Genomic DNA, 115,343 nt, shown 5'->3' on the forward strand with positions numbered 1-115,343 from the left:
CGATCGCCGCGTAACTATGGGTTTTTAGGCAGTCTACTTGACAGGGTTATGACCAGCCCTCGGGGGATTTCCATTTAATATCTCACTCAAGCTACCGGGGTTAATGCCCGTTAATTCACCCAGTTTGCTTAATGTATAACCGTGCTTTCTCCGACATTGTTCAATTTCTGACCGCAGTGACTGATACAATGTCCCTTGCAGCCCTACCATAAAGGTTCATCCCTTCGTTTTTACTTTATTTTACATTTTTTCGAAATACACTACTTTACCTTCCTAGCATTTCGTCATCTAGTTCATAACATTTTGACCTAGGAGTCAGCAGATACCCGGACAATGGGGTAACGGAAGGGTTTTTGGGGCCTTGAGGTGTGAGAAGAAGTAACCTTATCCTTACTTTTCCGTTTTCAATCTGTTTTGTGCAATGACAATATATTTATCCAATTGTTGGCTTACAGCCAAAACTTTATCATGTGAAAGACCATACCTTCCTGCCAATTCCATCATTTCCTGTCGTAGCTGTTCAATTCTATTATCCAACTCTAAGTGGCAACCGATTTCCTTTACCATGCCCCGGATCGTACACTTACTTTTAGGGGCTGATGCTGCTCCTCTTTTGGGGGAGTTTCCACTGTGAAAAGAAACATCCCTATCTAAAATATTTGCGATAGCAGTAATGTCCAACGCCCCCTCTCTTTTACATTTTATTACATATATTTACTATACAGGGATGTGCAGAAATTCACCGATTAAGAAAAATTGAATAGAAAAAACATCCCATCGGAGGGATGTTTTGGGGGGAGAACACTCTATTTAACAACCAGAATCCCAGTAAAATTCCTAAGCATCAGTTCCATGCTGATTTGCCTTGGCTGTATACATGTTGGAATGGCTTGAATCAAAATCAATCGGGATACCTGCGAGAAGTCCAAACGTAATAAAAAATGCGAGAATAAGTCCCTTCATCTTTTTAATCCCCCTCTTTCTACTTTATAACATTTTACATGCAACAATCTGGGTAATGCTAAATCCTAAGCATCAGCGCTATTCTCTAACATAACTATAACTGTTGCAGTGCATCTTTGAGAATGTAATACTAGGTACCCCTATGTAGCTTTGGATAATCAGATCGCTCTTTTACCCGTTACAATTGTTCGATACTGTTCCACTTGTGTTGTGGATGCATACTGCCGATATTCTTCAAATAATGCTACGCATTTAAGAGTATCGTCATATCGATTCATCAAATCTGCTAGGGAAAGGCAACGTAAAGTTTCTTCGATTCCTCTTTCTATCCGTCCTTTATCAAACTCATAAATGGATGTCTGATATCGAAACTGGAGATGTCTGTCCAATCCAATAGCCTCTTTAAATTGACCGAAACTAGCAATATGCGAAGAAAAACGTTCTAATATCTCATCCACACAAAATTGGTACGTATTAGCTGATTTCATAATAGAAATTAAACCAGCAAGTATTTCATTCGTAGGAAGACTTTCAAGATAGTCTGCATACTCCTCAATAATGCTTGTATTGCCAGCTAGTACCTCTAATGTGTATAAGTTTGCCTTTGCCCAAACACGGAACTTTTCTACCTCTTGGTGCCCGACTTCATCCAGTAATTCAAACCATCCCAAATCAGCGTAACCTTGTACATATGTTTTTGCCTGTGCATACAGGCCTTGCATTTCCAATGCCGCGCCCTTGAATAGGTGTCCTATTGCATAATAAAAGACCAAGTGCCTGTCTGTCTCAGGTAACTCACTCTTTTTGTTTCTTTTCAACCTATCCAACTCATGTATGTAAATCGTTTCTGCAAGAAACCGCAACTCATCTGCATACTGCTCTGATTTCTTCCATTTCTGTAAAGCGAAACAAACCCGCGCTAATTGAAATAAAGCATCCAACTGATAGTTCTCAGGAAGCCTATTCCGATAGGGAGCAAACCGAATAACTGCCTCCCCATTTTCTTCAGAATTGGTCCCGAGTGCAGCCCGAAACAATCGATATTGACTCATTACGAATTGGTCAGAATGTCCATCCTTCTCGCTATCAACGACAGCCTGATAAAAAGGTACGGACTCTTTTTGTTTCCCACTTTCATATAGCTGTTCCGCCACTAAAAAGAGAGTCGAAATATTTTTAGGGTTGTCCAACAATTTAGGAACAACCTCTTCGATGCAATCTTTCCGCCCAACCTCCGCGCATCGAACTAAATAAGGTATCAACCGAGGGCGCGATATTCGCCCCTCTGTTATGCATTCTTCCGTATACAATTCGTACAACCAACCTGGCTCGCGACCAAACACCGCCGCTAGCGCATCCAATTGACCAATGGTCATAGCCCGCGGTGGATTTCCGTTCAAGATTTCGCTTAAACTCCCATGGTTGATTCCCGTTAATTCACCTAATTTACTCAAGGTATAGCCGCACTCTCTACGGTGTCTTTCAATTTCTGACCGCAGCGACCAGTGCATCGTCCCTTGCAGCCCCCCCATAAAGAATCAACCCCTACTTTTTTCCTTAATTTTACAACAAAATATATTTTTTTGATAGATTTTTCTTTACAATCCTTAACATTTCTGTAATCTAGTTCGTCACTCTTCGCACAATTCCTCCAATGTCTTACAGGTGTTTGCACTTCGTGACAATTACACTCAGTTGAATCAGCTTTCATGCGAATACAGCCTCGAAACTCTACTTTTGAAGCGCTCCCGCTATTTATTTCGGAGCGAACAGTACACGCCCTCAGCAGGGCGTAGGCCGAAGCGTAGACTGGAAATCCGCTTCTTCCCCACCACTACAGTTACTTATAGCCACATTGTAAAAAAAGCTCCGCCAAGATATCTGGCGAAGCTTTCATTTTCATACTGTACTTATGGCATAGCTACTTTCATAACCGCACGAACGGAATCTGCGGATTTATCCAATGCTGCCTTCTCAGCAGCAGTCAGATCCAGCTCGATGACTTGCTCGATACCGTTTCCACCCAAGAGGGTTGGTACGCCCAGATAGATATCATTGTAACCATACTCGCCTTGGAGTAAAGCGATGGATGGCAGGATGCGCTTCTGGTCTTTCAAGATCGCTTCTGCCATTTCTACCAGAGCTGCCGCAGGTGCATAGTAAGCGGAACCGTTGCCCAAGAGAGCTACGATTTCGCCGCCGCCTTTGCGTGTACGCTCTACGATGGCGTCCAGACGATCTTGTGGGATCAATTTTTCCAGTGGGATGCCGCCAGCGTAGGAATAACGCAAGAGTGGCACCATGTCGTCCCCGTGACCGCCCAATACGAAGCCTGTTACGTCATTTACGGATACATTCAGTTCCATCGCTACGAACGTACGGAAGCGAGCTGTATCCAGTACGCCGGATTGACCGATTACGCGGTGTTTCGGGAAGCCGGACGTTTTGTAGAATGTATAGGTCATCGCATCTACCGGGTTAGACAAGATGAGTACGATGGAGTTTGGTGCATATGTTTTCACTTGCTCAGCAACCGAGCGCATGATGGCCGCATTCGTTGCTACCAAGTCGTCGCGGGACATGCCTGGCTTGCGGGCAATCCCTGCTGTGATGATTACGATATCGGAGCCTTCGATGTCTTTGTAGTCGGAAGTACCTGTGATGCTAGCATCGAAGCCGAGAACGGGAGAAGCTTCCATCATGTCGAGTGCTTTCCCCTTCGTTGGGTTTTCCAATTGAGGGATATCGACCAAAACGATGTCAGCCAGCTCTTTTTGCGCCATGATGAACGCAGTTGTCGCTCCAGTAAAACCACTACCGATTACGGCTACTTTTTTTCTGCGAAATGTCATGCTGAATCCTCCTCGTCATGTTACAAGACTAGTTTTACACCACTTGCTTTTTGCTCCAGCATTTTGGAGAGAATAGTCCCGATGTGGGCACCCGCCTCAACCGGAGATGTACCTTGACGATGAATATTCGAGATCACTGTACGCTCTGATTCTACCATACCTTTGCGTGGACGGTAGCACATGTACGCACTCATGGAATGTGCCGTAACCAATCCTGGACGTTCTCCGATCAAGAGCACCAATACTTCTGGCTCCAAAATCTCGCCGACGTGATCCATACTGGCTACGCGTCCGCCCTTGATAAAAAACGGAGTGCCGCAGGTCAGTCCGTAGCTTTTCATAGAGTCCATCAGGGATGGAAGCACGTCTTTCAGGTTCGCATCCACCGCAGCAGCACTCAAGCCGTCCGAAACCACGATTTGTACCTGCGGTTTCTTTTGGCAGCGCTCTTGGAGCATGCGTACGCCTTCCTCAGTGAGGATACGTCCCATGTCTGGGCGCTTCAAATAGTTTTCCGTGTTGTCATACTGTGTTTCCACTGTGAACAAAGAGAACTGGTCGAGCACCGCTTGACTGACTTCGCCATATACAGCATCTACAGCCGCAGCATGGTCACGACGCAATTCGAGCATAGTTTTGGTCAGAGGTCTCACACCTGTACGCCAAACCCCGATGCGCGCTGGCGTGCTGGACAGCAATTCATCCAAGCCTTCCTTGTACTTCGGATTCGGTACATGTGTGGTTCTCTCTGGTTCTGTCGATGGAGCAGGCTGCTCATTCACTACAGAAGCCGGTGTCGGTGCGGCTGTCGCATTTGCTACTGGCTCTGCCTTTGGCTCCGATCTCAGTTGGATCAAGCCTGTCTCTGCTTTTGGTGACGGAGCTTGTTCTGTTGCCTCACCCAGCTTCTTTTGCAGCTCAGCTACTACTTTATCTACCAAGAAATCTAATTGTTGTTCCATCCGTCTTTCACCTCCTGATCTTACATGAAGATTGTCGGATCGCCTGCTTTTGCAGTCAGCCTACCGTTTTCCATGATGCCCATTTTCTCCAGCCATTTTTCAAAATCAGGAGCAGGTCGCAGTCCCATCACTTCACGGAATGCCGCAATATCATGGAAGCTCGTCGATTGATAGTTGAGCATGACATCGTCTGCCATCGCTACGCCGATTACGAAGTTAACCCCTGCCGACGAGAGCAAAATGCCGAGATTGTCCATGTCGTTTTGATCGACCTTCATGTGGTTCGTGTAGCATACGTCACAGCCCATCGGCAAACCGTGCATTTTGCCCATATAGTGGTCTTCCAGTCCAGCACGGATCACTTGACGGCTGTCGTACAAATACTCAGGTCCAATGAAGCCAACTACTGTGTTCACGATAAACGGATTGTACTTGCGAGCAAGTCCGTAGCAACGCGCTTCCATTGTTACCTGGTCCATGCCGTGATGCGCCTCGGCAGACAGCTCAGAACCTTGGCCTGTCTCGAAGTACCAGAAGTTCGGCCCGTAGGAGGTGCCTTCTTTGCGCATCAGCTCATCTGCTTCATCCAACAGTGCTACATCAATACCAAATGCCTTGTTTCCTTTTTCACTGCCCGCCAAACTTTGGAAGATCAAGTCTGCTGGTGCCCCATTACGGATGGCACGCATTTGTGTGGATACGTGAGCCAATACGCAGTTTTGCGTCGGGATATCAAACTTGGCCATCACGTCTTTGGTCATGTTTAAAATATCCTTGACGCTGTCCGCTGTATCGATAACCGGGTTGATCCCGATAACCGCATCGCCGATTCCGTAGCTCAGTCCTTCGTACAGAGACGCTTTGATGCCTTGTACGTTATCAGATGGATGGTTCGGCTGTACACGAGAAGCCAGTACGCCCTTCTGACCGATTGCTGTGTTGGCATGCGTCACAACTTTGATCTTGGACGCAGCCGTAATCAAGTCGAGATTGCTCATGAGCTTGGCAGTCGCTGCGATCATCTCACTGGACAAGCCGCGGCTGATTCGCTTGAGTTCATTGTCGCCTGCTTGATGGCTCAAAATGTACTCGCGCAGCTCAGCTACACTCCAGTTTTTGATTTCATTGTAAATCTTTTCGTTGATGCCTTCTTCGATCACACGTGATACTTCGTCTTCTTCTGCCGGCACCATCGGATTGTTGCGGATATCCGCCAATGTCAGATCAGCCAAAACTTGCTTGGCAGCTACACGTTCCCGGGAATCAGCAGCGGCGATACCAGCCAGCTGGTCGCCTGATTTATCTTCATTAGCTTTCGCGAAAACTTCTTTCAAATCGCGAAATTGATAGGTCTGTCCAAGCACAGTCGTTTTCGTGTTCATCACGTCCACCCCTTCTTACGTTACGGCCTCTCATCAAATGCAAGTGTCTTGACAACGACAGGAATGATCGTTCCCGAGATCGGCTCACCGAGATCGATGTAATCGCCGTATTCCACACGCACTTGATCGATGCAAATGATTTCCGGTGCCCCTTTGCAACGCAGCGCCAAGGCCTGCCCGAGCGCTTTCGCCATATCTGTTTCACAGATCACAACCATGGTTTGACTCTCGGGGAAAGTCGCCCGGTATTGCTCCGACAGCTCCTGGGACAGCGTCTGCAGCAGAGCGTACGAGCAGTACCCGATGCCGGAGATCGCAAGTGCGAAAGGAATCCCTGTCGTTTTTTCAAACAGGCGCTCACCCAGTTGGTAGATCGAAGCCACTTCTTGTCGCAGCCTTGTGGCATCTGCCAATTGTTCCTCGGTAAGCTCTAGCTTGAGAATCGGAATATTTTTGATTGGCAACAGCTCCGGCTTGATATGCACGGTTGAACCACTAATCTCCGTACTCTGCATCCCCGCGCCAATTACCGTTGCCCGTACCGTTTGATCCGGGTCTAGCCACTGTACCGGATACGTTCCTTTTTCGCGCTCCTGCTGGAGGACATAACCGAGCAGTGGGCCGAAATCGCCGTATCGGCTCGCATCCGAAATATTTTGGACGGGAGGTCCGCTCATGAGTAGACCCACACCGCCTGAGACAGTCAGTTCGTTAACAGGGATGGTATCGCGCAAATGCGGTCCCACTACGAGCAAGCCTGACACTTGGCGCTCTTTCCCCGTCAAATAATCGAGCATACTGCGTCCCAGCTGTTCGGCAACCTCTGTGAGCTGCGCGAATCCGATTTCCTGTCCGACTTGAATACGCAGTCCTTTTGCCGTCAGCCATTGTTGAATGTTCGGCGACACGTATTGAACGACACCTTGCGGACTGAGACGAATCAGTCTTCCTCCGACGTGGAACGTTACCGTCGCAATCGCCCGGCCACGTTGGAAGTAGGCTGCATTCGCTGTTCCTCCGCCAATATCGACATTGACGATCACACCTTGCATGGCTTGCGAGCGTTTTTCTGCGCCAGCGCCCTTGCCCGCCAGCACGCCTTCGAGGTCAGCACCTGCTGTCGCTACCACGAAATCCCCGGAGCGTTCTGCCAGCAGATGAACGATATGCTGTGCGTTCTTTTTGCTGGCTGTTTCTCCGGTAATGATGACCGCCCCGGACTTGATTTGAGACAAGCTGATTTGTGCCTTGTCGTACTCGGCTGCAAGAATCGCTCCGATTCCGTCAGCATCGATTTCATCAAATCCGATGAGCGGTGTGGAATGCACTTCACTCGCATACAGCAATTGTCGCTCCACGATCTGATAACGCGGCAGCGAAAACGTGCTGGACATGCGACCCAATCGCAATCGGCTTACGATCATTTTGGTCGTGCTTGTTCCCACATCGATCCCGACGCTTTGGATCCATTGTTCGTCCATATGAACCTCCTTGAACCATTGGCGTGTCAGACGGGCCCTACGAAAAAACGCTTGAACAGCCGGTTCCTTGCTCCCGGTCTGATTCAAGCGCCTTTGCTCTCTTCGTATCTACTTGTCACTGCTTTTTATGATAACGTCAGTTCTAGCTTTGCGAAAAAATGGCCTGCTCGCCCGACAAGATTTCCTCTGCCAGCTTCACAAGCGGCATGCGCCGTTGCATGCTTACTTGCTGCATCCATTTGTAAGCCGCATCCTCTTCCAAGGATAGGGCACTCATCAGCTTTCCTTTTGCCTTTTCCACTGCCTTGCGATCCTCGATCTTTTGCTTCAGATCATTGATATCCTTCTTCAGGGAAACGACTTTTTCCTTTTGACTGAGCGCGATTTCTACTGCGGGAATCAAATCATCCTCCGACACCGGCTTCACCAAGTAAGCCGTCACACCCGCTTTTCTGGCATCCTGGACGAGTTCCTTTTGGCTATAAGCCGTCAAAAGGAGAATGGAACTGTCTGAAAAGGAACGAATGATACTGCTTGCCTTGATACCATTCAAGACAGGCATTTTCACATCCATGATGATCAGATCGGGCTTGTGACGATGGGCCTGTTCGACTGCCTCTTCTCCGTTTTTCGCTTCGGCAACCACTAAATACCCTTCATTTTCGAGCATCTCGCGCAAATCCATGCGAATAATCGGCTCGTCATCAACCACCATAATCTTCGGCTGTGTCATCTTCATCCTCCTTTTGGATCGGATAGAGTATGGTAACCTCTGTTCCGTTCCCAGTGTTGCGGAAATGCATCGTGCCTTCGAGGTCTTCCCTGACCAGTGTATCGACAATTTTCAGGCCGAGATGGCCCTTTTTGTGGATTTGCTCCATGTCCTCGATGCCCACCCCGTCATCTGTCACAGACAAACTAACGAAGTCTTCCTTGGCAACCAGTGCAATAGAGATTTTCCCTTCTTGCTGCTCGTGAAAACCATGAATCATGCAATTTTGAATCAGCTCGGTGACGATCAAGGCAAACGATGTTGCTTTGTTGGACGGCAGATACACCGATTCGCCCGTCACCACAACGTGTATAGCTTGCTCAGAACGTCTCATCGAAGAGACGATTATTTTCGATATTTTGGTTAAAATCTCTTTGAAGTCAATCTGCTCCAGACCATCCTGTGCCAAGTATTCGTGAATAATGGCGATGCTGTTGATGCGATTGATGCTTTCCCGGTATACTTTTTCAATCTCGTTGGACTGTGAACGCCGCATTTGCAGGCGCAACAGGCTAGAGATGGTTTGCAAATTGTTTTTGACCCGATGGTGAATCTCTTTGATCACCGCGGATTTGATCATTAATTGCTTTTCTTTTTCCCGAATGTCCGATATGTCTCGCAGGAGAATGAATCCCCCGATGATGTCTTGCTTGCGGACGGACGAAACCGCTTTCATCATGATAAAATGTTTGCCTTTTGACAGCTCCTCCTGAATATAACCCCCGTTGCGTACAAAATTCTCCGGGGTAACTCTCCAGGAAAAAATACGTTCGATGCTCTCTCCCTTTTCCGGCCTCTCAAAGCCAATCAAGGAGAGCAGCTTGTGGGCACGACCATTGGCATACGTGATAATCCCACTCTGATCAAACAAAATCATGCCCTCGTGCAACAGCGACGAAATGGGCAGATCAGGCACAGCGAACTGGATGAGCGTCTCACTTAACTGCTCCGTTGTTTCCTTGAGCATTTCGACGTTCTTTTCCTGTTCTACCTGTTTGGATATATCTTGTTCAGTTATCAAGGTCCCGATTGTTTTTCCAGCCGCATTCGTAATGGGTACGACACTTTGTCGCATCACGACCTGCTCCTGTGAAACCCCACGTGAACCGATGACGGGCTTGCCTGTAGTCAGGCAATACATAACGGCCGGCTCATTAATCGCCGTCGCCAAATGCCCTACGACCGATCCACTGTACATGGAGCGTGCCGTACTCGGTGCAGCTTGTGCGACTACCATCGCCGCGCTCCGATCTACCGTCGGACAATCGATAAACATGTCCGCTTGAGACAGATCAGCAAAAATCTGAAGCTTGGAAGCCAGATCCTCCACAATCCGAATGTCGTCATCACTCAACGTCGTGGACGCTTTGCACACTTCTCGTATTGATTGCATGTGAACCTCTTTTCACCTGCTAGGAGTTGATATGACCTCATTTTCTCACAGACACGCTACGGCGGAAAGGGGTGTAATACTGGTTAATCACGCTACTCGTTTACAATTTCTTGCAAATACGCTCGCAATTCTGGCACTCCCTCACTCGTGAGCGAGGAGGTCCGGAAAATTTTCGCATTGCCGAGCGATTGACGCAGGAATTGTTCTGCCCTCTCCACATTGGCATCAGGATGATCCATTTTGGTAATGACCCCGATGCACGATTGCGGAAACCCTTGCGAAAAGCCAGGAGGGAAATAATTGCGCTCCCGCGTAGCATCCTGCACCATCACAATGACCTTCGCCTCAAGAGAGGTAGCCATAAGCGTGCGGTAAAACATCGGGTTTTCGCTGTACTCACCCGGAGTGTCAATTGCCCAGTCCCGATATTCGAGCGCTTGGGTCTTCCTGGCAGGCTGTTCGTCATTGAACAGCGCCCGCACCAGAGAAGACTTTCCTGCTTCAATTGCACCGATAATCATTACACGGCCGGTCATGATTTCGTCACCAACGCCGGTGTAAACCGCAGTTTTTCGCTCAGCACCTGATTGACCGCTTCGACTGCCATCTCAACAGCGGATACATCTCCTACGACAATCAGTGAACCTGTAAAACGATCGAGAAACCCAAGCTCGACGCCAGCAGCCTTTGTCGCAATATCCGCGGCAATAATGGCTGTTTCGGTAGGCGTCAAAGTCAAGATGCCGATCGCACCGGCCTCATTGATACCTAGCTTGGTATAGAGCATTGGGTCAGGGTTTGCGATTACATGAGCCAACGTGACCTGTTTCCCTGGTACGAATTCCTGGATGACTCGTGAACGTTCCTGTTCCATTCCTATTCCTCTCTTCCTGCGGCACCCGGCACCTCAAACGAATCCACGATGCCTACGATGATCGCATCGATCGGCACACTGGTGCCAGAGAAAAGGATTCGGGCAGGCGTCCCACGAGAGACGATAACCTGCTCCCCGATTCCCGCACCGATCCTGTCCGCTGCGATTACGGTTTGTCCGCCTTCTTCGCCACGCCAATCAATCGGCTGAACGACCATGAGCTTGAGATTTTCCATACCTGCTTCTTTTTGCGTGGCCCAGACGCTGCCGATCACTTTTCCCAAAAACATGCGATCACCCTTTTCCTAAATAGCTGACCGTAATGCCGCGTTCTCTCATGCTGTCATAAGCAAGCGGAGAAACAATTGCACCTTTTTTCACGATCAAAGTCGTATCGCGAAGCTCAGGCTGAGATCTGATCCAATCCGCTGTCAACAGCTTCCCGGAAAAGACAGCTTCTTGCTCATCCAAAGGAGTCAATGTCGGTTGCTCTGTCTTGCTAGTAGTCTCCACTTTTTGCAGTTGAGACTTCAGCTTGGAAACCACGCGATCAGCCAGACGGCGTTGCTCTGCAAACTCTACACCCAGCTCTTTCATGCTCTCAACGTGACGGTTGAACAGCTTTTCATAAGCAGGTGTCAGTGTCAATGTTTGCAGGGTACGACGGTCTGCGCGCTTGATCCCTGGTACATCGGAACCAGCGATGACGAATTTGCCCGTCACCAACGCGGAAAAGACGATTTCCGCTTTAATTGTTCCTTTTAGACCGGAAGCAATTCTCGCTGCATTATCCAAATCGATTTCTGGAATCACGATACCGACATAATCTTTCGGCACTTCCAACGGGGCAGGAGCGTACTCATCTGCTGTAAGAATTTTGCCTGCTCCCCCACATTCAATCTTATGCATTCCCAACCAGGAAGAGGTTTCTCCGTCCAGGAAGAGAATGTCATGGCAGATCCCGTGGTTTTTCAGTTGGATAAAATGATCTTGAAACGCCTCATGAGCCTGGCTGTCGCAAAAAACGTACAGGACACGAGGCGCTGTGCTGCTTTGTTTTTCTGTATTCATCGATTGCAAAATTTCTTTCGTAATCGACGCCACCATTTCTCTGATGTCCATCAAGCTCAACCTCCGTTAGCCGGAGTAAAATTGCCCGTTCTTGCCGATCACTTTTACCCGGTCGCCCGTTTTCAAATTAGCGGCATTTCCTTCATCCGTATCAACGTGGAAATCAAGTGCAAACTGCGGATGTACACGAACGACTACATCTGGATAGATAATAGGACGATCGCTTTGCGTCGCCAGAATCAGCCTATCGCCATCCTTCACTTGATATTGCTCGGCATCTGCTGGAGACATATGAACATGGCTCTTCGCTACGATTACGCCTTTGTCCATCACAACAGTCCCTTTTGCCGTTACAAGCACCATACCTGGTGTACCTTCAATATCTCCAGACATACGCACAGGGGCATGAACACCCACTGCGAAGCCGTCTGTTCTGGAAATTTCCACTTGTGTCGCCCCACGAGCTGGTCCCAAGATGCGAACCCCGTGAATGCTGCCTTTTGGTCCTACGATGGTGACTGTTTCCTGGCAAGCAAACTGGCCTGGCTGCGACAAATCACGCATTGGCGTCAATTGATGGCCTGCTCCGAAAAGCTTTTCCACATCTTCTTGCGACAAGTGAACGTGACGATTCGATACGCCCAAAGGAATTTCACGCACTGCCTCGGCAGCTTGATTGGTGGAAGGCTGCTGGTTCTGATCAACTTGTTTCACTTGAATCCCTCTTCCTTTCAAGAAATCTGCCGCTGCTGGTGTTATTTTATCCCCTTTCTCAACGAGAAAGGGGTTTGGGATACCTGACTTATGCATTGCTCTCAAGGATGCTTCTGTAATGACTGCCATAGGGATTTATTACCCTTCGAGTTTAGGCAGGATCAGTTCAATGTCTCCATGAGGGCGTGGGATTACGTGTACAGATACGAGCTCTCCTACTTTTTCAGCAGCAGCGGCACCTGCGTCTGTGGAAGCTTTTACTGCACCTACGTCACCACGTACCATAACAGTTACGAGACCGCCACCTACGTGTACTTTACCAATCAGTTTTACGTTTGCTGCTTTTACCATTGCGTCAGCAGCTTCAACTGCTCCGATCAAACCTTTTGTTTCTACCATTCCCAATGCGGACATTTCTCCAGCCATTTTTGTATCCTCCTTAATTATATCTCCAAGATTTTAGTGTTTTACGACATTAAGACGTCATTTCTGTTAACACGGATTTGATGATGTTCTTGATCTCATCACGGCTCAAGCCAACGTTCATGGAAGAGACAGCCTGTAGAACAGCTTCTTCCGCTTGTGTTGCAGGAGCTTGTGGTGCTGGCGTTGATTGTGGCATTTCTTTGATACCAAATGCAACACGCTTGATGTTGAACATATGCTTCGCACCGATGTTATCGGAAGTGATGTTGCCCCCTAAAGAGCCGCATCCAAGTGTGAACGCTGGTTGTACGCCAGTCGTTGCACCAATTCCCCCGAAAGTCGTACCGGTATTTACCGGAATTCTGGATGCTGGCATTGCTTGACCATACGCTGCGATGACATTGTCATCCTGGGCGTGAATACCCGCTGTATGTCCAAGACCACCATGCTCCAGCAATTCGCGGCAACGGGCAAACGCTTCGCTGTCGCCTTGAACAGTGTAGAGGGCAAGGACCGGAGCCAGCTTTTCAACGGACATCGGATATGCTTTACCTACATTGTTCTCCTCCGCAACCAGGACACGCGTATCAGCAGGGATGGTAATACCCGCCATTTGAGCGATCACATGCGGAGAGCGGCCAACGATCTTCGCGTTCAGCGAGCCGTTAATCGTAACGATGGCAGCTACTTTTTCCTTTTCTTGCTCGTTCAGGAAGTAGGCGCCTTCACGCTTCAGGGCAGCAATCAATTGGTGTTTGGTGGATTCCTCCACTACCAATGCTTGCTCAGAAGCGCAGATTGTACCATAGTCAAACGTTTTGCTCTGCACGATGCGCTTGGCAGCAGCAGCAAAGTCAGCACTGTGGTGGATGTAGACCGGAACGTTACCAGGTCCCACACCGTAAGCAGGCTTGCCGGAGCTGTATGCCGCGCGTACCATCGGCGTTCCGCCAGTCGCGAGAATCAAATTGGTCAGCTTGTGCTTCATCAATTCGTTTGTCGCTGGAAGCGTAGGCTTGGTAACGCAATGGATCAAGCCTTCTGGTGCTCCAGCCGCTACTGCCGCCTGTGCCATCAGTCGCGCTGCTTCCAGCGTGCACTTGGCTGCAGACGGATGCGGGCTGAAGACAATCGCATTTCTCGCCTTGAGGGAGACCATCGATTTATAGATAACCGTGGATGTCGGATTGGTGGAAGGCACGATACCAGCTACGATACCGAATGGCTGCGCCACTTCCCATACCTTGTTCTCTTCGTCCTTACGGATGATGCCAACCGTTTTTACATCTTTCACAGATGCGTACACATCTTGAGCAGCAAACAGGTTTTTCATCCGTTTGTCCGGGATGTTACCAAAGCCTGTTTCTTCTACAGCCATAGCTGCGAGTCGATCAGCATGCTCCACGCCCGCTTTGGACATGGCTTCGATGATTCTGTCGACTTGTTCTTGGCTGTAAGTAGCGAACTTGGCCTGTGCTTCCTTCGCTTGTGCGAGGTAGGTACGCACTTCCTGTATGGAATACAGATCAGCGTCGAGTGTCATTAGGCTTTGTCACCTCCGCCTTGTTTCTCTTCCAACAGACGAATGAGATCTTCTTTTTTCGCCATGTTGATTTCGTTCGTTGTCAGCGGGAAATCCGCATACGAACGCGCCATTTTGCGCAGATCATTGATAGACTGATCTTGCAATTTGGTCGCTGGCACTTGGGCCGGCTCTGCCTTAACCTCTTCTTTTGCTTCCGGTTTCAGCAGGTTTTTAAGCATTTTGGGTACATTTTCGTCAGGACGTGGAATAACGTGTGAGTGCAGCAATGTTCCGACACGTCTCGCAGCTTCAGCACCAGCATCTACTGCTGACTGTACGGAGGAGACATCTCCGATTACATACACGGTAACGATCCCTGCGTCCGCGCCCTCATAAGAGACGACTTTGACGTCAGCCGCTTTGGCAGCAGCGTCTGCGGCAGCGATGAGAGCAGGCAAGCCCAATGTCTCGATCATGCCGAGTGAATATGTCGTAGCGCGCATTTACATTACCTCCCCTTCAAGAGGGAAAATCCCTATTATCGTTTGACAGGCTGTTGGGCGACACTTCTTACGGCATCGGCAAAAGCATCGGCGGCTGCCGTGCATGCCGACTGGCTGCCAGTGAGTAGCGCTCCCCCAAAGTTCGTTTCTGTTGGTGGACCAAAAAATTGAACCATTTCGACATCTGCAGCCTTGAGGGCGGCATCAATACCATACATGGCCTCCAGCGGTGGTGCGATCAAGTAGGCAAGCGGTTCACCTTCTCTGATTCCCGCCAGTTGGGACAAATAGCTGCCCGTCCGCGACACAACATGGGCGTAATACGCATGCGTCCCTTCAGCATTCAAAGAGTAAAAGCATGCTCCGCTTTCCATAAATGCAACGGCTGCATCCAGTCCGCTCTGCACCTCCGATGGCGTCGCGCCTCCGATCATCCCGATGAACTCGCCGGACAACGGTCCAGACGCATGGCCTGAGCCTGCATAAAACGACTTGGCATACACAACTTCTACCGCTGCCTTTTTGGTCGCTTCATCAATGGCCGTATACCCCACATCGTCAATCGTGGAGGTCAAAAGCCCCAGACTTCGGATATGAGAAGGCAGGTTCAGCTTCTCCGCAAATTGAGGATCGACATTGGGAATCAGTCGGATCGCAAGCGGCGTCGCTCGAATTGGTTTTTCCATGCGTGTCACTCCTTTCAAGACAACATCCCTGATCAAAAGCAAAAAAAGGTGCCTAAACACGAAAAAATAAGATCCGTGTTCAAGGGCACCTTTGCCTTTTGATTATTCACTTGTGGGTAGAAGATAACACGCGATTTACGTGCTCTTTTACCTGTCTCTAATGTAGAACAAGGCAGGGAAAAATGCAAGCGTTTTCGGCATTCCGTCACTTTTCCATATTCCGGTCATATTACGGACACACGCCCCCGTTAAATTTGTGTTGTAGCCGAGACGGGCAAGCCCGCAAACAAGGCTCACTACAGTCTAAAGACCCCCCAAGGAGGAATTTCACAATGAAAAAGAAAATGGCAATGACAGTTATGGCTTTGGCAGTATCCGCAATGGCAGGTTCCGCGTTTGCGGCAAGTGAACCCGCGAAAACGTCTGGTTCTTCTGCTCCACTGAAAATGGTGACCACAGATGGTACAAATGCTCTTTTCAAACCGATTATTAGCCTGGAGGAAATGGCGAAAGAAAAAGGGATCACTGTGGAAGAGTTGATCAAGCAGCTTGAAAAAGAAGGAAAACTGACGAAAGGAGTAGCTATTAACACGAAAGACGGCGATCTGACAACTAGCTTCTCCTTCATGAAATTCGATGCCATCAGCGATAACAGTAAGACAATCGACCTGGTTGAAATGGCGAAAGAAAAAGGCATCTCCGTAGAAGAGTTGATCGAGCAGCTTAAAGAAGAAGGCACGCTGGCAATAATTTCTTCCACGACAACTATCAATCTGGAAGAAGTAGCAAAAGAAAAAGGCATCTCTGTGGAAGAGTTGATCAAACAGCTCGAAAAAGAAGGCAAGATCACAAAAAGTACAACAGTCTCAGTACCTGCCATCAAAAAATAAGCGTTGCCTTTCAAGCACACAAAAAAACCTCTAGCAGGAAACTGCCAGAGGTTTAGTCATGCCGTTCGCCATTCAACGGACACATGATGTCAGTCAAAATGATTTCTATCATTGCTATGATAAGTACAAATTGACTTGAGATAGATAGGAGGTGTTTCTTCGTGAAACGAATTCTACTCATCGAGGATGAAATGCCGATTGCCCGACTTGTCCAGGTCTACCTGGAACGGGCGGGCTATGAGGTAAAATGGAATGTGGGTGATCACGAGGCAATTCCGACTTTTCTCTCCTGGAAACCAGATCTTGTCCTGCTTGACCTGATGCTGCCCGATCATGACGGCTTGAATATACTCGATCAGATTCGCCAATACGGCAGCTGCCCTGTCATTATCATCACGGCGCGCGGTACCGTGCCAGACAAGCTCAAAGGTCTGGCACAAGGGGCAGATGATTACATCGCCAAGCCATTTGATCCAGAAGAAGTGCTCGCCCGTGTACAAGCTGTGCTCCGCCGTTCCTCTTATATCGCCGAAGCAGATACGATCAGACTCGGGACACTTTCCATAGATGTTACGGCCCAAAATGCCTTAATCGGGAAAGCACCCCTTTCCTTAATGCCAAGGGATTGGCAACTACTTGTTTTCCTGGCGCGACATCCGAACCAATGCTTCAGCCGAGATCAGTTGCTGGATCAGGTGTGGGGAATGGATTTTGAAGGGGGCGATCGCTCTGTGGATACCGCAGTGAAGCGCTTGCGCAAAAGCTTACTGCCGTGGCCGACTTCTGAAGGGGAAATCAGCACAATCAGAGGAATGGGGTATAGCCTGCGTGTTTACTAATCGATCTACTTCTACCCGAACTGCTGTACCGCTCTTGCGTTACTGGACGTGGCGCTATGCCCTGATTTTATCGGTCATTCTTTTTGGCATTGGGTTTTTTGGCATCTATTGGATTAACAAAGCAACTACAGAACAACAGTTTCAAGTATTGGAAGCAAGAACAGAGTTGCTCGCTGATTCGTATACCAAGGTGTTGCTTGCCAAGGACACCTCGACTTCTTCTGTAAAGATAGAGGATTTGGCACAAACAACCGTTGGTATCTCCAATCAGGCTGTCACTGCTGTGACTGGCCCTGGGTCTCCGGCTATTCCTGGCACCGCAACACCTGCAGCCAATACTGCCACGATCGCATTTCGAGTCATGCCGACTGTCCCAATCGATCACGTGGTACAGATTTACGATGATGCGGGCAAGACGTTCAAGAAGGATATGCTGAATCAGACGACGACCGCTACCATTGCGCAGTTGCCGACTCCTGCCCAGCCTGTGGACAAAACAAAGGAAATACGGGAGGTCGTTGCCACAAAGGGTGCTACCTGGCTGCGTGTAGGTGTCCCTTACTATGAACACAATGCAGTCGCAGGCACTTATTACGTCAGTACCCCGCTTAACAATGATTTGGTCCACACCTATATCACGATCATGGTTTCCATCGGGATCATCACCTTGTGCGGTTGGGCCATCGTCTATGTGCTGTCTCGCTCGTTAACACAACCCCTGCGGCAGTTGGCAATAGCGGCAGAGCAAATATCCAGCGGGAATTATACGCCTCCCTTGCCCAATTCTTCCAAAATCAAAGAAGCGGAAATCAGTCAGCTGGTTCATTCTTTTGACGAAATGGCGAAACGGCTTGGACAACTGGAGCGGATGCGCACCGACCTTTTGGCTGGTGTCTCCCATGAACTGCGTACCCCTGTCACCTCGATCCGCGGGATGATTCAAGCGGTCAAAGACGGCGTTGTAAAAGGTACAGATGCCGATGAATTCATGCAAATCAGCATGGACGAAGCCAAGCGACTCCAGACAATGGTCAATGACCTGCTCGATTTTTCGTCGATGGAAGCAGGCGAAGTATTCGTCGAGAAGCAATCCATTCAGATCAACAGCACATTGGATCAGATAGTCGCACAGGTGCAAGCCTTACCGTCATTTGCAGACGTAACTGTGACAGTAAACCCGACTGGATCAGAAATCGTTTGGGTCGGCGATGAATCACATGTTAAACAAATTTTGCTCAATTTATTGGGAAACAGCGCAGCCGCAAATGCAACGCAAATCGAGATCAGCGTCCATAATCAAAGGGATTTTCTCTCCATCGACGTGACTGACAATGGAAAAGGGATTTCTGAGTCAGAGGTTCCATTCATTTTCGAACGGTACTATCGCGGCGACAGCAAACGTAAAAAGAAACATGGATTGGGACTGGGCCTGACGATTTCGCGACTATTGGCAAAAGCACACGGGGGAAATGTCGAATTGATTCGGACTTCTCCAGAAGGAACAACCTTTCGTCTGACACTGGCCCATCCAGATACATCCGCATGAAAATGAACAGAGGAAGCAGCACCGATGAATCGTGCCGCTTCCTCTTTTACGTATGGGCCCCCTCCGGCACATGCGTGCGGATAAGATCCATGAAGATGTCCAATGCTTTGGTATGAAACTCGTCGGATTTCGTGACAAGCGAAAAATCACGGGTAACAGGTGTCCCCGTCACCTTCAATGTACAGAGCGTGCCGAGCTTGCGTTCTTTACGGATGGCCCAATAAGACAGCAGGCTGATTCCCAAGCCAGCCTCCACTGACTCCTTGATCACCTGCGTACTGCCGAACTCCATTCGCTTGTGCGGTGTGAATTGCAGTTGGCGAAACATTTTTTCAGCCGCTTCCCTCGTGCCCGACCCTTCTTCCCGTACTATCCACGTCTCCTTCATCAGTTCGTCAATGCTGACCTCAGACTGCCCCGCCAATCGATGCTCCGGAGAAGCAATCAAATACATACGATCATCAGCAAACGGCTCCACGCACATTTTTTCGTCCACATACTCCCCCTCCACAATCCCGACATCGAGTTGTCGCTTCGCTACCAGCTCAGCAATGACTGTGGAATTGTGGATCGTAATCGTAGGGGTAATCATTGGGTAATACTGACGAAGACGCGCAATGACGTGAGGCAGTACATACTCTCCATATGTGTAGCTGGCGCCAATCGTCAAATGCCCGCTCGGTGTGTTCATCAAATCATCCACGAGACTCTGCATCCGCGTGTACAAGCCCAGGATCTCCCGAGCGTGATGATAGACAATCTCCCCCGCTTTATTTAAGCGAACATATTTGTTGCTTCGCTCCAGGAGCTTTGTCCCTATCGTGCGCTCGAGCGCATGAATATACTGACTAACGGCAGGCTGCGTCATGTGGAGCTCTTCTGCAGCTCGGGAAAAGTTCTGTCTGTCTGCAACGGTCACGAACACTAGCAAATGCTGATCCAACTGCCTTCACTCTCCTTTCCACCACTAACCATTCATTTCACTTATGATCACTATCGCAATGATTTATTTTTCTTATTATAACAGTTGCCGTATGCTGAGTTTGTAAAACTTTTCGAGGAGTGATGGCAATGGCAACTCCCATCAAAAGCAGCGTGCCATTGAATGAAAGCAATGCCAGCGTACAGCCCGCAAAAAACAACGAAAGCAAACCTGCATCCTTCTCGCTGTGGATAGCTGGAATCGCTTTTACTTTTTTTATCGCCCTGACAGGCTACGTCTTAGCAAAAATACCTGGGTTTCAACAGGTTGGCCCCCTCGCCTGTTCGATCCTGATCGCGGTCGCTTACCGGCATTTTCGTGGATATCCGGAAGCATTGCGATCAGGGATTCAATTTTCCGCCAAGCGTTTACTGCGTCTGGCTATTATTTTGTACGGGCTCAAGCTCAATATCGATATCGTCTTGAATCAAGGCCTCGGGCTTCTCGTCTATGACGCTGGTGTCATTATTTTTGCTATCGCGGTTACGATGCTGATAGCCAAGTGGTTGAAAGCAGACTCTTCCCTCTCCCTCATGCTCGGAGTCGGTACAGGCGTCTGTGGAGCAGCGGCTATTGCAGCCGTCTCCCCTATCGTTGCTGCCAAGGATGAAGATACCGCCATTGGGGTAGGAATGATTGCCCTCGTCGGAACCTTATTTGCTATTGCCTACACGATCCTGCGTCCATTCCTCCCCCTGTCCGCGGTCGAATACGGCATGTGGTCTGGAATTAGTCTGCACGAGATTGCTCATGTCGCATTGGCTGCTGCACCAGCGGGTCAAGATGGGCTAGCGATTGCCCTGCTGGCAAAATTGGGGCGTGTGCTCCTGTTGGTTCCGCTCTGTTTTATCCTGATGATTTGGATGAAACGCTCCGGGAAATTACAAAGTGGCACCAAGATTGAATTCCCATGGTTCCTGATCGGCTTCCTCGCTATGAGTGTTTTTGGAAGCTACGTTCTCGGCACATCCATTCCTGTCACAGAAGCATTCCATAACGGAGTCGCCAATGTTACAACCTTCGTTCTCACCATGGCGATGGTCGGGCTTGGCCTCAATGTCAATCTGCGTGCACTGCGGACAAAAGCGGCCCGTCCACTGATTGCCATGAGTATTACCTCGATTCTTTTGTCGGTGCTCTCCTTTGCATTGGTATAAAAAACTGTGGATAACCAAACACCCGAATTCGAATTCGCCGATTTCTTGATGATCGGCGAGTTTTTTTGTGGATAAGGACAAAGTTTATCCCCATATGTTGATAAAGATGTGTACATCTTTGCCGAGGGGGATCTATATGTCGAGAAAATGGTTGAGGAGACGACCGAATATCTTATTCATCATTGTGGATCAGGAACGATTTCCCCCTGTTTATGAAGAGCCTGCAATACGTGAATGGAAGGAGGATACACTCCACGCTCATACTTTTTTGCGAGAGCATGGGTTGGAATTCAAGCGTCATTACGTTGGCTCCACTGCCTGTTGCCCTAGCAGAGCTACCTTGTTCACCGGTCAGTACCCCTCTTTGCACGGCGTCAGCCAGACCAGCGGCGCAGCTAAACGATCTGCTGACAGCGACATGTTCTGGCTGGATCGCAACACTGTTCCGACGATGGGAAATTATTTTCGTCAAGCGGGCTATCGGTGTTTCTATAAAGGCAAGTGGCATATTTCCGATGCCGACATCTGGGTACCGGGTACCCATTTTCCTATCCCCAGCTATACCCTTGGAACAGGGGTCCCCGATCCCGATAAGGAAAGCTTATACTTGCTTGCTGATCGGCTGGACGGCTACGGCTTCTCCAGTTGGATAGGGCCTGAACCGCATGGAATAGCGCCGCATAACTCCGGTTCGTCCGCAGCCATCGGAGTAAATGGTCGTGATGTGGTGTACAGCAGCGAAGTCATCGAGCTGCTCCATGCCCTGGATCAGGAGAAAAGCTCCGTTGAAAGCTACCATCCTTGGCTGATCGTGGCGTCTTTCGTCAATCCACATGATATCGCCATCTATGGGGATATCTCAGCGAGCTCACCGTTTTTTCGCTTCCATGTGGATAAGTCAGTTCCCACAGTTGCCCCGCCCCCTACTCAGTATGAATCACTTGCGACAAAACCGCGCTGCCAAGCGAGTTATCGGGAGGTATATCCACAGGCGTTCCAGCCCATTTCGGACCAAGCCCATTATCGAAGACTGTACTATCAGCTCCAAAAAAACGCCGATCGGGAAGTGATGCGTGTTCTTGAAGCACTCGTCGCCAGCTCGTTTTATCCCGAGACACTGGTCGTGTTCACATCCGACCACGGCGAATTATTGGGGGCTCACGGCAAACTGTATCAAAAATGGTACTGTGCCTACGAAGAAGCGATTCATGTTCCCCTCATTATCCACAACCCGCTTCTTTTTCCATGCGCGACCTCCACAGAGCTGTTAACCAGTCATGTGGATATTCTTCCGACTCTACTCGGGATGGCCGGAGCAGACACAGACAGACTTGGTGAGGAGCTGACCTATACACATAGCGAGGTGCGCCCTCTTGTCGGTCGTGATCTTACTCCCATCATCTTGTCCCACGATATGGACTCTATCTCCAGCGAGCCGATCTACTTCATGACGGACGATGATGTGACAAAAGGACAGCATCAAGTAAACGTGCAACACCAACCCTATGACTCTGTCATTCCTCCAAATCAGATAGAAACGGTCATCACCTGCATGAATTCTGCCGGGCACAGCGCTTTATGGAAATACTCCCGCTACTTTACCGGGGATGTATTCAACCCCACGATGACTGAATACGAATTGTATAATCTCACGGCCGACCCTTTGGAAACACGGAATTTGGTAATCCCCCTCTACAAAACCACACACTCAGAGCGCGTCCGCCTGAAAATGGAGCTGCTTTTAGAAGAACAACGAGCCCAAAAGCGACTGACACCCTTCTCGCCCCCTTTCGCACAACTACTGTCTACGTGAACTTTCCCGGAACACAGAAAAAACCCCTCAAATCGAGGGGCTTTTCGTCTTTCCTTTTCTCATCCCTATTCCTGTTCGGTCAATGCTTTTTCCAATGCTGCCATCGCTTCTTGTTCATCGACACCATCGGTGATCAGGGTAATTTCTTCCCCTTTTCCAATCGCTGCTGCCATAATGCCCATGATGCTCTTGCCATTTACATTTTTCTCATTTTTGATGATTTTAATTTCGCTGGAAAAAGACGTGGCTACCTTCACAAAGTTCGCCGCAGGACGTGCATGCAGGCCGTGCGCCAATTGAACCACTATTTTTTTCTCTACCATTCTGATCTGCCTCCTTCCTTATACTCTCTCAAGCCATTCCTTCACGAACGCCTCTACTTGCGCAGAAGTGCTCATCTGTAAAATCGTATCCATCTGTTTCGCTGCGTCCTCTACGCTCAAACGACTCAGCTGTTGGCGCGCAGGCAAAATGCTCCCTGCACTCATACTAAATTCATCCAGACCCATTCCCAACAGAATCGGGATCGCGATTGGATCGCCCGCCATCTCCCCGCACATACCGACCCATTTGTTCTGCGCATGCCCTGCTTTAATGACATTGTGCAGCAAGCGCAAAACAGCAGGGTGATATGGCTGGTAGAGATAAGCGACCTTCTCGTTCATACGGTCGGCTGCCATTGTGTATTGAATTAAATCATTGGTTCCAATGCTGAAAAAGTCAACCTCACGTGCAAATTGATCGGCCATCAGTGCCGCAGCAGGGATCTCAATCATGATACCCACTTCGTACTGATCGGATACTACAATTCCGCGATCGACCAAGGATTTTTTCTCTTCCTCCAAAATCGCTTTCGCCTGGCGAAACTCCTCCAGTGTCGCAATCATCGGAAACATGATTTTCAGATTGCCGTGTACACTTGCGCGCAAAAGAGCACGCAGTTGCGTACGAAACAGTTCTTGGTTGTCGAGACACAGCCGGATGGCGCGATGCCCAAGAAACGGGTTCATTTCTTCCGGTAAAGCCAAGTAAGAGAGATGCTTGTCCCCGCCAATGTCCAATGTGCGAATAACTACCGGGCGGTCGCCCATATGCTCCAGCACATGCTTGTACGCGAGGTATTGCTCCTCTTCCGTCGGGAAATCATTGCGTCCCATGTACAGAAACTCCGTGCGGAACAGCCCGACACCTTCCGCTCCATTGGCGATCGCCCCAACGACATCTTCGGGGCTTCCGATATTGGCGGCAAGCTCGACATGATGATTGTCCACCGTGACCGTTTTATTGTTCACAAGCTTCGCCAGTTCGGCTTTTTGCGCTTCGTAATCAGCCTGCTTGCGTTTGTAGACAGCGATCTCTTCTTCACTCGGGTCGATAATCGCGATTCCTTCATGCCCGTCGAGAATGATGAGCGTCGCGGGCTGAACCGCACGAGTAATCCCTTGTGTTCCGACAACAGCAGGGATCTCCAGAGAACGTGCCATAATCGCAGAATGCGAGGTTCGTCCACCAATGTCCGTAACAAAGCCTTTGACATAGCGACGGTCTAATTGGGCTGTATCGGAAGGCGTCAAATCATCTGCTACAATAATCACTTCTTCTGTCAGCTCACCAAGTCCTGCAAACGGTACCCCCAGCAAGTAAGAAAGGACACGTTTGGTCACGTCTCGAATATCTGCCGCTCTCTCCCGCATATATTCGTTGTCCATTTGCTCGAAAAGTCCAATGAATGCTTGTGCGACATCATTCAAGGCGCTTTCGGCGTTTGTCTTTTCGTTTGAGATTTTATCTTTGACGGTATCGACCAGTTCCGGGTCTTCCAAGACGAACAGGTGAGCTTTGAAAATATCTGCATGATCCGTCCCCATCTCCTGCTCCACGCGCAGAACGATGCCCTCCAAATCATTTTTCGCTCGAGCCAACGCCTCTTGAAAGCGGTGGATTTCACTCGCCGGATCTTCAATCGCTACGGTATTGATCTGTAAATCGGGCGTTGTCAGTAAAAACGCCTTGCCAAAGGCTATACCTGCTGAAGCTTTTACACCTGTGATCTTTTGGGACATCGTAACATCAGCCTTTCTCAATGGCTACCTGACCATTCCTTCAATCTGCGTGCCTGTTCGCGCACGATCTCCTCAAGCGGATGACCTGCCGGAATGCCGGTACAATTGTGTAATGTATTTTCCCATCCAAACTCTTTCAGGCTTACTTGTATCCGTGCGGACTCTGCGTCCTCGGGATAGTCGAATGCCAGTGCCGCTGCAATTGCCAGACTCAAATACTCTGGATTCATTCCTTTTTCCATGCATTGCAGCGCCGGGCCGACCAAACGATCATGCTGCGACAGCTTGCGGATCGGCGAACGCGCCACCCTGACAATATCGTCAGACAGCAGTGGATTGGTGTATCTACCGAGGATTTTTTCCACGTACTGCCCATGAACCTGCGGGTCAAATCCGTACTTGGCAGCAAGCAGTGCACCTGTCTCCTGAAGAGCCCCGCGTGTCGCCTGAACAATCCGGTCGTCTCGCATCGCTTCATCAATCGTTTTCATCCCCAACTGATACCCCAGGTATGCAATGACCGCATGACCTGTGTTGACGGTAAACAGCTTTCTTTCGATGTATGGCGCCAGATCCTCCACATAGGTAACGCCCTCAATGGACGGGACTTCTCCAACCATCTGGGACGAATCTACCACCCATTCGAAAAACGGTTCAACCATAACCAGGAGCTTGTCATCATGCTGCTGCAAAGGAACAATCCGATCTACGGCTGCATTGGGGAATCCGATCCATTGTGCTGCCCCGGCTTGAACCGATTCCGTCAGATGCTCATACACATGCTCCTTCAGCTTCTCGCTGCCACCAATCATGTTTTCACATGCAATCACATTGAGTGGCTTGGCATGAACAGAAAGTCTCCGGGTAATGCCGGCTGCGATGGCCCCTGCAATGTGCGGAAGAATGTTCGGACCAACTGCCGTCGTAACCAAATCGGCAGTGGCGATCGCTTCAGCTACCGCCGCTACATCCTGACCATTTATCGCTCGAACTCCTTCCACGACCGACTCTGGTTTTCCTGTTGTTGCTAGTTGCACACGATACATTTTTCGCTCATTCAGCTCATCGACCAAAGCCGCATTGACATCCACAAACACAATTTCATAGCCAGCCTTTTGCAACAGTTGTCCGATAAAGCCTCGCCCAATATTTCCCGCTCCAAAATGTACAGCTAGCATAGCGGATTACACCTCCTCGGAGAACATCGTGATAATCTCTTCCGCCGAAGCCGCGTTTACAATCCGCTTGACGTTTTCCTCCTCGGAGCAAAGAATGGCGATGTTCGAGAGCACCTCCAGATGCTCATCTCCAACAGCAGCAATGCCCACCAGCAAATAAGCTGTATTGCCTTCTCCAAAATCGACGCCCTCGGGAACCTGAATGATGGAGATCCCGGTGGATTGAATCTCTGCCTTGGATTCGTTCGTTCCATGCGGGATGGCTACGCCGCTTCCGATGTATGTTGTCGCCAACCGCTCGCGCTCTTGCATTTTCTCTACATACGCCTCCGTTACGTGGCCTGCACGCACAAGCAATTGTCCTGCCAGTCTGATCGCTTCTTCTTTATTGGCTACCTTTGCATTCAACATGATTTTTTCTGCTGTCAGTATGTTTTTCATTTCGTTCTCTCCAATCCTATCTTTTTGAGGCAAAACGCATACATTTTGCCCGCTATATAATCAGCAATTTGCTGTGTTTCTCCTGTTTTCAAAACCGCTTGCATTTCTTCTTCAATCAAAAGGGAGCTGATCTCGCTGAGTACTTCCAGCCCTTCCTTCGGTACTTCTTTCGGCCCCAAAAGTAGCAGAAGCATGTCAATGGAGATGACTTCTTCATCCATCGAACGAAGAAGCAGAGGCTCTTGTAATTGGTGAAACGTAAAAGACGCCTTGTTCACCGCTTCATTTCTTCCGTGAAAAAGGGCCAGGGAGGTTCCCGGAATCCCCAAACCGCCGAGCTTTTCCCGCTCGATCAACTGCTTGATGACCGGTTCGACCTCTTCAATCGTTCCACGCTCTTTCAGCCCCTTGCTGATTTGGCTCAAGAGCTGGGAGATGTCCTGATCACGGTTATCCCATCTCATTCCCCATAGCCCATCGTATAGCTCATTGGCATACGCTGCGTAGTATTGCATGGCCCTTAGTTGTTCGATGGATTGCTGTCCTGCGGGAACCAGCTGACTTTTCTCCTGATGGGATTGTTTCTGACTCGTCGTATGCAATTGATATTTAATTTTTTGGATGTCGTCTGGCGGAAGCAACGGGCTGACCACGACATATTCCGCTGGATCGAGCGGCAATGGAAGGGTGGAAATAATCAAGTCATAATCCGTTGCCGGAACCTCTTCCAGATCAAACATGGACAGATTTTTCAAGCTGACGATCTCCGGTATTTCTTTTTTGATGCGCGTAGCCAAAATCTTGGAGGAGCCGATCCCGCTGGAGCATACTACCAATGCCCGGTACCACTGCTGCTCCTGGCGCGTTCTCTCCAATGCCGCACCAAGATGCATCACCAGGTACCCGATCTCTTCATCTGGAACCTGCAGCTCTGGTAAAACTGTATGAACCGCTTCACTTGTTACGGTAAACAGCTCTGGATAGTTTTGCTTGATCTGCTCGAGAATCGGATTGCGAATCTCCATCTTCCGCTGCAATCGGTATAAGGCTGGCTCCAAATGCGTCAACAGACCATGGAACAGCGAGGCGTCATTGCCAAGCGGAATGTTCAGGCGTTCTTCGCAGGCTTGAATGAAGCGTTTCGTAATGACCATGAGCTCCGTATTTTCCGTCCATACCTGGTCATCCGGAGAATGCCGCAGCTTGGCACCCCGCAAGTGCATCGTAATATAGCCGATCTCATCCGCTGGGATTTCCATTTGGAAGATTTGCTTCAGGCGCTCCATGATGTTGCTGGCTATTTCGTACTCGGGTGTTCCAAGCAATTCACTGAGGGTTTTCTCGTCAAAATGAATGCCTTCCCCTTTTTCAATCCGTTCCATGGCCAATGCCAGATGTGTGACTAATCCGAGATAAGCGCTGTCTGCCAAAGGATAGGGAAGCTCCTCGTCCAGATGGCTCAGTGCATTCTCGACCTTGATCAGCTTTTCCCGGTCAATCAAACCAAGCAGCCTTTCCGATATCGAGTCGATGTCTCGGAGTGCCTTGTTTTGAATATTTTCTTTGATAATCCCAATTAGCTCGTGATCGTCCAGATGCTCGGCAATCAGTCTGCTTATAGCCCGCCGCTTGGAAGACTCTGTACCTTGCAGCTCTACGCCGTACCCTCTTTTTCGCAAGAGTGACAGATCGTAACGAGCAAGCACGGTCTCTAAATCATCCAAATCATGACTGATGGTCGCTGTCGTCACTTTCAAATCGATCGCTAGCGAAATCAGCTTGACTGGCTCCGATGCCTCCAGGAGCGCGCACAGGATGATGGCCTTACGTTCCTGCGCGGTGTATTCCTTCGTCATGTGATGCAGGACAGACATTCTGAGTGCAAGCTTTTGGTCGTCGGTCCCCACCACTTCAAGCCCTGATCCAGTTTTTCTGACTAACTCCAATTCAAATTCATCGAACAAGGAATCCAGCGCATCCAATTCCCTGTGAACGGTACGTCCGCTTACACCGATCTGTTCGGCAATCGAACCAACGGTAACTCCTTTTTGTTCCTTCAATAAAATCTCGATAATGGATCGCTGTCGAGAGGATACAAGCATGTCTTCGTTCCCTCCTTAACGCCAAAGAGGGAAGACGCTAGCTCTCACTAGCGTTGATTCCCTTTACCCCAGGCGTTTGACCAACTTGTCATACTCGGGACTATTCAAGAAATTGTCAATGGAGATATGCTCCGCAGAAGGCGCTTTGACTTGCGCTCTCTCTGTTAAAGACTTGTGTGTAATGACGATATCAGCGTCACTTGGAATGTCGTTGATCGCTGTATTGATGACCGTAATCTCGGTCAGGCCCGCATCCTTGAACTTTTTGCGCAAGGACGCCGCGCCCATCGCACTGGAGCCCATACCCGCATCGCAAGAGAAGACAACTTTTTTCACGTCAGCAGCAGCTACCTCATGCTTCACTGGAGCTTCAACCGCTTCTTGTTCCTGTGCTTTTTTGCCTTTCATCTCTTGCATTTTTTCTGTCGCTTTTTCCAGTTCATCTTCGTCTGTCTTCGCGCTCATTTTCAAGAGAGCAGACGCGATGAGGAAGGACACGACAGTCGCAGCCAACACACCAGCCAGTACCGGTAGCAGCCCACCACGCGGTGCCATTGCAATCAAGGAGAAAATACTACCCGGAGATGGTGGCGCCACCAGTCCTGCGCCAAGCAGCGTGAAGGTAAACACACCAGCCATCCCGCCGCCAATGGCCGCCAGAATCAAACGCGGATTCATCAGCACATACGGGAAGTAAATTTCGTGGATACCCCCAAAGAAGTGAATGATGACAGCACCCGGAGCCGATTGCTTTGCACTGCCTCTGCCAGCAAGCCAGTATGCCAACAAAATTCCCAAACCTGGCCCCGGATTGGATTCAAGCAGGAAGAAAACCGATTGACCCAGCTTCGCGGCTTCATCCAAACCGATCGGGCTCAAAATACCGTGGTTAATCGCATTATTCAGGAACAGGATCTTCGCTGGCTCGATGAAAATGCTGGCAAGCGGCAGCAATCCTGCGCCTACAATGACTTCCACACCCGCTGCAAGCGCCTTGCTCAAGCCCACAACGACAGGCCCAATTGCCTGGAATGCCAAAAGTGTCAGTAACCCGCCAACAATACCAGCGGAAAAGTTGTTTACTAGCATTTCAAAGCCGGAACGAATTTTTCCTTCGAACAACTGGTCCACTTTTTTCATGACCCAGCCGCCCAAAGGACCCATGATCATAGCTCCCAGGAACATCGGGATGTCTGCACCTACGACAACCCCCATCGTAGCGACGGCACCTACGACCCCGCCTCGAACATCATGAACCATTTTCCCGCCGGTATAACCGATCAGCAGTGGCAGTAAATACGTAATCATCGGTCCAACCAGTTTGGCCAAATTTTCGTTAGGCAACCAACCTGTCGGGATAAATAAAGCGGTAATCAATCCCCAAGCGATGAAAGCACCGATATTTGGCATAACCATCGCACTCAAAAATCGTCCAAACTTTTGTACCGAGACTCGGATTCCACCCGAAGAGTTTTTGGTTTCCACGCTCTCCATACTGCACCCTCCTTTACCCCTATTTATGAGATGTTGACATGATTAAAAAGGTAATGTGTACACCTCAAATATAAAGCGTTTTCATAAGGGCTAACAACAAAATCAAAGCGCGAATTTGTCTGACTCATTGTTGCCAAAACTTAATTGCCCACAGGAAAAAGACCTCTGCCCTGCTGCAGAAGCCTTTTCCTTACACCTGCATGTACCCATATCCGCCTCCCAATCCCTGCGCGAAAATTCGTGCCAAAACACCCCTAGTTTGTCACGGATTCTCCTAACTATTCGCGGGCAGTCAACACGAAAAAAGACCGATGCGCACATGTATGTGCACACCAGTCTTTGCTTGCAATACCGTTCGATTCCTAGCTGCGTGGTGGACGAGATTCGCCACGTGGACGGGAGTCACCGCTGCGTGGACGGGAGTCGCCACTGCGTGGACGAGATTCGCCGCCGCGAGGACGATATTCGCCGTTGCGTGGGCGAGATGGACGCTTTCCACCAAAACCGGAACCCGAACCGAAGCCACCTTTTCCTTTTGGAGGCAGCTTTTTCTTCCCTACGCGAAGAGGAGCTTCTTCTGTCAGGCGAACAGGTGTTGTATCCGGCTCTTTGGTCAACAGCTTGAGTGCTGCAGATACCAGCGTTACAGAATCAACATCCTCCAGCAATTGTTCTGCCAATGTTTTGTAAGCAGACAGATCATCTCTTCCAGACGCTTCCAAGATTTTGTCTACTGTCATTTTTTGTTGACCTTCCAGAGCTTCTGCCATCGAAGGAACAGCACGACGCTCCATGCGACGCTTGGTTGTACGCTCAATCAGACGCAAATGGTCGATTTCACGGGAAGTAACAAATGTGATCGCGAGACCCGTTTTACCAGCACGTCCCGTTCTACCGATACGGTGAACGTAGCTTTCGGAGTCTTGTGGAATGTCAAAGTTGAAGACGTGTGTAACACCGCTGATATCCAGACCGCGGGCTGCTACGTCGGTCGCCACCAATACCTCGATTGTACCTTCCTTGAACTTGCGCAGTACGCTGTCGCGTTTTGCTTGGTTCAGGTCTCCGTGGATACCTTCTGCTCCATAACCGCGCTTGGTCAGAGCTTCGGACAGCTCATCTACTCTGCGCTTGGTTCTACCGAATACGATAGCCAGCTCAGGCGAATGAATATCCAGCAAACGGCACAGAACATCGAACTTTTGTCTTTCTGCCATTTCCATATATTGCTGTTCGATGTTTGGTACGGTTACTTCTTTTGCTTTCACTTGAATGATGGTTGGTTCGTTCATGAACTGCTGGGCGATTTCCTGAATCGCTCTCGGCATCGTTGCGGAGAACAGCAGGGTTTGTCGACTTTCTGGAACCTCTTTCAAGATTTCCTTAATGTCGTCGATGAAACCCATGTTCAGCATTTCATCCGCTTCGTCCAAAACAACTACCTCGATGGCATCCAGACGAATCGTTCTTCTTCTCATGTGGTCCATGAAACGACCAGGTGTTGCTACGATGATTTGCGGGCGTTTTTTCAACGCCTTGATTTGACGCGTGATGTCTTGACCACCGTAGATTGGCAGGGCAGAGATGTTTTTAAATTGGGCAATTTTATTAATCTCTTCTGCAACCTGAACAGCCAGCTCACGAGTTGGGGTCAATACAACCCCTTGAATATTTCCGCTTGTTTCATCCATGCGTTCAATCAGCGGAATACCAAATGCAGCCGTTTTACCTGTACCAGTTTGTGCTTGACCAATCAGGTCACGACCTTGCAGTGCTACAGGAACCGTTTGATCCTGAATAGCTGTAGCCTCTTCGAAGCCCATGTTGCTCAACGCTCTAACAATGGAGTGGTGTAAGCCAAAATCATTAAAAGTCGCCAATGAATGTCAGTCTCCTTTATCAATACCTTCATCTATAAAATTCTCAAAAAAAAGGGCACTATTCCTTACGATCCGGAACATGCCCTTTTATCCCGATTGTACGTAGCGCCCTAAAGAACATAGCTGTAATCGTACCATGCAATGACTGAAAAAGCAAACAGCTTATAGACCCAAATTGTTTGATTTTTTGGTAATGAATCTTGTAAAAATAACAAAGCAGCCCAGAATCAGGCTGCTCGTCTGTTATCGAATTATTTTACCCATTTGTTGTAAAGCTCATCAAACTTCCCTTGCAGTTTCATTTCGTCCATCCAAAGATCCAAGTAGTTAGCGAAGATTGTGTCTCCGCGGTGAATCATGTACGCTTTTTCACTCTTGGTGAATGGGTTGTCAGTCAGAGCGGCATACAGGCGGGAGTCTGCTTTGGAATATACAAGCGCTTCCAGCGTATCTGTGATCATCACATCGTACTTACCGCTTGCTACCAGACCAGGAATGTCGAGGTTGTTTTGTTCAACAGTCACAGTTGCTTTTGTCAGGTGCTCACGAACGAATTTTTCGTTGGTGCCTCCTGGATTCACACCAATGCGCACCTCTGGTTTATTGATGTCTGCTACACTCTTGTACTTGTCCTTGTCTTCTGCACGGATGAGCGGAGCTTTACCGAACATAATATAAGGATCGCTCATGTGTGCTTTTTTCTGGCGGTCTGTGTTGCGGGTAACGCCTCCGACAGCAATATCGAATTTATTTGCCAACAGATCGTCCATCAGTGTCGGCCAGGATGTTTGAACAAAACGCGCCTCTACTCCCAGGCTTTTTGCGAATTCTTTCATCGCATCGATATCGTAACCTTCGAATTGGTTTGTTTTCGGATTCAAATATGTAAACGGTTTGTAGTCACCTGGAGTACCTACGAGGATATAGCCTCTCGCAATGATTTCGTCCAAACGAGACTCAAACTTTTTCGCTTGCGGTTTTTTAGCAGCTTCAGCAGCTACGGTTTGGACAGGCTTAACCGCTGTTGCGGCAAAAGCACCTGTTCCTGATGTCATGAGCATAGTTGCAGCGAGTGTGCTCGCCAAGATTGTTTTTGTGAATTTTTTCATCTGGGTTCTCCTCCTGTTAAACGGTAATGAATTTAGTTAGTAGAAACAAACTCCATCATCCCCTAATGGCATCCCCCCTTTCAAAGAAGAGGACTTACAACCTGTAGAGCTGCTTCTTATACAGTAAACCTGCCGATTCCTTGTTGTAATTCTTCTGCCACTGCATTCAAATGCTCGACAGACTGGCCAATTTCCTGGATGGCTTGAAGCTGCTCTTCGGTTGCCTTTGCCACTGTTTGCGCGTCGAGTGAAGCATGTTTTGCAATGTTATGCATTTCATCTACAGAAGCACTCACCTGTTGGGAGCCTGCTGACATTTGTTCAGATGCGGCGGATACTTCCAAAATGTGCGCAGCAACGTTCCGGGAAGATTCCAAAATATGCCCAAAGATTTCGCGAACCTCTTCGACCAATTGGATACCTTGCTGTGCGTTTTGGTTGCCCGCTGTCATGACCTCTACTGCGTGACGAGTATCCTGTTGGATTTCCCCGATCAGCATCGCGATTTTGGATGCGGATTCCTCGGATTGGTTCGCCAGTTTTTTTACTTCACCGGCAACTACAGCAAATCCACGTCCATGCTCGCCTGCACGTGCCGCCTCAATCGAAGCGTTCAAGGCAAGCAAATTAATTTGTGAGGTCAATTGACTGATCGTATCAAGAATGCCTTCGATTTCTTTGGAGCGATTGTTGAGCTGTTCAATGGCTACTGTCGCCTTCGATGTTCCCTCGCCAATGCTTCCCATCTGGAGAACTGCCTGCTCTACCACAGCAGTTCCTTGTTCTGCCTGCTCTGTTGCTATCTGGGCAGCCTCAGAAACATGTGCAGACGTCTCCGCGATTTTCACTATGCCTGCTGCCATGTCAGTCATCGACAATGCGACTTCCTGCGAGCTGGCTGCCTGCGCCTCTGCTCCCTCAGAAATCTGTGCGATAGACAAGCCGATTTGGTTGATGTTTTCTGTCGCCTGCTTAATACCTTCAGATACTTCCTGACTAAAACGCTGTACTTGATCAGACGACAGTGATACGTCTTCAATCAAATTTTTCAAGTGCGATACCGTCTGGTTAAAGTCACGGGACAGAACCGCAATCTCGTCTTTTCCGTCAACCGTTACGGTCTCTTTCAAGTTGCCCTGCGCCACTACATTTACGGCGTGATTCAGACGCTCAATTGGTTTCACCATGCGTACAGCCAAGAAATAAACGAGGACAACCCCAATTGCCAATACGATGAGGGAAATAACCATCAATCGAACTGACAGTTGATCGACAGGGGCATGCAGCTCTGCTACAGGTGCAGTGATGTATATACCCCAGTTCAAATTGGTAGGAGCATACGAAGCAAATCGCTCTGTATTCTCGTAATTATATTGGGCAATTCCATGCTTCCCTTGCTTGATGTCTTCAAAGCCAGTCTGAAGTTCAAGAATACCCATATTGAGAATCGATTCCTTCAGAATGAACTCGCTGTTCGGATGATAAATAAATGTTCCTGTTTTGCTTACTAAAAAGGCGTAGCCTGATTGACCAAATTTCTCTTCGGACACCTTTTTTTGGATCTCATTGATAGGAATCGTAGAACCGATATAACCGTATTGACGATTGTCCTTCATCAATGGAACGACAAGGGTCACGATGTTATTCCCTGTGCGCTTCGAAACAACTGGCTCTGAGACAACAACCTTTCCTTCCCCTTTGCTGGCTTCCTTAATGTGCGGACGATCCGAGATATCAGTCACTTCACCCTTGAAATTGATCACATTCTTTCCGCTTAAATCATGCGAAAAGAAGAACGTCTCAAACTCGGGGTTTTTCTTTTGGGCCTCTTGAATGAGTTTCAGGTCATACTCGGCATTTTGATCAGCCGACATCAACCCTCCCACTGCTCTTACAATTTCAATTTTTTCTTTAAAGAAACCATCGATACGAATCGAGAGATTGTTAGCTGACAACTCAGCTTCTTTGTCCAGACTGTCTGCCAAAAGATTGGAAGCACTCCAATAGCTTGCACCGCAAACCGTACCCAAACTTATCAACAACAGCAGGCACAAAACGATAATTAGCTTATTCTTCAAACTATTTTTCATACCGAATCCCTTCTCCCTTCTCTTTTTTCAACAAAAAAAAGACTGCCCACCGACAGCCCATCATGACTACGGTATGGCAACCCGGCTGTCCTAGCTGCGAAAGTCACTTGACTCTCGACCTTAGACCCGTGGCTTTGCGTCCCTGCCTTTCAGCAAGTTTGCCTTTGTCATTCCTTGTTGTTTTTCAATTAAGTTCACATTTTTCAATCTCACCTTTCTTTTCCCATAACTTTCCGATAATAAACCTCAAAAATACAAAAAAAGCTGACAACCTTTTACAGTTGTCAGCTTTTTGTCAAACTTTTTGACTAGCTTAATCCGATCACTTGGCCATCCTCGTCTACATATAACGATTCAGCAGCCGGCTTTTTCGGGAGGCCTGGCATGGTAACCAAGCTACCGGTCAGTGCCACAATAAAACCAGCTCCTGCTGATATGCGCACTTCACTCACTTGGATCGTGAAGTCAACAGGTGCTCCCAACAGATCAGCGCGGTCCGTAAAGGAGTAAGGTGTTTTCGCCATGCACACAGGCAGATGGGACATGCCCATTTCTTCTACCTTTTGGATCGTTTTTAATGCCAGCGGCGAAAAGACAACCCCTGATCCACCGTATACTTCTTTTACGACTGTCTCAATCTTGTCTTTTATGCTGAGGTTATCTTCATACAAGAATCGGAAGGATGAAGGCCGCTCTGCTGCACGAGTCACTTTTTCAGCAAGCTCGACACCACCTGCTCCGCCTTCTGCCCATACTTTGGACAGCGCCGCTTCGGCTCCGGCCGCTTGGCACAGCGCAATGACTGCATCCACCTCTGCCTGGGTATCTGTCGCAAAATGATTGATCGCCACCACTGCTGGCACACCGAACTTTTGCAGGTTTTCCAGATGGCGCTTGACGTTTTCGAAGCCTTTCTCCAGAGCAGACAAGTTCTCCTCTGCCAGATCAGGTACTTTTACCCCGCCGTTGTATTTCAACGAGCGAACTGTAATGACCACGACAGCAGCCGATGGAGTCAGACCTGCTTTTCTGCACTTGATGTCAAAAAACTTTTCGGCCCCCAGGTCGGCACCAAAGCCAGCCTCTGTTACGACGTAATCTGCCAGCTTCAAAGCCATCTTGGTTCCGATCACGCTGCTGCACCCATGCGCGATATTGGCAAAAGGTCCTCCGTGAATGATGACCGGAGTTCCTTCGATTGTCTGTACGAGATTGGGCTTGATGGCTTCCTTCAAGAGAACACACATCGCATCGACCGCGTTGATTTCCTCTGCCCGTACAGGCTGATCATCGAAATCGTAGCCAATAATGATCTGGTTCAATCGCTCGCGCAAGTCCGCCAGATTCTCACTCAGGCATAAGATCGCCATGATTTCCGAAGCGGTTGTAATCATGAAGCCATCTTCACGCGTCATCCCGTTGCCGTCACCCAGACCAACCACGATGTTACGCAGTGCACGGTCGTTCATGTCCATGGCTCGTTTCCAGACGATTTTCTTTGGATTGAGCCCACGCGGATTGCCGTGGAAAATATGATTGTCGATCATCGCTGCCAACAAGTTATGTGCAGCTGTAATCGCATGAATGTCCCCTGTAAAATGCAGGTTAATTTCGTCAGCCGGGAGAATTTGTGCTTGGCCGCTTCCGGTTGCGCCTCCTTTGATCCCCATGCAAGGACCCAAGGACGGCTCGCGAAGCGCTGCCATTGTTTTCTTCCCGAGATAATTTAATGCTTGTGACAAACCAATCGTCGTGAGTGTCTTACCTGCTCCCGCCGGGTTAGGGTTCATCGCTGTAACAAGAATCAGTTTGCCATCAGGGCGATCCTTCACTTGCTCCCATAGCTCATCTGATAATTTGGCTTTATATTTTCCGTATAGCTCCAAATACTGTTCTTCGATACCTGCAATCTTGGCAATTTCAACAATAGACTTCATTTTTGCCTCCCTGCCACACCAGAATGTAATGCACCAGTTACCAATCTTCTACATTCTGCATAATCATCCTTTCTCCTCTCCTCTTCGACACATTACGCAAAAGAAAAAGCCCACATTCCGACAAACGTTCAGAATGCAGGCCCTCTGTTATTTCCCGAAAATTTTCCCCGGATTCAAAATACCGTTTGGGTCCAGCACTTGCTTCATGGCTTGCATGACGTCGAGTGCTTCTCCGTGTTCCTTGCGCTGGTATTTGATTTTCCCCACACCCACACCATGTTCGCCTGTGCAGGTTCCTCCCCGACTCAATGCGTACTCCACCAGATGGGCATTTACTTCCTCGGCACGCGCCACTTCTTCGGGGTCATTCAGGTCGATCATCAGGATAGCGTGATAGTTCCCATCCCCGACATGCCCTGCAATCGCTCCATCCAGCCCAGCGCGATCAATGGCTTGCCGGGCGTCCACAACAGCTCCTGCCAGCTCGGAAATCGGCAAGCAAACATCTGTTACCATCAGCTTTTTCCCGGGGGATTTGTGCAGGAAGGCATACGCCAGGTTATGACGAGCGTCCCAGAGCTGCGTCCGCGCCTTCGAATCTGTTTCAAAAAGAAACTGCGTGCAGCCATGTCCATCGGCGATGCTCTTCGCAAAGTCGATATCATACGCGAGCCCTTGTTCACTGCCATGGAACTCGATAAACAGCGTCGGTGCTTCCGGGTAGCTCGTTTCCTTGTACAGATTCACTTGTTGGATGGAACGTTCATCAACCAACTCGATTCGCGCCACTTGAATACCCGCACCGAGAATATCTACGACGGTATCGACAGCATCCTGAACAGAAGGGAAGCTGGCACGCGCTGCCGTTGTCGCCTCAGGGATGCCGTAAACACGCAAGGTCAGCTCTGTGAATACACCAAGCGTTCCCTCCGACCCGACAAACAGCCCCGTAAGATGGTAGCCTGAGGAGGATTTGGCTGTCATGCTCCCTGTACGGATGATACGTCCGTCCGCCGTCACCACTTCCAGATCGCGCACCTGATCACGCATCACACCATAGCGAACAGAGGTTGTTCCACTGGCGTTTGTGGCAGCCATCCCACCCAAAGTCGCGTCTGCGCCAGGATCGACGGAGAAAAACAATCCGTGCTTTTTCAATTCTTTATTGAGCTGAGTGCGCGTGACACCGGGCTGGACTCTCACGAGAAAATCCTTCGGTCGCACCTCCCGCACTTGGTTCATCAAGGAAAAATCCATGCTGATTCCGCCCGCATATGGAATCGCGTGGCCTTCCAGACTGCTCCCCATGCCAAACGGCGTTACCGCAATGCGCTTTTCATTGGCCAGCTTCATGATTTGACTGACTTCCTCGGCCGTCTGCGGAAACACGACTACATCCGGAAGATGCGGGGTATGATACGATTCATCATGGCTGTGGTGCTCCAGTACAGTGGGGTTGGTCGATACTCGTTCTTCCCCCAGTAATCCCACTAACGCTTGCTTGTAATCCACGTTGGTTCCCCCTCCGTTACTTGCTCAAGTTAACAAGGAATAAGCTAATTTCAGGAATATAGGTGATGAGCATCAAATCGACGATCATGATGACCAAAAACGGGATCACCGCTCGCTCAATCTCCGTATTCTGGAGTTTCGCAATATTTCCTGCTACCAACAAATTGATCCCAACCGGCGGCGTCAGCATACCGATGGCGGAGTTGACGACCATGATCACCCCAAATAGCACCGGATCAATGCCCAAAGAATTCGTGATCGGCAAAAGGATCGGGGTCAGGAGAATGATCGTAACCGCCGTTTCCATAAACGTCCCCAAAATGAGCAGCAAGATGTTAATTATGAGCAACGTAATGATCGTGCTGTCGGTAATCCCCAGCATGAATTGCGCAATTTCCTGCGGGATGTTTTCCCTCGTCATCAGATAGCCAAACGCATTGGCGGTCGCGATAATAAGCATGATGACCGCTGTCATGCTGGCAGAGCCCGCGAATATTTCCCCCAAGTCCCTCCACTTGATCTCCCGGTAGACGAAAAGCCCGACAACCAGACCGTATATCACGGCTACCACTGCCGCTTCTGTCGGAGTAAAAATGGCTCCGTATATACCACCAAGAATAATAATCGGCATGAGAATCGCCAAAATGGCGTCCTTGAATGCCTCCCATATCTCTTTGGGTGTATGCTTCTCTCCGCCACCCCAGCCATTTTTCTTACTGATCCAATACGAGTACAGAATTAGTGAGATCGCTACGAGAATACCTGGCCCGATCCCTGCAATAAATAAGTCGCTAATCGAGGCACTCGCTGCTACCCCGTATAAAACCATCGGCACGCTCGGAGGAATCATGACACCGATTGTTCCCCCTGTTGCATGCAAGGCCGCAGAAAACCGGATATTATACCCTTTTTTGACCATGTGCGGGATCAAAATTCCCCCTACGGCTGCCGTTGTTGCGGCAGAAGAACCCGATATCGCTGCAAAAAAAGTACACCCCATCACCGCCACGATTGCCAATCCTCCAGGCAGGTTCCCGACAATCGTATTCGCAAAACGGATCAGCCTTGCCGAGATTCCGCCTGTTTCCATCAGCTTTCCTGCCAAGAGAAAGAACGGAATCGCCATCAATGGGAAGGAATCTGTCCCGTTGAACATTTTTTGAATGACAACCAGAAGAGGAATGTTCCCCTCCAGCATAAACACCACAACGACAGATAACCCCAGTGCCACCCCAATTGGTACATTCAGGATCAGGAGCACCAACAGTGTTACAAACAAAATCGTACCCACAATCTGGTCACTCCTTCCCGGTAATGTCTTTCCATGTCACATGGATCACGTTCATGATGAGTAAGGCACCGCTGATCGGAATCACCATGTATACATAGCCCATGGGAACGAGCAGAGTGGGTGAGGTTTGTGTCATGCTTCTCGCAGATAACAAGTAGCCTTGCTGAACCGTGACAAGAAAGAAGACCAGACTACACAAAGCGGCAATAACCAGCACCACCTTGTTCATCCGAGGCGACAAGTACTTTTGAATGTATTCCGTACCGATGTGTGCTTTGATCGACATCGCGTACGCTGATCCCAGAAACGTGATCCAAATCAGCAAATACCGAGCCAATTCCTCCGTCCAGGCCAAGGGCTGGTCGAGCAAAAAACGGAAAAGCACCTGCAGAAAGACAGCGATCACCATAATAGCCAGCAGGGCAATAATGAAAAAACGAAGGATGCTGTTTATTTTGAAAACAAGGTTGCCCACACACAATCTCCTTTCGCAGGAAAAAGGGGAGAAAAGCCAGAGTGGCTCGTCTCCCTTCTGCCGTTTATTTTGTATTTACAATTTGATCCACCAGCTCTTTGCCGAACTGCCCGGAAAACTTGTCATAGACAGGCTTCATTGCATCGCGGAAAGCTTGCTTATCCACATCCTCGGTAATGACTACACCTTTTCCTTTAATAGTGGAAATGGCCTCTTCTTCCATCTTGATCATCAACTCACGCTCGTACTGTCCCGCTTTTTTGGCTTCCTCGGCAAGAAGTTGCTGGACATCTGCCGGGAGCTTATCCCATACAGGCTTGCTGAACAAGATCATTGCCGCTGAGTAAACATGCCCGGTCAAGGCCATTTGCGTTTGCTTGGATTCATACAACTTGTAGGTCTGCGCGACAATCGCCGGATTTTCCTGGGCATCGACGACTCCTTGTTGCAGCGCTGTCAGCGCCTCTGTCCAAGCCATCGGAGTCGGCTTCGCTCCCAATGCTTCGAATGCAGCCAGATGAATCGGGTTTTCCTGCGTGCGTATCTTCAACCCTGCCACGTCCTCCGGCTTCTTGATCACCTTCGAGCCGTTAGTAATATGGCGGAAGCCGTTTTCAGCCCATGCCAGCCCGACCAGATTGGCGTTTTCCAAATCCTTGAGCAGGTCTTGTCCGACTTGTCCGTCGAGTACCTTGTAAGCCTGCTCACGGCTCTCAAACAAGAACGGAAGATCCAGTACGCCCAGCTTTGGATGGAAGTTCATCACAGGCGCAGTCGAGGTAATCGACATATCCGCCGTTCCAAAGGTCAGCGCCTCTGTCAATTCACGCTCCGCTCCTAGCTGGCTCAGCGGATACACCTCGATTTTCACTTTTCCGTTCGAGCGCTTGTCGACATCCTCGGCCATTTTTTTCAATGCCAAATGGTATGGATGATCCTCCGTAAGTGAATGCCCTGCTTTGAATACATAGCTTTGGCCGTCACTTTTCGGTGCTTCTGTCCCCCCGGCTTGTCCCGCAGGTGGAGCAGTCTGTTGACCGCCGCCTCCTCCACACGCCGCCAGAAATAAAGACACAGACATGATGCTCGCTAGCACGAAGCTCCCCTTCTTCCGAAACATGCGATAGTACCCCCTGTTAATTCTTTTGTTTAGATCCCTCTTCCACCGTCTACATTCATGACCTCGCCCGTGACAATTTTGGATAGATCAGAAGCCAAATAGAGAGCCGCCTGCGCGATATCCTCCGGCTGAATCAACATGCCTAACGGAACACTGCTGATGAAAATATCTTTTTTCCCGGCTTCTACTTCCGCTTCATCTCCATTGATAAACTTACCCAGCATTGGCGTCTCTGCCGGCCCTGGATTGATGACATTGACCCGGATTTGAAAAGGAGCAAGCTCAATCGCCAGTGCCTTGCTCAACATGATAGCGGCCCCCTTGGACGCGCAGTACGCATTCAGTCCCGGACGGGCGCGAATTCCGGCAATCGAAGCGATGTTGATGATGCTGCCTTTCCCCTTCTCCTTCATGTGAGGAACTGCATGTCTTGTCGTCAAAAAGATCGACTTGGTGTTCACAGACATGATGCGATCCCACTGTTCCAAGGTCAGCTCCTCAATGGGGGTAAACGCTTGGGGGACACCCGCGCAGTTGACCAGGACATCAATCGAGCCGTACACTTCGAGCGTTTCCTTCACGAGAGCAACGACACTCGTATCGTCTGCCACATCCGTTTGCACCGCATAACCTTTCCCTTGTGGCAGCTCTTGAGCGACTGCTACTGCCGCCTCTTTGTTCAAATCAGCCAGGATGACGTTGGCTCCCTCGGCCGCAAAAAGCATCGCAATGGCCTTGCCCATTCCTGACGCGGCCCCTGTTACAATCGCCGTTTTTCCCCGCAAAAGGTGCCCGCTCATAGGTTGATCACCACCATCCGCTCTTCCGTCATCTCTTCGACTGCGTAACGCGGACCTTCTTTGCCCAGTCCGCTGTTTTTGACTCCGCCGTACGGCATGACGTCATTGCGGTAGGTCGATACGTCGTTGATCACCACGCCACCGTACTCCAGCACGCGTGCCGCTTTCATCGCGACGTTCAAATCACGGGTAAAAATCCCCGCCTGCAAGCCGTACTCCGAATCGTTGGCTTGTGTAAAAGCATCTTCAAGATCACTGTACGGAATGATCGTGACGACGGGCGCGAACACTTCCCGGCAAACCACCTTCATCTCTGGCCTTGTATCCACCAACACAGCCGGATAGAAGAGAGCTCCCTCCCGTTTGACAGGCAAGAGCGATCTGGCCCCTTGGCTAATCGCTTCCTGTACCCATTCCTCTGTACGGCTCGCCTCTTTTTCACTGATCATCGGTCCGACATCCGTCTCCGGGTCTTCCGGGTTCCCTACCTTCAACTGATGAACATGCGAGATATACAAGTCGCTGAACGCCTGCATAACCGATTCATGCACGTATATGCGTTGGACAGCAATGCACGCCTGGCCAGCATTGTGAAAGCTGCGGGCGGCTGTTTGACGGGCTGCCAGCTCCAAATCTGCATCGAGGTGCACGATATTGGGAGAGTTGTTGCCGAGCTCCAGCGCAACGGGACGCATGCCACTTCGCTCCTTGATGCGGCGACCGACTTCTCCTGACCCGGTAAAGGTGTACATGGCGATGCGCTCTTCATCCAGCAGCCATTCTCCTACCTGACTGCCTGCCCCTGTCACGATATTTACATAGCCTTTTGGCAGGCCCGCTTCCTCCAGGATCTCCACCAACAAAAAGGTTGCGATAGGCGTAACTGTAGCTGGCTTAACGACCAGCGTATTTCCTGCGGCTAGCGCTGGCGCGATCTTGTGCGTACTGAGCAGCAAGGGATAGTTAAACGGCGTAATAGCACCGATTACTCCCTTTGGCACCCGAATGGTAAAGCCCAGCCGGTTTTCCGAGCCTTCCGTTGCTTGCAGCGGAATCATTTCCCCGTGAATCTTCTTGGCTTCCTCTGCTGACAAGCGCAGTGTATTGATCGTCCGATCCAGCTCATTCATCGCGTCCTTGCGTGTTTTGCCCACTTCACGAATCAAGGATCGCTCCATCTCGTCCCGGCGTTCCTCCATGAGCTCAGAGGCTTTCAGCAAGATTTTGTATCGTTGAAAAGGAGTCAATTTGTCCGTCTTAAACGTCTCCCACGCCGCTTCCACCGCTTCTGTTACATGCTGCTGACAAGCCTTGGCAATACGCGCGATGCACTCGCCCGTGTATTTGTGAAGGACGGGAATGTAGCTCTCGGTTTTCACCCATTCTCCACCGATGTACAAATCATACGATCTCGCTTCCATGTCCTCTTCCTCCCTTTTATTTATCTCGTTGTTTGATAGATGTGGCGAACGATTTCGTCTCCCAATTCTTTTGTGGTCGCCGTCCCCCCAAGATCAGGAGTGAGCACCTTGCCATCTTGCAACACGTTTTCGATAGCGTTCATGATGACAGCACTGAGCTCTGGCAGATCGAGATGATCCATCATCATGGCGAGGCTCCATACTTGTGCGATCGGATTGGCGATTCCTTTACCCGCGATATCTGGCGCAGAGCCGTGAATGGGCTCAAACATGGATGGGTACTTGCGCTCCGGATTGATGTTCGCAGAAGGAGCCAAGCCCAAACCTCCAACGATTGCCGCCCCGAGATCAGTCAAAATGTCACCAAACAAGTTGCTCGCGACTACGACGTCAAACGTTTCTGGTCGCGTGATGAAATAGGCAGCGAGTGCGTCGATATGATACAGATTGGTTTGGATGTCTGGGTATTCCTGACTGACTTCCTTGACGATCTCATCCCAAAACGGCATGGAATGGTTGATCCCATTGGACTTCGTAGCCGCGGTTACGCTCTTTTTCGAACGTTTCTCCGCCAGTGCGTAAGCGTACTTGAGGATGCGCTCTGTGCCATACCGGGTAAATACGTTGTTTTGCACCGCCATTTCGTACGGTGTACCCTGATGCATCCGCCCGCCCATATTGGAGTACTCACCCTCTGTGTTCTCCCGCACCACGACGAAATCGAGATCGGCATGCCCCTTATAGCGAAGGGGGCTTTCCAGACCTTTGAGCAGCTTGACCGGGCGAAGGTTCACATACTGCTGGAATGCCCGGCGAATCGGCAAGATCAGCTCCCACACAGAGACGTGATCAGGAACCTCGGGGGCACCTATTGCACCAAGCAGAATCAAATCATAGTCTTTTAAAAGATGGAGTCCATTCTCCGGCATCATTTTGCCGTGTTGGAGATAGTAGCTACAGTTCCAATCCATGACATCACGAGCAAACCGAATGCCACCGTGACTTTCTTCTATAGCTCCCAACACCTTCAGGCCTTCTTCCATGACTTCGGGACCGATTCCGTCTCCTGGAATTACTGCAATGGAATAGTGTAGCAACGGTCTCCCTCCTAAAAATCTAAATTTTTCGACTTTATACAACGCTATCTCCTTGCATGATTAATGCCAAGCTCCGTATCATACCCCTGAGCGGATAAAAGTCTATCATCCGTTCCTCTCCCGCATCACTCGTCCGGTGACATTGCAAGGCAACGCAACAAAATGTTGCAACACGTATTGCAACATTTGTTCACGCCAAGTTATATAGTCTTACTTTTATTTCCAAATGATGATTTTATCGAATTCTCCTGCCATGCCACAAACTGCATTCGAAAAATGACAATTGCTGTAAGCTTGCGACCCAAAATTACTCGTATCTCGGCTGTACCCCTAGATGTGCTACGGCTTTCCTTTGATGGAAAAGAAACAGCGACCATTCATAAATTGGGTTGCTGTTGTATCTCTCATTTTGGTTACTCCACATAACTATGTACAACATTGTGCTACTTTCAATTCATCACTTCTTCTTATCCATAAAGATCCGTCTTCTTTGATCATATAATCTATTTTATTACTCTTTAAAGCTTCTATCTGTTCTGAAGATGCTCCATCAGAAAGTCTATAGTAATCATTTCCAGTCCCCACATATAAAAATCCAAATACTAGCACCACAACTATTGCTGTTGCAGCCAAAGACACGATTAATTTATTCTTCATAAATATCACCTTCTTTCAAAAAGGAGAATCAGGAATGACTATTCCTGATTAATCGGTGCCCCAATCTGGTATTCTTCTATTTTGCGATACAAGGTATTGCGTCCGATTTGCAGCATTTTGGCCGCTTTGCTTACATTACCGCCACTTTTCTCGAGCGCCTTTTTGATCGCTTTTCTCTCTGTTTCTCGCAACGAAGGAATGTCATGATCCGCAGACTCAGACGTATCGGCTTCCATCAATCCCTCCAACTGGATGTGATCGCAATCAATGGTGTTCCCCTCTGCCAAAAACACCGCTTGAATCAGCACGCCTTGCAGTTCCCGGATATTGCCCGGCCACGAATAAGCACACAGCTTGTCCTTTGCCTCCGTGGTCAGTATGTACGCTTGTTCTGTGTCGATCTGCTGCAATAGATGCTCCGCCACCTGGATGATATCACTGCGCTTTTTCAGTGACGGCAAATGAATGGTGACCCCTTTGAGCCGGTAGTACAGATCCGCCCGAAAACGTCCCGCCTTGATCTCCTCTGACAGGTTTCGATGCGTAGCGGCAATGATCCGCGCATAAATCGGGCGGGATTGATTGCTCCCCACCGGGGTGACGACCTTTTCCTGCAAAACGCGCAAAAGTGCCGCTTGCGCACGCAAAGACATATCCCCGATCTCATCCAAAAAGATCGTGCCTTTTTTCGCCGCTTCAAACTTTCCGATTCTTCCTTCTCGATGTGCCCCTGTGAATGACCCGCTTTCATATCCAAACAATTCACTCTCAACCAAATTTTCTGGAATTGAACTGCAGTTCACTGCGATAAAAGGCTCAAGCGCACGCGGCCCTGTCTCATGGACCATTTTAGCGAACAGCTCTTTTCCCGTACCGCTTTCCCCTAAAATGATTACAGGAAAATCTACCTGAGCCGCCTTTTGTCCGAGCATCTTTGCCTGCAAGAAGAGCGGGCATGAACCAGCTAGACGCGGAAACGGCTTTAGCTGGACTTTGGGTGCCGCAGACCAAAAACGCGGGCGATGATCTTTTACATGACGGCCAGCACGCTCTTGCTCGGCACTTACCCTAGTTCCCAAGGCTTCCTTTCCGAGCTGCTGCTGCGCGGCCCCATTTAAGCCCACGATACGCTCGTCCCGATCCAAGCCGACGAGTGCCAGCTTCCCTCGACCATCTCCTGAGCTTGATGACGTTGGTAAGGCAATCACGCGCTCCGCATCTGCTAACAAAAAGCGGTTTTGCAGAGCCTCTGCGATCATGCAAGCAATAGTTAGGGCAAACGGGTGGGAATATTCTTTACGCGTACTAATGTCAATGATGCCCAATAGCTCACCCGCTGGTGAAAAAATAGGCGCCGCCGAGCAAGCAAGAAAGCGATTTTCCAAAAAGTAATGCTGCTCTCCCTGTATCTGAATCGGTTGTTGTGCGATCAGTGCTGTCCCAATCGCATTGGTTCCTTTGTAGTCTTCTGTCCAGTTCGCTCCGATTTGCAGCTGTACTTTTTGTGCCTGATTGGCGAAGACCGGGTCCCCGATCGTTTGAATAATATTTCCTTCCCGGTCAGACAGGAGTGCGATGTGCTCTGTCGATAACAAAAAGGGAGCAAGCTTGTTAAACAGCGGGAGACTTTCACGAATCAGAGGGTGATTATCTTGAATGATTTCTTTGATTCGTCGGGCAGAAATGATTTGATCATTGACCTTCTCCGTAGCCTTGAGGTTCGATTCCTGACAGCGCTTCCAAGATTGCTGAACAATCGTCGACAACACGATTCCCTCCCCCAAAAATCATTCCCCCTCAGTATAACATGAGAGTCTTTGCTATAGAAAAAACCAGTCGAACCACGAGCACATTTGTCCGACTGGCTGCTATTTATCTGAACTTCCGCGAATAGAAAAATTCCGTAATTGGCGCCACAATGAACGTCAAACCGACGACGACTGCCAAAGGAATATTTTGAATGTCATTAAGTGCAGTAACCCCTTCCGACAGGAACAGGACCGCAGCAGACAGCACCATAAGCGCATAGTATCCGATTCTCGCACTTTGCGTCTTGATATGCTTGTCCAATTCGTCACTTTCACTGTATTTCCCGCCCTCGTAGTCTCCCCAGGTGATCGAGTTCAACAAGTACGACAGTGCAATGCAACCGAAAATGATTGTGCTTACATCCAGCATCTCATAACGAACCCACCGATAGCCTCCGTGCCCTGCAATCGCCAACAATAGGATGGATGAAACAATCACGTTGAACTTTTTCATAGCTTCTCTCACTCCTCACTGTATGGTTGAAACAGCTCGTCAATCGTTACCCCTAAATTGCCCGCCAAATCAAAAGCCAATTGCAGGCTCGGGTCGTATTTGTTGTTCTCGATCGCATTGATCGTCTGTCTGCTAACCTTGCACAGCTCAGCCAGCCTGCCTTGCGAGATGTTCCCTTTTTCTCGAAATTCCTTTATTCGATTTTTCACGGAGTTGTTCACCGTCCATTTACAGGTGGGTGTAAAAAACCTTTTACACCCAAACTATAGAGCAAGACACGAGACGTGTCAAACATGTTTTACACCCCTAGCCGTCATCGGTCATTTTCCGACAGATATCCACTCCTTTGTCCCAATACGGAACACAACATGATCCATTATGGAACAATTTCTATCCTCATCTACCCAAGAAAACGCTGTCATTTCGAGCTTTTTCACGTTGGTACGAGACTTGCTTTTAGAGAGGACTGTAAAGAAATATGTGATAAATGAGGAGGCGCTCGCAATGATCTATGCTCAGCCCGGCCAAGCCGGCTCCAAGGTGACTTTCAAAAATCGTTATGAAAACTACATCGGGGGTAATTGGGTTCCGCCAGTAAAAGGTGAGTATTTCGAAAACGTATCACCTGTAACAGGCAAGGTTTTTTGCGAGGTAGCCCGCTCGACAGCCGAAGATATTGAGCTGGCACTGGACGCTGCCCATGAAGCAAAAGACGCGTGGGGCCGTACCTCTGTTGCACAACGCGCGAATATTTTGTTAAAAATCGCGGATCGGATGGAAGCAAATCTGGAGATGCTGGCAAACGCAGAGACGTGGGAAAACGGCAAGCCCGTTCGTGAAACACTCGCGGCCGACATCCCGCTGGCGATTGACCATTTCCGTTACTTCGCCGGAGCAATCCGCGCTCAAGAAAGTACACTCGCCGAAATCGATAACGATACGGTCGCTTACCATTTCCATGAGCCACTCGGTGTCGTTGGTCAAATTATTCCTTGGAACTTCCCGCTCCTCATGGCTACTTGGAAGCTGGCTCCAGCCTTGGCAGCGGGCAACTGCGTCGTCCTCAAGCCAGCGGAGCAAACTCCTGCTTCCATCTTGGTGCTGATGGAGTTGGTCGGCGACCTGCTCCCTCCTGGTGTCGTCAACGTCGTGAACGGCTTCGGTCTGGAAGCGGGTAAACCTCTCGCTTCAAGCAATCGCATCGCGAAAATCGCCTTTACGGGTGAAACGACGACAGGTCGCTTGATCATGCAATACGCTTCCCAAAATATTATTCCGGTGACGCTGGAGCTGGGCGGAAAATCGCCAAACATCTTCTTCCCGGATGTGGCTGCAAAAGACGATGCCTTCTTTAACAAAGCCATTGAAGGATTCGTACTGTTTGCGCTCAACCAAGGCGAGGTTTGCACATGCCCATCCCGCGCGCTCATCCACGAAAGCATCTACGACCAATTTATGGAGCGTGCCCTGCAACGCGTAGCCAATATCAAGCAAGGAAATCCGCTCGATACAGATACGATGATCGGCGCGCAAGCTTCTTTGGAGCAGGTAGAAAAAATCCTCTCCTACCTGGATATCGGCAAACAAGAAGGAGCCGAATGCCTGATTGGAGGATCTCGTGCACAGCTTGCAGGGGAACTCGAGGGCGGCTACTACATCCAGCCAACTGTCTTTAAAGGCCACAACAAGATGCGTATCTTCCAGGAAGAAATCTTCGGTCCGGTCGTCTCCGTAACGACCTTCAAGGATACAGAAGAAGCGCTCACCATGGCAAATGATACGCTGTATGGCTTGGGTGCTGGTGTATGGACACGCGACACGAACACAGCCTACCGCATGGGCCGCGAAATTCAGGCTGGTCGCGTTTGGACCAACTGCTACCACGCTTACCCGGCTCACGCAGCGTTTGGCGGTTACAAAATGTCCGGTATCGGCCGCGAGACACACAAAATGATGCTGTCTCACTACCAACAAACGAAAAACCTGCTTGTCAGCTACAGCGATCAAGCTCTGGGCTTCTTTTGATCAATGAGCCAGCCAGAAAAAGTGCTCGCGACAGATGCTGCACTGGCATTGATTGAACGGCTTCGCACCAAACACGGTGACCTGATGTTTCACCAATCAGGGGGCTGCTGCGATGGCAGCTCTCCCATGTGTTACCCGCTCGGAGAATTTCTTGTGGGTGAGCAGGACATCCTGTTAGGCGAGATCGGTGGCTGCCCGTTCTACATGGGCAAAGCGCAGTATGAGTATTGGAAGCACACGCAGCTCATCATTGACGTCGTGAATGGGCGTGGCGGAATGTTTTCGCTGGAAGGGCCGGAGGGAGTACGCTTCCTCACTCGATCACGGGTATTTCCAGACACGGAACCGGAATAAAAGGAAGACCGCTCCTGCCTTTATACGGCGGGAACGGTCTTTTTTTGCTTGGATTGCTATCTGGATTTTTTGCGAGAAGTACGATTTGCAGGAGCAGCGCTTGTCCTTTTGCCTGGTTTTGCATTTGGACGGGCGGAACTGCGTTGTGCAGATACTGGCTTCTTGCCAGAGCCGCTAGACTTGCGATCAAATCCACTTGTTGCACGGTTTCCTTCCTTCGGCTTACGTCCAGTACCACCTGCTGCTCGGTTACCGTCCTTCGGTTTGCGCTCGAATCCTCCTGCTGCACGGTTACCGTCCTTCGGCTTGCGATCAGAACCGCCTGCCGCACGGTCACGTTCCTTTGGCTTACGATCAAAACCGCCTGCCGCACGGTCACGTTCCTTCGGCTTGCGATCAAAACCGCCGCTCTTTTGTTGACGCCCTTCCCCATCTCTTCGGCGTTCCCCAGAGCCTTGCTGTCTTCGCTCAGCTGGCTTCCCTTTGTCTTTGCCTCTACCTTGCTTGTCCCCTCGACGCTCTTCCTTCCTGGATCGATCAGACTCAGGCCTTTGCTGTCGAGTCTGTTTCTTTTGATCACCCGATTCCCCGCGATCCATTTCACGCCGCTCCAGAGACAGATTGATCCCTTCTTCAATCTCCCTGAGCTGCCCCCAATCCTTCGCCGCTACCAAGGTAAAAGCGGTCCCCTTTTCCTTGGCTCGCCCCGTTCTGCCAATCCGGTGGATATAGCTGTCAACATCCTCTGGAATGTCGTAATTGAAAACATGTGTGACTCCCTCTACATCCAGCCCTCGCGCTGCCACATCCGTTGCAACCAAGTACTGAATCCTGGCCTCGCGGAATCGCTTCATGACATCTTCGCGCTTCGCCTGTGACAAGTCGCCGTGCAACTCATCAGACATATAATCGAGACCTTGCAGCGCAGCATTCAACTTACTCGCTCTACGCTTCGTTCGACAAAAGATCACCGCCAGAAACGGTCGTTGTTCATCTAACAGTCTGCACAGAGTATCTTGCTTCGCACGATCTGTCGTTTCTACTACAATTTGACGAATATCCTCCAACGTAATACGCTTGCCCTGCACCTGGATATTTTCCGGCTTTTTCATCAAGCGCTTCGCAAGAGATTGCACCTGTTCCGACATCGTGGCTGAAAACAGCATCGTCTGCTTATCGAAAGGCGTCTTCGCCATAATATCTTCTACCTCTGGCAAAAAGCCCATGTGGAGCATTTGATCCGCCTCATCCAGGACAAACATCGACACCTGTGATAAATCGATTGTCCCTCTCCGCAGATGATCCAGTAAACGCCCTGGCGTAGCGATGACCACTTGTATTTTTCCTGCCAGCTTTCTCAGCTGTTGATTGACATCTTGTCCACCATACACAGCAAGCACATGGATATCATCCAGCATCGCTACGAGCTTCTTCACCTCTGCCGTGATTTGCAGAGCAAGCTCCCGCGTAGGCGTCAAAATCAATGCCTGTACATGCGTTGCTTCCGGATCAACCTTTTCCAAGATCGGCAAAATAAAGGCAAGCGTCTTTCCCGTTCCCGTCTGTGCTTGCGCGATTACATCTTTTCCTTCCAGCACAACAGGAATTGCTTTTTCCTGAATCGATGTAGGCTCAGTAATCCCGTTTGCTTGCAGAGCATCTATCAGTTCCTTATGTATTCCTAATCTCCAAAAATCAGCCAGTTTCGCCATCTCCATTCATAAATCAATCCGTTATTATTTCGTACATACTGCCATGCCGATAAAGTACCGTACGCCATCGCGGGGTGTTTTTTCAAACGTAACGCCTCTCTGATAGTACATATCCACGTCAGAATAGTGTACAAACAGCTCGGCGAACTCTTCCGGCGTCAACTGATGAACATGAAAGGGCTCACTCGTCTCTTTGCCCCGCCCTCTGCCAAATGGACTGGACAGCACGAGCGTGCCACCTGGTTTCAGCATCCGATACAAGTTATCCATAAACAGCAAATCGTCTGCGACATGCTCAATGGTCTCAAAGCTCAAAATCGTATCAAACAACCCTAATTGCTCGGGAAGAGCCGGATCAAGAGCGTCACCCTGCTGATACGTAATCTTTTGATGGTTGTATTCCCGATTGGCATAAAATATCGTCGCCTCATCATTGTCGACAGCGATCAGTTCTGTCAGCTCTCGTTTTCGATCCTTTGCGATCATATGACATCCGTAGCCGGTACCGCAAGCGATATCCAGCACTCGACCTTTAACATAAGGCGCGGCAAAATAATATCTGGCTATATGCTCCAGCAGCATGCCATTCGTAGGTTTTAACAGCTTGGGGATGATTCTCTCCCCTGTCCATTCCAGCAAAGCAATCACCAATTTTCTCGTATTCTTCCTCACATCTTACCTTATTTATCGGCTTGATCCTATTAGCTAGCATTTCCTGAACGCTGTTTATTAAGAAATTTGTAAGACATTTCATTACTGTTTTGTTAGAGCTGGGCGTTAAGATAATACCATGAATGCATTCATAAGGTGGGACGAATCATGACCAAATATCAAGTCCTCGTAGTCGACGACGAGGCTGAAATCCGCGACGCAATCGAAATCTATCTCAAAAATGAATCCATGACCGTATTCAAGGCTAGCAATGGACTGGAAGCGTTGGAAATACTGGAGAATGAAGAAATCCAACTCATCCTGATGGACATCATGATGCCAAAAATGGACGGAATGACCGCCACCTTTCAAATTCGCCAGAAAAAAAACATCCCGATCATCATGCTGTCTGCCAAGTCAGAGGATACCGATAAAATTCTCGGGCTCAACATCGGTGCCGATGACTATGTGACGAAGCCTTTTAATCCCTTGGAGCTCATCGCCAGGGTCAAATCTCAGTTAAGACGTTTTACCAATCTGGGAAGCGCTCAAATGACAGAGGATGAGATTCAGGTACGCGGCTTGACCTTGAACAAAAGCACAAAAAATGTAGCCATTGATGGCAACGAGGTCCGGCTGACTGCTACTGAGTACAAAATCTTGGAGCTGTTAATGGAAAACAAAGGCCGGGTGTTTTCAATCGAAGAAATTTATGAACGGGTCTGGAGAGAGCCTTATATGAACGCGGAAAACACAGTGGCTGTCCACGTGAGACGCATTCGGGAAAAAATAGAGATCAACCCGAAGGAACCTAAATATTTGAAGGTGGTATGGGGAATTGGATACAAAATCGAAAAATAAACGCTTTGCGGTACCCGTGCTACTTGTTTTGATCGTGAGTATTTCGCTCGCGCTCCTGACGATGGCCGACCTGTATCATAAACGCGAGAATCTCCAAGAGGATAATTACTTTCAAAGCTCAGGCTTCAATCGTGAATTAGAGACATTTGCTGAACTGGTGAAAAAGGTTCATGTAGATTATGCAGACTACACGCCAGGAAAGCTGGACGAGAAGACAGCGAATCAGCTCAAAAAAGAGCATGAGGAAACCCTCCGGTCGATTAAGGAAGATAACCATCTCTTAGATTCGATAAAACAGGCAAAAAGTGAGGGTGACAACGAGAGAGTCGCCCAATTAACCGAAGAATATTCACAACGCTTGCAAGAAGACATCGCAAAAGCAACGTCGTATTATCAGGAGCAGGTGAACAACAGAATCGCCGAAAGAGATACCGAGTACGAGGAACAAAAAAACAGCCTCACCTTGCGAAGCGGCTCCTTCAAATACTACGTCACCGATAAAAAGAACAACAAAGTTTACACCAATCTCGCGCAAGAACCTACAGATTGGGAACTGGCCCGATATGCGCGCTATACAATCAACCTCCCTAATACGAACGGGGATTTGGAAAGCATCAATCGCACTTATCAACTGAATCAACTAAGCGGTATCTTTTATGTCCCAAAAGAACCAGACGGATATAGTCAGGTCCACGCAGATGCCCTTTACTACGATTCCATTCGGGAGCGGCTTATTGGCGAGTTTGTCTTGCTTACGGTTACTCTCCTTATCATTGCTTTTAGCTTTTTATACTTGCGAACAGGCAAACCGGCGGAAGTGCCGATTGTCACAAAAAGCATGGCTCTGTTCCGCCTTATCCCGCTGGATATTCGGATGGGTATGTTGTTCGTACTTGGAATTGCGTACTTCATTATGTTGGCGAACCTGCGCTTTTTCTTCTTGCCGATTGATGGTGAGCATATCTTTACCCTTGCGTTCGTATCCTTGTTCACCGCTTACCTGCTTTTACAATTGCTGGAGGCGCGGCTTATGTACAAAGAACCTGAGAGATTCTTGCAACAGTGGCAAAAGAGTATCTTCGCCAGACAACGTGTCCTTCTGAAAGAAAGCTACGCCAATCGTGGCATGTTCTTCAAAGTATCCACGTTGTTCATCCTGACTGTTATGTTTGGAATGAGTATCGGTTTCGGATTCGTCGCCCTAATCGAAAGGTCTGGTGGCTTACTGTTTTTCAGCTTTTTGTATGGCATGTTTTACATGATCGTGGTTTTCCCATACTCGCTTAGACGCTTGGGACTGATGAACCGCATCATGCAAGGTGCCTCCGAAATGGCTGGAGGCAATCTGAACACTACGATCCAGAAGGTAAAGAAAGGGAAGTTATCTGATCTCGCGCACTCTCTCAACAACATCACAAAGGGACTCAAGCACGCGATGGAAGAGCAGATGAAGAGCGAGCGCATGAAATCCGAATTGATCACCAATGTTTCTCATGATTTAAAAACACCGCTCACGTCAATTATCAACTACGTTACCCTGCTCAAGCAGGAAGATTTGACACCTGAGGAACGCAAGAGCTACGTCGATATCTTGGATCGCAAAGCAGATCGACTGCGCGTCCTCATCGATGACCTGTTTGACGCAGCTAAAATGTCCAGCGGTGCGGTGGAACTGAATATCGAGCCAGTGAATGTAGCCTCCCTGCTCAACCAATCCATCGCAGAATTCAGTGATAAAATCGAGCAATCGACGCTCACTTTCCGCGTAACGACGGAACAGCCGAAGATCATCGCACCTCTGGATGGCAAGAAAACATGGCGTGTATTCGAGAATCTGATCGGCAACGCCCTGAAGTATTCCATGCCGAATACACGTGTCCTGATCCATTTGGCAGAGACACAGGACGAGGTTATCCTGACGTTCAAAAATGTCTCCGCCTACGAAATCGACTTTGACGCACAGGAACTGTTTGAACGGTTCAAGCGCGCTGATCAATCCCGTCATACCGAAGGCTCTGGCCTCGGCTTAGCTATCGCAAAAAGTATCGTAGAGTTGCAAGGCGGCAGGCTGTCTATCGATATTGATGGCGATTACTTCAAAGTCACGGTCGTATTCCGCAAGCACGCGTAAAGATTCAATAGAAAAGCCAGTGCCCGATCGTCAGGCACTGGCTTTATTACGTGGTTTTCTCCCTGTTAGATGGCAAAGTTCCTTTCAAATAGGGACTCAATACTGGCAGCCACTTCTTGCTCATCGGCCCCCTCCACCTCAAACATAATTTCATCTCCGGTCTTTACCCCCAGAGCCATTACGCTGAGGATGCTTTTGCCATTTGCCTGCTTGTCATTGTAGATCATCTTGACCGACGAGCTGTATTGATTGAGCAGGTTCACCAAGACAGAAGCAGGGCGAGCATGGAGACCTCCACTCACGGCTACTTCCAGATTCATTCGGATCAATTTCACGCCTCCCTTCCTGTCTGAATGCTCACAGAAAAAACTTCCTGATGACTTCTGCCACCCCATCCTGATCGTTCGTTTCCGTGACATGCCGAGCCAGCTGTTTCAGATCATCAGGAGCATTGCCCATCGCCACACCCATTCCGGCGAATTGGAGCATCTCTGCATCATTGTAATTGTCGCCTACAGCAACGATCTCGTCAGGCTGAATCGCAAGCCTCTCACTCACTACCGCAAGACCACTTGCTTTGGAGATGCCCACAGGCAATATCTCTAAATTATTGGCACCCGATGCCGTCACGCGAACCCCTGAAAGCTCGGCTTTCTCCAGCTCTTGTCTTGCTGCCAACAGACGCTTCTCGTCGCCCGTGACGAATATTTTCGGAGCACACACTTCATGTTTTCGAACGTATCCGGCTATCAACCGCGAAGCCTGGATTTTGAGCGGGTATTGATTTTTCCACAGCTGGCGCAGTGTCCAGGCATTTAACAGCGGAAACAAGTCCGTCCACTTCCACGTGCGATTCGTGACAGCATAAGCCTCGTGCAGCAACATGACATCCAAGCCGTGCGATACGATTATGTCTGTAATCCTCGCCGCCATCTCATACGGAATGCGCTGTACATACAGCACCTGATCTGTCTTGGGATCTGCGACGTATGCGCCATCATGGGAAACAAGTGGTGCGCTGATCTGGAACTGCTCCGCCAACGATTTTGCCGATGGGTATGCCCTGCCGGTTGCCAGTGTGACGTGGACGCCTTGCTTCACTAACCGGGTAATGGCCCGCTCTGTTACTTTGGATAAGCTGTGGTTCGACATCAAAATCGTTCCGTCCACATCCAGGGCGAGGAGTTTGTATTTCACGCGAGTCCCATCCTTATGTGACGGGCTTGAAAAACTGGGGCAGATGCTCCTTGTGCGCCTCCAGCATCTCATCGAGTATTTTTTTGGCGATCACATCAGACGGCACCAGCGGGTTAATATTCATCGCCAATAGCGCCTTATGGTAATCACCCGTTACAGCTGCCTCAGCTGCGACTCGCTCAAACGATTTGATTTGCTGTACGAGTCCACGCACGGGAACAGGCAAATCACCTACCGCCAAAGGAATCGGTCCTTCTCTTGTAATGACGCAGTTCACCTCGACTGCCGAATCATCCGGAATGCTGGCAATCGCTCCATTGTTGCGAACATTTACCGTCTGGATATCGCGCTTGTCGTTGTAAATGGAGTAAATCAGATTGCAAGCTGCCTCGCTGTAATAGGCCCCGCCGCGTTTCTCCAACTGCGGAGGCTTGATATCCAAGTCTGGATCTTCGTAGAGCGCAAACAGCTCCGCTTCCACCTGCTTGACCACTTCAGCCCGCGTCCCCTTCTGCTCCGCTTCTTCCAACTCATGCTCAAGCATCGTGCGCGTCTGGTAGTAGTAACGATGATACGGGCACGGGAGAATCCCCAGTGCTTTGATAAAATCCTTATCCCAACCAAGGTCCAAAATATTTTGCATTGTAATACCCGATTGGTCGCCCGTGATTTTATCGATTACCTGGGAAATGACGTTTTCCCCATCCAAGTACACACCCAGTCCGAAGATCATATGGTTCAAACCGGCAAAATCAATATGAACCCGTGATTGCTCGACGCCTAAAACAGTGGCAACACCCATTTTCATCCCGATGGGAACATTACACAGTCCAATGACCTTTTTGCGGTTGGTATACCGCAGCACTGCCTCTGTGACCATACCAGCCGGATTCGTGAAGTTAATCAGCCAAGCATCTGGACATAGCTCTTCCATGTCACGACAAATGTCCATAATGACCGGAATGGTACGCAGGCCTTTGAACAAGCCGCCAGGTCCATTCGTTTCCTGACCGATCACCCCGTATTTCAAAGGAATCCGCTCATCCTTGATTCGCGCATCCAAGAGACCCACGCGCATTTGCGTCGTAACAAAATCTGCACCCGCGAGTGCTTTTCGCCGATCCATCGTCAAATGGATCTCGATAGGCACCCCTGCCTTCTCTACCATCCTTTTTGCCAGGGCGCCTACTGTTTGCAGCTTTTTCTCGCCCTCTGGAATGTCCACCAGCCACAGCTCTCGGACAGGCAACTCATCGTAGCGCTTGATGAAGCCTTCCACCAGCTCAGGTGTATAGCTAGACCCTCCACCGATCGTCACAATTTTGATTCCGCTCATACTCCTGCCTCCTTGCCTGCATGGATTTGGCTGTACAGCTCGACAAACTCCGTCGCCAAATCTTTGACTGTAATTGCGTTCATCAAATGATCCTGGGCGTGAATCAAGAGCATGCTAATCTCAGTCTTTTCGCCCGCTATCTCCTTCTGGATAAGTGCCGTTTGATTTTGGTGTGCACGCCCGAGCTCTTCTCCTGCACGCTTCAATGCGTCCTCCGCACCTGACAAGTCTCTATTTTTAGCCAGAGCGATCGCTTCCATTGCCAGACTCCGCGCATTTCCTCCGTGAAGTATTAGTTGAAAAATAACGTCTGTATGGTCCATCCTATCTCCACCTATCCAAGTTCGCTAAAAGTCACGAGCTGTATTTTTTGATCACGAATGTATTGCTTTAACTCTGCTGCTGTTAAGATTTTTAATTCTGTGGTTCGTTGCTTTGCGTATGAACTGCCTGTCAGTACCGCTTCGTCCAAATAAGCAGGGTGCGTCATGATCTCCACTACAGGATAATCTGACATATCCTCTATGATCTTGACAAAGGTTTGTACGGTTAGGTCGTCTCCATAAAAATGATGAGAAAAGCCTTCTGTCGTCAAAACACCCGACTGGTCTCGCTGCTCCTGTGACCCGGACATCCACGGATAGCGAACTGGCACTCGATATTCCTCTGCCAGCTTCAGAACAATCGGCAAAACGGCTGGATGTGCATGTACATGGTGGTGGCTGTCGATATGGGTCAGCTTGAGCCCCGACGCCATGAACCTCTCCAATTGAGTCCGCAGCTCCCGCTCGATCTCCTCCGGTGCAGCAGAAATCAAATGATCTTGCCCGCGTCGAAAACGCCTCTCTCCATCCGTTAGCGATGGTACATCCTGACTGACTGGCGATCCGCATGTGAGCACCAGATGAATGCCTACTCCGAGCGTTGGATGTTCTTTGGCCAGCCCTACAGCGTGCTCGAACCCCTCCATATTGACCATCAAGGTCGCAGAAGTAACGACTCCATCCCGATGCGCTTCGACGATGCCCAGATTGACGCCTTTGGAATACCCAAAATCGTCTGCATTCACAATCAATTTCATAGATAGCCTCTCCTCTAGCGATTACATAGTCACAGCTGTATCGGAAGCAGTACCAGCTTTTTCTTCAACTACCTTTTGTTTATCCCACAAACGGAAGAACGGATAGTAGATCGCGAGCGAGATGAGGAAGTTCACCGCTTGAAGAACCATCCCCGATACTTTTCCGCCTGTAGCCAAATATCCGCTGACAAATAATGGTGTCGTCCACGGAACAGATACCCCGCTTGGCTTTGCTACCCATCCCAGCGACATCGCAAAATAGCTGATAATGACCAATATGACAGGGGTAATCACAAATGGAATAATCAAGAGCGGGTTCATGACAATCGGCATCCCGAAGATGACCGGTTCATTGATGTTAAACAAACCAGGCCCAATCGAGAGTCTGCCGATGTTTTTCATCTGCTTGCTTCGCGCCATAAATACCATCAGGACAACGAGAGCCAAAGTAGCACCTGATCCCCCTGCATAGATCCACATGTCAAAAAATTGCGTGGTGACCACGTTCGGCAATTCACCGTTCGGATTTGCCTGAAACGCCGCTCTGTTCTGGTCCATCAGTGTTAGCCAGATGGGACTCATAATGCCACCGACTATCGCCGCACCATGCAAACCAACAGCCCAGAGAATATGAATGAGCAACACACAGATGATGGCGCCAATCAAACTGCTGCCGACCACACTCAATGGTCCGACAAGAAGATCTTTTACAATATTATGAATACTCTCGAAAGAGGTGTTTTCTAGCAAAATCCGAATCAGCCAGACAACGATAAGCACAGCACCCGCAGGGATCAATGCCACAAAAGAGCGGGAAACAGCAGGGGGAACGCCAGGTGGCATGGAGATGACGATTTTCATTTGGATGATTTTGCGATAAATCTCGGTTCCTAAAATCGCCAATATCATGGCTACGAACAATCCCTGACTACCCATCAGCGTAACGGGAATGACTCCGCCTACCTCTTGGGCTGCACTCGCTCCCTCAGGGGTGAACATTACTTTATACGGAGTAGCGAGCAAGAAGGAAGCAACAGAGATCGCTCCAGCCGACAGCGGATCGACCTTGTATTTCTCTGCTAGTCGGTAAGCGACGCCAAAACTGACGATCAATCCCATGATGTCAAAAGTAGCGCCTACCGGGTACAGCAGCTTCGTCCGCCATTTTTCGCCGAAAATACCGCCCATGAATTCGTCATAACCAGGTATCGGTATGAAGCCAATGATGAGGAACAGTGAACCAATGATCAACAAAGGCAAAGTAAGGATAATTCCGTCACGAATGGCCTGCAGATGCTTTTGTTCCGCCATTTTTCCTGCGATCGGCATCATGCGGTTTTCCATAAATGAAACAAATCCGCCCACACGCATCCCCCTCCTACTGTTTTAGACGAAGTGCAAACTCAAGCACGTTTTTCCCGTTCAACGTTCCGTAATCGACCGTGCTGATTACGTCTACAGGAATTCCTCTGGATGCCCCTTCTTTTTTCATCTCTGTCAGCTTGTAACGAACTTGTGGCCCCAACAAGAGTACTGCTGCTTGATCGATATGATTCTTCACTTCATCTGCGGAAACTGCCCATATTTTAGCGTCCAACCCTTTTTCTCTGGCAGCCTCCTCCATTTTTTGAACCAGCAAGCTTGTCGACATACCCGCTGCGCAACACAATAAAATATTCATTGTACCCCCTCCTCTCAACGAGTGATGCCTTACTGTAAGAGCAAGTTGCGTGCCAAAACACCAAAAAATGTATGCGCTTACTGAGAAAACCGCATGGTTAGTCATATTTCGCGACCTCATCGCCTGCCATCCCCATTAGTGTTTTTATGTAAGCGCTGTAGTGTTTGATTTTGAATAAGGAATAGTCAAAAAATAAAACACTGGTTAGGCCAGTGTTTTATTGTGTATGAAGAAATTCATGATAAAACAAACGTCGTCTTCGCTGATCACTACCTCATATTTGTCTTCCAGCGGCAATAATTCATGGCGGATTAAGCTGTACAGCTTGCGATTCTCCTGCAAAAAACTTTCTTTTTGAATATACGCCACGGATTGCGCACCTGCTTTCAGACGATCTACCAAGCAGCAGATATGCAAGTAGGCCCCAATTCGCGTGTCAAAAACCAAATAATTGTTCAATCGCTCCTCCATACGGCCGACACACATCCTCACGTCTGCGAGAATATCTTGACCGTCTACCATTTGCAGATGCTCCCCCAGCGACTCTTGCATCTTCAGGTAGGCCTCTTCCAGATCGATCACTTGCTGGATATCAGACATCGCTTCTCCGTTCAAAACATCGTCCATGCTATGGTGGCGCAATTCGCGGTCGAGAATGTAATTGCTCACCACGAACAGAATTTTTCTCTCTTCCTTGATTTTTCGAAGCTGACTGCGTGCCTGTGCCTTATCGATCAGTTGCAGCGGCACAAATTCCAGAAGGCTATCATCGTACCTGAGCCTCGATTCCAGCAGCTTTTTCAAAAACAAGGCACTGCCTTCCCCAGACAGGCAGGCAGCGACAATCGTTAGCGCTGGAACATGCTTTTGCACCTGTTCTTTCGGCTGCTCCTCCCGTTGGTAGAGCGACATGCCCACGACATCTCGGTAAACATCCTCCAGCGAATGACCGAGCATGGCCTTTCGAGTGGCTTCAATCACATGCGGCGTACTGACCATCGGAATGACCTTGACCGGAATGCCGATCTCCCGCTCGATAATTTCGCCAAAGCCGAGCAGCGATCCCATATCCACGAGCAACAGCAGTCCAGCCTTGCTCCCGATCTCTCTGGCTACTTTCATTGCTTTTTCCAAAACACTCATGGAATCTTCTTCAAGCGGCAGGTCAATGGCTCTCGCATATTGTGTGACTAGCAATCGGTTCGTCACATCGACCATCGCTGTCGCACCGCCGCTTCCGTGCGTAATCACAAGCACTCCGATTGTTTCCCGTTCTTCCTCCATGCTGACATCGTCGAGCACGAAAAACATGGTCAAATATCCAGCCTCACCAATCGGCAGATCCATGAGTATCGCTTCTTCTATCATGCGAACGCACTCTAGCGCCACTGCAAACTCTTTCTTGTATTTGATTCGCACATGGTTGATTTGCGGATTCACGATTTGCTTGCCTTGCGCGAGCCGCTCCTTTGATGTCTGAATATGCAGCGCGAGACCAAAGATTACCTTCTGGCTCAAAATCTTCTCCAGCTTGGCCTCTGCGAAGCGAACGATCTCTTCCACGAGGTGAATGATGAACGGGTCGATAATTCGGGCCATGTCGCCCTTATTTACGCGTTGATGGACGCCTTTGATAAAGGTCGTAAAATAATTCTCGATGTCAAACTCCAATTCTTCTTCACTCACACCGAGGTTTTGCAGCTCATATATTTTTTGCTCGATTTTTTCATAGACACTGTCCGTTGTATCCTCTGTTTCTCGTCCGATCCAGATGCCCTCTTTTGATGGCTGCACGACAAAGCAATTGTGCTCCGTCCCAATGATTTCATCGAGCTCCTGCTTGTAATCCTTCACCAAAAGCAGCCCTTGCTTGACATGATGCGGCAGGTCCTGAACAGACACGTGTAGCTGATTCTTTTTTAACGAAATGAATTCGGCATAGGCGCTGGCGCAGGTGAGTTGAATATCCGTTTTTAACTGTCCAATGTTATTCGGGCAGTGATAGCACAAGAATGCCTGCACAGCATTGGCCGATATCTGAATCTCTCTCCCCAACCGAAAGGCCTCTTCTTGAAAAATTTCCATCGTAATACTGAAGCGCTCTTCCAAGCCACGCTCAACCAAAGATGGCAGCTTGATGACCATGGGAATGCGCCTCATGAACGTTTTTAAGAGACTCGACTCCGGATTTTCTGTCGTGGCCATGACAATCTGGACGTGAGCCGTCCGCTCCATCTCTGTTTCCCCTACGCGGCGGTATATACCCTTATCCATAAAGGTAAAAAAGATTTCCTGTCCTTCCGCCGGCAGCCGATGCACCTCATCGAGAAAGAGAATGCCGCCGTCTGCCTTTTCCACGAGTCCTTTGCGGTCCATCTCCGCTCCGGTGTACGCCCCTTTTTTGACTCCGAACAATTGACTGATTAAGAGCTGCGGGTTGTTGGCATAATCGGCACAGTTAAAAATCACGAAAGGAGCATGCTTATCCAGGCGTCCAATATCAACGGCAAACTCGTGAATCATCCCAGCAAACCACGATTTTCCTACACCTGTTTCCCCCAAAATCAAGCAATGCATCCCTCGCGGCGGATACAAAACGGCCGCCTTTGCCTGCTCAATACGCGTGATCAGGCTCTTGTTGGTCTTCGCCAGCCTGTCCAGCGACGTCTCCGCCAAATAGAGCGAATCGTTTCCTTGCTTGGCAAAAAACAGCGTCGGACGCCCTTCTTCCTTCCCGATTCGACCTTCCTTCCACAAACGGTTCAAATCGCTGCTCACATTCGCTCGACTCAAACCAAGCCGCTCAGCCAAATCTGAAGCGCTTACTTTTTTATCAGGACCAGCGTCTACTAACGTCTGGAATATTACATCTAATCGTTTCACTCTATCACCCGCCGTTGAATAGATAGAAAGTCACGAAATACACAACCAGTCCTTCTCAATTCCACGAATATTTGGAAAAACCTGCTTGCTGCTTTTTCCCCCTTCTCCCGTTTTAGTCCCGATGATTTATTTTTCCGTTTCCTTTCCCTGGTGTACGATATAATAGATAAATCATGATTGACAGGAGATAGCAAATCCATGATGGTTTTCATCGTGTTTACCATATGGGCATTAGGTCTGTTTGTGCTGTTCACAGACCCGAAACGAACGTCGATCCGCTGGGCTTGTGCAACTGCCTTTGTTGGGGCTGGGGGCTTTATCTCAGGCGCGATTGACGAGACGATCATGCCCTATTTTGCAGATTACCTGGCCGCAAAGCCCGGGACCACGAACACCCTGATATTAGTAAGCCGCATCTCTTCTTTTGTTTGCCAAGCGGGCTTGCCCTATACGTTTCTCATGTTTTCCGTGCACTCAACTGAATTCTTGTCTCGCAGAATAAAGCTGACGATACAATATGCTGCTCTCATCCTGCCGCTTGGGATGCTTTGGATTACACCCGTTTATCCCGAACTGCTTTTTAACTACTGGATTATGGTGGCATGGGTGATTCCGTTTTTTCTGTTCTCCTGTACGTTGCTTGTCGTACAGTACATGCGAGAAAAAGATCCACTCGTGAAAAAGAACAGCTTTTTCACGAACGTACTCATCATCGTTCCGTTGTTTTTCGTCTTTATTTTCATCTATATCATGCGCACTCAGAACGATTACGAAGCTTGGCGCTACAACATTGGCGTGGTCACGATCCAGTTTATCCTGATCGTTGCCATCAGTTTGAAATACGGCTTTCTGGGCGTCCGTCTCCGCGTGGAGAAAAGACGTCTGGACAGTACCTTGCGTGCCTTGACTTCCGGTGCGCAAATCATTAACCATACGATCAAAAATGAAGCAGGCAAAATCTCGCTGTATGCCGACCGTATCGAGACATATGCGGATGAAACCAACCAACCGTCGCTAAAAGAAGATGCGCTTGTCCTGATGCAATCCTCGCAGCATATGCTGGACATGATGAATCGGATTCAAAACCAACTGCGAGACGTCGAGTTGCGAGAAGAACCATGTGACCCTGGCCAAATCATCGGGCAAGTCACACAAAATCTGACGCCCTATATCCTGAAACAACAGGTAGAAGTCGTTAGTGAATTGGACGAAGCCCTTCGCTTGTATGGTGATGGCGTACAACTGCGCGAAGTCATCACCAACTTGTGCATGAATGCGCTGGAAGCCATGAAGTCGGGCGGCAAGCTTCATCTTCAGCTATTTTTGTCCCACAAGCATCTCATCATCACTGTCGCAGACACAGGCACAGGCATCACAAAAGAGAACCTGCCTCATGTACTCGATCCTTTTTTCTCGACAAAAAGGACAGGGCAAAACTTTGGTCTCGGGCTCTCCTACTGCTACAATGTCATGCAAAAGCATCAGGGCCAACTGGAAATCTACAGTGAGCAAGGCAAAGGAACCACCGTTTTCCTGTTCTTCCCGAAAAAGCGCGTCATCACAACCGACTCTGAATAGCGAAAGGACGCAAACACACATGAATCCAATCAGGGTATTTTTAGTAGAGGACGATCCCGTCTGGCGCAAAGGCCTCATTGACTTCCTGAACAAAGAACCGGATCTCACTGTAGTAGGGGAAGCAGGGTTCAAAGCAGAAGCAATCGAGCGCTTTTTGCCTGCCAAAGCGGATGTCGTCTTAATGGACATTAACTTGACCGAGAACAATTTGGACGGGATCGAGACGGCAATCGAATTCATGGCACTTCAAGCTGACAGCAAAATCATCATGCTCACCTCTCTGACAGACGAGGCAGTGATCGTGGAATCATTTTCCGCAGGTGCCGTCAACTACATCAGCAAATCGAGCTTCAAGGAAATTCCCGACGCCATCCGTGCTGCTCACAACAGCCAATCTGCCATTCACCCTACGGCGGCTGCGGCACTGCGCAACGAATTTTTGCGTTTGAAAAACGATGAAAACCAAAAGCTGTTATCTCCCGCAGAAAGAGACATCCTACAACTCATCCACCAAGGTCATACGCAGACGCAGATCGAACAATCTCTCCACATCACGAAGCGTACGATCAAAAATCACATCAACCGAATCCTTAAAAAAATGGGCGTCAAAACAAGCAAGGAAGCGGCCGCAAAAGCCAGCCAAAAAAAGCTATTCTAGGTCTTATTACCAGGTACCAATGAATGTTGGTACTTTTTTTACATGCTCCACTCTTTACAATGAAAGCTATAGAGCAACTCTCAATTATCCCTTGTAAAGGTGTGGTCCACATGGCCCTTATTTATTCTTTCTTAAAAACGATCCTGATGCTGTGGTTTCGTCCTCGTGTGCTTGGACTCTCCAAAATCGACTTGTCGAAACCATCTCTTATCACTCCCAATCACGTCTCCTTGCTAGATGCGGTACTCCTATCCTTTTGCTTGCCAAAAGAAGCGACCTTTGTCGTCAACACGGAGATCGCCAAGCGGTTCGCGTTTTTCCTCCGCTTCCGCAAGCATATCGCAATCGATCCGCTCAACCCGTACTCCATCCGCCACATGCTCCGCGTCCTTCGAAACGGGCAGACGCTGGTGATTTTTCCAGAAGGTCGGATTACGACGACGGGCGGCATCATGAAAATCTACAGCGGTGTCGGCTATCTCGCGCTCCGAACTGGTGTAACGGTTTACCCAATCATTATTAATGGCCTGGAACGTTCGATCTTCTCATATTTGAAAGGAAAGCTGAAGCTCTCCTGGTTCCCTGATGTGACCATGACAGTAGGCACTCCGTTCACCATCGAGCGCGATCCAAACCTGTCGATGCGCCAACAAAAAGCCACGGCCAATGATCGCATCCTACGTACTCTCCAAGAAGGCTTGTTCGAAAGCCGAATGAAGCAAAACGTGAATCTGTTCGATGAAGTTCTCGAAGCAGCTCGCCTGAATGGTGCAAAAATGGAAATCGCCAAGGACCTGACGTCCGCGATCGACTACAAGACCTTGTTAATCGGCAGCTACTTGCTCGGCAACAAATTGCAGCCGATGCTTTTGGGAAAACCGGTTGTCGGTGTTTTCCTTCCCAATTCAGTGGGTCATCTCGTAACGTTACTCTCGTTGTTCCGCATCGGCGTCACTCCAGCCATCCTGAACTTTTCACTCGGGATTCGTTCCCTGCTGGATTGCTGCGAGACTGCTCATATCGATACGATCCTGACATCGCGTGTATTCATTGAAAAAGGAAAGCTGGAGCACATCATCGCAGGTCTTTCACCGAGCATGAAAATTATTTATCTCGAGGATTTGAAAGCATCCGCGACTGCTTTTGATAAAGTGTCTGCACTGTTCTCTTATTTGCGGAAGAAAAAGGCTTCTGCGGCTAGCAACGAGCTGATCCTCTTTACCTCCGGCAGCGAGAGCAAGCCAAAAGGTGTCATCCTGACGCATACGAATCTGTACGCGAATATTCAACAAGTGACCAGTGTGATTGACATTACGAGTCGCGACAAGTTTTTCAATGCCCTGCCTATGTTCCACAGCTTCGGCCTTACTGCGGGAACACTCTTACCGGTAGTGAAAGGCATCCCGGTCTATCTGTATCCAAGTCCGTTGCATTACAAAGCGATTTCCGAATTAGTCTACGACCAAAACGCAACGATTCTCTTTGGAACCTCGACCTTTATGGCTGGTTACGGACGTATGGCCCATCCTTACAACTTCTACACCTTGCGCTACGTATTTGCAGGAGCGGAAAAGCTAAAGGATGATGTGCGCAAGCTGTGGATGGAAAAGTTCGGTGTGCGGATTTTTGAAGGCTATGGGGCAACGGAAACAGCTCCGATCCTGGCGCTCAACACCCCGCTGGCTAACAAACCGGGAACCGTCGGGCGCTTGATGCCAGGGATGTCCGCCAAGCTGGAACCAGTAGAAGGAATCGATGCTGGCGGAGAGCTTTTGGTGAAGGGTCCGAACGTCATGAAAGGTTATATGATTCACGGAAAAGGCTTTGTTCCCGCTGAGGAATGGTATCACACAGGTGATTTGGTTACTGCTGACAAGGACGGCTTTCTCAGTATTCAATCCCGCTTGAAGCGCTTCGCCAAAATCGGCGGCGAGATGGTTTCTCTCAATCTGGTTGAGGAACTGGCTATGCAATGCTTTGGACACTCCGGTTTTGCTGCGATCACAGTGAATGATGCGCGAAAAGGTGAGCGTGTCCTGCTATTTACCACAGATGAAACGGTTCAACTGAGCCAATTGCGCGCGTATTTGACGGAAAAGCAATTCTCGCCACTGCTCATTCCAGGTACGATGCAAGTCATCAAGGCTCTACCACTTCTCGGTAGTGGAAAAACGGATTACGTCAGCCTGAAACAACTGGCCGAAACGGGAGGAAAATGATGTGAACATACGATTAAAACCACTACAAGCCCTGTACTTCACTCAATTTCTATCGGCCTTTGCCGACAACATGATTTTGTTTGTCATCGCGAATCTGCTGCGGGAGAACGGTTTTTCTCCCGCGATGCTTGCACTCGTATCGATTTCATTCTTTCTCCCTTACGTTTTTCTCGCTCCACTGGTTGGGCCTTTTGCCGACAAGCACGCCAAGTCTATCGTGCTGGTGATCGGCAACCTGATTAAAGCACTTGGTGTCGTCTTGCTGTTTTTCATTGACCAGTCGAGCATCATCATGCTGATGTTGTGTTACTTCACAGTAGGAGTCGGAGCGGTCGTGTATTCTCCAGCCAAGTACGGCATTTTGCCGGAGCTGACTCGAAATGAAGATGAACTGTTTCATGCGAATGCACGTATCGAAGCCTATACGATCTTTGCGATTTTGACAGGAATCGGTGGTGGTGGAGCCATCGCAAACATGACGGCACCGCTTATCTCGTCTGGAATTTGTCTGCTGATCTATCTGCTGTCGCTCGGTATGACTTTCTTCGTTCCACGCATGAGAGGGAATGCATCCATTCGCTATGGGGCAGAAGCACGACGCTTTTTCATCGACTTCCAGCACCTGATGAATCGTCCGGAAACGAGCTTTGCCCTGATTGGAACCGGAGCATTCTGGATGTCCTCCGCTGTCCTGCGCGTGGCTGTTCTGGCTTGGATTCCCCTCGCGCTTGGGATTAACCCGGAGAGCTTCTCTGTGTCACTGATTCTCGCAACGACATCCATCGGAATTATCGCGGGAGCTTTTCTCGCTCCCAAACTCATTCCTTTGACTCATTTCACTCGATCGCTGACATACGGATTCGGAATGTTTCTCATCATCGTGCTATTTCCCTGGACGAATATCACCTTTGTTGCCATCAGTCTATTGCTTCTCGTCGGGTTTATGGGCGGCGTGTTCATTATCCCGATGAATACCGTTTTGCAGGATGAAGGCAAACGGATGGTCGGTTCCGGGAAAACGATTGCGATTCAGAATTTCATCGAGAATCTGCTGATGGCCGTAGGCTCCGGCATTTACTACCTGATCACCTATATCGGTATCTCCATCTCCGGTGCGATTGTTGGTCAAGGGCTGCTGTTGCTTGGGTTCCTGTTGTACCTGGTGAAGTACCGCCGACGTATCTTGCGTTGAAAGATTGGCATCGTCGAAAAAGAAAAAGCCGTGACTACTAGCGTCACGGCTTTTTTGCGTTTATCTATGCTATTTCTTTTGCTGCGTATTGGTTGTCGGTGTACCCGATTTCTCCGCAGCCTTTCTCGCTTCGTTCAGTTGATGATAAAATTCACCTTTTGTTTTGACTGTCGGGAACTTCGCTGCATTGATTTTTGCTTTTGCAGTCAGCTCGGTGATTTCTTCTTTGGTTATCGCGTCCTTGATGTTGATGGAAGCGATATTGGTGTATTTGCCATCTGCCGTTTTCGGAACGCTCAGAATGCCTGCATTGATTAGCTCTACTACATCCTTGCGTTCAGGTGCAGCGGTGTCCACGCCTGTAATCTTCCAGTTGTTTTGTACTTTTGGCTCGTAAACGCCTTTTTTCACTTCTTTTAGGTACGCAATAGCACGGTTGCGGATCGTACCACCTGTTTCACCGAACGCAGTATTGTCTTTGGAAGACCACAGTTGTTCGAACTTGCGTCCTTCCAACGCGCCACCTTTTGCCTGCAAAGCTTCCATCCGGTATGAGTTCATCCCGAGCTTCAAGGTATCTGTAGCCTTGATCGGTGTCTCATCGAGCTTGCGCAGGTTCGTGATGCGGCTGCCGTATGGCTTGGTCAGGTCGATCTCGTATTTCACGCCACCGAAGAAATCGTTGGTGCTGTATTTGGAAGCGCGGCGTTTTGGATCAAAGCTTACGGTCACGTCACCAGGACGCGTGGAATTGAAGTAGCCCACAGCCCATTCCATATAGTCCTTCAAGTCTTTTCCGGTTACTTTGTATACAGTAATTTCGCCACCCGCGTATTGGTAGTTGTAGGCGATATCCTTTTTCTTGATCGGACCGATATCCAGCTTGGCTTTGTCGTTGTCGATCTGGTGAGCAACCACGTCTGCTTTGCTATAGTAGAGCATCACTTCGTGGAAAAAGTCGGATAGTGGCGTCTCCTGAATTTGGACCGTCGGGATGCCCTCTATCTCGTTTTTCGCTACAAGGTTCATGCCTTTGAGCTCTGCTACGACGATGTTGGCATCTGCACGCGCGAACTCATGGAAAGGCTTGAGCTTGGTTTCCAGCGCTGCATCGGATACTGCTGGTGTGCCATCTGCGCCTTTTACAGGGACCGCAGTCGCTTCCTTGTCAGTCAGCACGAGCTTGCCGTCTTTCTTCTCGAAAGTCAGGTCAATGCGAGAGAGATGCGTACCGTATTTGTCCGGCTCTGTAATCAGGACGCCGTTGATCTCTTCCTTTTTCACGAGCTTGTGCATATGACCTGCAAAAATCGCAGTCAGTTCTGGAACAGCGTTCGCGATATCTGCTACGCCCGTACCCGGAATTCCGTTTTCATTCTCGATGCCCATGTGCATGAGACCGATCATGACGTCTACTTTGCCTTCCAGCTCTTTTACAGCTTTCTTGGTTTCTTCTACCGGATTTTTGATCACGAGGCCATCCAGATGATCGGTTCCTTTTTCGAAATCAGTAATCATCGGGGTGTTCATCCCAATGACGCCGATTTTTACACCGCCACGCTCAATGATCGTGTACGCAGGCAAGAAACGCTCGCCATTTTCCTTGTAAATGTTCCCTGCCAACACAGAGCCTTTGTATTGGCTGCTTACCTTGTCCAATACATCGAGTCCAAAATTAAATTCATGATTGCCGAAAGCCCATGCGTCATAGTTCATTTCGTTCATCGCGACCATGACAGGAGATTGCGGTTGGTCGTTGAAAAGCTCTGCCGAGTTGTCTTGGATCGAATCGCCTGCATCCAGCAACACGGTGTTTGGATTTTCTTTGCGAATCTCTTTAATCATCGTGAACAATTGCGTCATACTGCCATTTGGATTCGGGCCATCCAGCGCATAATCCCACGGCATGAATCGTCCGTGAATGTCAGATGTACCCAGCAACGTAATTTTGGTAGGTGTTTCTGCAGCCTTTACCGGTGCGGCGATCCCCATCATCGCACTGCCCAGCACCATGGATGTAAGTGCTACACTGAATAAGCCCTTCGCTAGTTTTTTCATGTTTTCCCCTCTGTCTCTCTTAATCTGTCAATGCCCTCGATGGTGTTGCTCTAATTGTCCTCCTGTTCTATTTTGTATGAAAATTCTGGGTTCCTATTTAACTATAGCAGGCATATGAAAGGAAAAATAGCAAAAAAAGCCGTGACATACATGTCACGACTTGATCGCTGCATAGTTCTGCAAACACTCCAGAAAGAGTTCTCCGTACTTCTCAAATTTCGCCTCGCCAACTCCTTTGATCTGGAGCATGGCTTGTTTGTCAGTCGGGCAAACACTGCTCATTTCTTTCAAGGTACTGTCTGGGAAAATCACGTACGGCGGTACTTTTTGTCGCGTCGAGATTTCCTTGCGCAATGCTCGCAGGTGCTCGAACAACTCGTCATCCTCTGTCAGCTGCACAGGGCGAATCGAGATTTTTTGCACAACGCGCTCTTCACCCCGCAGAACAGGCAATGCCCGCTCCCCTAGCTTTACGATTGGATATTGGCTCTCCGTGACTTGTAAATAGCCTTCAGCAATGAGGAGCTGGATCAAATCTGCGATTTCTTTTTCCTTGTATTCCTTCATCAATCCGTACGTAGGCAACTGGTCGAAGGAAAACTGGGTGACCTTTTTATTCTTGGAGCCTTTCAGTACCTGCGCGACGAGTGCGGCACCGAAGCGCTCTCTCATACGTTTGACGCAGGAGAAAATCTTCTGTGCTTCGAGCGTGATATCGGACAGCTCGGTCTCATCGGTGCAGTTCCCGCAACGTCCGCACGCGGCAGCATCAGTTTCACCGAAGTATTGCACGATGTTTTGCTGCAAGCAGCGCGGCGTCCGGCAATAGTCGATCATCGCGTACAGCTTTTTGTACTCCAGCTCCTTGCGCTCGTCCAGCAGTTGATTTTGCTCGATGAAAAACGTTTGGGTCTGGATATCCTGCGGCTGAAACAACAGAATACACTCACTTGGTTCCCCATCGCGTCCAGCACGGCCCGCTTCCTGGTAATACGCCTCCAGGTTTTTCGGCATGTTGTAATGAATAACGTAGCGCACATTGGACTTGTCGATGCCCATGCCAAAAGCGTTGGTTGCGATCATCGTCCGGACATCATCGAACAGGAATGCTTCCTGGTTGGCCGCACGTTCCTCTTCCGTCAGTCCTGCATGGTATTTGGTCACAGCAAAGCCACGCTTGTCCAAATCTGCATGCAAAGCGTCCACGTCTTTTCTCGTTGCCGCATAAATAATACCCGCCTGCTGCTTATTCGCCCGCAAGTACGCCTGGATGAATTCTCGACGGTTCTCCCCTTTGCGTACAGACAAGATGAGATTGTCTCTGCCAAACCCTGTGATAAATAGGCGCTCGTCCTGTAATTCTAGCTGTCGCTTGATGTCCTCGGTTACCTCCGGTGTCGCTGTTGCCGTCAAGGCTGCGACGAGCGGACGCTGTGGCAAGGATTGAAGAAAACGGGCAATTGCCAAATAGCTCGGACGGAAATCATGGCCCCACTGCGAGACGCAATGCGCTTCGTCTACTGCCACAAACGAGATCGGAACATCCTGAATCAGGTTTTGGAACGTTTCGGATTCCAAACGCTCTGGGGCGATATACAGCAGCTTGTACTCTCCACGGGCCGCCATACGGAGTCGATCGCGAACCTCGCTATAATCCAGTGAGCTGTTAATTTGGGTGGCGGGAATGCCCATGCTGACCAGTACGTCGACCTGATCCTTCATCAGCGAGATGAGTGGGGAGATCACGATGGTTACTCCTTCTTGGAGCATCGCGGGGACTTGATAGCAGATGGATTTCCCGCCGCCTGTTGGCATGATGCCTACTGTGTCATGTCCGGCCAACAGGCTCGTGATGATTTTCTTCTGGCCTTCTCGGAATGATTCGTAGCCAAAGTACTTTCGTAGAATCTCTTGCGCTTTATCTAACAAAGAGAATCACCTTCTCTTTCGACGGATTTTCAATGGGTTTCTACTAGTGTAAACATAGGGATTGGGACAAAACAAGGGGGGACCGCTGCGTTTGGGTCAACATGGTGGAGGGGAAGAAAAAGCACAGTTCTCTTCGACTCTGACACACCCGCAAGGGGGATTCACTGTCCGTCTCCACTTCAAAAAGGGGACCGTCGAGCCAAAGCCACCCTACGGGCGGACGTTTCTCAGGGAAGAAGTGTTCGACAAGCGTGGTCCCCTTTTTGAAGTTCCGACTGGGTAGGCGTTGTCAAGGTCTGCGAGCCCTGTGCTTTTTCTTCTCGCCAGCTTTTTTGTTCATCCACACCTTTTTTAATAATAAAGAAATAAGCACCACAGGGGTGCCTAATAAGTAGCCTAGGAAGAGACTGACAAGATGAATCGTTTTTTCTGTAGAAGCCAAATGAACAAGTAGATCACATACCCAATTATACCGCCCGCTGTATTCAATAGCAGGTCATCGACATCGAATGTTCCGACGTTCATTACGAGTTGTGTCAGTTCCACACCGAGGCTTAGCATCAGAGATAGCTGGATGACTCTGAATAGGGAGCCGGCTTTTTTCGGGAACAAGAGTGGCAGAAGGAAGCCAAATGGCATGAAGGCGATCACGTTGCCTACGAAGTTCACTGCACTGTGCCAGCTATGGTTATTTCGTATCAATTTGATATAGTTCTCGATTTCGTGAAAGGGCACCAAATTACTCTGATAGCGTAAGCGCTCCACAATCACAGAGGGATCTTTCCAAATGATTTTACACTGATCCACTAGCAAGCTGCTGTCCAAACTGCCGAATTTAAACAGCAGTACCTTCACGACGAGAAACAAGTAAAGGGCAAACACTGCATAACCTGCAATTACAAGCAGTTCTGTCGGTCTCTCCACTTTTTGCACGTTATCCATTGTCAAACCCTCTCTCCCCATCAGTTTTTTTGTCACTGTAAAACGATTGACATCTTCTTTTGCGCCCGTCACGACGGAAATGAGCCGCTTGTCATAACCTCATGCAGTCAGGATAGACTTTTCGTTTAAAATTAACGGAAACGAAAGGTAAAGAAAAAGTAAAGCTTTCTCAAATGCTTGAGATTGTACGTGGTAGCCAAACGGTAAAGGTCGTCCATTCATTTGTGCTTTCAACGGAAATGGTGCCTTGGTGCAGATCGATGATGCTTTTGGCGATAGCAAGACCAAGACCCGAGCCCCCTGTCTCTTTCGAACGTGAGCCCTCCACTCGAAAAAAGCGTTCAAACAAGCTCGATACATATTCAGCCGGGATCGGCGCTCCGTTATTGGCAACGGAAATCGCGACACCTTCTTCTTGCTGAAAAACGCGAATGATAATTTCTGTACCATCGTGTCCGTATTTCACTGCGTTTGAAATGAGGTTTTCCAAAACGCGAACGAGCTTGTCAGTATCTCCCGCCATTTCAATTTTTTGATCGGGCGTATCTACGATTAAACGAAGCCCCGCCTCATTCGCCACGAGCCGAAAGCCGACTGATACTTGCTCAACCAGCTCTACCAAGTCAAACTGCGTTCGCTTCAAATACGCTCCGCGATTGCGGACCTTCGTGTACTCAAACAAATCATTGACGAGCACGTTCATCTGTTTGGCCTTTTCGTAGGCGATATGAGCGTAGTGCTTGAGCTTCTCCTCGTCCTTTTGTTTGTTCTGTTCAATCAGCCCAAGGTAGCCAATGATGGAGGTCAACGGCGTTCGCAAATCGTGAGAAACGTTGGTGATCAGCTCATCCTTCGATTGTTCCAGCCGCCGCTCCTCCTCCATCGCATCCAAAGCGCTTTTGACCAGAGCATGGATGCTATCGACGACTTGGCCCAAGCTGCCGTTTGGACGAATAGAAATCTGGTGATGATAGTTGCCTTTTGCAATGAAATGCAGTTCGCTTATGATTTGTTCCATCTGCTTTTGTTCCAGGTACTTGCGGATACGAACGACCGACCACGCTGCAAACATACCGGTTGCCAACAAAATAATGGGGATTTTAAAAGAGTTGATATCGAAATTGACCCGCATCTTCCAGATGAACTCTCTGATTTCCGGGATGGTGTACAAATAGTTGTTGGCAAAAAAATCGGCCATTTGAAAAACAGCGTAGATGATCATGAGGCCGAGCAGCAAATCGAAAAGGATGCGAATAAAATCCTTGGCTCTAAGCTTCAATTTTATAGCCGACCCCCCAGACCGTCTGTATCACCTTCTCGCCATTGGTCGCCTTCTCCAGTTTTTCCCGCAAGTTGCTGATGTGAACCATTACCGTTTTGTAGGAAACGAAATTCTCCATTTTCCAGCAGCGGTCAAAAATTTCTTCCGAGCTGAATACCCGATTCGGATGACTTGCCAGAAGATGCAGGACAGAAAATTCCAATGCCGTCAGCTTGATCGGGGTGCCTTCTTTTGTCTGAACGAAGTGGCTTTGCTTGTCGATAATCAATGGCCCCGCCTCAATCACATGATCCTGTTTGCTTGCCTGCGTGTAGTTCGACCGTCGCAGGAGAGACTTGACCCGCGCAATTACTTCCAGCGGATTAAAAGGCTTCGCCACGTAATCGTCTGCACCCGTCATCAAGCCCAGGATTTTGTCCATATCATTCGTTTTGGCACTCGCCATCAGGATGGGGATAGTCGAGTTTTTTCGTATGCGCTTGGTAACTTCCAGCCCATCCAGATTGGGCATCATGACATCCAGAATGACGAGATCGATGGGCTTCTGCTCCAGCTTCTCCATCGCTTCCAAACCGTCAAAAGCCTTTTCGATCTCATACCCTTCATTGCTCAAATATATCGCCATCAGTTCTACAATCTCTTTGTCGTCATCTACAATCAAAATTCTCACGGACAAACACCTCCGAACTCATGCGTAGTAGATATAGATAGCATCACTATAACAAGAATTGTTAAAGAAAAGGTAAAGCAAGTAAGACTAACCGCCGAATGAGAGAGCAATATTTCAAACCTCCCCTTGTGTTATAACTAACTTGAATTTGAATCAAGGGAGATGAAACCATGAGTAATTTGAAAGGAAAAATTGCGTTGGTAACCGGAGCAAGCCGCGGGATTGGTCGTGGCATCGCATTACGTCTGGCACAGGACGGAGCATTCGTCGTCGTACACTATGGAAGAAGACAAGAAGAAGCAGAAGCAGTCGTACGTGAGATTGAACGCGCTGGAGGCCAGGCATTCGCAATCGGCACAGACTTGCGTACCCTTGACGGCATTCGTAATTTTTATGCGACATTGGACGAAGCACTGCAGAAGCGTACAGGAGATCATCGTTTTGACATTCTCGTTAATAACGCTGGGATCGGACAAATCTTAACGTTGGAAGAAGCTACCGAAGAATCGTTTGACGAGGTCATGAACATCAATGTCAAAGCACCATTTTTTATGATCCAACAAGCTTTGCCCCGTCTAAGAGAGGAAGGCCGTATCATCAATCTCTCATCCTTTGTGACTCGTGCAGCTTCCCCAAGTGTGTTCACTTACAGTATATCGAAAGGGGCTGTAAACACACTGACGCTAGCCTTGGCAAAGCAACTGGGGAGCCGTCAGATTACGGTAAACGCGATCCTTCCTGGCATTATTAACACCGAGATGAATGCTGGTACGTTGCAAAATAATCCGGATGGGCAGAAGTATGCCGCTGGACTTTCTACCTTCAACAGATGGGGAGAGCCTGATGATGTAGCGGATATTGCCGCTTTTCTGGCTTCCTCGGACAGCCGTTGGGTAACCGGGCAATTGATTGATGCAAGTGGCGGATCGCATCTGTAATTGTCTTCAAAAAAATAACCGATGGCCACTACACGGAACCATCGGTTTTGTTTATGAAGCCCCTTATTCTTTTGGATGAATCATTTGTTCAGGGCGCACAACTTGATCGAATTGCTCTTCGGTCAGCAGATTGCTCTTAATCGCCGCTTCCTTGAGTGTAATGCCTTCTTTGTGAGCCAGCTTCGCTACGGCTGCTGCATTTTCATAGCCGATATGCGGGTTCAGCGCCGTCACCAGCATCAGCGAGTTGTTCAGATTTTCTTTGATCACTGTCAGATCAGGCTCGATACCTACTGCGCAATTGTCGTTGAAGGACTTCATCACGTCTGCCAACAATCTTGCGGATTGCAGGAAATTGTAGATGATGACTGGCTTAAACACGTTCAGCTCGAAGTTCCCCTGACTTGCAGCAAAGCCAATCGCAGCATCGTTGCCCATCACTTGGCATACGACCATCGTCATCGCTTCGCTTTGGGTCGGATTCACCTTGCCTGGCATGATCGAGCTGCCTGGTTCGTTCGCCGGAATGATAAGTTCACCGATTCCGCAACGCGGGCCGCTCGCCAGCCATCTTACGTCATTGGCGATTTTCATCAGATCCGCTGCCAGTGCTTTGAGGGCACCATGTACATGAACGAGCTCGTCATGGCTGGTCAGCGCGTGGAACTTGTTTTCTGCGGTCACGAATTGGTGCTTGGTTTCCGCGCTGATTTCTGCAGCGACCATTTCACCAAAACGAGGATGAGCATTGATTCCTGTTCCTACCGCCGTACCGCCAATCGCCAGCTCACGCAGGTACTCTTTGCTCTCCTTGATCATTTTTTCGGATTTTTCCAGCATGCGTACCCAACCGCTGAATTCTTGGCCCAGTGTCAGTGGAGTCGCGTCCTGCAAATGCGTGCGACCGATTTTGATGATATCCATATAGGCTTCGCTTTTTTCTTTCAACGTTGCCTTTAACAGCTGGAGTGCAGGCAGTACTTGCTCCTCGATAGCGACCAGTCCAGCCATGTGCATCGCTGTCGGGAACGTATCATTAGAGCTTTGCGATTTATTCACATCATCGTTGGCATGGATGCGAGCCGAGCTGCCTTTCGCTTCGAGCAATTGGTTCGCGCGATGAGCAATGACTTCGTTGACGTTCATGTTGGATTGCGTGCCGCTGCCAGTTTGCCAGACAACGAGAGGAAAATGCTCATCCCATTTTCCTTGGATCACTTCATCTGCTGCCGCCACAATCGCTTCTGCCTTTTCATTGTCGAGCTTGCCCAGCTTTTGATTTGCCAGCGCAGCGCTTTTTTTCAGGATGGCAAACATGCGAATCAGTGGAAGTGGCATTTTTTCTTCGCCGATTTCAAAGTTTTGGAAGCTGCGTTGCGTTTGGGCGCCCCACAGCTTATCCGCCGGAACCTTGATTTCTCCAATCGTGTCCTTTTCAATTCTGAATTCCATCTCGCATCCTCCTCGTTATCAAGCGTTTCCTTATGTAAAAAAGGATAAGGCAGTTCTTCTTCACTAAAATGATAATGATTTTCATTCTTGTTATCAAGGGATGAAGTGTTTTTTGGGGGAAAACTAAAAATATTGCTGTCCTCAAACGGTTGGGATCGGAGGAAGCCCTGCCACATGTCTTCCAGTCTCCTGTATCCTCTCTTCGTTCGGGCGGTCTCCTTCCAGACATGTGACAGTGCTTTCGTACAGCTTATGTGTAGTAGGAGCTTTTACAACGTTTGGTAAGTATTTCAGGAAGACTTTATGAGTTCACTCTCAAGAGTGGAAACAAAAGCTACGTAGAAGAAGCGCATTTCCAGTCCAAGCGCCTCTGGAGCCCGACCCAGCTTAGGAAAAAATGGCGGGGAATTTCAGCTTCACTTATGGAATCCTTCTTCGAACCATCTACGTTTGAAGCGCTCCCGCCATTTTTTCCTAAGCGGACAGTCTTCACCCCTTGTGGGGCGGAGGCCGAAGCGTAGACTGGAAATGCGCTTCTTCCTTCACGACAGCCACTTGAAAATGAAATAAAAAAGACGAAAGCTATATCATAGCCCCCGTCTTCTAGTATTCCATATTATCTGCTTTCTACTTCTACCGACATGACATGATCGACAGCCTTCAACAAGCTGTAAATATCCGTCGTATACGTATTTTCCGACGCTGTAATCATCATTTCCAGCTTTTGCAGATTATTGTCCAAGTCTTTGACCTTCACCCGCTTCACTTGCAGTTCGAGGTGCTTAATCTGCTTGAACACCAAATCCAAATCGCCCCCACCTTCGACCACAATCTTGATCGACAAATCTCTTTGTCTGAGTGATTCTGGACCAACCAAGCGAAGAATGACTGGGAACAAATTAATCGCCAAAATAATGAGGATCGTCGCGGTCACTGCCTCAAAATAAAATCCTGCACCTACTGCAATCCCAAGTCCAGAAGCCGCCCAGACCATCGATGCTGTGGTCAAACCTGATATGACATCATTACTCCGGCGTAGAATAACACCAGCCCCAAGGAAACCTACACCGCTCACAATTTGAGCAGCCAAGCGCAGCGGGTCCATATTCGTGTGTCCGGGCAAGGAGAACCGATGCACGGATTCAATCGAGACAATCGTAATGAGACAACTCGCAACCGAAATAACCATGCTGGTTTTTACACCCAGCGGCTTGTGCTTGAGCTGCCGATCCATACCAATCATCAAGCCTAGAAATAGTGCAACTCCTAGTTTTAGCAAAAAATCATACGTTGTGAATACCGAGAGTGACATGAGTCTCTCCCCCCCTCTGCTTTGATGTCAGGTTATCTTCCATCATCTATGATAAGAAGTATATCTGGTCTTTCACCTAGTGTAAACGAGGCTTTCATTCTTCATGCAAAAAGCGGAAAACCCCCACATCAGGGATTTTCCGCTTATCTGTTTCCTTATGAATGGCTGCGAATCATGCGTTTCTGTAACGACAGCAGACGTCCAAAAAGGAAGATGGCACCGGCAGCCAATCCCGTAATCAGACCAATCCAATATCCGAATGCGGCAAGCGAAGTGAATTTCGCCAGAATGTATCCCAAAGGCAAGCCAATCACCCAATAAGATATCAGCGCAACAATAAAGGTAACGGTCACATCCTTGTACCCGCGCAGTACCCCTTGAATAGGTGCTGCGACGGCATCAGAGATCAGGAAGAGGATCGAGTACATCAAGAAATGCTGGGCAAGCTCCAACACCTCGATGTCGGTCGTGTAAAAACCAGCCACCTGCTTGCTAAACATCAGCAAGCTGATTCCGAACAAAAGGGCAATACCAAGAGCGATACCTATACCCAAATAACTGTACTGCTTCGCGTCCCGGAACCTTTTGGCTCCCACCTCAAAGCCGACGACAATCGTCAACGCCATGGATATGCTCAACGGAACCATGTACAGGAATGATGCGAAGTTCATCGCTGCCTGATGCGCAGCAATCGTAATCGTGCTGTATTCACTCATGAACAAAGTGACGGCCGCAAAAATGCTAACCTCGCAAAAGATCGAAAATCCGATAGGAAGCCCCAGCTTCAGCAGCTCTTTCCATGCCTTCATCGAGATCCGATGAAATTTGGAGAACAAACCGAACTCAATGAATGGGTGCACGCGATTCACGACAAACAAAGTAATCAGCAAAATACACCAGTATGTGATGCCAGATGCAAGCCCGGCACCGATTCCACCCAGTCGAGGCAAACCAAAGTTACCAAAGATAAGAGCGTAGTTCAACAAGACATTAATCGGCAACGAAAGCAGGGTAATGAACATTGTTACCCGTGTCTGTCCTAATGCGTCGATAAAGCAACGGAGCACCGTATAAAGAAACATCGGAACAATTCCAATAGCGATTGCATGCAGGAAGCCGCGAGCAATCGTACGCACCTCAGGCTCCAATTGCATCCAGTTCAGGATCGGATCAAGCACCAAACCACCGACGATGATGACACCGACCGCAATCCCTACACTCAAATACAAAGCTTGCATAACCGTGTAAGACACCTGATCTTGTTTCCCTGCCCCAACCATCTGTGCAACCATCGGCATGACAGCCATCAGAATCCCCGTCAAGCCTGCTTGAACAGGTGTCCATAAACTAGCCCCAATCGCTACCCCTGCCAAATCTGTCGGACTTGCATGTCCAGACATGATGGTATCGGCGAAGGTCATCGAAAACAGCGCAAGTTGTGAGATCAAGATCGGAAGCAAAACAGCCAAAAACTGTCGCCATTTTTCTTTTAGCGAATAGGTTTCATTCATTTTTCATTTCCTTCTAACTTATAAGATGGGCTTATCTTTCAAATTATAAGTATAGCAAAACAAGCAGGAATCAGCAAAATACTGGCTGCACTTTGACGAACAAAAGCCCAGGCAGATCACCCGGGCTTTGCTCCATTATTCAACAAGCTTCCATACATCGGCTTTCCCTGGCTCTTCGCCCTTGGTCCACCATTTTGCCTCATAAACCTTGTCTTCGTAGTTCACTTGCGCTCCGCCATCATACGCTTTGCCGGAATCCCACGACAGTGCGACATCGCTTACCAGCTTCCACGCATCGGAACGGTCTGGCTGTTCACCAGTTACCCACCATTTTGCTACGAATTCCAGTCCATCATACAAGACGCGGTCGCCCTGTACATACACAGCAGAGGAATCCCACTCAGCGATTTCACCCGGTACTTCAGGCTTTTTATCCTTTGTGCTTGCAGCAAAAGGTGCGCTCTCTTCGGAAATATTTCCTGCTGCATCAACTGCCTTGATCGTATACGTATAAGATGTTCCTGCCGTTAATCCTTTATCGACAAAGGAAGGCTTATCAACTGTTCCTACATGGGAGCCATCACGGTAAATCTCGTATTTCACCACACCCACATTGTCTCGAGAAGGGCTCCACATGAGGTCGATTTCTGACTCTGTTGGATGGTGAGTCATGATACCTGCTGGTGCCGTCGGTGCTTCTGTATCCACGATATCTTCTGCTTTTGTGCGAACGGTCGGTGCTTTGCTAGCCTCAGACTCTTTCCCTTTGCCATCAACAGCCACAACGGTGTAGCTGTAAGCCGTAGCAGGCGTCAAATCTTTGTCCGTGTAAGCTGTTTCTTTCGTAGATGCGATGAATTTGCCATCGCGATACACATCGTATTGCTTGATTCCCTCAGATGCCACGGATTTTGTCCAGCTAAGGTCAATGCTTGTAGCTGTTTGCGATACGGAAGTCACATTGCCTGGAACGGTAGGCTTTTCTACGATACCTGTTCCCGTGTTAATCAAATTCACGTCAATTGCCTGGTAGAAAGCCATGCCCGTATCAGCAATTTCCCAAACAGCCAAAATAATGTGGTAACCGCTACGATCTGTCGGTACATTGCACGATTGTGTTACCGTGAATGGCGGTCTTTTCCCTCCGTCCTGAAACGAGCAGAACAGTTCCAAATCCGCTCGGGCAAGCGGCTTGTTAGGATTCCAATCTTTTTTCGTGATGTAATATTTCCACTCCGCTGTACTATGCGGGGCTGTCAAATTCCAAGTAAACGCATTTTGTCCACCCTGCAAGGTAACCTTTGTCCAGCGATCTGCTGTTTGTGTGTAAAGCTCAGGATAGCGGCCTGCACCGGTAAATTCACCATCGGCGGGACCAGATTGCGGGAACCCCCCAATCCCCTCCACACTTTGCGGTTCCCACTGGATTTGACCGCAGCCTGTGTTTTGCCCCGTCTTACACAAGTAAGAACGACTCGCTGGGGATTCGATGTACCCGTGAGCCGAAACTTTCTCAGCGAACACGAGCGTAGCTGCGCCTGCTACCAGCATCATTGCCAGCATGAACAAAAGCGACAGCCCTTTACTGAACAGTTTGTTTCTCAACCCTACGTTATCCATTTATTTATCTCCTCTTTTCTGGATTAGGATCGAATTCCATGTTACAGAAATTTTTTCCAGTATTACAGATTCTGAATACCTAAACCAAAACCTACCAAATACCCGAATTCCAGTCAGAAAATAGGGAGATGAATCAGGAGTGTATGCCTATGCATGAAAATTTATATGCTTCTTTCGGGACTTTTTGATCAAAAAAAAATTGCCTGCCGAAAATAATATTCTCAGCAGACAACTTTTATCACATCAAGAGCAACGGAACTATTTTCCCGTCATTTACATCGATCAACCCCAGATCCGTCAGCTTCAAGGCTGGACTGACCGGTAAGGAATGCGTGCTGATCGACATGATCGGGTTGTAATGATTGTAACCGAGCGACTCCATGGCACGGCGAAGTTGCTCGACTTCCTTTGCAGTCTTTTCCAATGGTTCCTCTGTCAAAATGCCTCCGACCGGCAAATGAAGGCTCGCGATCACCTTGCCGTCCTCTACCACGTAAAAGCCGCCCTGATTACGGATGACTTCATTGGCTGCGACCATCATATCGTGCGGGTTGTGTCCGACAACCAAGAGATTGTGGTTGTCATGCGAATAGCTGGTGGCTACCGCACCTCGCTTGATCGTATCGCCGCTAATCAAGCCGTAACCGCGATTCCCGTTTATGCCATAACGTTCAAAGACGGCGATCAAGCCGTACGGACTCTCCTCCCACAAGAGTTGCCCTTCCCGTACCTCAGCGATTCCACGGTGATCCTCTGTGAAAGTAGAACCGTTTTGAACGAGCATGACCCGACATGGATAGCGATTATCCGGCACATCTACCGTGACGCGGAAGTCTTTCTCTGTCAGTGGCGATAGCTTGATGCTCTCATAAAAATGCGCAGGAAACTGCTTTTCTTTAACTACTTGTCGGTACTCTTCCTTGGCGTCGTAAGCCTTCTTCCCCTTTTTGTAGACGCGTTCGATCTTGAATTCATGCAGATCAGACAGCAACAGGAAATCCGCTATTTTCCCGGGAGCAACCGCCCCTCTATCTGTCATGTTCATACGTCTGGCTGGGGTAAATGTACTTGCGTAGATCGCACGCTCTGGCTTCATGCCCATTTGAATGGCTTTTTTCACGATATGGTTCAAATGTCCACGATTGACCAAGGAATCGGTCATCACATCATCCGTCACAAAGCAAAAATGCTCGGAAACATCCTCTTTGATCAAATAGTCCATGACTTCATCCGTCATCGATTTTTCTTGAATCTCCAGAAACATGCCCGCTGCGATTCTCGCTTCCATGCCCTCACGCGTCTGGTGCGTATGATCAGAGTCCACTCCCGCATAAATGACGCGATGCAGGTCCAAATCAAGCAATTTCGGAACATGTCCCTCGATGACGAGCTTTGGATACGTCTTGCGGATATGCTCCAGGATGCGATTCGTCTTGCAGTCAGGGTCCTTGATGATGTCTACGTAGTTCATGATTTCGCCGAGGCAAATGATCTCTTCGGATCGCAATAGCTCGTCCATATCTGCAATCTCGACAGACCCACCCGTCGTTTCCATTGAGGTAGCTGGTACGGAGCTCGGGATCGCGTACAGCATATCAACGACACAATCACGGCTCGCGCGAATCATCTCTTTGATCCCTTCGATTCCGAACACATTGGCCATCTCATGCGGCTCCGGTACGATCGTCGTCACTCCGTTTTGAATCAGGCCAAAGGAAAACGTCTCCGGTGTCACCATCGTGCTCTCAATATGCAAGTGTATATCGACCAGACCTGGAATCATGTAGCGGCCTTGTCCATCCACGATCTCGGCAGCTTCAAATGTTTCCGTACTCCGCTCACCGATATAGAAGAATCGTTCATCCAAAACAGCGACGTTTCCTTTGATGAACTTTTTAAAATAGCTGTTAAATACTTGGACGTCTTGAATCAACAAATCGACCTTCACGAAAATAACCTCCTGTCTTTAGTCCACGAGTACCACTTTGTCTTTTGGAAACAGCAGATTGACGTTTAGGCCAGTCTTGTACGGCGTCTCCATCTCTTGATTGACCGTGAAGTCGCCCAGCTCTGTTTCCACGACATATTGATAGCTGCGTCCCAAAAACGTGCTTACCTTTACCGTCCCGCGCAAACGGTTCATTCCCGACTCGGTGCTCTCTTCTGTCGTGACGAGAAGGTCATCTGGTCGCATTGCGCATTTTTTGCCGGATGGATTCGCCGTGCCCGGATTTTTGGACGCGGTAAAATGATGATCACCGACACGCAGGCCGATTTCTCCGTTCTGCTCGGTGCGCTCCGCGAAGTCGATGAAGTTGGTAAAACCAATAAAGCGAGCGATAAACTCAGTCTTTGGATATTTGAAAATGGTGGCTGGATCGTCGAGCTGTTCGATCACACCCTTGTTCATGATCGCCACCTGGTCAGAAATGGAGAAGCACTCCTCCTGGTCATGCGATACGTACACAGTCGTAATTCCCAGCTCCTGCTGAATACGACGGATTTCTACGCGCATGTTGATCCGCAGGTTGGCATCGAGGTTACTAAGCGGCTCATCGAACAGCAGCAGGTCAGGCTGAATCACCAGTGCTCGCGCAATCGCCACGCGCTGTCTTTGACCACCGGATAGCTCCTTCGGGAAACGCTTTTCGTAGCCGCCGAGACTCACGACTTCGAGAATTTGCTGCACCCTGGTCTTTACCTCTGTTTCATTGACCTTGCGCAGGCGCAAACCGAACGCCACGTTATCGAAAACAGAAAGGTGCGGAAACAGCGCATAGCTCTGGAACACAAACCCGAAGTTGCGTTTGTTTACCGGAACGCGCGTATAATCTTTTCCTTCAAACATGAATCGTCCATCTTTTGCTTCCAGAAAACCCGCAATCAAACGCAGCGTCGTCGTCTTTCCGCAACCGCTCGGACCAAGCAAAGAGATGAGCTGTCCTTTTTCGATATTGAGATTGAAGTTTTGCAATATATATTGATTGTCATAGGCAACCGATACGTTTTCCAGCGTGAGCAATGCCATGAGTTGATGCCTCCGTTATCGTTTTGTAAAGTAGGAAAGCCCCATCAGACGTTCAATGATGAACATGAGAATAGCCGTAAAAATCATGAGCAGCACGGAAATCGCGGCGATCGTCGGATCGAAGTTGTTTTCTACGTACGTCAGCATCTGGATCGGCAGCGTGCTTACCCCTGGTCCCGTCATGAAAACAGAGATATCTACGTTGTTGAACGACTCCAGAAAAGCGATCAGAATCGCAGCAATAATCCCGGAGCGAATATTCGGCAAGACGACTTTGAAAAAGGTTTCGAGACGACCTGCCCCAAGGCTTAACGCCGCTTCTTCAATAGCGAAGTCAAAGTTGGACAAGGAAGATGCAATGACGCGAATGATAAACGGAAGCATCAGCACCGTATGACCGACGAGAAGTCCCGCATAGATCGGCAAATGGTATACGACAATGACGTATTTCAGCATGGCAAAACCCATCACGATACCCGGAATCAGGACAGGTGAGATGAAAATGCCATTCAAAATGCCCTTGCCGCGAAAATCAAAGCGACTGAGTGCATAAGCTGCCGGAATCCCCAACAAGAGCGCCAAGAGATTTCCCAGCAAAGAAACGAACATCGACGTCTTGAACGTCGTCATGAACATCTCTACCTCAAAAATGTTTTCGTACCACCGCCAGGAAAAACCCTCCGGCGGAAACTTCAAGACGCTCCCCGGCTCAAACGACGTAAAAGAAATGATAATGAGTGGCCCTAGCAAAAACAGAAAGACGAGAGAGGTAAACAGGGCCAACCCGCGATTTTTCTCCTGCATAGCTTCTACCCCTTCGGATTTAATTTCGTCGCCAGCTTGTTCATGAAATAGATGACGACAAATGTTATGACAATCATGATCGTGGCAATGACAGATGCCAAATGCCAGTCATTGAGCGTAATCGCATTTTGATACAGAAACGTGGAGATGACCCGCTGTTTTCCACCCAGCAAGGCAGGCGTGGTGTAGGCGGTCAGGCTTCCGACAAACACGAGAATGCTACCGATGATGAGTCCTGGCACACTAAGTGGCACAATGACCTTCCAGAAGGCCGTCAACTTGGAAGCACCCAAGCTTTCCGCCGCCTTCAGCAAATCTGGGTCGATATTTTCCATCACCCCTACCAGCGTAATAATGATCAGCGGCAGGAACAGATGAATCAAACCAATCATCATCGCAGTCGGCGTATACAATATTTCCAACGGCTTATCGATGAGCCCGATGGCAAGCAGCGAGCTGTTCAATAAGCCCTTTTTTCCGAGAATAATCATCCAAGAGAACGACCGCACGACAGAGCTGGTCAGCAAAGGAAAAATCGCCAATGCCAGCAGGATGCCTTTTTTGCGTGGGCCAAGCTTGGAAATGTAGTACGCGGCAGGAAAACCGATCAGAACACACGCAATCGTCGTGACCAGACTGACCTGCAACGTTGTCAGCATAATTTTCAGGAAGTACGCGTCGGTAAGAAATTGGAGATAGCCTTGGATCGTAAAGCTACCATCCTGATAAAAGGTGGACGCAATCGTCATCACGATCGGAATGACCATGAACAGCGTCAAAAACAGCACACCCGGCAACAGCAATAAATAAAGACCCGTTTTTCTCATCTGATTAACTCCTGTTCACGGTATCGTCAGGCTTTCAATGCGCCGAGAAAACGCGCAAAGAACGCATCTGCATCTACGTCCAGACAGACGTTTATGTTCGGTTCTTTTTTCAGGCGGTTTTGAAAGTCGCAAACCGTTTGCCCATCACACAGCTCACTTCTCGTTTCGATATCTACATATAACTTCTGCGTCTTCACCAGCTTCGGATCGAGTGCGACTGCGACAGCCAATGGATCATGCATGGCGCACGCATAAATGCCATTTCGTTGAAAATAACGATGGAGGTAATCAGACGTACTCTGTCTCACGTACTCGCCCATCGGTGTATCTCCCAGCTCACGAATGTGCTCCTCGTTCAGCAGCACTCTTCGCGTCACATCCAGTCCAACCATCGTCAATTGCGGGAATCCGGCATGAAATACGACCTTCGCTGCCTCTGGATCGACGTACATGTTGTACTCCGCAACTGGCGTCACATTGCCATGCTCGCGGACAACCCCACCCATGAAAATGACTTCCTTGACGTGTTGAACAAGCTCCGGGCATTTTTTCACCGCCAAAGCCAAATTGGTCAGCGGCCCCGTCATGATGAGCGTAATCTCGCCGGATTGAGCAAGTACGTTTTCCACGATGAAATCAGGGCCAAAGCCAGCTGTCGGTTCCTTGTAAATCGGAACTCCGGCAAGGGCTCCTCCCAAACCATCCTCACCATGTACGGCATGCTCGAAAAACAACGGTCGCAGCAGCGGTTCAGATGCTCCACAGACAACAGGGATTTGCTCGCCGACTTGCAAGAAATCGAGAATTTTGCACGTGTTTTCTGTTGCTTTTCGCAACGACACGTTGCCATTCACCGTAGTAATGCCAACCAGATCGAATTGCCCGCTCTTCACAGCGAGAATAATGCCAAGCGCATCATCAATGCCCGTATCCACGTCAAGAATGATCTTTTGCACGAGTGGTCCTCCTCACGTTCATTCCTCATAAGAAAACTTCTATCGAAGCCAATTCAACGTGGAGCGACCGCATTTTAGCGGAATGTTTACATGCGCTCCGGAATTTATTTTATAAATTCCTATACGTTGAAAAACGAGGGTATATCCGAAAATTGTCTATACCCTCGCCCTTTGTTTTTCTATCGTTCGTTATTGCGTGATTTCACGATTCCAACGGTCAATCCATGCTTTGGAGTGCTCGTTCACGAATTTCATATCCAGCATTTTCAGCTTGCTTACGGTTGCTTCCCCGTACGTTACGCCTTTTGCTTCTTCTTCTGTCAGTTGAACCGTTTTGTTTACAGGAGAATCGATTTTTGCCTTTGCTGTTTTCTCCTGAACTTCCTTGCTCAGCTGGTAGTTGATGAAGTCTTCTGCGAGTGCTTTGTTTTTCGAGCCTTTTACGATGTTAACCGTATTCATGACTGCATATCCGCCGCTTGCAGGTTGTACGAAAACAGCTTCTGGAACAGCGGCTTTGATGTCTTTGAAGTACATTTCCATAATAGGTCCTACGCCGATTTCTTCTTGTCCAAACATGTTCACGTATTCGGAAGTCTTATCGTAGAACTTCACGACACTTTTGTTGACTTCTTTCATTTTCGCGAAGGCTTGATCCTCGTTGAATTCCTTGCTGCCCGCGACCGCAGAAGCACTGTCGAGAACCATCGGGCCTGTCGTGGAAGTAATGCTTGGCAGTGTCAGCTTGCCTGTCAGCTCAGGGTTCCACAGATCTTTCCAATCTTTGATTTCGGTTTTTACGAGCTTTGGATTGTAGGCAATCCCGAATTGGCCAATCGTGTAAGCTGGACCGTATTCCTCGCCCAGTGGTGCTTTGGCGATGTCGTAGATTTGATCCAGGTTCGGGATTCGGCTGCGGTCGATTTTTTCAAATGCGCCACTCTCAATCCCTTGCTGTGCATAGTAGTCAGAGAGGTAGATCAAGTCTACATCGGAGCTTCCTTGGCGAATTTTGTTCAGACGCTCTGCGTTGTTCCCGATTTCCAGCACGATTTTCACGTTATGTTCTTTTTCAAACGGCTCATATACTTCTTTGCGGAAAAAGTCTTCGGAGAAGCCCCATGTGGAGATAACCAGCTTTTGTGGCTCGCCCTTGGCTTCGCCGCCAGCTCCTCCCGCTTGTGGTTGATCATTGCTGCCACAGCCAGCGAGAGCCAGTGACATCATAGAGAAAGACAGGATTCCAGCAAGTAATTTTTTCATCGTAATTCTCCTCCAGTTGGGTTCAATTGATGACAAAATATGGTGATACAATAAAAAGAAAAGTACCCTTGATTAGAACGTATCATTCTAAACAAGAGCACTTTTCTTCGTAAACAAAGAGAAGTGACACCCGTTTTACGCAAAGTCTACGGTCTCCCCTTAAGATAGATCAAAAGAGAAAATCCGAACGATTGCGTCAGGTATTCAGTTCTGATTCAGCTAAAATAACATTCGTGATCGCCCACTGCGTAGGCGCATCATAGTCCCTCAGCACGGCTTCCAACGGCAACCCCATCTCTTCTTCCAGTCGTTCTCTCAGTTTCTTCTTATAAAGAAGGGACATGCGAAAATCGACTTCGAGCTTGAGGGCCGGCGCTTCTCCTTCCAACGCTTGTGAGCGCGGAGAGCGACGATGCTTGGCTTGGAACGTAATCATCTGGTTTTCAATCGTGACTCGGAGCAAAGTCGTTCCAAATCCGAACAACTCTTTTGCTATCTCATTATAGATGGCAGACAGCTTTTTTCTGGTTTCATTGGAGTCCACGAGAGTCATGTCATCACCTGCGATAGCTGGCATAGAGTTCATTCGCTCTCATTATACAAATGATTTCCCGATTCTTCAATAGAATATTCGTATTTAGATCAATTTCATATAATTGCGTGAATTGATCTACCGGGATTTACCGGACAGGGGACTATGCGATACCTTCTGCCCCTCCCCCCTTTCAGGGTGGGCAGTTCTCTCGTGGTCTGTCAGAAAATTAAATTTCAGATTTTTCTATCCCCACTTGGAGGCGAGTACAACGCCAAAAAAAACATCTCGATTCACCATAAACAGTGAACCGAGATGTTTTTTCGTTTTTGGTATTTTGTTATGTGTTACAGCTCATTCTGGTGTTGTGCTATTTTAACTGCAACTTTACCTTCCATGTTCTCATCTGACGAAAGCGAAACTGTATGCGAACCAGTTCCCCAAGGCGAGCTACTTATTTCAAATTTTTGATTACCATAAGGTGGTACTCTAAAGAACATTTTCTGACTACCGGATGAATCAGTAACGGACACTTTGATCTCGTAGGTTCCACTATTATATACCCACACTTTAACCCAACCATAGCCCTCTGGAATATTAAAATTTTTGGAATCCGTTTTGGCATTCTTAATTGGAACGTCGTCAATCGGTCTTTCAGATCCCATAGGTTCCAATAACTTCATAAAAGATTTTGCGGAAGTATCCGGATATTTAACCTGATTAACCTTAACGTGACTCTCCGGATATTTTTCTTTTACAACTGCATCATGTGATGATGCCATAGCACTAGATCCAATAGATAGACTGCTAAGTAAAAGAGCTGCTGCAATTGTACCTTTAACAGATCTTTTCATAATAATCCTCCATCACTAGTAATTTGGAATTATCTTCCTATTAAGTATATTACATGGCAATAAATGGAAAATCAATAATTAATATGGAAAATATTCAAAAAATGACAGACTCTCATCCCGCCCGATTGGTGGTTGTACAGGAGTAATGCGAAAGGAAGGTAGAATCACCACATTTTTCGCAAATATCACATTCATTTGAAAAAAACTTTGACATCCACGTTGGTGCAAGATATAATCCAACTATTCGAATAAGGATTAGCGATTTTATCTTTCGTTAAAATTTCATAGCACATTCTCTTATGAAGAGAGGTTGAGGGACTGGCCCTATGACACCTCGGCAACCTATCGCAAACGATATGGTGCCAAATCCAGCGGAATTTATTCCGACAGATAAGAGAGGTATTGTTGCAGTGTGTTTACATACTCGCAGTTTTCGCCTCTTCTGTCGGAAGAGGCTTTTTTCGTTTCCATCTTACATCCAGAGAAAAGGGGTATTTTCATGAAAAAGACTGGTCTACTGCTCACTACACTGCTGCTCGCTGCATCGCTCGTAACGGCTTGCGGTGGTAAACAAGAAGCTGCGCCTGCTAACGGTGGCACTGCTGCTGAACAAACCTCACTCAAGGTCGGCGTCACTGGCGGCCCGCACGAAGAGATTCTCAACAAAGTAAAAGAAGTCGCCAAAGGCAAAGGACTCGACGTCGAAGTCGTCGTTTTCAACGATTACGTACAGCCGAACCAAGCTCTCGATAAAGGAAATCTCGATGTAAACAGCTTCCAAACCATTCCGTTCTTGGCGAAGTTCAATCAGGATCACAAAACAAAGATCGTCGAGGTCGGAAAAACCGTGACGTATCCAATGGGTCTTTACTCCACCAAGCATAAAAAAGTCGAGGATATCCCGGCAGGCGGTGTTGTCGGCATTCAAAACGACCCGACCAACCGAGCACGCGCATTGCTGCTCTATCAGGCAGCTGGCTTGATTAAGCTCAAGGATGGCGTGGGTGACAACGCAACACCATTGGACATCGTGGAAAATCCGAAAAATTTGCAATTCAAAGAGCTGGAGGCTGCTTTCCTGGCACGCTCGCTGAATAACGTAGAGGTTGCTTCGATTAATACGAATTTCGCAATGGAAGCTGGCTACTCTCCGAAAAAAGACGCGATCTTCGCTGAGAAGGCTGACTCTCCGTACGTGAACATCTTGGCAGTCAACGAAACCAACAAAGACAACCCTGCCGTCAAAAAGCTGGTGGACATCTACCGCTCGGAAGAAGTGAAAAAATTCATCGACGAGCGTTTTGAAGGAGCTGTACTGCCGTCCTGGTAAGATCGACGCCAGGAACATCAAGAACAACAAGGAGAACTCGTTATGATACAGCTAACCGATATTCATAAGTCGTATCAAGTAGGAAACAAGCAGGTAAAAGCATTGAAGGGCGTATCCCTGCAGGTGGAAAAAGGGCAAATCTACGGGGTGATCGGCTTTAGCGGAGCGGGGAAAAGCACCCTGCTCCGTACCATCAACCTGTTGGAGAAGCCAACTAGCGGTTCTGTGATCGTCAATGGCCAGAACATGCTGACCCTCAAGGAAAAAGAGCTGCGGCAAGCTCGCAAAAAGATCGGGATTATTTTTCAACACTTCAACCTGCTCTCTTCCTATAATGTCTTTGACAATGTGGCGGAAATCTTGCGGATGAATCGCGTCCCCAAAGATGTCATTAAGCGCAAGGTAGAAGACCTTCTCGGCTTGGTTGGCTTGTCTGATAAAGCAAATGCTTATCCTTCTCAGCTATCCGGTGGACAAAAGCAACGGGTGGGCATCGCTCGTGCGCTTGCGACTGATCCGGAAATCCTGCTCTGCGACGAAGCGACTTCCGCTCTCGACCCGCAGACGACCGAATCGATTCTCGAGCTGTTGCTCGACATCAATCGAAAGTTTAACCTGACTATCGTGCTGATTACACATGAAATGCAGGTCATCAAAAAAATCTGCGACCAGGTAGCTATCATAGAAAACGGTGTCGTCATCGAGCAAGGCTCTGTTCTGGATGTGTTCAGCAATCCGCAAGAGCAAACGACCCGCAATTTTATCAAAACGGTTTTTGACGATCAGGTACCACAGGAGATTTTGTCCAAGATAAAAGAAACCGGACCCGTTTCCAAAATTGTTCGCGTTGCCTTTCGCGGAGATGCCGCTCTCGATCCAGTTCTAGGCACCTTGTCCGCACACTTTCCGATTAGCACCAATCTGTTGTACGGCTCGATTACGACCATTAAGGGAACGGCGCTCGGCATTTTGCTATTGCACATTTCTGGTGAAGACCAGCCCATTCAAGACGGCATTCGCTTCTTGCGGGAATCCGTCTACCGCGTAGATATTGTGTCACCAGAGGAGGTGCGGAGCTAATGGAGCGTCTGATTGAAATGATTCCGGTATTCGGGCAATCCCTGCAAGAGACTGTCATCATGGTCGGGTTTTCGTTGTTCATTGCGACATTGATCGGGATTCCGCTCGGGATTTTGTTGGTCATCACACAGGCGAATCACCTTTTCCCGAACAAGATCATCTATCACACCCTGAATACGCTCATCAACATTGTGCGTTCACTGCCTTTTATTATTCTTATGGTTGCGATCATTCCTTTTACGGAGTTGATCGTGGGCACCTCGATTGGGATTGAGGGAGCCATTGTGCCGCTCATCGTCTATACGACACCTTACATCTCACGCCTGATGGAAACGGCCCTGCATGACGTAGATCGCGGCGTGATCGAAGCGTACCAAGCGATGGGCGCATCCCGGACGCAGATTATTTTTCGCATCATGCTGCGTGAAGCACGACCTGGCATCGTCCTCTGCCTGACGATTGCGACCATCGGTTTGATCGGTGCCACTGCTATGGCGGGCGCAGTCGGTGCCGGTGGATTGGGCGATCTCGCCTTGCGCTACGGCTACCAGCAATGGGACATCGAAGTCATGATCATTACCGTCATTATCCTTGTCGTCTTGGTCCAGCTCATTCAATCGTTGGGTAACTGGGCAGCCCGAAAACTGAAAAAGAGCGCGTAAATCGAAGAACCCCTGACGAGATCGCTTGTCAGGGGCTTTTTTGTAGGTATTTAGACTGATCGTCACTGAAAGTTCGTTGGTATTTCGCTCGATATTCATGTAGACTTATATATACAAGTCATTTTAATGAGAGGGGCTACTCAAATAACATGAAAAAACTCATCATGATGTTGGTTGCCGTAATGCTCGTACTCGCTCCGGCCGGAGGATTCATTGATCATGCCGATGCGAAAGGTTATAAGTCCGGGAAAAAATCTTTTAACTCTAACACGGCTCCTACCAATACACAAACAACCAACAAAGCCGATTCAAATGTAAACGCAACAACCAATAAAGGTACTACAACAACTCCTGCTGCTACCGCAAGCAAAAGCGGCGGGTTCATGAAAGGTCTCCTGATTGGCGGTCTGGCTGGTTTGCTGTTTGGAAGCTTGTTCGCTGATATGGGTATTCTCGGCTCCATCCTTGGCTTCATGATCAACCTGATGGCGATCCTCGCTGTGATTATCCTGATCCGCAAAGCGTTCGTCTACTTCAAAACCAAGCGCGCGAAAGAACAGGAACTGAACGCATGGAAAAGATAACTTTTTCTGAACAAGATATCATTAATGCAATCTGCATTCATGCAGCTAACAAAAAGCAGTTGAAGCCACAAGACATCTCCGTCGAGCTGATGTGGGACGAGGAGTATGGCTTCTCTGCTGAAATACACTGGATGGATCGCCAACAAATCTTGGTCGAGATTAATATGATTGAAGCGATTCGCTACTACCTGGAGACCCAGATGCAGCGGAACCCTTATTCCGCCGGTATCGAGCTGGTATTGGACGACGAAGAAGGTATTATCGCTCATATCACCTACTAAAGCTTGACCATCGTAAGTTAACCCAAGGCCAATTTGTTCACACATGTGAGCAGGTTGGCTTTTTCATATTGAATTTGGCTTCATTCCGTTATATACTTTACCTTAGTGAAAATGATTATCATTGTCTACGTTTATTCATACATGTACATACTTTCCTAAAAAGGAGTTGGCCCATTGTGGAGCGCTTATACACGCAAAAGCTGGACATCGGATACGGTGAGCTTTCCATTGTCAAAGACTTGAACATCAGCATTCCTTCTGGAAAAATCACCGCCCTGGTCGGTGCAAACGGTTCTGGTAAATCGACGATCCTCAAAACTCTCGCCCGGATTATGAAGCCAACCGGCGGACAAGTATTTTTGGACGGAAAGTCGATCCATCAGCAATCGACCAAGGAAGTCGCCAAGCAACTTGCGATTTTGCCGCAAAACCCAACCGCACCCGATGGCTTGACCGTGTCTGAGCTCGTTACCTATGGCCGCTTCCCTCATCAAAAAGGCTTCGGTTCTTTGACCAAGGAAGACAAGGAAATCGTAAACTGGGCTATTTCCATGACCGGCATGGCAGATTTCCATGATCGTCCGGTTGACCAGCTATCCGGCGGTCAGCGTCAGCGCGCCTGGATTGCGATGGCCCTGGCGCAAGGAACGGACATCCTGTTCCTGGATGAGCCTACAACTTTCCTGGATATGGCTCATCAGCTGGAGGTTCTCAAGCTCCTGCAAAAGCTGAATGACGAAGAAAATCGTACGATCGTCATGGTCGTCCATGATTTGAACCACGCAACCCGTTATGCACAGCACATGGTTGCCATCTCTCGCGGTACCGTCGTCGCTGAGGGAAGCCCTGCTGAAGTCATGACGCCTGAGATGCTGCGTAAGGTATTTAACATCGAAGCAGACATCCTGACTGACCCTCGCACGGGTGTGCCGCTCTGCCTCCCATATGAGCTATGTCATGCTGTGGATCTAAAGCAACCTAACGAAAACACTACCCAACCTGTTTACACGCAAGAGCGCAAGCTGGTTGGAGCCAGATAACGGTTAGATTCCGCTAGCAAAAAGCCGGTTTTCACCACGTTTTACGGTGTAACCGGCTTTTTGCTATACCAACCGTTTATCTCTCCTCGTTACGTGGCTTAGAAAACCTTGCAGTTAGTCACAACTCAGACATACATATACCCCCTATATGTATGATAGTATTTGTTTGCAAGAAAAATATCCCATTTCAAAGGAGAGATCAGCATGAAGGTTGCCATCTTGCTTTTCGACGGCATCACCGCATTAGATGCAATTGGTCCATACGATGTATTCGCTGCTACGTTGAAATGTGAAGTAAAATTTGTCGCTAAGAAAAAAGGGTTAATCAAACTTGATTCCAATATGGGCTATTTACATGCCGATTACAGTTTTTCAGAAGTTACTTCCGCTGATATTCTTGTTGTTCCCGGTTGCAGTCCGCCCAATTATAAAACCCCTATGAATGACGAAGAAACTCTACAGTGGATTCGCCACATACATGAGACGACGAAATGGACTACGTCTGTTTGCAACGGCTCTCTGATTTTGAGTGCCGCAGGCTTGTTACATGGAGCCGTAGCCACTACTCATTGGGGGTCCTTCGAACTGCTCCAATCTCTTGGTACCATTCCAACAGAGGAGAGAGTCGTTCGTCAGGGCAAAATCGTTACAGCAGCCGGCGTTTCCTCTGGTATCGACATGGCACTCCAATTGGTTGCATGGGAATTGGGAGAGGATATGGGCAAAGGAGTCCAGTTGATTTTGGAATACGATCCCCAGCCACCGTTTGACTCGGGTTCACCAAAGAAGGCACCTGCTTTATTGGTTGAACAAATAAGAGGGATGTTACAAGAGTTTGCCAAGCGGGAGCCCCGAGTATAAATGAATCAGCACGTTCTAAAAAATGAAAAGGCGACAGCCCAGGGAATGCCTTACTCCCATGGGCTGCCGCCACTTTCTTTTCTAGCCTCTTACCATTTAACTTCTTTCAGAACTTCTTCTGCCATGCCAGCGGTGGATACCAATCCGCCACCAGACAAGTACCAGTTGCTAGAATCCAAGTAAATGATGTTGCCAGTTTTGAATGCTTTCGTGTTCTTAATCAGGTCGTTTTCTACCGTTTGCTGTGTAGAAGTAGACACTTCTTTATTCTTGGAAATCGCGTTTCCACGATCAATTACGAACAGGTAGTCTGGATCTTTTTCTGCGATATATTCAAAGGAAACGCTTTGGCCATGATTTTCTACAGAAATGTTTTTGTCTACAGGCGTAAATCCGAATTCACCGTGCAGGATACCAAAACGGGAACCGGCGCCGTAAGCGTTCAGCTTGCCTTCGTTAACCATCACGATCAGAGCAGTCTTGCCGCTTGCCGTTGCTTTTGCATTCAATTCTTTGATTGATGCATCGATTTTGCCCAGCTCTTCTTCTACTTGTGTTTCTTTACCGAAGATAGTACCCAATGTTTTCATGTTCTCTTTGAAAGATTCCATGTACTTCGCATTGTCTACACCCATGAAGATGGTTGGAGCAATTTTGTTCAGCTCTTCGTAAGCATCTTGTTGACGACCGGAAATGAAGATCACATCCGGTTTCATTGCATTGATTTTTTCAAAGTCTGGCTCTTTCAAACCGCCAACGTTTGTGTATTTCGCGTCTTTGAACTTTTCCAGGTACGCAGGAATGTTGGTAGACTGTGCAACACCTGCTACTTCGATACCCAATTTGTCCAAGGAATCCAGAACACCGAAGTCAAATGCTACAACTGTTTTTGGATTCTTTTTCAGTTTTGCTTCACCCAATTTATGCTTGATCGTAACTTCCTCGGATGTTTGTACAGCTTCCGGTGCTTTGGTTGCGTCCCCCGCAGTTGTTGCAGGAGCAGCGTTATTGGAGCCGCATGCAGCTGTGAATACAGCCAACAGTACTGCCATAAACAGCATGAGTAATTTTTTGTTCACTTCTCTCACCTCTATATAGAATGTAAAAGTATATAAAATTATTGATAGCTTGCTGATGAAACCCCCGGCAGGCCATCAAAATTTTAACGATAGGAAGATAGAGCTTACGCGAAATAAACGCATATTTTGTTCTGTTCAATGTCTTCAATATGGATATCCATGTCATAGACATCTTTCAAGATAGGTTGGGTGATGATTTCGTCTGTAGTGCCTTCCTTTACGACCTTGCCATCCTTGAGAGCGACGATATAATCCGAATAGACGGAAGCAAAGTTGATATCGTGAATGACAATGACAACCGTTTTGCCCCTTTCGTCTACCAAACGTCGCAGCACTTTCATGATCTGGACAGAATGCTTCATATCCAAATTGTTGAGTGGCTCATCCAAGAGGACGTATTCCGTATTTTGAGCAACAACCATTGCGATGTAAGCGCGTTGACGCTGACCGCCACTCAACTGGTCGAGGTACTTGTGTTGAATATCCGTAAGCTCCAAATACTGGATAGCCTCATCTACATACTTCCAATCCTCTTTTGTCAAATTGCCTTGTGAATACGGGAAGCGACCAAAGCTGACCAGCTCACGAATCGTCAACCGCACCGTAATGTGGTTCGATTGCTTGAGAATCGAGATTTTCTTTGCCAGCTCACTGCTCTTTGTCTGCCCAATCTCCCGACCCTCAATGAAAACCTCACCTTGATCCTTGGTCAACAGGCGACTAATCATCGACAGCAACGTACTCTTTCCGGCCCCATTGGGTCCGATGAAGGACGTGATTTTCCCCTTGGCAATTTTCACAGAGACATCTTCCACGACATATTTGCTACCATATAGTTTTGAGACATTCCGGACTTCGATCACGCTTTATTCTCCTTTAACAGAAGATAGATGAAGTAAACTCCACCAATAAAGTTGACAATGACACTAAGCGTCGTGGAGAACGCAAGTACACGCTCCACGATCAACAAACCGCCAACCAGTGCAATCACACTGATTAAAGCCGAGCCCACCAGCAAGTATTTATGCTGATAGGTTTTCATAAACTGATGGGCGAGATTCGCTACCAGCAGTCCGAGGAAGGTAATCGGTCCAACGAGCGCTGTCGCGATTGATACGAGAATGGCAATGACGACGAGGAACCGTTTGATGACAAAATCGTACGGAATCCCCAAATTAATCGCCTGATCCCGACCGAGTGATAACACATCCAAGTACTTGATGTATCGCCAGAAGTAAATCATGATACCGATGACCAGAACAAAGCTCGTGATCAACAGGTCTGTTTTTACATTGTTGAAGCTGGCGAACATTCGGTCTTGCACAACCAGAAACTCATTCGGATCAATCAACACTTGCATGAACGTGGACAAACTGCTAAACAATGTGCCCAAGATCAATCCGATAAGGAGCAGGAAATAAATGTTTTGCCCTTCCCTCTTAAACAGGAATTTGTAGAGCAAGCCTGCGAAAAGCACCATCCCACCTGTCGAGATCAGAAAGTTGACGTTGTTGTTCATCAAGGTGAAATGGGTGGAGCCAAAAACAAAGATCACAAATGTTTGGATGAACATATAGAGCGAATCGAGGCCGATGATGCTAGGCGTCAAGATTCGGTTGTTCGTGATTGTCTGGAAGATCATCGTAGAAAAGGCGATGATGCAACCGGTTAAAATGATGGCAAGAATTTTCTTAGCCCGCCGAGGAAGGACGTAATCCCAGTTGCCACCGGCGTCAATCATCATAAAAATGGCTATCAAAGCAATCGCCACTATCGACAGGGCAGCTATCTTCGCTTTCATTGTTCATATGCCTTTCTTCTCATGAGTAAGTACACGAATATCCCGCTGCCAATGACCCCAACCATCATGCCGATGGAAATCTCGTATGGGAAGATGATGAGGCGTCCCAGGATATCACAAGCAAGTACAAACACCGCGCCAAGCAAAGCGGTATGAGATAAGCTTTTTTTCAGGTTATCTCCCAGGTAGATCGTAACCAGGTTGGGAATGATCAGCCCCAAAAACGGGATTGTCCCTACTGTGAGAATAACTACCGAGGTCACACAAGCGACAATGACCAGTCCAATGTTGACGACATGCTTGTAGTTCAACCCGAGGTTGATGGCGAACTCTTCACCCATTCCGGCAATGGTAAACTTGTTCGCATACAAGTAAGCGATAATCACCAGCGGAATGCTTATGTACAAAAGCTCATAGCTGCCTTTCATAATGGTGGAGAAATCTCCATGCAACCAAGCAGACATGTTTTGCATCAGGTCATGCTTATAAGCGAAAAACGTCGTGATGGACCCGACGATGTTTCCAAACATCAGTCCCACTAACGGGATGAAAATGGAGTCTTTAAATTTGATTCTTTCGAGAATCTTCATAAAGACAAAGGTTCCAAAGAGAGCAAATGCAAAAGCAACGAGTAGCTTCACCCAGGAGCTCGCATCGGCGAATACCAAGAGTGAAACCAATATTCCGAATCGAACGGAGTCCTCTGTCCCTGCTGTCGTCGGAGAAACGAACTTGTTTCGGGTTAGCTGTTGCATGATCAATCCGGCGATACTCATGCTGACCCCTGCGATGATAATACTGATCACACGCGGAATCCTGCTAATCCATAGCACTTGCACTTTGTCATCTGTGAGATTGAACAGATCCCACGGAGATATATCTTTCACGCCAATAAAAAGTGAAACGAACGATAGCAAAATCAGTGCTACAACCAAATATCTCTTTTTCATCGCGTCCCTACTCTTCTTACTTTTTCATGGAGTAATGTCCCGTATTGACTCGAATATTTACCAAAGAGAATAATTCTCATGATCATTAATAAAGAGATTCATTCTCAATTAGAACTACCTTTGTTATATTAGCACTTCTTTATCGGAAGGGAAAGCTTTTTTTCATTAGTCGGCTAATTTTTTCCTCAGCCTGTCAAAATACCGCCACGAACAAGAAAACCGCCAGGGCAAAAACCCTGACGGTCCTGATTTATTTGGATGTGTACGAGCCTGTTACGTTTTGAACGAATCGATCTCCGCTCCCGTCATTCTCAATCAGCACATTTCCTTCGACTGTATCAATGACAATATCGCCGCTTTGGTCAGATATCGTAATATCACCCTTATGCTTCCTAATATACATATCACCGGATTGATCGTGAATCGCTACGTTTCCACCCGTATTTTCCATGACGATCTCACCTGAATCGTCTTCGATCAGTTTGAGGGCTGACGCGTCCTTGATCTTAATATCACCGGACTGGTCACGAATCTCTACCTCTCCGTTCGTATTCGTTAATTGAATATCACCAGAGTCATCCTCAATCGTGAGCTTTCCTGTTAGATTCGTCATGTCAATATCTCCTGATCCATCGGTAAGGGCTATCGGCAGCTTAGCTGGAACGATTACCGTTATCGTCATATCCACAAAGTTAAAACCGATATCTGTGTTCACTTCGGATCGTAGTGTTGCGTTATTCCCATCCTTCTCGAGTGTAAGGATGATTTCTTCGGGTTTGACATTTTTCGATTTGATTTCAGCCTCTACATGAATCGCGGTTGCTTTCTCATCACCTTTGACGATCAAATCGCCTGAATCGGTCACAATATTCAACGCCTCGATGGACTCCGCAGGTAATTCAAGCTGTCTTTTTTCTTCTTCAACCTTGATCACGTTATTGTTGATCGTGCATCCGGCCAAGCCAATTCCCACAGCAATAAGGCCTACTCCTATCCACTGTTTCACTTGTTTCATCTGTTTCCCCTCGATACTGGTTATTTTTACAAGATAAGTTCTATAACATCATAGCAAAACAGCGTAGAAGGGAAATCAGGCTGCAGGGTTGTTCTCTCGTCAGTCCGCAGACGGATATTCCATTGTAGAGATCCCGTCTTTTCCCTACACTACAAGTAAGCATATTTCTCTAATTGAGTTGTCGCGGAGGGTAAAACAATGGACTTGAATCGAATCCAACTTGTGACGGATGCTTTTCCGTGCTTTTCCCTTGTTCCGGAAGCCGCATGGCGCCATCCTGACATAACAGTGGAACGCTTTTCTCCCCAGCTTACGATGCAGCAGGGTCATCTGTTTGCCCATGCCGCTTTTGTATTGTCAGGCAAGGTCCGCATCTATATCATCAGCGAGTCAGGACGTGAGGTTACGTTATATCGGGTACAACGCGGGGGAGTCTGCGTCCTCATGATGGCCAGTATTTTAGGTGAGACGGGCTATGAAGCATCCGCACAGCTAGAAGAGGAAACCGAGCTGCTGCTTTTGCCTGTAGATGTTTTCAAAGACTGGATGGATCACTATAAGGACTTGCGTCAGTTTATTTACCGGAACATGATCAACCGAATGGTCTCCGTCACATCTCTGGTCGAGGATATCGCGTTTAAACCGATCAACGCCCGCATCGCCGAATTATTGCTCCGTCGTACCACAGATTCTCACAATCATCTTTCCATCACCCATGAAGCGATTGCCATAGAACTCGGAACTGCCCGAGAGGTAATCAGTCGGTCACTCAAGGAGTTTGAAAAAGCCGGGTGGCTTCAGTTAGGCCGAGGCCGAATCACAGCTATTCGCCGTGATGCCCTCCAGGAAAAACTTTTTCCTAGTGATTGGTGAGATTGGTGAGTAAGTTACAGAAGCAACCATTTTCTCTCTCTACAATAAAGTCGTAGTGACTACCCATGAAAAGGGAGAGGATGTTTCATGTCAAAAGCACGTTCGTATTATGAATCAGCAAATTTGTCGCATATCCCAGAATTGATGAAATTGGCGCCTGACGCTGCCGCTTCTTATTTTTCTTTCGAGCGGCAAATCTACCAGCAATCCCACCAGCTTCCGGTCAAAACGAAAGAGTTGATTGCCATTGTGGTCGCTCACGTGACTGGCTGCCCTTATTGCATCGATGTTCACGTCAAAAAGTATAAAGAACTGGGCGGCACCATGGAGGAAATTATGGAGGCTCTACTGGTTGCCGCAGTGACACGTTCCGGTGCTATCTTAAGTCATGGGGTCAATGCCTTGCTCGCCTATCATGATGCTCCTGGCAAGCCAGATTGCTTTTGCTAACCGAATACATGACCCATCTGGAAAAGCTAAACAAACGAATCCAGTTTCATCAAAAGCTGGAATTCGTTTGTTTTTTTGTATGTTTGCACACTTTTGATGATCAAATGATTGCGACATTTTTCCTATCAGTGTTATGGTAAAAGCAGGATGATCACTTACCAAGAATTACTAACCGTTTCGAAACAGGAGGATTTATGGCTCGTATACTGATAGCAGACGACTCCCTTGTAGTACGAGATTACATGAAAATCATTTTGGAACGGGCGGGCCATCAAGTCATTGCAGAAGCGACGAATGGGTTGGACGCCTATCAAAAGTATACGGCCCACCTTCCCGACGTGGTGACGATGGATATCAATATGCCAGGAATGAATGGCATAGAGACCGTCAAAAAAATCATCGGCACCTTCCCCGACGCCAACATCATTATGGTCAGCACCAACGGATTAAAGCCGCTCGTTTTTGAAGCAATCAACGCTGGAGCGCGCCATTACATTCTAAAACCGATCGATGAAGAACGACTTTTGGCTTCCATTACGAATTCGCTTTAGTCGATCAACCAAAAAAACTGAGGCACTGGCGCCTCAGTTTTTTTCTATGTTTCTAGCGGGATTCGGAAGGTAAAGCGGGTGCCTTCTCCGTTTTGGGTATGAACCTGAAGGGTTCCTCCCAACTGCTCAACCTCTTTTTTGACAATGGACAGGCCAATTCCTCTGCCCGATACGAGACTTGCATGTTCTTGTACCGTAACATGCTCAGCCAATGCCAGCCTTAGCTTCTCCATATCTCCCCCACGCCCATCATCACGAATCATGACGCACAGGGAAGTATCCTCTTGCCAAATGCGGCATTGAATCTTGCCGCTGCGTTCTTTTCCGCATGCCAATCGTTCTTGCTCTTCTTCCATTCCATGATCGATCGCATTGTTGAAAATGTGAACCAGGCTCCTCGCAAAATTCTCGAATCGCTCCGGATCGACCAATACTTCTTCCGCATCCCATTCGACCCGATCGATCGTCTTATTCAGTCGGATGGCAAGCTCACTTACATAGTCTTCGTACCGGGACAACAGGTCCTTCATGGGACGATAGCGCAGCTTGCGGATGCGGTGGAGCAGCTCCTGCTGAGCTTTCCCCTGTACCAAACTAGTGATCTCCTGCTCGAAGCTTTCCCATTGCTCTTTTGCAATGGTGTACACATGCTCGTTATGATCCAGGAATCCGATCCCGAGCTTGTGCTGCATGATCGACAAATCCTGTTGCATCGCAGCTTGAACCTCTGCGAATGACTGCTGGGCGCGCGCATCCTTGTCGGACAGGTGTTGTTCGGACTTTGCCCATTGAATCAACCATGACTCCAAGTCATGCAGCTTTTGCGGTGTATGAATCAAGTGTAATTGGCTGAAGTCACCCTTAAACTGATGAATCTGAGCGACCAATTTGAATAGTTTCTCGGATTCCGCTATGTCTTCTCCGAGGACCCGCTTCCACCCTTCCTCAAAGAAAGCGTCAAAAGCTCGCAGTACCTTTTGGAAGAGCGGGAGGCTAATCGCTACCGTTACGACCATATTCAACCTTTGCCATTCTCGCTCCATCTTTGATTTGAGCGCCCGCTGCTCACTCATATCTGTCAGGATCAGCATCAAGCCCTCTGGCGAATCCCGCCGATCTTCATAAATCGGCTTGCATGCCAGCTTCAACGGCATTTGATTGATCTGGATTTCTGTAGGAAACAGACTGAGATACAACTCTTTTTGCCCTTGGTCCTTGGCTTCAAAGTACTTTTCCAAAAGAGATTCAATAAATACGCTGTCCTCTGGACGATCCGGGTAAAGCAGCTCTGCGACCGATACCCCAGCCAGTTCTCTGCCAAAGATCCGTAGACATTCCCGACTGTACTCAGAATGGACCAGCAGATTTCTGGAAAAAGAAAGGAAGCCTTGTCCCGCATTGTTCAACAGATTTTTATTCGCCTGCAAAAGTGCCTGAATCTCATTGGTACGCTCTGTCACGATCTTTTCCAAGGATTGATTCCATTGCTCCAATTGATGATACAGTCTCGCATTTTCAATAAAGATCGCAATTTGCGAGAAGATCAGTCTGAGCGGCTCTGAGCGTTTTTCGTTGAACACATGTGTCGTCTCATTGTTCTCCAAATAAATGACACCGATCATTTTTCCTTGCTGCCATAGCGGGGAGCATAGAATCGATTTCGGCTTGTGCTTCGCAATGTACGTATCGCGGAAAAAGACACCTTCAACCGAAGCATTGTGGAGCACCAGCATCTCTTCTGTACGAATCGTGTAATTCACGACAGCCACAGAAAGCATTCCGCTATGCTCATATGGGACAGACTGCATGATCTCCACGTCCAAATCGACAGAGCCTGCCGCTTCGATGAGCCAGTCACCATCTTTTTTCAGCAAGAGGATTCCTTTCTCCGCACCTGCATTGCTCATCACCGTGCGCAGCATCGTCGCCAACAGCATTTCCAATCGGAGCTCGCTAGCAATCGTTTGCGACGCCTTGATGACACTCATTAAATCGACGAGGTCTGCTGTCTGGTCAGTCGTGGCAATTTCGGCGGAAGCTCCCAGGCTTTTAACCCGTTGCAAAAGATAAGGGTACCGTTCCCCAATCTCCCGTGCCTTGGCGACCGCTCCCCATAGCATGTAAACCTCGTGCGCCTCCGTCATGTACGCCTTCGCAATCGTTTCGAGTCCAAGTGCCAAGTAATGCTGGGCGGCCAATTCATTTGCCATTGCCTCGTTTTGCAAGAAAGCATCCTTTTTGGCGAGTTGAACCGCCTGTTCGTAAAAAGGACCCGCTTCTTGTTTTTTCTCAGTGACACGCAGCCACTCAGCATACATCAGCGACCACTTGTGCTGAAAATTTTCCGGGCATTCGTTTGCCCACGTCTTCATCTTTTTGAGATTTGCTTTGATTTTTTTCCCGTACTTCGATTTTTCCTGTCCGTTGGCGTTCTCATAGAGCCCCGTCAATGCCAGTGTTTGCATAAAAACTTGCTGGCTGACAAGTACTTGTCCGCTGACTGAATCCATCCATTGCTCCGCTTCAGCCAGCAGCTGGGCTGCCTCCAGATGGTTCCCGTACATGAGGTGAACCATCGATTTATAGTAGTGGTACATGTACCGCTTGTAGCTGTTTCCTTCTTTTTTCAGGTTGCTTACATAGGCAACTTCGTCAAAGCCATCATGGCAAAACGCCGTTCGTTCATTGTCCGTCCACCTTGTAAAAGCATGCAGCGCCTGGCGCAATAACAGGAGCCGGTCATCGTGATCAACGACCTTGATTTGTTGAATCATATCGCTGTATTCCTCGATTTGCTGCTCCAATTCTTCCACTGGCACACCACAATAGAGCATGGCCTCCAAAAGACCATGGGCATTGTAGGCAGCATAAATGTTGCCTCCGCCGTCCAAGCCGAGCTGAATCGCTTTTTTCAGGAGAGGGATGTTCGTCCGCGCATGCTCGCACCAGTGGTTGATGAGTAGGGCAAACGCGCCATACGCCTTCGTCATGGCAATCGGATCGGCGAAGCTGTCTGCCACACGGCAAGCCAATTGTCCAAATTCGTACGCCTCTCGATAATTTCCGAATTGAGCAGCTTGTACGATCCCGTAACCGGTATAACCGTTTGCCGAAGCGACCGCGTTTCCGTGCACGAGCGACAGATGAAGGGCACGCAAAATCGTTAAAGCAAACCAATTGAGATTGACAAAGTAAGCAGATGGCCCGGCGTAGCTGATGATGCTCATCGCCATCTGATAATTTTCATCGGGAACATCCGGCAAATACAGCAACTCATCTATTTTCCGGCCCTTGAGGCGGCGCTTGATGTGAAACATTTCCTTAATGATATCGAGCTTGCCAGGCTTTTTCGGAATCGGTACGCCCAATAACCCCAAGGCTTCGCTTGCGATCTCCATGACACGCGGAAATTCAGCCAGTCGCGTATACATGCGAATTTCCATTTCCAAAATGCGTACTCGTTCCAGGTCAGTCTTGGCATGCTGCATCCCGCGTTCAAACAATTGTTTGGCCTCATCCAATTGGTTACAGAGGTACGTCGTCTCCGCAGACAACGCACACAACTCCATGGTCAGATCATGATTGCGCTGCCAGCCCTCTTCCCCCACCAGCTCGAGACCGCGTTGGAAATACTGCAAAGCCGACTCAAATGCCGCAGAGGATTTCGCTTTTTGTCCAGCGATCAAATGACAGTGCGCTACATGCATGCGCTCGGCCTGATCCTCCAGCATATCTTTGCCCCGATACATATGATCGCAAATTTCGAACAGGAAGCCGGATTCGCTTCCTTGGGACATTTCCCACATCATTCTGCCCAGCTTGACGTGAATCTGTCCGCGCTCTGCCTCTGCTAACAACGAATAGGCGGCCTGTTGAATGCGATCATGCACAAAGCGGAAACGAATCCTCATCTGAGACGCCACTTCTTCTTCCACGAGCGCCGCGTAGGTCAGATATTCCGCTCCTTCAATCGGATAGATGAGACCTTCCTCAATCGCAGGCGATATATGCTGGATGGCTTCTGACTCCGTTTGATTCCGTGACTTGGCTATCAAATGAAGCAAAAACGAATTGCCCAGACAAGCAGCATAAGCGAGCTGTTGCTGAGTAGAATCAGGCAATCTTCTCATTTTTTCTACGAGAAGATCGGCCACATTTTCCGTTGTACCCAGCTTCTCGATTTCGGCCAAATCCCATTGCCAGCTCCGCTCTTCTCTCCCATACCACAACAAGTTCCGATCATACAGCGTCTTAATGAATTCTCTTACATAAAACGGATTTCCGGCTGTTTTTTGCATGATAATCGTAACCAGCGGCTCCGTCATGTCTGGATCACTATGCAAGGTATCCGCTACTAACGAATTGAACTCATGTTCTCGAAGCGGCAATAACGTAAATTGGCGCAAAATGCGGCTCTTAATGCCTGTCTCTGTCAAAATGGCAATCAACGGATTCATCACACTGCCATCATGCTCACGATAAGCGCAAATCAATAGAAAATGACTGATCTGCATATCTGCAACCAACTCTCGGATCAGGAACAGCGAAGAAGAATCCGCCCATTGCAAATCATCCAGGAACAAGACGAGTGGATGCTCCGGTCGCGCCCAAATCCGAATAAAGCGTTGCATCACCCATTGAAAGCGATTTTTTGCTTCCGCTGCAGGCAACTCAGGTACGGCAGGCTGTTTGCCGATCACTGTTTCAAGCTGCGGAATGACATCCACGATCACTTGACCAAGTCCTTGCATGGCGTCGAGTATCATCTCTCGCCAAGCGAGCAGCTCACGTTCGTGGCCTGCCAATAACTGCTTGATCAAATCCTGAAAGATTTGAATGACAGCGGAATAAGGTACCGCTTGATTATATTGATCGAACTTTCCTGAAACAAAACGTCCTCGGCCTCTCAAAAACGCTTTTTGGGCTTCCAGCACGAGAGCAGACTTACCCACACCTGCCGAGCCACTGAGGAGAACCATCCTCGTAGCGCCGTTCGTGACTTGCTCAAATGCATCGATGAGCATCTGGATTTCTTGCTCACGTCCATAAAGCTTCTCTGGAATCCGCAAGTGATCAGCACGGTCTTCCAAAGCAAGCGGAAAAGGCGTAATCAAACCGTTTTGTTCAAGCTGGTCATAGCAGCGCTGCAGGTCTGCCAGTAAGCCAGACATACTAAAGTAGCGATCCTCTGTATTTTTTGACAGACACTTCATCACAATGTCCGATAGAATCTCTGGAACGGATGGTTTTACACTGGAGGGAGCGAGCGGCTTTCTCGCCATATGAGCATGTATGAGTTCAAGCATGTCCGAAGTTAAAAAGGGCAGCTTTCCAGTCAATAACTCGTAGAGCGTGACACCAAAAGAATAAATATCAGAGCGGTAATCGACGGTGCGATTCATTCGCCCCGTCTGCTCCGGCGAGACGTAGCGAAGATTTCCCTTCCATTCTTTTGGATTCATCACACTTTGGTATTCCTGGTGGCATTTCGTCGCCAAACCAAAGCTACCAAGCTTCACCTCATAGGTATCAGGATGAACCAGGATATGATCGGGATTTACATCCTTATGAATGATTCCGTGCTGATGGATTTCTCTCAAGCAGGAAGCCATGCGAACCGCAAGGAAGAGCATCTCCTTTAGCGACAGTCCTTTCATTTTCATAAGCAAGGAGAGCGGCACTCCCCCGAAATCTTCCGTAATCATTACCGTCTCACGGTTGTGATTAACGAGTTCGATGATCGTTTCCACTGCATGGGATTCCAATGATTGAAGAATGCGATATTCATGCTTCAGTTTCCACAGAGATTCTTTATGGGAAGGTCCTTCCATCGGTACCTTGAATAAGACAGGGAGATTGTCGTTATTTCTGTACCCCCGATAAATTCCCAATTTTGAATGAGTGGAAAGAAACTCTGCCACCCTATAACCTGGAACCACGATCATGCCGCTCATACTATCCACTCCATCTTTAGGTAGAACATCCTATCTTTTTAATTGTTGCCCCGGAACAAATAATCTATATTTAATCTATATTCTGTCTTAATATAATCTCTTTTTACTATTTTTCAAGGAGGTATAGTTTTGTCAAATCTCAGCCGCAGTGTAAGTAACCCGCACAATAATGAAGTGGTCACCTTTTTAAAGACAACGGAAGAAACGAATGGCGAATATTTATTATTCCGTACCGATCTTCCACCGGATAACGGGATTTTTCTACACTATCATACAAAACTTGTCGAAACCTTTGAAGGTGTAATTGGAAATTTAGAGGTAACCATTGACGGAAAAAAAGTAATCCTGAAGCCGGGAGAGAAGCTGAATATACCAACAGACAAGGTTCATGGGTTCCACAATCCCTCTAACGAATTCGTCAGCTTCCATGTCGAAATCCGGCCAGCCGGTACTTTTGAAGCGTTTGTCCGCTGTGGATACGGGCTCGACACAGACGGGCGCAGCTTTTATTTGCCGTTTATCAAGCAATATATCCCGAAAAATATTCTCCTATTGGGAACGATATTTCAGATGGGGCAGTTTTACCTCCCAATCATTCCGCGCTTCCTGCAAAAAGGCATGTTTGCTGTGCTCGCTGCATTGGCTCGTTGGACAGGCTCAGATAAGTCTTTGGAAAAATACTACAAAACCTCTTCGGCTGCATCAGTCTCCTATTCCGAAGTCGAGCAAACAACGCAAGAAACGTTGCAAGGATAAAATGAGAAAGACACCATTGGGAATACTCCAGCTTGGTGTCCTCCACGCTTCTTATATCTACATATTCCAACCTGGATTCGTTGTTTTAATGTGCAAGACCATGTAACTCCTTCACCGTATCAGAGCAGAAAGCTGCTCTTGTACGTTGTTTTGACACATGCCTCCATGATAACAAATGATACTATTAATTTCCAAGTTCTCGAATTTTTTTAAAGAGTTTACTGCTATTTCCATATCGAGAGTGTTTTGCGGAATCGGCCCTTGTAGTGCTCCGTTCATATACACCATAGCATCCCCTGCTATCAAGGTCTTGCTGTCTTGTACATAAAGGCTGATATGCCCCGGCGTATGTCCGGGAGTGTGAATGATGCGAATTCCCCCACAATACGGCAGAATCTCTGCGTCTGCCAGTGTCTTGTGCACCATTGCCTTTGGCGGATTTTCACAAAGCCTTTGCAAGTACTCGCGTTCCTTTTCAGGCAACATCGCAAGTAAAGGAGCCATGACTTTTGGGTTTGCTTTGAGGAGAGGACGTGTGCCCTCGATGTACGGCCGATCTAGCTCATGCGCGTATATTTCGACCTGTCCGCCAAGCTCACGAACGATTTCTGGAAGACTTCCGATATGATCAAGGTCCTGATGTGTCAAAATGATAGTCTGTAAACGCTCAAGTGGGATGCCAGTACGGCTCATTTCCTGACGAATGGTCTCCCATGAACCAGGCATACCTGTATCTACCAATACCGCTCGTTCATCATCCCAAAGCAAGGTGGGATTGATCACCATCGGCTTGCCAAATGCCTCTCCTTGTAACGGAATCATTTTCACACCTGTGTTCGCTTTCATACCCTATTCCTCCTCACACCTTTTTATCGCACAACTACTTTTTATCACGGAGCGAGGAGCGTTGTCGATAACAAAATATTTTATTATATCACAAATAAAAATATTTGTCAATAATTGTTTTTCAGTCTCTTTAACAGCAACTACACCCGAATTACGCGGTCGCTCTTACTAGAGAAGACCGCGTTGGCGTTATTTTTACCTTAGGGTGTTGGTGTTTGAACAGGCTGCCCACCCGTAGATGCATCTTGGCTTCGCTTCCCAAGAACATCACGGACAGGTTGGATGTCAGGCTCGTCCATCATCAACCGATGAACCGGTACGAACACAGCCGGTGGGCGGGTCGGTTCAGGCTGTGTTTCAGGTGGCTGCACATGCGTACCTGTACCTCCCCAAACCATATAGCCTCCCCACGCTCCGGCACCTAGCAAGACAACTGCGCTGGATATCACCGTAGCTTTGTGCCGAAACAGCTTCACGAGCGGATTGGCTGTTTCGTTTCGTACCTCGTCCAAAAGCTTGCGGAAATCAGCGTTTCGGATCGCATACCACCGTTTTCGCCATTCTTTGTCCCGCAATCTCTTACCTTTCTCCTCAAGGAAAAAGACCTTCAATGCTTGTCTGTAAGCAGGCAGCAAATACTTTCCTTCGAAAAACATCCGCTGGCTCATCGTCCATTGGATAAAGGACAGGGTAACGGCTTCCCCACCATTTTGCTGAACATACTCCAGCAATTCTGCAAACTGGAATCCTTCCTTACCAAAATGATCTTCCCGGTAAAAGACCAGCGGCACCTGCGGGAACTCGTCAGCATGGAGCGGTTTGCTCAACATATTCTGGATCATTCTTTGTTGTACGGAAATCGCATCCCGATCCCATTTTCGGAAAAATTCTGCCGGGTGCGGCGTGCTTCTCTCTTCATGCAGCTTCGCCAGATTCATGAGCATTTCTTGCTTGTGGCGGCTCTCCATATCCAGCGTTCCGAAAAAGCTCTGTGGCTTCTCCTCCAAAAGGGCAATGAGAACCTGAAAATCATCCTTGGATAGCGTGTCTAGTGCGACGAGCTTCATCAAGGACTTGTCCAGCTCATCCAACAGCTCATCGGCATAGCTGCGTGCTCCATCGATGTTTTCAAAGAACTGGTGGATGGTAATGGCGGCAGCGAGCTTTTGACGTTCCCGTGCAAATAGACGCAGAACTTTTTCCATTGTCGTAGCTACGAAGACGGCATTGCGCATCGCTTGTGGTTCCGTTTCCATCCAAAACCGGATTTCCTTTAGCATCTGGTCCAAGCTGGTCACAGCGGCTACCCGCTCGGTCATATAATCCTCAAAGAGTGGCTTCACCAACTGTGGATAGCCAAAAATCGTCCGCATCATGAAGCCAAACAGCTCGCGGTTGCTGGACAAATGCTTGTACACCTCTGCCACGTAGTTGCTCTGTCTTGCTGTTTTGGCCTTCATCAACACGTCCATCAAGAAGCGGATCAAATCCATTTGCAGGCGTTCCTGCCTGGTGACACGGTAGGATTCAATCATTTGCTTGACCGTCTCGCTGTCAGGAAGCTGTTTGGACGAAAGCGCCTCTACTTCGATTCGCATCAGCATTTCCTGAAGCTCGATCAGCCGTTTCTTGCGGGTCAAGCTGCTGTGCCCCAAATAGCTGTTCAACGCCTGCCAAACGCCCGCCCGCTTGCTCTCATACACGGAGGTTCGTCCCTTTTCAATCAAATACAGTGCACATAGCTCATAGTACGTGCGAATGTTCAAGGCCAGTGCATGATCTGCTCCAGCGAGCACTTCCTCACAAAATTCGTGGAACGCATCCACAATCCGCGGCTCATTCACATACTCCCAGGCAAAGTCGAGATATTCGTGTCCTCCGCCCTGCAAATCGACGTTCTGAACGCGGCCAAGGGAGAAGTCGAACAAAAAGTCTTTGTCGCTATGCCCACCGCCTGGGCGAATGCTCCCTTTTTCCACAAACGTGACGTGGATATGCTTCTTGCTCTGCGGCTCGTTGCTAAACGTGAGAAAACCAAAATGTCTGCGCATCTCAAAAGGCAGACAACTGTACAAAATCTCCAATAATTGAGCAGCACTCTTGGATGAGGCACTGATATCCACATCCAGGCTGATGAATACCTTCTTTTTCGCCGCGAGCGAGGACATGACAGCAAAGAGGAGCTGTTTGAATAAACGCTCATCGATGCCCAATTGCCCAAGCAGCAGTTTTCGATCTTGCGGCAAACCTTTTTCGGAAGGGATGTCATCCACGATAGGAAGCTCCTTGCCCGCTGCATCATCGTGGCGATCTGCAAAAGTGCGCACTCCGAAGATCTTGCCCGGATTCTTGATAAACTCGTCCCGCCGCTCTACCGGAATGACATAGTTGTGACTGAAAAACGTATTGCGCTGCCCCGTAAAATCCGCTCCGACAAAGACACTTCTACCGAGAACCATCTCTCCTGACTCGGCTTGAAAGCTGACAAGCGCCTCTGGAAAGAGTGCCAGATTGCTTTCCGCCCGCTCTTGAAGCTGTCGCGGCGCGTCGTACACACAAAACGGATGAAGAGTCTTCTTGATGAATTGGTTATCCAGCCCTGGCGTTTTGGCGACAGTATCGTATCCTTCGTTCGAACGGAAAACCCCTTGTCGCCCGCGGGTGTAGTACTGCTGCAAAATGGGCTGACGGTTGCTCACTACCGCTCCCTCCCTTCGATGTAATCAAGCTGGTGCATCAACCAAATAAATGGTTCATCGACGCGAATCGGCGTCACGACTCCACTCACCCTTTGATTGACGGGATTGCTCCCCAGCGCAGATACAGCGAAATAGGCCGTATTCGTAAAGTAAACATCCAACGCATCTTTAAACGGTCTATCCACCTTTTCGATGAAGCGGCGGATTTCCCCATCGATGTTCTCGAATTCAGTCGTATTTAAATATTGTTCATGGACGAAATTGCGGAAAACGTTGCTGTTGGACTTGATGTATTCGCCGTCGTCTTCTTTGATCAGATGCAGCATGTCGCTCTTCGTCAACACGACAGCAGTTGGAATATGTGTCTTGCTCTGCTCTTGGTAGCCGATGAAGTTCTCAAACAGCGTAATGACGACCTCACGCGGCTCATCGTACCTTGCTGTGAATTCCCCTGGCTCATCCCCTGCTTGCAGCATGACCCGATCACGAATCGTCTTGATTTGCAGTGGGTCGACCAGGAACAAGATCCCAGACGAGTTTTTCACATGCGCCGCATACAGCTCCAAATACTCGCGGTCAACCATTCCCTCGCCTGCTACGTCGAAAAACACCAGGATCAGCGGTGCCTTATCGCTATCCTTAAAAATGAACTGGAAGATGAACGGCTCCTGACGCTTTTCTTTTTGCGTGGAATCCAGCAGCTGTCCGCGTTCAAACAAGGGTGCCTCGTAGTTCTCCCGGAACTTGCGGCTAATCTGCGCATTGAGCGGCATACACGCGGCATCGAAGTGATTCGCGGTTGTGTTCTGCAAGGTATGAATCAGAGAGGTCATGTAAACCGACTTACCAACCTGGGAAGCCCCGACAATCGAAATAATATTGCTCGGCGCTTTACCCGCCGTAATCGGCAGCTCGTTGTGGCATTTCGGACACAGTCTGCGCTTGGAAACCATGCCATACCGGTCGGTCACACCTGCGAGAACGTTATCGACGTACAAATGGTTTTCCGACGGGATGGATTCCGGATCGATTACCGCTTCCAGTTCGTCGATGGCATCCAGTCCGAATTTATCCCGATACGCATTGAGAATCTCATCCTCCTGCAACGCGTAGTCTTCGTCGTCCTGGCGATGATGCGTGGCACGAAAGACAACTTGGTCCGGTCCGTATTTGGCGAAACAGTACGGGCAGACAATATCGTAAAAAGGAAGCCGTTCCTTGACCTGCGGCTTCT

The 115,343-nt window shown here is 48.5% G+C and carries 101 protein-coding genes, 1 pseudogene and 2 riboswitches (1 of these 104 running past the window's edge); of the genes and pseudogenes, 25 read left to right on the forward strand and 77 right to left on the reverse strand.

The window, feature by feature from the left end; all coding sequences use genetic code 11:
• Window positions 1–54: 54 nt before the first annotated feature.
• From KB186_RS20600 to eutL, 19 genes and pseudogenes are all read right to left on the reverse strand, one after another.
• Window positions 55–210 (reverse strand): annotated as a pseudogene (locus KB186_RS20600) (helix-turn-helix domain-containing protein); the annotation flags it as partial.
• 180 nt (window positions 211–390) lie between these two features.
• Complete coding sequence (locus KB186_RS20605) at window positions 391–681, reverse strand: aspartyl-phosphate phosphatase Spo0E family protein (RefSeq protein WP_173610340.1); 291 nt, start codon at window positions 679–681, stop codon at window positions 391–393.
• A gap of 156 nt (window positions 682–837) precedes the next feature.
• A complete protein-coding gene (locus KB186_RS28320; RefSeq protein ID WP_255675221.1) occupies window positions 838–963 on the reverse strand; it encodes a hypothetical protein in 126 nt (41 codons plus the stop codon).
• A 158-nt stretch (window positions 964–1,121) separates the two neighbouring features.
• A complete protein-coding gene (locus KB186_RS20610) occupies window positions 1,122–2,495 on the reverse strand; it encodes a helix-turn-helix domain-containing protein (protein WP_142497484.1) in 1,374 nt (457 codons plus the stop codon).
• 378 nt (window positions 2,496–2,873) lie between these two features.
• Window positions 2,874–3,815: a malate dehydrogenase gene (gene mdh, locus KB186_RS20615; RefSeq protein WP_015893779.1), complete on the reverse strand. Its 942-nt coding sequence runs from the start codon at window positions 3,813–3,815 to the stop codon at window positions 2,874–2,876.
• Window positions 3,816–3,835: 20 nt separating this feature from the next.
• On the reverse strand, window positions 3,836–4,777 hold the full coding sequence (gene eutC, locus KB186_RS20620) for an ethanolamine ammonia-lyase subunit EutC (RefSeq protein ID WP_232774276.1): 942 nt from the start codon (window positions 4,775–4,777) through the stop codon (window positions 3,836–3,838).
• 20 nt (window positions 4,778–4,797) lie between these two features.
• Window positions 4,798–6,159: an ethanolamine ammonia-lyase subunit EutB gene (locus KB186_RS20625; RefSeq protein WP_173610338.1), complete on the reverse strand. Its 1,362-nt coding sequence runs from the start codon at window positions 6,157–6,159 to the stop codon at window positions 4,798–4,800.
• A gap of 20 nt (window positions 6,160–6,179) precedes the next feature.
• Window positions 6,180–7,640: an ethanolamine ammonia-lyase reactivating factor EutA gene (locus tag KB186_RS20630; RefSeq protein ID WP_173610337.1), complete on the reverse strand. Its 1,461-nt coding sequence runs from the start codon at window positions 7,638–7,640 to the stop codon at window positions 6,180–6,182.
• Window positions 7,641–7,782: 142 nt separating this feature from the next.
• On the reverse strand, window positions 7,783–8,379 hold the full coding sequence (locus KB186_RS20635; RefSeq protein WP_441299782.1) for an ANTAR domain-containing response regulator: 597 nt from the start codon (window positions 8,377–8,379) through the stop codon (window positions 7,783–7,785).
• Window positions 8,345–9,805 (reverse strand): sensor histidine kinase, encoded by a 1,461-nt coding sequence (locus tag KB186_RS20640; RefSeq protein ID WP_221867301.1) that lies wholly within the window; start codon window positions 9,803–9,805, stop codon window positions 8,345–8,347. The genes KB186_RS20635 and KB186_RS20640 overlap by 35 nt, the downstream gene beginning before the upstream one ends.
• A gap of 92 nt (window positions 9,806–9,897) precedes the next feature.
• Complete coding sequence (locus tag KB186_RS20645; protein ID WP_088909881.1) at window positions 9,898–10,341, reverse strand: EutP/PduV family microcompartment system protein; 444 nt, start codon at window positions 10,339–10,341, stop codon at window positions 9,898–9,900.
• Window positions 10,338–10,679, reverse strand: coding sequence for an ethanolamine utilization microcompartment protein EutS (gene eutS / locus KB186_RS20650; RefSeq protein WP_007720097.1), 342 nt, complete (start codon window positions 10,677–10,679; stop codon window positions 10,338–10,340). Before eutS ends, KB186_RS20645 begins: the two co-directional genes overlap by 4 nt.
• A 2-nt stretch (window positions 10,680–10,681) precedes the next feature.
• Complete coding sequence (locus KB186_RS20655; RefSeq protein WP_007720099.1) at window positions 10,682–10,969, reverse strand: EutN/CcmL family microcompartment protein; 288 nt, start codon at window positions 10,967–10,969, stop codon at window positions 10,682–10,684.
• Between the two features lie 4 nt (window positions 10,970–10,973).
• Window positions 10,974–11,801 carry a hypothetical protein gene (locus KB186_RS20660; protein WP_047069986.1) on the reverse strand — a complete coding sequence of 276 codons (828 nt, stop codon included), beginning with the start codon at window positions 11,799–11,801 and terminating at the stop codon, window positions 10,974–10,976.
• 15 nt (window positions 11,802–11,816) lie between these two features.
• On the reverse strand, window positions 11,817–12,593 hold the full coding sequence (pduL, locus tag KB186_RS20665) for a phosphate propanoyltransferase (RefSeq protein ID WP_221867300.1): 777 nt from the start codon (window positions 12,591–12,593) through the stop codon (window positions 11,817–11,819).
• A gap of 9 nt (window positions 12,594–12,602) precedes the next feature.
• Entirely contained in the window at window positions 12,603–12,890 is a 288-nt protein-coding gene (eutM, locus tag KB186_RS20670; RefSeq protein ID WP_047069988.1) for an ethanolamine utilization microcompartment protein EutM, read from the reverse strand.
• Between the two features lie 49 nt (window positions 12,891–12,939).
• The gene (locus KB186_RS20675) at window positions 12,940–14,433 is read right to left on the reverse strand and encodes an acetaldehyde dehydrogenase (acetylating) (protein WP_048035225.1); all 1,494 of its coding nucleotides are present in this window, start codon (window positions 14,431–14,433) and stop codon (window positions 12,940–12,942) included.
• Entirely contained in the window at window positions 14,433–14,918 is a 486-nt protein-coding gene (locus KB186_RS20680) for a BMC domain-containing protein (protein ID WP_173610332.1), read from the reverse strand. The genes KB186_RS20675 and KB186_RS20680 overlap by 1 nt, the downstream gene beginning before the upstream one ends.
• A 35-nt stretch (window positions 14,919–14,953) precedes the next feature.
• Window positions 14,954–15,604 carry an ethanolamine utilization microcompartment protein EutL gene (gene eutL / locus KB186_RS20685; RefSeq protein ID WP_173610331.1) on the reverse strand — a complete coding sequence of 217 codons (651 nt, stop codon included), beginning with the start codon at window positions 15,602–15,604 and terminating at the stop codon, window positions 14,954–14,956.
• A 332-nt stretch (window positions 15,605–15,936) separates the two neighbouring features.
• On the opposite strand from eutL, the gene KB186_RS20690 reads away from it, so the two are divergent.
• The 3 genes from KB186_RS20690 (at window position 15,937) to KB186_RS20700 (ending at window position 18,879) form a co-directional block, all read left to right on the forward strand.
• Entirely contained in the window at window positions 15,937–16,494 is a 558-nt protein-coding gene (locus KB186_RS20690) for a hypothetical protein (protein WP_173610330.1), read from the forward strand.
• Window positions 16,495–16,655: 161 nt separating this feature from the next.
• Window positions 16,656–17,333, forward strand: a complete 678-nt coding sequence (locus KB186_RS20695) for a response regulator transcription factor (RefSeq protein ID WP_173610329.1) — start codon at window positions 16,656–16,658, stop codon at window positions 17,331–17,333.
• On the forward strand, window positions 17,323–18,879 hold the full coding sequence (locus KB186_RS20700) for a sensor histidine kinase (RefSeq protein WP_232774277.1): 1,557 nt from the start codon (window positions 17,323–17,325) through the stop codon (window positions 18,877–18,879). The genes KB186_RS20695 and KB186_RS20700 overlap by 11 nt, the downstream gene beginning before the upstream one ends.
• 46 nt (window positions 18,880–18,925) lie before the next feature.
• Here KB186_RS20700 and KB186_RS20705 read toward each other — a convergent pair whose 3' ends face one another.
• Entirely contained in the window at window positions 18,926–19,822 is an 897-nt protein-coding gene (locus KB186_RS20705; RefSeq protein WP_087351171.1) for a LysR family transcriptional regulator, read from the reverse strand.
• A gap of 128 nt (window positions 19,823–19,950) precedes the next feature.
• On the opposite strand from KB186_RS20705, the gene KB186_RS20710 reads away from it, so the two are divergent.
• Together KB186_RS20710 and KB186_RS20715 are read left to right on the forward strand one after the other, a co-directional pair.
• Window positions 19,951–21,018, forward strand: coding sequence for a YeiH family protein (locus KB186_RS20710; protein ID WP_232774278.1), 1,068 nt, complete (start codon window positions 19,951–19,953; stop codon window positions 21,016–21,018).
• 136 nt (window positions 21,019–21,154) lie between these two features.
• The gene (locus KB186_RS20715) at window positions 21,155–22,831 is read left to right on the forward strand and encodes a sulfatase family protein (RefSeq protein WP_232774279.1); all 1,677 of its coding nucleotides are present in this window, start codon (window positions 21,155–21,157) and stop codon (window positions 22,829–22,831) included.
• Window positions 22,832–22,896: 65 nt separating this feature from the next.
• Here the strand turns inward: KB186_RS20715 and KB186_RS20720 are convergent, their stop codons facing one another.
• The 21 genes from KB186_RS20720 to KB186_RS20820 form a co-directional block, all read right to left on the reverse strand.
• Window positions 22,897–23,154, reverse strand: a complete 258-nt coding sequence (locus KB186_RS20720; protein ID WP_015893797.1) for an HPr family phosphocarrier protein — start codon at window positions 23,152–23,154, stop codon at window positions 22,897–22,899.
• Between the two features lie 18 nt (window positions 23,155–23,172).
• The gene (gene ptsP / locus KB186_RS20725) at window positions 23,173–24,894 is read right to left on the reverse strand and encodes a phosphoenolpyruvate--protein phosphotransferase (protein ID WP_173610325.1); all 1,722 of its coding nucleotides are present in this window, start codon (window positions 24,892–24,894) and stop codon (window positions 23,173–23,175) included.
• Window positions 24,895–24,911: 17 nt separating this feature from the next.
• Window positions 24,912–26,072 carry a mannitol-1-phosphate 5-dehydrogenase gene (locus KB186_RS20730; RefSeq protein ID WP_173610324.1) on the reverse strand — a complete coding sequence of 387 codons (1,161 nt, stop codon included), beginning with the start codon at window positions 26,070–26,072 and terminating at the stop codon, window positions 24,912–24,914.
• A 6-nt stretch (window positions 26,073–26,078) separates the two neighbouring features.
• Window positions 26,079–26,513, reverse strand: coding sequence for a PTS mannitol transporter subunit IIA (locus tag KB186_RS20735; RefSeq protein WP_232774280.1), 435 nt, complete (start codon window positions 26,511–26,513; stop codon window positions 26,079–26,081).
• Window positions 26,510–28,615, reverse strand: a complete 2,106-nt coding sequence (locus KB186_RS20740; protein ID WP_232774281.1) for a BglG family transcription antiterminator — start codon at window positions 28,613–28,615, stop codon at window positions 26,510–26,512. Before KB186_RS20740 ends, KB186_RS20735 begins: the two co-directional genes overlap by 4 nt.
• A gap of 63 nt (window positions 28,616–28,678) precedes the next feature.
• The gene (locus KB186_RS20745; protein ID WP_232774282.1) at window positions 28,679–30,109 is read right to left on the reverse strand and encodes a PTS mannitol transporter subunit IIBC; all 1,431 of its coding nucleotides are present in this window, start codon (window positions 30,107–30,109) and stop codon (window positions 28,679–28,681) included.
• 362 nt (window positions 30,110–30,471) lie between these two features.
• Window positions 30,472–31,989 (reverse strand): degradosome RNA helicase CshA, encoded by a 1,518-nt coding sequence (gene cshA, locus KB186_RS20750; RefSeq protein WP_173610320.1) that lies wholly within the window; start codon window positions 31,987–31,989, stop codon window positions 30,472–30,474.
• Between the two features lie 251 nt (window positions 31,990–32,240).
• Window positions 32,241–33,098 carry a transporter substrate-binding domain-containing protein gene (locus KB186_RS20755; RefSeq protein WP_173610319.1) on the reverse strand — a complete coding sequence of 286 codons (858 nt, stop codon included), beginning with the start codon at window positions 33,096–33,098 and terminating at the stop codon, window positions 32,241–32,243.
• Between the two features lie 116 nt (window positions 33,099–33,214).
• A complete protein-coding gene (locus KB186_RS20760; RefSeq protein WP_173610318.1) occupies window positions 33,215–35,188 on the reverse strand; it encodes a methyl-accepting chemotaxis protein in 1,974 nt (657 codons plus the stop codon).
• A 72-nt stretch (window positions 35,189–35,260) separates the two neighbouring features.
• A riboswitch (cyclic di-GMP riboswitch) is annotated at window positions 35,261–35,361 on the reverse strand.
• 135 nt (window positions 35,362–35,496) lie between these two features.
• Entirely contained in the window at window positions 35,497–37,125 is a 1,629-nt protein-coding gene (locus KB186_RS20765; RefSeq protein ID WP_173610317.1) for a formate--tetrahydrofolate ligase, read from the reverse strand.
• Between the two features lie 147 nt (window positions 37,126–37,272).
• On the reverse strand, window positions 37,273–38,637 hold the full coding sequence (locus tag KB186_RS20770; RefSeq protein WP_173610316.1) for an FAD-binding oxidoreductase: 1,365 nt from the start codon (window positions 38,635–38,637) through the stop codon (window positions 37,273–37,275).
• A 16-nt stretch (window positions 38,638–38,653) separates the two neighbouring features.
• On the reverse strand, window positions 38,654–39,928 hold the full coding sequence (locus KB186_RS20775; protein WP_173610315.1) for a TRAP transporter large permease: 1,275 nt from the start codon (window positions 39,926–39,928) through the stop codon (window positions 38,654–38,656).
• Window positions 39,929–39,935: 7 nt separating this feature from the next.
• Window positions 39,936–40,403: a TRAP transporter small permease gene (locus KB186_RS20780; protein ID WP_173610314.1), complete on the reverse strand. Its 468-nt coding sequence runs from the start codon at window positions 40,401–40,403 to the stop codon at window positions 39,936–39,938.
• Between the two features lie 64 nt (window positions 40,404–40,467).
• A complete protein-coding gene (locus tag KB186_RS20785) occupies window positions 40,468–41,523 on the reverse strand; it encodes a TRAP transporter substrate-binding protein (protein ID WP_173610313.1) in 1,056 nt (351 codons plus the stop codon).
• Between the two features lie 29 nt (window positions 41,524–41,552).
• The gene (locus KB186_RS20790; protein ID WP_232774283.1) at window positions 41,553–42,323 is read right to left on the reverse strand and encodes an SDR family oxidoreductase; all 771 of its coding nucleotides are present in this window, start codon (window positions 42,321–42,323) and stop codon (window positions 41,553–41,555) included.
• Entirely contained in the window at window positions 42,320–43,744 is a 1,425-nt protein-coding gene (locus KB186_RS20795) for an aldehyde dehydrogenase family protein (protein WP_232774284.1), read from the reverse strand. The genes KB186_RS20790 and KB186_RS20795 overlap by 4 nt, the downstream gene beginning before the upstream one ends.
• 20 nt (window positions 43,745–43,764) lie before the next feature.
• Window positions 43,765–44,841: a tartrate dehydrogenase gene (locus KB186_RS20800; protein WP_304502621.1), complete on the reverse strand. Its 1,077-nt coding sequence runs from the start codon at window positions 44,839–44,841 to the stop codon at window positions 43,765–43,767.
• A 426-nt stretch (window positions 44,842–45,267) separates the two neighbouring features.
• Window positions 45,268–45,498 carry a hypothetical protein gene (locus tag KB186_RS20805; RefSeq protein ID WP_232774285.1) on the reverse strand — a complete coding sequence of 77 codons (231 nt, stop codon included), beginning with the start codon at window positions 45,496–45,498 and terminating at the stop codon, window positions 45,268–45,270.
• Window positions 45,499–45,536: 38 nt separating this feature from the next.
• Window positions 45,537–47,264 (reverse strand): sigma-54-dependent Fis family transcriptional regulator, encoded by a 1,728-nt coding sequence (locus tag KB186_RS20810; protein WP_232774312.1) that lies wholly within the window; start codon window positions 47,262–47,264, stop codon window positions 45,537–45,539.
• 106 nt (window positions 47,265–47,370) lie between these two features.
• Window positions 47,371–47,760, reverse strand: coding sequence for a hypothetical protein (locus KB186_RS20815; protein WP_106779201.1), 390 nt, complete (start codon window positions 47,758–47,760; stop codon window positions 47,371–47,373).
• A gap of 8 nt (window positions 47,761–47,768) precedes the next feature.
• Window positions 47,769–47,969: a helix-turn-helix transcriptional regulator gene (locus KB186_RS20820; RefSeq protein WP_173610309.1), complete on the reverse strand. Its 201-nt coding sequence runs from the start codon at window positions 47,967–47,969 to the stop codon at window positions 47,769–47,771.
• A 295-nt stretch (window positions 47,970–48,264) separates the two neighbouring features.
• Here KB186_RS20820 and adh point away from each other — a divergent pair, with 295 nt between their 5' ends.
• Both adh and KB186_RS20830 read left to right on the forward strand, forming a co-directional pair.
• Complete coding sequence (gene adh, locus KB186_RS20825) at window positions 48,265–49,785, forward strand: aldehyde dehydrogenase (RefSeq protein WP_232774286.1); 1,521 nt, start codon at window positions 48,265–48,267, stop codon at window positions 49,783–49,785.
• A gap of 3 nt (window positions 49,786–49,788) precedes the next feature.
• Entirely contained in the window at window positions 49,789–50,139 is a 351-nt protein-coding gene (locus KB186_RS20830) for a DUF779 domain-containing protein (protein ID WP_173610308.1), read from the forward strand.
• Window positions 50,140–50,195: 56 nt separating this feature from the next.
• Here KB186_RS20830 and KB186_RS20835 read toward each other — a convergent pair whose 3' ends face one another.
• Both KB186_RS20835 and KB186_RS20840 read right to left on the reverse strand, forming a co-directional pair.
• The gene (locus KB186_RS20835; protein WP_221867290.1) at window positions 50,196–51,857 is read right to left on the reverse strand and encodes a DEAD/DEAH box helicase; all 1,662 of its coding nucleotides are present in this window, start codon (window positions 51,855–51,857) and stop codon (window positions 50,196–50,198) included.
• An 18-nt stretch (window positions 51,858–51,875) separates the two neighbouring features.
• Window positions 51,876–52,502 (reverse strand): class I SAM-dependent methyltransferase, encoded by a 627-nt coding sequence (locus KB186_RS20840; RefSeq protein ID WP_229087827.1) that lies wholly within the window; start codon window positions 52,500–52,502, stop codon window positions 51,876–51,878.
• A 168-nt stretch (window positions 52,503–52,670) separates the two neighbouring features.
• On the opposite strand from KB186_RS20840, the gene KB186_RS20845 reads away from it, so the two are divergent.
• Both KB186_RS20845 and KB186_RS20850 read left to right on the forward strand, forming a co-directional pair.
• Window positions 52,671–53,363: a response regulator transcription factor gene (locus KB186_RS20845; RefSeq protein ID WP_173610306.1), complete on the forward strand. Its 693-nt coding sequence runs from the start codon at window positions 52,671–52,673 to the stop codon at window positions 53,361–53,363.
• The gene (locus KB186_RS20850; RefSeq protein ID WP_232774287.1) at window positions 53,341–55,494 is read left to right on the forward strand and encodes a sensor histidine kinase; all 2,154 of its coding nucleotides are present in this window, start codon (window positions 53,341–53,343) and stop codon (window positions 55,492–55,494) included. The genes KB186_RS20845 and KB186_RS20850 overlap by 23 nt, the downstream gene beginning before the upstream one ends.
• 65 nt (window positions 55,495–55,559) lie before the next feature.
• Here KB186_RS20850 and KB186_RS20855 read toward each other — a convergent pair whose 3' ends face one another.
• The 8 genes from KB186_RS20855 to KB186_RS20890 all read right to left on the reverse strand — a co-directional run bounded on the left by KB186_RS20855 (window position 55,560) and on the right by KB186_RS20890 (window position 63,672).
• Entirely contained in the window at window positions 55,560–55,823 is a 264-nt protein-coding gene (locus KB186_RS20855; RefSeq protein ID WP_048035997.1) for an HPr family phosphocarrier protein, read from the reverse strand.
• A 28-nt stretch (window positions 55,824–55,851) separates the two neighbouring features.
• On the reverse strand, window positions 55,852–56,691 hold the full coding sequence (locus tag KB186_RS20860; RefSeq protein ID WP_221867288.1) for a Cof-type HAD-IIB family hydrolase: 840 nt from the start codon (window positions 56,689–56,691) through the stop codon (window positions 55,852–55,854).
• Window positions 56,692–56,704: 13 nt separating this feature from the next.
• Window positions 56,705–58,027, reverse strand: coding sequence for a 6-phospho-beta-glucosidase (locus KB186_RS20865; RefSeq protein ID WP_106654938.1), 1,323 nt, complete (start codon window positions 58,025–58,027; stop codon window positions 56,705–56,707).
• The gene (locus KB186_RS20870; protein ID WP_088909910.1) at window positions 58,024–58,350 is read right to left on the reverse strand and encodes a PTS sugar transporter subunit IIA; all 327 of its coding nucleotides are present in this window, start codon (window positions 58,348–58,350) and stop codon (window positions 58,024–58,026) included. Before KB186_RS20870 ends, KB186_RS20865 begins: the two co-directional genes overlap by 4 nt.
• A gap of 11 nt (window positions 58,351–58,361) precedes the next feature.
• Window positions 58,362–59,108 carry a chitin disaccharide deacetylase gene (chbG, locus tag KB186_RS20875; RefSeq protein WP_232774288.1) on the reverse strand — a complete coding sequence of 249 codons (747 nt, stop codon included), beginning with the start codon at window positions 59,106–59,108 and terminating at the stop codon, window positions 58,362–58,364.
• Window positions 59,109–59,129: 21 nt separating this feature from the next.
• The gene (gene celB / locus KB186_RS20880; RefSeq protein ID WP_232774289.1) at window positions 59,130–60,479 is read right to left on the reverse strand and encodes a PTS cellobiose transporter subunit IIC; all 1,350 of its coding nucleotides are present in this window, start codon (window positions 60,477–60,479) and stop codon (window positions 59,130–59,132) included.
• A 7-nt stretch (window positions 60,480–60,486) separates the two neighbouring features.
• Window positions 60,487–60,789: a PTS sugar transporter subunit IIB gene (locus tag KB186_RS20885; RefSeq protein ID WP_015893830.1), complete on the reverse strand. Its 303-nt coding sequence runs from the start codon at window positions 60,787–60,789 to the stop codon at window positions 60,487–60,489.
• Window positions 60,790–60,993: 204 nt separating this feature from the next.
• Window positions 60,994–63,672: a sigma-54-dependent transcriptional regulator gene (locus tag KB186_RS20890; protein ID WP_232774290.1), complete on the reverse strand. Its 2,679-nt coding sequence runs from the start codon at window positions 63,670–63,672 to the stop codon at window positions 60,994–60,996.
• A 198-nt stretch (window positions 63,673–63,870) separates the two neighbouring features.
• Here KB186_RS20890 and KB186_RS20895 point away from each other — a divergent pair, with 198 nt between their 5' ends.
• The 4 genes from KB186_RS20895 (at window position 63,871) to lplT (ending at window position 69,319) form a co-directional block, all read left to right on the forward strand.
• Window positions 63,871–65,250, forward strand: a complete 1,380-nt coding sequence (locus KB186_RS20895) for a HAMP domain-containing sensor histidine kinase (protein WP_173610301.1) — start codon at window positions 63,871–63,873, stop codon at window positions 65,248–65,250.
• 19 nt (window positions 65,251–65,269) lie between these two features.
• Entirely contained in the window at window positions 65,270–65,908 is a 639-nt protein-coding gene (locus KB186_RS20900) for a response regulator (protein ID WP_007724579.1), read from the forward strand.
• 110 nt (window positions 65,909–66,018) lie between these two features.
• A complete protein-coding gene (locus KB186_RS20905; protein ID WP_232774291.1) occupies window positions 66,019–68,127 on the forward strand; it encodes an AMP-binding protein in 2,109 nt (702 codons plus the stop codon).
• A 1-nt stretch (window position 68,128) separates the two neighbouring features.
• Entirely contained in the window at window positions 68,129–69,319 is a 1,191-nt protein-coding gene (lplT, locus tag KB186_RS20910) for a lysophospholipid transporter LplT (RefSeq protein WP_173610299.1), read from the forward strand.
• Between the two features lie 69 nt (window positions 69,320–69,388).
• Here lplT and KB186_RS20915 read toward each other — a convergent pair whose 3' ends face one another.
• The 5 genes from KB186_RS20915 to KB186_RS20935 form a co-directional block, all read right to left on the reverse strand.
• On the reverse strand, window positions 69,389–71,332 hold the full coding sequence (locus KB186_RS20915; protein ID WP_483298226.1) for a bifunctional metallophosphatase/5'-nucleotidase: 1,944 nt from the start codon (window positions 71,330–71,332) through the stop codon (window positions 69,389–69,391).
• A 198-nt stretch (window positions 71,333–71,530) separates the two neighbouring features.
• Entirely contained in the window at window positions 71,531–73,306 is a 1,776-nt protein-coding gene (gene recQ / locus KB186_RS20920) for a DNA helicase RecQ (protein ID WP_232774293.1), read from the reverse strand.
• A 396-nt stretch (window positions 73,307–73,702) separates the two neighbouring features.
• Window positions 73,703–74,248 carry a VanZ family protein gene (locus KB186_RS20925; RefSeq protein ID WP_232774294.1) on the reverse strand — a complete coding sequence of 182 codons (546 nt, stop codon included), beginning with the start codon at window positions 74,246–74,248 and terminating at the stop codon, window positions 73,703–73,705.
• Window positions 74,249–74,417: 169 nt separating this feature from the next.
• Entirely contained in the window at window positions 74,418–75,527 is a 1,110-nt protein-coding gene (locus KB186_RS20930) for a sensor histidine kinase (RefSeq protein WP_173610294.1), read from the reverse strand.
• The gene (locus KB186_RS20935; protein WP_016739586.1) at window positions 75,517–76,206 is read right to left on the reverse strand and encodes a response regulator transcription factor; all 690 of its coding nucleotides are present in this window, start codon (window positions 76,204–76,206) and stop codon (window positions 75,517–75,519) included. Before KB186_RS20935 ends, KB186_RS20930 begins: the two co-directional genes overlap by 11 nt.
• Before the next feature lie 164 nt (window positions 76,207–76,370).
• Between KB186_RS20935 and KB186_RS20940 the strand changes: the two genes are divergently transcribed.
• The gene (locus KB186_RS20940; protein WP_173610293.1) at window positions 76,371–77,138 is read left to right on the forward strand and encodes an SDR family oxidoreductase; all 768 of its coding nucleotides are present in this window, start codon (window positions 76,371–76,373) and stop codon (window positions 77,136–77,138) included.
• Window positions 77,139–77,201: 63 nt separating this feature from the next.
• On the opposite strand, the gene fumC is transcribed toward KB186_RS20940, so the two are convergent.
• The 12 genes from fumC to KB186_RS21000 all read right to left on the reverse strand — a co-directional run bounded on the left by fumC (window position 77,202) and on the right by KB186_RS21000 (window position 91,297).
• A complete protein-coding gene (gene fumC, locus KB186_RS20945) occupies window positions 77,202–78,590 on the reverse strand; it encodes a class II fumarate hydratase (protein ID WP_232774295.1) in 1,389 nt (462 codons plus the stop codon).
• 616 nt (window positions 78,591–79,206) lie between these two features.
• A complete protein-coding gene (locus tag KB186_RS20950) occupies window positions 79,207–79,902 on the reverse strand; it encodes an MgtC/SapB family protein (RefSeq protein ID WP_173610291.1) in 696 nt (231 codons plus the stop codon).
• Window positions 79,903–80,057: 155 nt separating this feature from the next.
• Window positions 80,058–81,413, reverse strand: a complete 1,356-nt coding sequence (locus tag KB186_RS20955; protein ID WP_232774296.1) for an MATE family efflux transporter — start codon at window positions 81,411–81,413, stop codon at window positions 80,058–80,060.
• A gap of 135 nt (window positions 81,414–81,548) precedes the next feature.
• Window positions 81,549–83,033, reverse strand: a complete 1,485-nt coding sequence (locus KB186_RS20960) for a lytic polysaccharide monooxygenase (protein WP_232774297.1) — start codon at window positions 83,031–83,033, stop codon at window positions 81,549–81,551.
• A 238-nt stretch (window positions 83,034–83,271) separates the two neighbouring features.
• Window positions 83,272–84,981: an adenine deaminase gene (locus KB186_RS20965; RefSeq protein ID WP_232774298.1), complete on the reverse strand. Its 1,710-nt coding sequence runs from the start codon at window positions 84,979–84,981 to the stop codon at window positions 83,272–83,274.
• Window positions 84,982–84,999: 18 nt separating this feature from the next.
• On the reverse strand, window positions 85,000–86,061 hold the full coding sequence (locus KB186_RS20970) for an ABC transporter ATP-binding protein (protein WP_232774299.1): 1,062 nt from the start codon (window positions 86,059–86,061) through the stop codon (window positions 85,000–85,002).
• Between the two features lie 15 nt (window positions 86,062–86,076).
• Window positions 86,077–86,865, reverse strand: coding sequence for an ABC transporter permease (locus tag KB186_RS20975; protein ID WP_232774300.1), 789 nt, complete (start codon window positions 86,863–86,865; stop codon window positions 86,077–86,079).
• Window positions 86,866–86,870: 5 nt separating this feature from the next.
• A complete protein-coding gene (locus tag KB186_RS20980; RefSeq protein WP_007724617.1) occupies window positions 86,871–87,692 on the reverse strand; it encodes an ABC transporter permease in 822 nt (273 codons plus the stop codon).
• Window positions 87,693–87,718: 26 nt separating this feature from the next.
• Window positions 87,719–88,648 carry a nucleoside hydrolase gene (locus tag KB186_RS20985; protein WP_232774301.1) on the reverse strand — a complete coding sequence of 310 codons (930 nt, stop codon included), beginning with the start codon at window positions 88,646–88,648 and terminating at the stop codon, window positions 87,719–87,721.
• Window positions 88,649–88,837: 189 nt separating this feature from the next.
• The gene (locus KB186_RS20990; protein ID WP_173610284.1) at window positions 88,838–89,911 is read right to left on the reverse strand and encodes an ABC transporter substrate-binding protein; all 1,074 of its coding nucleotides are present in this window, start codon (window positions 89,909–89,911) and stop codon (window positions 88,838–88,840) included.
• A gap of 196 nt (window positions 89,912–90,107) precedes the next feature.
• Window positions 90,108–90,464: a Na-translocating system protein MpsC family protein gene (locus KB186_RS20995; RefSeq protein ID WP_173610495.1), complete on the reverse strand. Its 357-nt coding sequence runs from the start codon at window positions 90,462–90,464 to the stop codon at window positions 90,108–90,110.
• A gap of 326 nt (window positions 90,465–90,790) precedes the next feature.
• Window positions 90,791–91,297, reverse strand: coding sequence for a hypothetical protein (locus KB186_RS21000; RefSeq protein WP_232774302.1), 507 nt, complete (start codon window positions 91,295–91,297; stop codon window positions 90,791–90,793).
• Between the two features lie 294 nt (window positions 91,298–91,591).
• Window positions 91,592–91,694: riboswitch (SAM riboswitch) on the forward strand.
• 102 nt (window positions 91,695–91,796) lie between these two features.
• Between KB186_RS21000 and KB186_RS21005 the strand changes: the two genes are divergently transcribed.
• From KB186_RS21005 to KB186_RS21035, 7 genes are all read left to right on the forward strand, one after another.
• Complete coding sequence (locus KB186_RS21005) at window positions 91,797–92,627, forward strand: MetQ/NlpA family ABC transporter substrate-binding protein (RefSeq protein WP_221867273.1); 831 nt, start codon at window positions 91,797–91,799, stop codon at window positions 92,625–92,627.
• Window positions 92,628–92,669: 42 nt separating this feature from the next.
• Window positions 92,670–93,707: a methionine ABC transporter ATP-binding protein gene (locus KB186_RS21010; protein ID WP_232774303.1), complete on the forward strand. Its 1,038-nt coding sequence runs from the start codon at window positions 92,670–92,672 to the stop codon at window positions 93,705–93,707.
• Window positions 93,707–94,369, forward strand: a complete 663-nt coding sequence (locus KB186_RS21015; protein ID WP_173610280.1) for a methionine ABC transporter permease — start codon at window positions 93,707–93,709, stop codon at window positions 94,367–94,369. The genes KB186_RS21010 and KB186_RS21015 overlap by 1 nt, the downstream gene beginning before the upstream one ends.
• Before the next feature lie 149 nt (window positions 94,370–94,518).
• On the forward strand, window positions 94,519–94,953 hold the full coding sequence (locus tag KB186_RS21020; protein WP_047070069.1) for a hypothetical protein: 435 nt from the start codon (window positions 94,519–94,521) through the stop codon (window positions 94,951–94,953).
• On the forward strand, window positions 94,941–95,234 hold the full coding sequence (locus tag KB186_RS21025) for a YxcD family protein (RefSeq protein ID WP_173610279.1): 294 nt from the start codon (window positions 94,941–94,943) through the stop codon (window positions 95,232–95,234). The genes KB186_RS21020 and KB186_RS21025 overlap by 13 nt, the downstream gene beginning before the upstream one ends.
• A 176-nt stretch (window positions 95,235–95,410) precedes the next feature.
• Window positions 95,411–96,274 carry an ABC transporter ATP-binding protein gene (locus tag KB186_RS21030; RefSeq protein WP_173610278.1) on the forward strand — a complete coding sequence of 288 codons (864 nt, stop codon included), beginning with the start codon at window positions 95,411–95,413 and terminating at the stop codon, window positions 96,272–96,274.
• 204 nt (window positions 96,275–96,478) lie between these two features.
• Entirely contained in the window at window positions 96,479–97,135 is a 657-nt protein-coding gene (locus KB186_RS21035; protein ID WP_173610277.1) for a DJ-1/PfpI family protein, read from the forward strand.
• An 89-nt stretch (window positions 97,136–97,224) separates the two neighbouring features.
• On the opposite strand, the gene KB186_RS21040 is transcribed toward KB186_RS21035, so the two are convergent.
• From KB186_RS21040 to KB186_RS21060, 5 genes are all read right to left on the reverse strand, one after another.
• Window positions 97,225–98,214, reverse strand: coding sequence for a siderophore ABC transporter substrate-binding protein (locus tag KB186_RS21040; RefSeq protein ID WP_304502553.1), 990 nt, complete (start codon window positions 98,212–98,214; stop codon window positions 97,225–97,227).
• Between the two features lie 104 nt (window positions 98,215–98,318).
• On the reverse strand, window positions 98,319–99,077 hold the full coding sequence (locus KB186_RS21045) for an iron ABC transporter ATP-binding protein (protein WP_173610276.1): 759 nt from the start codon (window positions 99,075–99,077) through the stop codon (window positions 98,319–98,321).
• Entirely contained in the window at window positions 99,074–100,015 is a 942-nt protein-coding gene (locus KB186_RS21050) for an iron chelate uptake ABC transporter family permease subunit (protein WP_016739568.1), read from the reverse strand. Before KB186_RS21050 ends, KB186_RS21045 begins: the two co-directional genes overlap by 4 nt.
• Window positions 100,012–100,965, reverse strand: a complete 954-nt coding sequence (locus KB186_RS21055) for an ABC transporter permease (RefSeq protein ID WP_173610275.1) — start codon at window positions 100,963–100,965, stop codon at window positions 100,012–100,014. The genes KB186_RS21050 and KB186_RS21055 overlap by 4 nt, the downstream gene beginning before the upstream one ends.
• A 250-nt stretch (window positions 100,966–101,215) precedes the next feature.
• Complete coding sequence (locus KB186_RS21060; RefSeq protein ID WP_221867270.1) at window positions 101,216–101,980, reverse strand: DUF4097 family beta strand repeat-containing protein; 765 nt, start codon at window positions 101,978–101,980, stop codon at window positions 101,216–101,218.
• A gap of 198 nt (window positions 101,981–102,178) precedes the next feature.
• Here KB186_RS21060 and KB186_RS21065 point away from each other — a divergent pair, with 198 nt between their 5' ends.
• The 3 genes from KB186_RS21065 to KB186_RS21075 all read left to right on the forward strand — a co-directional run bounded on the left by KB186_RS21065 (window position 102,179) and on the right by KB186_RS21075 (window position 103,854).
• Window positions 102,179–102,853 carry a Crp/Fnr family transcriptional regulator gene (locus KB186_RS21065; protein ID WP_087350557.1) on the forward strand — a complete coding sequence of 225 codons (675 nt, stop codon included), beginning with the start codon at window positions 102,179–102,181 and terminating at the stop codon, window positions 102,851–102,853.
• Between the two features lie 87 nt (window positions 102,854–102,940).
• The gene (locus KB186_RS21070) at window positions 102,941–103,303 is read left to right on the forward strand and encodes a carboxymuconolactone decarboxylase family protein (RefSeq protein WP_015893867.1); all 363 of its coding nucleotides are present in this window, start codon (window positions 102,941–102,943) and stop codon (window positions 103,301–103,303) included.
• A gap of 194 nt (window positions 103,304–103,497) precedes the next feature.
• Window positions 103,498–103,854, forward strand: coding sequence for a response regulator (locus KB186_RS21075; protein WP_173610273.1), 357 nt, complete (start codon window positions 103,498–103,500; stop codon window positions 103,852–103,854).
• Window positions 103,855–103,898: 44 nt separating this feature from the next.
• Here KB186_RS21075 and KB186_RS21080 read toward each other — a convergent pair whose 3' ends face one another.
• Window positions 103,899–109,808: an AAA family ATPase gene (locus tag KB186_RS21080; protein WP_173610272.1), complete on the reverse strand. Its 5,910-nt coding sequence runs from the start codon at window positions 109,806–109,808 to the stop codon at window positions 103,899–103,901.
• A gap of 129 nt (window positions 109,809–109,937) precedes the next feature.
• On the opposite strand from KB186_RS21080, the gene KB186_RS21085 reads away from it, so the two are divergent.
• Window positions 109,938–110,564, forward strand: coding sequence for a cupin domain-containing protein (locus tag KB186_RS21085; protein WP_173610271.1), 627 nt, complete (start codon window positions 109,938–109,940; stop codon window positions 110,562–110,564).
• Window positions 110,565–110,675: 111 nt separating this feature from the next.
• Here KB186_RS21085 and KB186_RS21090 read toward each other — a convergent pair whose 3' ends face one another.
• The 3 genes from KB186_RS21090 to KB186_RS21100 all read right to left on the reverse strand — a co-directional run.
• Window positions 110,676–111,410, reverse strand: coding sequence for an MBL fold metallo-hydrolase (locus KB186_RS21090; protein WP_232774304.1), 735 nt, complete (start codon window positions 111,408–111,410; stop codon window positions 110,676–110,678).
• A gap of 200 nt (window positions 111,411–111,610) precedes the next feature.
• Window positions 111,611–114,109, reverse strand: a complete 2,499-nt coding sequence (locus KB186_RS21095; protein WP_232774305.1) for a GAP1-N2 domain-containing protein — start codon at window positions 114,107–114,109, stop codon at window positions 111,611–111,613.
• Window positions 114,109–115,343, reverse strand: partial view of a TRAFAC clade GTPase domain-containing protein gene (locus tag KB186_RS21100; RefSeq protein WP_048035301.1) — the 3' portion only. 31 nt of this gene lie beyond the right edge of the window; 1,235 of the gene's 1,266 nt are visible here — the last part of the coding sequence; the start codon falls outside the window, past its right edge; the stop codon is at window positions 114,109–114,111. The genes KB186_RS21095 and KB186_RS21100 overlap by 1 nt, the downstream gene beginning before the upstream one ends.

Source organism: Brevibacillus sp. AF8 (assembly GCF_021270385.1).
Classification (GTDB): Bacteria; Bacillota; Bacilli; order Brevibacillales; family Brevibacillaceae; genus Brevibacillus.

Bases quoted from the DNA above. Each gene is read 5' to 3' on its own strand.
- KB186_RS28320 (WP_255675221.1), bottom strand. From the start codon at position 963: ATGAAGGGACTTATTCTCGCATTTTTTATTACGTTTGGACTTCTCGCA.
- KB186_RS20610 (WP_142497484.1), bottom strand. From the start codon at position 2,495: ATGGGGGGGCTGCAAGGGACGATGCACTGGTCGCTGCGGTCAGAAATT.
- mdh (WP_015893779.1), bottom strand. From the start codon at position 3,815: ATGACATTTCGCAGAAAAAAAGTAGCCGTAATCGGTAGTGGTTTTACT.
- eutC (WP_232774276.1), bottom strand. From the start codon at position 4,777: ATGGAACAACAATTAGATTTCTTGGTAGATAAAGTAGTAGCTGAGCTG.
- KB186_RS20625 (WP_173610338.1), bottom strand. From the start codon at position 6,159: ATGAACACGAAAACGACTGTGCTTGGACAGACCTATCAATTTCGCGAT.
- KB186_RS20630 (WP_173610337.1), bottom strand. From the start codon at position 7,640: ATGGACGAACAATGGATCCAAAGCGTCGGGATCGATGTGGGAACAAGC.
- KB186_RS20635 (WP_441299782.1), bottom strand. From the start codon at position 8,379: ATGAAGATGACACAGCCGAAGATTATGGTGGTTGATGACGAGCCGATT.
- KB186_RS20640 (WP_221867301.1), bottom strand. From the start codon at position 9,805: ATGCAATCAATACGAGAAGTGTGCAAAGCGTCCACGACGTTGAGTGAT.
- KB186_RS20645 (WP_088909881.1), bottom strand. From the start codon at position 10,341: ATGACCGGCCGTGTAATGATTATCGGTGCAATTGAAGCAGGAAAGTCT.
- eutS (WP_007720097.1), bottom strand. From the start codon at position 10,679: ATGGAACAGGAACGTTCACGAGTCATCCAGGAATTCGTACCAGGGAAA.
- KB186_RS20655 (WP_007720099.1), bottom strand. From the start codon at position 10,969: ATGTTTTTGGGAAAAGTGATCGGCAGCGTCTGGGCCACGCAAAAAGAA.
- KB186_RS20660 (WP_047069986.1), bottom strand. From the start codon at position 11,801: ATGGACATCAGAGAAATGGTGGCGTCGATTACGAAAGAAATTTTGCAA.
- pduL (WP_221867300.1), bottom strand. From the start codon at position 12,593: ATGGCAGTCATTACAGAAGCATCCTTGAGAGCAATGCATAAGTCAGGT.
- eutM (WP_047069988.1), bottom strand. From the start codon at position 12,890: ATGGCTGGAGAAATGTCCGCATTGGGAATGGTAGAAACAAAAGGTTTG.
- KB186_RS20675 (WP_048035225.1), bottom strand. From the start codon at position 14,433: ATGACACTCGACGCTGATCTGTATTCCATACAGGAAGTGCGTACCTAC.
- KB186_RS20680 (WP_173610332.1), bottom strand. From the start codon at position 14,918: ATGCGCGCTACGACATATTCACTCGGCATGATCGAGACATTGGGCTTG.
- eutL (WP_173610331.1), bottom strand. From the start codon at position 15,604: ATGGAAAAACCAATTCGAGCGACGCCGCTTGCGATCCGACTGATTCCC.
- KB186_RS20690 (WP_173610330.1), top strand. From the start codon at position 15,937: ATGAAAAAGAAAATGGCAATGACAGTTATGGCTTTGGCAGTATCCGCA.
- KB186_RS20710 (WP_232774278.1), top strand. From the start codon at position 19,951: ATGGCAACTCCCATCAAAAGCAGCGTGCCATTGAATGAAAGCAATGCC.
- KB186_RS20715 (WP_232774279.1), top strand. From the start codon at position 21,155: ATGTCGAGAAAATGGTTGAGGAGACGACCGAATATCTTATTCATCATT.
- KB186_RS20720 (WP_015893797.1), bottom strand. From the start codon at position 23,154: ATGGTAGAGAAAAAAATAGTGGTTCAATTGGCGCACGGCCTGCATGCA.
- ptsP (WP_173610325.1), bottom strand. From the start codon at position 24,894: ATGTCCCAAAAGATCACAGGTGTAAAAGCTTCAGCAGGTATAGCCTTT.
- KB186_RS20730 (WP_173610324.1), bottom strand. From the start codon at position 26,072: ATGCTAGCTGTACATTTTGGAGCGGGAAATATTGGGCGAGGCTTTATC.
- KB186_RS20735 (WP_232774280.1), bottom strand. From the start codon at position 26,513: ATGAAAAACATACTGACAGCAGAAAAAATCATGTTGAATGCAAAGGTA.
- KB186_RS20740 (WP_232774281.1), bottom strand. From the start codon at position 28,615: ATGCTTGTATCCTCTCGACAGCGATCCATTATCGAGATTTTATTGAAG.
- KB186_RS20745 (WP_232774282.1), bottom strand. From the start codon at position 30,109: ATGGAGAGCGTGGAAACCAAAAACTCTTCGGGTGGAATCCGAGTCTCG.
- KB186_RS20755 (WP_173610319.1), bottom strand. From the start codon at position 33,098: ATGAAAAAATTCACAAAAACAATCTTGGCGAGCACACTCGCTGCAACT.
- KB186_RS20760 (WP_173610318.1), bottom strand. From the start codon at position 35,188: ATGAAAAATAGTTTGAAGAATAAGCTAATTATCGTTTTGTGCCTGCTG.
- KB186_RS20765 (WP_173610317.1), bottom strand. From the start codon at position 37,125: ATGAAGTCTATTGTTGAAATTGCCAAGATTGCAGGTATCGAAGAACAG.
- KB186_RS20785 (WP_173610313.1), bottom strand. From the start codon at position 41,523: ATGTTTCGGAAGAAGGGGAGCTTCGTGCTAGCGAGCATCATGTCTGTG.
- KB186_RS20790 (WP_232774283.1), bottom strand. From the start codon at position 42,323: ATGAGCGGGCACCTTTTGCGGGGAAAAACGGCGATTGTAACAGGGGCC.
- KB186_RS20795 (WP_232774284.1), bottom strand. From the start codon at position 43,744: ATGGAAGCGAGATCGTATGATTTGTACATCGGTGGAGAATGGGTGAAA.
- KB186_RS20805 (WP_232774285.1), bottom strand. From the start codon at position 45,498: ATGAAGAATAAATTAATCGTGTCTTTGGCTGCAACAGCAATAGTTGTG.
- KB186_RS20815 (WP_106779201.1), bottom strand. From the start codon at position 47,760: ATGAAAAAGTTCAACGTGATTGTTTCATCCATCCTATTGTTGGCGATT.
- adh (WP_232774286.1), top strand. From the start codon at position 48,265: ATGATCTATGCTCAGCCCGGCCAAGCCGGCTCCAAGGTGACTTTCAAA.
- KB186_RS20830 (WP_173610308.1), top strand. From the start codon at position 49,789: ATGAGCCAGCCAGAAAAAGTGCTCGCGACAGATGCTGCACTGGCATTG.
- KB186_RS20835 (WP_221867290.1), bottom strand. From the start codon at position 51,857: ATGGAGATGGCGAAACTGGCTGATTTTTGGAGATTAGGAATACATAAG.
- KB186_RS20845 (WP_173610306.1), top strand. From the start codon at position 52,671: ATGACCAAATATCAAGTCCTCGTAGTCGACGACGAGGCTGAAATCCGC.
- KB186_RS20865 (WP_106654938.1), bottom strand. From the start codon at position 58,027: ATGAGCGGAATCAAAATTGTGACGATCGGTGGAGGGTCTAGCTATACA.
- KB186_RS20870 (WP_088909910.1), bottom strand. From the start codon at position 58,350: ATGGACCATACAGACGTTATTTTTCAACTAATACTTCACGGAGGAAAT.
- chbG (WP_232774288.1), bottom strand. From the start codon at position 59,108: ATGAAATTGATTGTGAATGCAGACGATTTTGGGTATTCCAAAGGCGTC.
- celB (WP_232774289.1), bottom strand. From the start codon at position 60,479: ATGCGTGTGGGCGGATTTGTTTCATTTATGGAAAACCGCATGATGCCG.
- KB186_RS20885 (WP_015893830.1), bottom strand. From the start codon at position 60,789: ATGAATATTTTATTGTGTTGCGCAGCGGGTATGTCGACAAGCTTGCTG.
- KB186_RS20895 (WP_173610301.1), top strand. From the start codon at position 63,871: ATGATGGTTTTCATCGTGTTTACCATATGGGCATTAGGTCTGTTTGTG.
- KB186_RS20900 (WP_007724579.1), top strand. From the start codon at position 65,270: ATGAATCCAATCAGGGTATTTTTAGTAGAGGACGATCCCGTCTGGCGC.
- KB186_RS20905 (WP_232774291.1), top strand. From the start codon at position 66,019: ATGGCCCTTATTTATTCTTTCTTAAAAACGATCCTGATGCTGTGGTTT.
- KB186_RS20915 (WP_483298226.1), bottom strand. From the start codon at position 71,332: ATGGTGCTGGGCAGTGCGATGATGGGGATCGCCGCACCGGTAAAGGCT.
- KB186_RS20925 (WP_232774294.1), bottom strand. From the start codon at position 74,248: ATGGATAACGTGCAAAAAGTGGAGAGACCGACAGAACTGCTTGTAATT.
- KB186_RS20940 (WP_173610293.1), top strand. From the start codon at position 76,371: ATGAGTAATTTGAAAGGAAAAATTGCGTTGGTAACCGGAGCAAGCCGC.
- fumC (WP_232774295.1), bottom strand. From the start codon at position 78,590: ATGGAATTCAGAATTGAAAAGGACACGATTGGAGAAATCAAGGTTCCG.
- KB186_RS20950 (WP_173610291.1), bottom strand. From the start codon at position 79,902: ATGTCACTCTCGGTATTCACAACGTATGATTTTTTGCTAAAACTAGGA.
- KB186_RS20955 (WP_232774296.1), bottom strand. From the start codon at position 81,413: ATGAATGAAACCTATTCGCTAAAAGAAAAATGGCGACAGTTTTTGGCT.
- KB186_RS20960 (WP_232774297.1), bottom strand. From the start codon at position 83,033: ATGGATAACGTAGGGTTGAGAAACAAACTGTTCAGTAAAGGGCTGTCG.
- KB186_RS20970 (WP_232774299.1), bottom strand. From the start codon at position 86,061: ATGGCATTGCTCACGCTGGAAAACGTATCGGTTGCCTATGACAATCAA.
- KB186_RS20975 (WP_232774300.1), bottom strand. From the start codon at position 86,865: ATGCAGGAGAAAAATCGCGGGTTGGCCCTGTTTACCTCTCTCGTCTTT.
- KB186_RS20980 (WP_007724617.1), bottom strand. From the start codon at position 87,692: ATGAGAAAAACGGGTCTTTATTTATTGCTGTTGCCGGGTGTGCTGTTT.
- KB186_RS20990 (WP_173610284.1), bottom strand. From the start codon at position 89,911: ATGAAAAAATTACTTGCTGGAATCCTGTCTTTCTCTATGATGTCACTG.
- KB186_RS20995 (WP_173610495.1), bottom strand. From the start codon at position 90,464: ATGACTCTCGTGGACTCCAATGAAACCAGAAAAAAGCTGTCTGCCATC.
- KB186_RS21000 (WP_232774302.1), bottom strand. From the start codon at position 91,297: ATGAAAAGATCTGTTAAAGGTACAATTGCAGCAGCTCTTTTACTTAGC.
- KB186_RS21005 (WP_221867273.1), top strand. From the start codon at position 91,797: ATGAAAAAGACTGGTCTACTGCTCACTACACTGCTGCTCGCTGCATCG.
- KB186_RS21010 (WP_232774303.1), top strand. From the start codon at position 92,670: ATGATACAGCTAACCGATATTCATAAGTCGTATCAAGTAGGAAACAAG.
- KB186_RS21015 (WP_173610280.1), top strand. From the start codon at position 93,707: ATGGAGCGTCTGATTGAAATGATTCCGGTATTCGGGCAATCCCTGCAA.
- KB186_RS21020 (WP_047070069.1), top strand. From the start codon at position 94,519: ATGAAAAAACTCATCATGATGTTGGTTGCCGTAATGCTCGTACTCGCT.
- KB186_RS21025 (WP_173610279.1), top strand. From the start codon at position 94,941: ATGGAAAAGATAACTTTTTCTGAACAAGATATCATTAATGCAATCTGC.
- KB186_RS21035 (WP_173610277.1), top strand. From the start codon at position 96,479: ATGAAGGTTGCCATCTTGCTTTTCGACGGCATCACCGCATTAGATGCA.
- KB186_RS21050 (WP_016739568.1), bottom strand. From the start codon at position 100,015: ATGAAAGCGAAGATAGCTGCCCTGTCGATAGTGGCGATTGCTTTGATA.
- KB186_RS21055 (WP_173610275.1), bottom strand. From the start codon at position 100,965: ATGAAAAAGAGATATTTGGTTGTAGCACTGATTTTGCTATCGTTCGTT.
- KB186_RS21060 (WP_221867270.1), bottom strand. From the start codon at position 101,980: ATGAAACAAGTGAAACAGTGGATAGGAGTAGGCCTTATTGCTGTGGGA.
- KB186_RS21065 (WP_087350557.1), top strand. From the start codon at position 102,179: ATGGACTTGAATCGAATCCAACTTGTGACGGATGCTTTTCCGTGCTTT.
- KB186_RS21070 (WP_015893867.1), top strand. From the start codon at position 102,941: ATGTCAAAAGCACGTTCGTATTATGAATCAGCAAATTTGTCGCATATC.
- KB186_RS21075 (WP_173610273.1), top strand. From the start codon at position 103,498: ATGGCTCGTATACTGATAGCAGACGACTCCCTTGTAGTACGAGATTAC.
- KB186_RS21080 (WP_173610272.1), bottom strand. From the start codon at position 109,808: ATGAGCGGCATGATCGTGGTTCCAGGTTATAGGGTGGCAGAGTTTCTT.
- KB186_RS21090 (WP_232774304.1), bottom strand. From the start codon at position 111,410: ATGAAAGCGAACACAGGTGTGAAAATGATTCCGTTACAAGGAGAGGCA.